The following is a 115,343-nucleotide window of genomic DNA, read 5'->3' on the forward strand; positions in this document are numbered from 1 at the left end:
AGGCAGCTTTATGCGGATTCCTAAGACATTCGCCATTATGAATACGGCTGATGAGGAAGTCGCACTGATTACCAAGAAGGTATTCAGCTTTTTACCGAAGTTTTTTGTGGAGGTGGACGGCCGGGAGGTGCTCACGATTAAGAAGGAGTTCTCTTTCTTGAAAGCACGCTATACGATAGATTCGGCTGACATTGAGGTGCATGGGAATTGGTGGGACATGGATTTTCAGGTTATCCAACGCGGAGCCGTCATAGGTGAAGTCAACAAGAAGTGGTTCACCTGGGGCGACAGCTACAGTGTTCAAGTATTGAATGAGGAGATGGAGGCGGTCATCATCGCGATTGTTGTCGCCATTGATTGTGTGAAGGCTGACGATGCTGCGGCTTCCCAGCAGTAGGTGTTTTTATAAAAGGTAACCATGTTACAGATACCCAAAAAGCTGCTCTTTCATCACTGAAAGCAGCAGCCTTTTGGATAGGTATTCCTATTACCGTGCAGTTATCTGAAAGCTTTTCTATACTCTCCTTCAATCAGGACAGCGATAACGGAAGCCTCGTCCTGGCCCTCAACTTCATAAAATGGACTCCCCTTCGGGGCAATGGTTGAATCTCCATCTTTCTCCGGCAAGGATTTGTCCGGGTCGATGTACCTTATTACAGTTCCGATTTCTTTGCCTATCCGCTCTGCTGCGATTGTGTCATCAGTAACTACATAGGCTTTGTTATTCCATACAATAACTGGTGGGTAGGGGAGTACAGGATATTCAGTAGTGTTATCCTTAAGTGAACATCCTTGAAGGACGAGGATGAATACAATCAAGATGAAGGTTTTTTTAAAAATTTTATCCACCCACTTGTCTATTATTGAGAGTAATCACCAAATATTTTTTCATTATTGATGCGAATTTCTTCTTTTGTCATCTCGTGTATTGGATTTGCTTTTAAGTCTTCCAGGGTATTTTCAATTTCTTCTTGTATTGTAGCAGGATTAAATGTTGTTTTTTCAAGTGGTAAATCAATAGTGCTAATATTTTTTAGGATTTCTTCCTGTTTGGTACCATCGGAAACAAATGAGAATTTTCCTTGTAGCATCCCTGTTAACACATAATAGTCTTCGCCTGAATTGGCCAAATCACTATCATCTTCTGATAGAAACAGAACGACCTCCTCACCGGGGATGAAGCTTGGGTAACCCTCAGAAATAACCTTCGTATTCCCTATTTCACCACTGTTTATTCGGACGGTAATTTTTTCTTTATTATAAGGTATATTTTTATAAACATCTTGTATGCTGATTTCTATATCCGTTTGTACAATATTTCTTATTTCTGTTCCCTTTTCTTGGTTTGGATTACTCCACTTACTAGGTAGTATATTTTCGACTTTTCCCTTGACTATTACGGATGAATTGTTAATTAACTCACGTTTATCTAACAGTGGGATATCACCTGCAATGATAACTGTTTTGTGTTCTGGAATAATATTGAATACTACTATGCCTAAAATAAATGAAATAATTGCGACAGTGAAAATTTTCCTCATGATAGGCCTCCTTTATGTGTTTCTAATATAAATCCACAATAGCACTTTTATCATCGTCGGCGAGATCACGTTTATAAATAGTGCCTTTAGAAGAGCCGGATATCATAGTGGCGCCAGCAACGGTTGAATGATCAAGTCCAAGCAAATGACCAAGTTCATGTGTGAAACTATTTCCAACATCATAAAAATCCGGATGACCTGCAGGATTATTAGACCAGGGATGAGATACGTTTACGTCTATATCAGCTTCGTATAAAGCTTTCCTAGGCCAAAGTCCATCGTATACCCATCCACTTGTTGTATAATGTGTCTGTTGCAGGTACTCATTTGTTCCCCGTTCCCCGCGCGTAACTTGATTAAGATCGTTATCATTGGGATATGCAGTATTAGTAGATGTGGCACCAATACTTATTAGAGTTCCTGCACCTGCAGCATTCCACTGCGATGCACCATTTTGCATTGCGGTAATACTATTTGAATCAAACCCATTGAATGGTCTTACGACAATCGCTCCGCCGCTGGAAGGATGCGGCCTGTAGCCTGCGTCATGTACAAAATTATATGCATATGCTGACCCGATCCCAAGAAAAAAACAACATAGAATAATTCCAAGGGATACTATTTTTCTGAAACCGTTCTTTTTCATCATTCATTTACCTCCATACTCATAGGGTTTTATGAAAATTGTTAGTACCTGAATATGAAATAACCTCCTTTCAAAAGCGCTATATAATCTCAATATTATTCATTATATACCATAATAAGGATTTGTTTGGTATATAACCCTTATTAATACCGTTTATTGGTTTTGAATCATTTATCTATTTAGGTCAAGAATATCAGCATGTTCTCCTTTACTACAAAGGTGAAGCCTTGTGGCCGGCATTAGCCACGTTGACTTGACTTGCTGCCTACAAAACGGTTACTTGCTGCTCCTATACCGACTATGAAGAGTAGGACTGAAGCTCCAAGCAGAATGTAGAGCGGCAGGTTCCAGCTATTTGTGGCATCATGCAGATAACCGATAAGGGCAGGACCGATTGCGGCAAGAAGGTATCCGACCGATTGCGCCATGCCTGACAGTTCTGCTGCCTGCTGCGCGTTATGAGTACGTAACCCGAAAAACATCATGGATAAGCTAAAGGCGAAGCCCCCACCAATACCGAGTATTATGATCCACAACAAAATGATATTAGAGCTTCCATAAAGCATTCCGAGCGTTCCTGTCAAAAGTAAAATGGTTGTGATGACCACCAGGGAGCGCTGGTTTGACATGCGCCCGGCAATAACAGGGACAATAAAGGTAAATGGAAGCAGCGCCAATTGCATAATTGAGAGGTACCATCCTGATTGGTTTAAGTCAATGCCTTGCTGTTGTAGAATTTCAGGCAACCAAGCGATCAGTACATAGAAAATCATGGACTGCATACCCATAAACAGGGTCACTTGCCATGCAAGAGGTGAACGCCAAACATTCACATCATTGCCCGCATGCAGTTGACTCGTCGGGGCTGTTTGCTTTGTATGGTTTCTCATTTGAGGTAACCAGCAGAGAATTGATATAAAGCTTAGGATTCCCCATATTCCCAAGGAGCCCTGCCATTTCAAACCAGCATTCGCGGCTAGCGGTACACTGATTCCCGATGCGACGGCTCCGGATAAACTCATTGAAATTGCAAAAATACCAGTCATCGAACCGATTTTGTCAGGAAAATTACGTTTGATTAGACTCGGTAATAATACATTACAAACGGCAATAGCGAATCCGAGAATTGCTGTTCCAATATACAGATTTACAGCGCCAGATAAAGAACGTACTCCAATACCAACAGTCAAAAAGATCAGGGCAATCAAGATTAAAAGTTCCACTCCATACTTCCGTCCCAGTTTTGGCACTAGAGGCGATAATATAGCAAAGGTAATCAGAGGTACCGTTGTTAAGAGGCCCGCTAAAGTATTAGAAATATGAACGTCATCCCTGATAAGACTTACTAAAGGACCGACTGAGGTTAAGGGAGCACGTAAATTAGCTGCAATAATGATAATGCCGAGTATTAGTAGCCCAATAGATGATGGTGAAATTTTTTTATTCGGCATTCTTCATTCTCCTACCAGAAAAATATATTATATTATCCGCGCGGACATTAAAAGTATATTATAATATATTAAAATTAACAATAAGTATTTTATAATTACTGATTTTGAAGAATTTAAATTCCTTGATGTTTAAAATTATTACATTCGATAATAACAAAAATACAACCCTGCGTTCCCATATATAAATGGAATACAGAGTTGCATATTATAGTGGAGATTTATCTTTATTTTTAGAAACCGTATTTCAAGGCTATATGGAGTACTGTTTCGCTATTCGTATTATTGGTATAAGAGTGAGGACTATCTGCACGAAAACTGATTGTATCATATTGATTCAAGGTGTAACGCTCTCCATTGACTTGAATTTCAATAGAACCCGTCATTACTGTTGCAATTTCAGTTGTATTTACATGATGACCTTCAGGATGGTAAGAACTATTAGGATTTAAATAAGCCCGGCACATTTCAATATCATTGCTGGCATTTTTGAAGACGGGCTCTATGCTCCAATTCTTATTGTCATTCGAAAACCGGAGTCCTTCGCCTGCCCGGTACAAGCTAACGGGGTCCTCTGATTTGAACAAGGCCAACAGCGGTAAAGAGATGCCTTTTGAAATTTTCCATATCATCGCCAAAGTCGGATTGGTCTCGCCGCGTTCGATATTCCCCAGAGTAAGTTTGCTTACGCCCGTTGATTCCGCTAAATCCTCCAGACTCATGTTTTTTTCTTTTCTGTACCTTTTCAAGGCACTGCCGATTTGTAACACAAGTTGTTTTGATTCATCGATTTCATCCATTTGATATTCACCTCAACAATTACTGTATAGCTAGTATATTGTTTATTCTGACTCTTTTCCATACGGGTAGTCCGGATTTATTGTAACTCAGCAACTAATCCACAACACTCGCGTCTAAAAGAATAGATTCCAGTATCATCCATTCGGAGCATTTCACAGGGGGATTTATTCTATATACTCACATCGTTCGTTTATTCAGAATCACCGGCTGGCGGCAGTTTTGGCAGCGGGTTTGTTCGCGCTGGCCGCATTCTTCGGGCTTGGCAGCGCATATGCCCATGCGGACCGCTGGGAGGTGTTTGACCAGGGCGAGCATTTATTTTTTCTGGAGGGGCCAATTGAGATTGACGGAGTGGTTATGGTGCCCCTGCGCCCGATAGCGGAGCGGTTTGGCTATACCTTTGTGTCCGTAAGCAATAAGGAAATTGTGCTTAAGAATGCGGAAGGGCACAGAGCCGTAATCCGGCTGGGCACCAAAACAGCATTGCTCGATGATGACGGCGGTTCGAAAACGCAGCTGATGGCGCAGATTCCCCGCAACTACAACGGTGCATGGTTTATTGATCTGGCGCTGGCAGGAGCCATGGGCGGTCAAGGACACTCTACAGTTCCCGGGACAAATCTGATTCAGCTTCGTCCCGTGTCAGGCGATGCCCAGGAGCAGCTGGAGCAGCTGGAGCAGCAGTATTGGTTCAACTTCATTGATAAGGGCAAAACGGTATTTGTTAATAATCAGGGGCAGGAGCAACTACGGACTTCCAATACTCCGGTGTATGACTTTGGTTATGAAGAACTGCTTCCGGTGAAGACATCCGCCTATACGGCTGGCTTCATGAACCGGGCAGGAGAACTGGCGTTAGATACGCCGCATTATCAAGTGGGACAGTTCTATGAGGGGTTGGCCTGGTTTAAGGATATGGTCAAGACGGGAAGCGGCGGCTTTTCCGTGAAAATGGGCTTTATGAACCGTGCAGGAAAGATCGTCATTCCGGCCATTTACAGCCGTGTGTATGATTTCTCGGATGGGCTCGCGAAGGTGGCCGGAGGCAAGACCTTTTATATCGACCACAATGGAACAATAGTTATACCAGGCGTATCGGGGTTGCAGAAAAGTGAGTCTTTCTCTAATGGCCTTGCTCTAGTTACGGTACGGACAACAATCGGCGGTAAAAGCGTCATCCGGACGGGCTTTATCGACACCAAGGGGAAATGGGCAATCAAGCCGATATATGAATCCGCCAGCTCCTTTTCTGAAGGCGTGGCTACCGCGGTATTGAACGGCAAAAGCGGTCTCCTCGATACCAAAGGAAAGTTGATTCTGAAGCCTGAGTTCAGTACTGGTAATGGGTTTGTAGGGCAGTTCCATGACGGTTATATTTTGCTGACGCTGAGCGGAGGAGAATACGATTATACACAGCGGCTTGTTGATGCTAATGGGAATATTAATGCCATTCCAGGTGCCGATCAAATTAATGGGTATGGCGATGGCATGATTTCTTATAAGGACGGCGGGTACGGCTTCAAAAATGTGGCGGGCGATGTGATCGTAAAGCCTTCTTTCTCATATGTACGGGATTTCAAAGCCGGAGCAGGCAAAGGGTTCAAAGATATCAACAATGAACAATCCGCATATCTGATCAATAAAGCAGGGGAAATCGTCTGGAGTACAAAATAGCATAAACTCTGATCCACTCGAATGTTAGGATACATCAATTATGATTTGGCTTAGATCATTGTTTTCGATAGGGCGGTAAATTAGAATTTGTAGTATAAGTTAGTTATTGAAAACGCATTCACCTTCACAAAGGAGTCGGGAACATGCTTAGAATAGCAAAAGTTGAAAACGGGACGGTCCAGGGACTGCCGGCAGCCGATCCCCGGATAACAAGCTTCAAGGGGATACCCTTCGCTGCTCCGCCTATAGGCGACAACCGCTGGCGGGCGCCACAGCCGGCTGCAGACTGGGAGGGTGTGCTGCATGCATACCAGTTCGCACCGGTCTCCATGCAGGTAAGGCAAGAGCTGGATGATAATAACATCTATACCCGCGAATGGGCCGTAGAACCGGACATTGCGATGAGCGAGGATTGTCTGTACCTGAATGTGTGGACTCCAGCTAAACATCCGGGCGAGAAGCTTCCCGTATTCGTATGGTATTTTGGCGGAGGTCTGCAGGTAGGCCATCCGGCTGAGATGGAATTTGACGGCGAACGTATCGCACGCAGAGGCATAGTGGTAGTGACAATCAACTACCGTCTGAATGCTTTCGGATTTCTTTGCCATCCCGAAATAACAGCGGAAGCGCCGGAGGCGCCAGCCAATTTTGGCAACCTCGATCAACAGGCAGCGACCCGCTGGGTGAAGCGCAATATTGCGGCATTCGGAGGCGATCCGGACAATATCACCATCGGCGGACAGTCTGCCGGCGGCGGGAGTGTCATGAGCCAGCTGACTTCACCCCAGAACGAAGGTCTTTTTCAGAGGGCGATTGTTGAAAGCGGGATTTTCACGAAGCTGTATCCGGGAACCCTGCTGCCTCCTCACCGCAGTGATCTGCAGGAGGCTGAGCATGACGGTACCCGGTTCTTCAATTACCTGGGCGTATCTTCGCTTGCAGAAGCCCGGCAGCTGGATGCGGTCTATCTTCGGGACAAGGCCGTGGAGTACGGGGCATTCTGGGGCACGGTCGCAGACCAGAGATTCCAAACAGGCAACCCGTTCGATTTGTTTCTTCAGAACAAGCGCTTGAAGGTGCCGGTAATGTTGGGCCATACCTCCTCGGAGTTCTTTAGCACCCCTGGCGCCGTAACATTTGACGAGCTCAAGAAGCTGGCCGCAGATATGTTCGGTGAGGATGCCGGTACATTTCTCGAGCTTTGCGGGGATCAGACTGTTCCAATAGAGGAAGCCAGACAGAGAGCTTCGGTTAGCGGAATAGAATATGCGATTCGCATTGCTGCGCGGGCCAATGCCGACACCGGCAGCGAAACTCCGCTTTACTATTATAATTTCGATGCTGAAATACCGGGCTGGGATAATCCCGGCACCTTCCACTCTGTGGATCTCTGGTTCTTCTTCGAGACGCTTGCCAAATGCTGGAGGCCTTTTGTTGGCAAGCATTATGATTTGGCCCGGCAGATGTGCAATTATTGGGCCCATTTCATCCGTTCCGGAGACCCGAACGGCCCAGACTCCACAGGAGCGGAGTTACCCCGGTGGGAACCGTATACCCCGGACGCGCCGTACGGGATGCTGTTTGCAGACAAGGCGGAGTTTTCCAGACAACAACCGGAGGCCATGATGGATTTCCTGGTTCAGCAATATTTCAAGAACTGCGAATAAACCGGTTTGATTGGAGGTCTCCCATGCTAGCGTTTGGCCTGCTTCTGGAAATTTCTCGGCGTAAGCCCGGTCATTTGCTTGAATTGCCGGCAGAAGTGTTCCACATTCTGATATCCGCACCGTGAAGCCACATCGGCAATGCTCTGGGCATTGTAAATGAGGTATTCCTTCGCCATGCGGATCCGGCTGCTGATGACATCATCCATACAGGAGATTCCGAAGCTTTTTTTGTAAATGCTCTGGAGATAGCCTGGGCTAATGCAGAGAAAATCAGCCATTTTTGAAACAGTCCAGTAGTCTCCGGGGTTGCCTTGAATAGCCGTGCGCAGCTTCAGCAATTTGTAGTATTGAGGTGTAATATTATCCTGGAAATAGGATTCCCACAGTTTGTTGAACAAGGTCCGGAGCAGATAATCGATGGAGGATTCTTTGCAATTCCGGTCGAAATTGTGTTCGCTGACCATCAGCTCAAGCAGCTTTTGGCAGTAGTCAGGGTCATTTAACGCAAAGGGCACACCCGAAGGAAGCGGAGACTCCGTAATATAGGGTTCATTGGATTCGAAGCGGATCCAGTCATTGACGAAATGACCGGCGCTGGCCCGGTAATAGACTTTTTGCTGTGGACGATAGAGGATTACATTGTGAGCGGGATAGAGCTTAAGTCCGCCATGTACCCAGAACTCTGCTGGAGTCTTGGTAATAACAAGCAGCCAATGAGAACCTACGGGAACATCAATAACGAAATTACCAGCGTGTGAAGTATTGCACTCAACATAGTGGATAAGAGCCATCACGTTCTCCTCCTGGCAGGGTATCGGATTTAATGAATCTCGCGGAATTCCTCCGGCGTGATTCTCGTTGCTTTGTTAAACAGACTCCAGAAATAATTGGGCGTTAGCCCTGCCTTCCCGGCCCGCAATTCCAGCTCGAATGGAAGGTGGGCTTTTTTGTGCATCTCGGGCAACAGTTCGGTTATTTTGTCCAAATGATTGGTGCTCCGGGAAGGGCGCAAGAAATTATAGTGTTCAATTTCATGAAATAAATCTTCAAAGGCCGACTGCAGCAGAGAATCATACTTCTGGATCCAGATTGACGACCCGGAATACCGGTTCTCCAGAAAGTAAGCCGGGAACGCATGACCGTTAAACTGAATCTGGAATATATTCTACAGGTCCTCTTCGGAGCAGTAATAACGCATACGGTCGTTCGGGAAATGAAGAAAAGCATCACCCCGCTTCCACTGGCGATATAATGCAAACTGAAATCTCTGATTCCATTCGGCCGGTTCACGTTATGGTCGTACGGCCGGATGTAGTTTCCCACGCAATGCGGAAAGCAGAAAAAACGGAATTCCGATAAATTAGGCAAATAATAAGCTCGCATGTTGTTGCCGTTTCACCTTTCCTATAGCTTCCAAAGCTTAATATAGTTTCAGTAATAGTATAATAATATTATTTCGTCAAGGGTTTTGGATAATGCCCCCCATAATGAAGGCATCGAACAGCAGAACCTTCTCGGCTCGTTTGTTAAATCTATCACAGGGATGCGGAGGATTGTGACGAACCGGCGGTCAAAGGGACTTTTGAGCCGGACACCAAACCCAAGCCAATTGCGATGAGGGCAAATTGAGTTTAAAGTACCGCATCAGGTATTGTGTCAATGCCGGATAAGTGAAGTAAAAATGTGAGCGTTGTCAATAAATAGATGCCTCCCCCATAATGAAAGCGTAACCAAATAAAATCTGTACTATTTGAACTGGGGGTTGACTATGAACACAGGTACAAGGAATGGTTCGGTATGGCTGAAAAGCACTTCAATACTGCTCCTGTCTGCACTGCTGTTGTCCGCTTGCTCGGGCAAGTTAGAATCCGGTAACGGCGGCAAGGAAGCGGCAGCCGGCAATGATCCGAAGGCAAGCGCATCCGTCGATGAGAGCCCGCTCGGGAAATATGATCCTCCGATCGAAGTGTCGTTCGTCAGAGACCTCAGCGATGTGGTAGAGAATAACGTGCTTGGTGTGCTGAAGGATGAGACGATTGATAACAACCGCTGGACCAAGTTATACGAGGATCAGCTCGGAATCAAGATCAAGTATAACTGGATTGTGAAGGGCAGCCAGACCTCGGATCAATATTTGCAGAAGATCAATGTCACACTGGCCTCCGGCGACTTGCCGGATGTGACTCCGGTCAACGCCACACAGCTCAAGCAATTGGCCGATTCAGACCAGATTGAGGATATGACGGCGCTATATGAAAAGTACGCCTCCCTGTTCACCAAAAAGGTGCTCGCCGGGGAAGGGACGAGTGTATTCGACGCGGCGACCTTCGACGGGAAGCTGATGGCGATTCCGAGCCTGGAATCCTCCATTGAACGGTCGATGTACATCTGGATTCGTACCGATTGGCTGGAGAAGCTGGGACTGCAGCCGCCGAAGAACATGGCGGATGTGCTTGCCATCTCCGAAGCCTTCGTGGAGAAGGATCCGGACGGGAACGGCAAGAAGGATACCATGGGCCTCGGCATCACCAAGGATCTGTGGGGAGGGGCAATGGGGCTGGAAGGCTTCATGGCCGGGTACAATGCTTACCCGAATATCTGGGTGGATGACGGCAGCGGCAAGCTGGTCTATGGCAGCATTCAGCCTGAAGTGAAGCAAGCGCTCCAGGTGCTCCAGGATATGGCCAAGAAGGGACAGCTCGACCAGGAGTTCGGGGTCAAGGACGGCGGCAAGGTCTCTGAGCTGATCTCCGCAGGCAAGATCGGGATGGAGTACGGGGAGCAATGGAATTCCATCTGGCCGCTGCAGCTTAATCGTGACAATGATCCCAAGGCGCAATGGCAGGCCTTCCCGATTGTCTCGGAATCGGGCGATACGCCGAAGGTGCCGCTTAAATTCAGCACCACCCGCTTCTTCGCGGTCAAGAAGGGAGCTCCGCACCCTGAAGCTGTAATCAAAATGTTCAATCTGCATGTGGAGAAGAACTGGGGCGAGACGGCCGAATTCGACAAGTACTATGCACCGCCGGAAGCGGAGAGTGTCTGGCAGCTGTCTCCAGTTACACCGTATCCGGTAACGAAGAATGTGGACGCCTTCCGTGAAATTGATGCTGCCCGCAAGGCCGGTGATTTCTCCACCCTGAAAGGCGAAGCCAAGACGATCCAGGGGAAGCTGGAGTCCTATGCTTCAGGTTCAACGGAGGGCTTCTCTCTATGGGGCTGGGAGCGGATCTATGGCGAGCAAGGTTCCATGGGAATAGCTGACCAGTACATCAAGAATGACCAGTTCCTGCAGGAGAAGTTCGTCGGCGCTCCGACACCGACCATGGTCGAGCGCAAAACGACGCTTGAAAAGCAGCAGAATGAAATATTCGTCAAAATTATTTTAGGTGATCCTATCGACAAGTTCGACCAGTTTGTGAAGGATTGGCAGAAGCTGGGCGGGGATCAGATTACGCAAGAGGTCAATGAATGGTACGAATCGACTAAGAAATGATGTGCCCCGGAGGATAACGATGAGAGCAAAGCTGCGAAAAGAACTGCCGCTTCATTTGATGCTTGTGCCGGGTCTGGTGATGATTATCCTGTTCTCTTATGTGCCCATGGCCGGTGTCATGATTGCCTTCCAGAAGTTCATTCCGGCCAAGGGGCTGTTCGGAGATCAGAAGTGGATCGGCCTGGATAACTTCGAATATGTGATGAATCTGCCGAGCTTCACGCAGGTCTTGTGGAATACGCTGTTTATTTCGAGTCTCAAGCTGATTCTGGGTCTGATTATTCCGCTTGTATTCGCAATACTGCTGAACGAGCTGACCAGTAATTGGATCAAAAGGTCCGTGCAGACCGCGATCTATCTGCCGTATTTTCTGTCCTGGGTCGTGCTTGGGGGGATATTGATTGATATTCTGTCCCCTTCGGGCGGGATCGTTAATGAATTTCTCGGGTGGTTCGGCGTCTCCAAGATCTTCTTCCTGGGCGACAATGACTGGTTCCCCTTCACGCTGATCACTTCGGATGTCTGGAAGAACTTCGGTTACGGCACCATTGTGTATCTGGCGGCGATTACGGGGATTGATCCCGGATTGTATGAAGCAGCTACCATTGACGGAGCTAACCGCTGGCACAAAACCTGGCATATTACCATTCCGGGTATACGCATGGTTATCGTTCTGCTGTCGGTGCTCAGTCTGGGACAGCTGCTGAATGCGGGATTCGATCAGGTCTTTAATCTGTACAGTCCGCAGGTCTATGAGAGCGGGGATATCCTGGACACCTTTGTCTACCGGATCGGTCTGCTGGATGCACAGTATGGAGTGGCGACCGCTGTCGGCTTCTTTAAATCAATCATCTCGCTCACCTTAATTTCCAGCTCCTATTTCCTGGCTTACCGTTTTGCCAAATACCGGATCTTTTAGAGGAGGGAGTACCCATGGAGCAACGGCTTACGCCTAAGCAGGCGGAATGGACTCCCATTCGCCCCAAGAAACGCCTGGACTGGATTGCGGTGTTGAATGCAGCCGTTCTAATCATGGTTTCACTGCTGTGTATATTGCCTCTGATTCATATTGTAGCGGTATCCTTCAGCTCAAGTGCAGCGGCTTCCGCAGGGTATGTCAGGCTCTGGCCGGTAGACTTCACACTGGCCTCCTATATGTATACGATGAGCCGCACTGAATTCTGGCAGTCGATGCTTGTCTCCCTGACCCGAATCGGCATCGGAACTCCGCTGAATCTGCTTTTGACCATTCTGGTGGCGTATCCATTATCCAAAGAATCACATGCCCTGCGGTTCCGCAGCGTGTATGCCTGGGCTTTTTTCGTTACCATGCTGTTCAACGGGGGACTGATTCCCTGGTATACGACCATTAAAGAGTACGGCTTGCTAGACTCGATCTGGGCGCTTGTGCTGCCCGGTGCGGTTCCGGTGTTCAGTGTGGTGCTGCTGCTGAACTTCTTCCGGGAGATTCCGAAGGAGCTTGAAGAAGCGGCGCTCATTGACGGGGCAGGCCATTTCCGGACCGTGTGGTCCATCTTTGTACCCATTTCCAAGCCTGCGCTCGCTACACTTGCCTTATTCTCGATGGTTGAGCACTGGAATAGCTGGTTTGACGGCTTGCTGCTCATGGGGAATCCGGCCAATTATCCGCTCCAGAGCTATATTCAGACGATTGTCATCCAGCAGAATCTGTCGAACATGTCACGTGACGCGATGCTGGACCTGGCGCTGATCTCGGACCGGACGCTCAAATCCTCCCAGATCTTCCTCGGCTCCCTGCCGATTATCCTGGCGTATCCGTTCCTGCAGAAGTATTTCGTGAAGGGGATTGTACTCGGCAGTGTCAAAGGCTGACCTCAGTGAAGTTATGCAGCAGCCTGCGGATCTCCCGGAATTCAGGCTATAATGGTGGAAAATGATTCTTGGAGGCCTGGGCATTGTTGTTCCAAAAGGATTTCTCACTGCGCAATACGATCTTTCTGCGGATGATTGTGACCTTTCTGCTGATTATGCTGCCTATTCTTATCTTTGCCGTCTATTTGTATCAATGGATTGTGCAAACCGCAAGTGTGGACATTAGAAGCTCAGCCAGTGCCCAGACGGTATTCTATCTGAGTGATATGGAGAATGAGATCGAGCGGATGAAATTGCTGCAATACAGCCTGCTGGAGGATGAGGATCTGAACAAGCTGGCGCTGACCTGGGAGACGCTGCCGACCATTGACCGTACGGAGAACCTGAATTCGCTGATGAAGCGGTTGTTCATCGTGCAGAACAGCAGTACGTATATTAAGGACGTAAGGGTTCATATCATGACTATAGGCAGAACCGTCTCGTCCGTTGGCGGCGTACGTGAGATCGAGCTGAAGCGCTTCCGCGAGATTCGTTCGGTCTTCGGAGACCGCGGGTCCCAGGTGATTGAATGGGAGGGAGGCTTGTATCTTAGTGCGATGAAGCAGCGGGGCATCAAGGGGGCAGAGCCGCTTTTGACAGTTGAGATCGAGCTGGACACCCAGGAGCTGCGGGCGGCGCTGGGCCAATTCAACACCTATCCGGGCAGTGGTACGCTGCTGCTCTCAGACCGTGCAAGCTTTGCACTGTCCAGTGTAACGGGAGATCTGGCCCAGTCGGACCCTTCCCAGTACTCCCCCAAGATCCGCTCAGTTGCCTCCGGGGAGCGACTAAGGATTGCAGGGGCACCTTATTATATTGTCCAGGCGGGATCCCAGGAGCTGGGTTTGTCCATCTACCGGATGATCCCGGAAGGCATCATCAAGACCCCGCTAAGCAAATTCTACACCTGGGCCTGGGTATTTGCCGTAGCTGCGCTTGCCATCATCATTGCCTTTGCGCTGTCCACCTACAAGTTCATTCATAAGCCCATGCTGACGCTGGTGAAGAGCTTCAGGAGAATGGAGCAGGGAGATCTGGATATTCATATTAAGCATGAATCGAGGGATGAATTCCGGTATTTGTACAGCCGCTTCAATCAGATGGTAAGCAATCTGCAGTCCTTGATCGATCAGGTGTATAAGCAGACCATCATGGCGCAGCGGGCAGAGCTGAAGCAGCTGCAGTCACAGATTAATCCGCATTTTCTCTATAACAGCTTCTTCATTCTGAATACCATGGCCAAGACCGGCGACACCGAGCGGATCGAACAGCTTACGACCATGCTCGGCGAATACTTCCAATTTGTGACCCGGAACGCTTCCGATCTGGTCACCATGGAACAGGAGATTCATCATGCGCGGATGTATACAGAAATTCAAGCCATGCGCTTCTCCCGGCGGATCGGGGTCCGCTTCGATCCCCTGTCCGAGGAGCTGAAGCGGGTGTCCGTTCCCCGGTTGATTGTCCAGCCGATTGTGGAGAACGCGTTCAAGCATAGTCTGGAAAAGAAAGCGGCAAAGGGCTTGATCATTGTCCGCTTTGAGCAAGAGGGCTCTGAAATCCGTGTGATCGTGGAGGACAACGGAGACCGGCTCACAGATGAGACGCTGGCACAATTGAATAATTCCCTTAACGTGTGTCAGGAGCAGGCAGAGACGACCGGACTGGTGAACATTCACCGGCGCCTTCGCATTACCTTCGGGGAAGAGAGCGGCTTGCTCGCTGAGCGGAGTGCACTGGGCGGACTCAGGGTGACCATCCTTCTTAGAGCTGGAGGTGAGCATACGGGTGTACAGGCTGATGATCGTTGACGATGAAGAGATTATTACCGATGGCCTGGCGGTTATTTTTGGCAAAATGGACCTGGGTCTGGACATCTACAAGGCTTATTCGGGCCAGGAGGCGCTGGATCTGTTACACCGCACCCGGGTGGATATCGTTCTGTCCGATATATGTATGCCTGAAATGGACGGGCTGGAGCTGATGGAGCATATTCGCAAGAGCTGGCCACAGTGCAAAATCGTGTTCCTGACTGGACACAGCGACTTCAATTACGTCTATCAGGCGATACAGGCTCCGGGCGTTCAATATGTGCTCAAGAATGAAGGTTATCCGAAGCTGATTGAGGCGGTCAAACGTGCGCTTCTGGAGCTGAAGGACACGATGCAGGTCAATGATCTGATCCGTCAGTCCAAAGAGCAGCTTAACACGCTGGAGACCTTGGCTCAGGGAGATTACTTCCGCCATCTGATTCACAGTGTCAAAATGGATCAGGAGGTGGCGGAGGACTTCAGTCGGCTGCAGATTCCGCTGGATGCTTCAAAGCCTATGCTGATCGCACTGGGCAGCATAAGTGATCCTGAGTCCTCCCGGACCTATTCCGACCGCCAGGAGACAGCGCTTGCGGTTAAGTTCCTGTCGGAGAAGCTGCTGAAGGAGCGGACGGTAAGCCTCGGGGTCATCGACCGGTACGGCGACCTGATCTGGCTGATTCAGCCTGAGCAGTCAAGGGATCTGGATAGGGCGGAGACTTTTGAACAACTGGGCAAATTTCTGGAGGGTACCTTCGAGCTTATTCAACAAGCCTGCCGGGAGTCGCTGGAGGTCGGGATTGCCATTACCCTCAGTGCAGAAGAGTCGCATTGGGCCAGGCTTCCCATGCTGTACGACAAGGCAAGACAGGTGCAGCATTACCGCGCGGGTGACGGGGAACGGATGGTGCAGAGGGTGAACCTGAATGAGGCGGCTGTGCCGGACCCCGGCCGTGACCGGTTCCTGCGGGACAAGGTGGATACCTTGGCTGCGCATCTGGAGGCAGGCCGCAAGGAGGAGTTCCTTCAGCTGTTCGGGGAGATGGCCGGACCGGCGGGGCAGGACCGGGGAAGATGCAATCCTTATCTCACCGAGCTGTATTACACGATTGCCCTGATGCTGATGTCGTATATCAACCGCTGGGAAGCCGATGAGGCGATAGGCGTGAGCGGTCTGATGCAGCTGGAGGTCCACCGTACTCTGGGAGAAGCGTTCCGTTATCTGCGGGATACGGCAGAGTTTCTGTTCTCGGTCAGGAAGAGCGGGGAGCAGAAGCGGGCAGCGGGGGTCATTGATACAATCTGCTTATATATCGAAGAGAATCTTACCCAGGATCTGTCGCTGGTCCGGCTCTCGGATGTGATCCATTTCAATCCCTCCTATCTGTCCCGACTGTTCAAGCAGGAACGCGGAATAAATCTGTCCGAGTACATTGAAGACATGCGAATCCGCCAGGCCAAGGACCTGCTGAAGAGAGGGGAGCTGAAGGTCGCGGAGGTCGGTTCGTTAATCGGTTATGTGACCCCGCAATCCTTCACCCGGGTGTTCAAAAAGTGGACCGGAACTACGCCGCAGGAATACCGTACGGATATGATCAGCGGTTGAATGGATAAAAGAATCGCTCCTTCGGGATGTTCCCGGGGAGCGATTTTTGGTGTGCAGCTATTATGGCTTGAGATTTATAACATACCATGAGGGTGAAGTGGCGGAAGAGAAGTTTGAACTGTAGGAGCGATAGCGTTCGCCTTTAGGTTTGTATTTCTACTGCGAACAGCAGTTTAAATCAGGAAATACGAACCTAACAGCGACCGGAAGTCAAACATTCTCTGCAGTCACGGTAAGCCCCATGGATTTTATCCCGGCTCCAGCTATATAGGAATCTACTATAAATAAATCCGGTAGTTTCCGCTCAGCGCCAGCATAGTGAAGAAGTACAGGCAATTGTCATAATACCTGCGCTCCCCGGTGCGCAGCGGAGTATTCCAGAACCGCTTGACGAAAGGTCCGGCATCCGGTCCATCGGCAGCAAGCGAGGCCATAGCCAGGGTTGCCAGCAGGCCGACGGGATGGAGGGAAGGCTCGTCAAACGGCTGTCCGTCAATAGTATAACGCCGGTAATCCGCAGGCTCTATGTCCCGGAAGAACGCCTGAATCCGGTTAGACTGCCCGACCTGCCAAGGGTCACAGCGGAACCATTCATAGTCTAGCCCGATATTGGCGGCGACCCGGTACGCATCGCTGAAGAAATGGCGGAAGTCCCCATGCGGCTGGGGTTCAGCCGGAGTCCCGTCATAATTAGCGTATTCCGGCGACAGACCGGTTTCGGGATGGCAGGCTTTATGCAGATAGGCTCTGCTTTTGGCTGCCGCGTCCTTCCAGAATGCCCGGTCCGCCTCATCCGCCTGGAGAGCGAATAGGTCATAGAAATGCGGCAAATGGTAGGAAGGGTCGCTGAAAGGGGTCTCGGGAATGAACTTAATCAGCCGGGTTGCAGGATCCCACATGGGATCGCCTTCTCCGTCTTCGCCTTTGTGCACACAGGCGCGTAGAATGATTCTGGCCTGCTCAGAATAGTTGAACGGCTCGGCGCCGTCGCCCCAGCGCGCCGACGCAAAGAACAGCGCCATGGCGAAGAACTCTTCACCGTCCGGTGCCGGACCGGGAGACAGCCGCGTGCCGTCCAGCTTGCAGTGCCAGGCGAAATAATCCTTATAGCGGCCTTCCGTATGCTGCATATAGACCTTGGCGAACTTCCAGAGCCGGTCGAATTCCTCCCTTTTATCCATTTGAACTGCCATCATCATCCCATAGGACATGCCTTCGGTACGCACATCGGTATTGCCGGTATCTACGATATATCCCTTATCGTCACCCATAGGATGGTAGATTCGGACCCCGGGAGCGCCATAGAAAAGCTCGTTCCAGGTATCTTCAAGTCTCTGCGCAATGGCCTCGGACGACAGGCCGTTCTCAAGGAACAGGTTTCTGTATTTTTGCGTATAAAAGGAGCCTTCTGTGGTAGTACTCATAATCATCCTCCAGGTAGATCATATTTGCCCAAAGTATAACACAACCGGAGATATAGAGATTAAAGCGTTTTCCTTAAAATTTATAGAGGATTCCGGCGGCCTTCCCATAATCTAAGAATAGATCAATCTTAGGTGTCTATATGTCATGGACTTCGCTTAAGCGGCTTCTCTATACTGATAGGGACATGCTATAAGGTGAACATGAAGGTAAGGGTGATATTCTTATGAATAAGGTGCAGGGTCCTATGAAGCTTACAGTCTATACACGATTGCCGAACCAGGATTACACGGCGTCTCTAAGCAACAGCGTTCATCTTGCCTGTGCAGATGACTCTGGCGAATTTCAGCCCCTGAACCGGAACTATGGCCTGTTATTCGCCATGGCTACCGTGGATGAGGACGATGTGATTCATGAAAAAGGACTTAAAAATCCCTATGTATTCCCCACATCCGGCGGTACTTTCGGCATTGTAGCGGTAAGAGTAGATGCCTTAGGGGAGGAAGACGACGAGAGCAGAGGGCAGATTCTACTGTGGACTTCGCCGGATCTGATCAGCTTCGAGTATCAGGGCCTTGTGCCCTTGGACAGGGAGAGGTACGTCCAAGAAGCTGTCTGCGGATTCGACAGCACCAGCGGACAATACGAGATTCGCTGGCAGGATAACGATGGCTGCTGGTATGTGAACCGGCTGGCCGACCTGCGGAAGCCCGAGCTTATTTCGCCGCCGGAACCTGCGGAACCCATTGCGGTAGAGCGGTCGGCTCAACCGCTGCCCGGAACCCGTCCGGGGAATGAGATTACGGTGGATTATGCCATCGGCCATAGAGTACAGAGGGCCTGGACCCCGGTGCATAACACCGGTATCCGCGTGGCAGAGCAGGTCAGTGTCCGCTCTGCCGACGAATTGATAACGGTGAGAGCCACCGCAGTGTACTCTGACGGCTCCACGGCAGACAAGCAGGTAGCCTGGGATACCGAAGGTATTGACTTTACGGTGCCCGGAACCTATACCGTGCATGGTAAGGTAGTCACGCACGACCTTCCGTTCCCCTTGGCAAGCGGCTATGCCGACCCGGTAATCCTCCCTTGGAACGGCAGGTATTATTTCCTTGCCACCAATGATAATGTTGGTGATATCGGCATCTATGTCCGCGTGGCAGATACCTTGCTGGGCTTATTCGCCCCTGGCTTCCAAGAAGCCGTTATTCTGGATCTGAATGAGGAGCTGAATTTCATCCAGACCTTCTGGGCACCGGAATTTCATCTCATCGGCGGCGAGTTGTACATTCTGTTCGCCGTAGGCGGCAAAGTATGGGGGCCGCAGTGCCATCTCATGAAGCTGAACCAGGGCGGCGACATTATGAATGCCGCCGATTGGAGCACTCCAGTCCGGGTGAGACGGATGGACGGTACTCCTTTGACGGAAAACGGCATTACGCTGGATATGACTTATTTCAAGGCAGATGAGACTTCCTGTGTCGTCTGGTCATACCGCAAAGGAATCGGAACGCCGCTGGACACCGGCTCCATGCTGTATATCGCAACCGTTAATGAAGCGGACCCGGCGGTATTAACCAGCGAGCCGGTGCTGCTCTCGCGTCCGCTGCTGGGCTGGGAGAATGTTCAGGGCACGATCAATAACGAAGGACCTTATCCGCTGATTACGGATGATACCGTGTACATTGCTTATTCCGGCGGAGCTGCAACGGGGTATACCTATGCGGTGGGATGGTTAAGCATTCCACGAGGCGGCGATTATCTGGATGCCGGGGCATGGAGCAAAGCCGGTACCCCTGCATTGTCTTACTACTCACTGGAAGAGATCTACGGTCCCGGACACAACTCGTTCTTCCAGGATGTTGACGGCACGGTGCTAGTCCTGTATCACGGGGAAGAGCAGCTGGTGAAGCATGGGACGAGATGCTCGGCGATGCACAGAGTCCATTTTAACAGCGAGGGTAGGCCGCTACTCGATGTAGCCAATGAACGAGATGTACACCCGGATTACGCCGATTGCGTTATACAGGTGACGGTGCAATCTATATAAGAGGTACTAAAGAAATAAACAAAAAGCAAAAGAAGCGGAGGAGAATTTTGGAACTGTAAGAGCGGTAGCGTCCGCCTGAAAGCTTTCCGCAGGAAAGCTACCTCGTAAGCATAAGCTGTCACCGGATTTCCACCGCGAACAGCGGTTCAAATCAAGAAATCTGGGGACAACAGCGGCCGGAAGTCCAAAGTTCACCGCAGTGACGACGAAGCTTCAAGTTCACAACTTAAGTGCATCTTATTCTATATAACAACTAGGAGGACAACAGAAATGACGCAACAACAGGGATTCAATCCGTATCTTCCATCCTGGGAATATATCCCAGATGCTGAACCTTATGTATTTGAAGGCAGAGTGTATGTGTATGGCTCACATGACCGGTTCAACGGACACGCCTTCTGTCTGAATGACTATGCCTGCTGGTCTGCGCCGGAGGACAATCTAGCCGATTGGCAGTATGAAGGTGTGATCTACCGGACTACGGATGACCCGCTGAACCCGGAAGGCAGCATGTGCCTCTACGCACCGGATGTGACGAAGGGCCCGGACGGGCGGTATTATCTCTACTATGTACTGGACAAAGTTCCTGTCGTATCGGTGGCTGTCTGCGACAAGCCGGGCGGCAAATATGAATTCTATGGCTATGTAACCTACGGTGACGGCACGCGTCTGGGCGAACGGGAAGGCGATGAGCCGCAGTTTGACCCGGGGGTATTGACCGAAGGCGATACTACCTACCTGTACACCGGCTTCTGCGGATACGGGGACAAGTCCAGACACGGCGCCATGGCTACCGTGCTGGGTCCTGACATGCTTACGATTATTGAGGAGCCTGTGTTCGTGGCACCAAGCCAGCCATACAGCGAGGGAACCGGATTTGAAGGCTTTGAGTTCTTCGAGGCCCCGTCCATCCGCAAAAGAGGGGATATCTACTACCTGATCTATTCTTCGATCTCGATGCATGAGCTGTGTTATGCGACCAGTAAGCATCCGACCCGGGACTTCGTCTATCAGGGTGTCATTGTAAGCAATTGCGATCTGCATATCGATACGTATAAGCCTGCGGACCAGCCAATGTATTATGGCGGCAATAACCATGGCAGTATCGTAGAAGTTAATGGAGAATGGTATATCTTCTACCATCGCCATACCAACGGCACAGCGTTCTCCCGCCAGGGCTGTATCGAGCGGATTGAATTCTGCGCAGACGGCACAATCCCCCAGGTGGAGATTACCTCCTGCGGTCCGAACGGAGGTCCGCTCGAAGGGCGCGGCGAATATCCGGCGTATCTGGCCTGCCATTTGTTCTGCAAGGATCAGGAGATGTACACCGGAGGTTTCGGCCGGATTGGAGCCTGGATGGACAGCCGTTTCCCGAAGATTACCCAGGACGGCAGAGACGGCGATGAAGAGACAGGATATATTGCCAATATGACCGATTCGGCTACCGCAGGATTCAAATATTTCAATTGTGAAGGGGTTACCCGGGTCTCCATCAAGGTGCGCGGCTATTGCCACGGCGAGTTTGAGGTGAAAGCGGCCTGGGACGGACCTGCACTTGGACGTATCCCGGTAGGGTTCACGAATGTCTGGAAAGAGTACACTACGGAAGTGGAGATTCCAGACGGCATTCAGGCGCTGTATTTCACGTACACCGGCAACGGCGGCGCCCAGTTTGCTTCATTTACGCTGGAATAACCCGGAGAACCTCCTGAATATGGCCTGATACACAAGCAGCACTTGGAAGTTCCCGGGTGCTGCTTTTTGGTTGCTACAAGCAGGAAGCAGGGAGCAAGCCGCATGAGGTAGCTATGCTAAGCGCACCACCGCTACACCCCGGAAGAATAACGGGCCTTATAGTCCGAAGGCGTCATGTTCATATAATGCCTGAACCACTTCGAGAAGTAGCTGACGTGCTGATAGCCCGACTCAAGTGCAGCCTCCAGCACGTTGTATGATCCGCTGCGGAGCAGACTGGCCGCCTGGCTGATGCGGATATAGTTCAGATATTCCATCGGGCGCATACCGGTCTGGGCTTTGAAAAACTTGCAGAAATGCGAGCGGCTAAGTGATACGACAGAGGCAAGCTGATCCAAATCCAGTCTGTCACGGGAATGCTCCTCCATATAGCTCAGCACTTCCCTGATTTGCCGGTTGTATTCGCGACCTTGACGGGGTTCCAGCTCCGGATTCTTCCCGGTCAGCCCGTATTGATGGCTGTCTGCAATGAGCAGCAGCAGGAGAGCCTTCAAGCTCAGTTCATACCCCACAGACTGATGCTCATAGCGGTTCAGCAGCTCTTTTACCAGATCGAGCAGTGAAATATGGGTATCATCCGCAGCAGATAACAAGGCAGGCAGCCGGGTTGTCCCCTGCATTAGAGGGTCCAGGAACAGCTCCTGCACCCGGTCCGGATACGGTGAAGACAGCCAGGAGCATTTGAACACGATGGAGTAGTAGCAGGTGCCTCCGGAGACAGTATCCATGCCTGAATGAAGTTCTCCCGGGTGAACAATCAGGGCATCGCCTGCCTGAATGGTGAACTCCCGGCTCTCGACATAGAAGGTAGCCCGGCCCTCCGCTAAATAGATGATCTCCATTTCGTTATGCCAATGCACGGGAAGAATCGAATGAACGCGGTCCTGATGCTCCACCCGGTAGATATGAAGCGGGAATTCAGGCTGACCATGCAGCTTGTTCTCGCGGTAACGGTGTTCGTACATGATTACCTCCTGCTAATCGTAATATTGTGTCTATAAAGCGCAAATATATGTTAGATAACGGCTATTAATAATAATATCATTATAATCAAAGGAAGTCTTAATGAAGGGTGGAACCATTGTGAAACTGATTGCTATACACTCCGGTACAGATGGCGTAAGGCTGGAGACTACAGAGGGGATTATGCATATCGCTATGTATACGCCGGGCATCGCCAGAATCCGGTATACTCTCAATGCAGAGCTAAGCGGGAAAGAGAGTCTTATGGTGGTGAGCCGCCCGGAGGCAGATAGTGTAGAGTGGAAGGTCACAGATCTGACCGGCCATCTGGAAATATCAACAGCACTGCTTACGATTCAAGTGGACAAACAGACCTGTGCATTCAGCTACAGGGATTCGAATGGCAGACTGCTGACACGGGAGCCGTCCAGAGGCGGCAAGACCCTGGAGCGGACAGAGGTCTATCATACGGTCTTCGATGCTTCGTCCGAGACGGTTGAGACCGGTCAGGGGGCCGATGGTCTGCGCGCGAGAGCCGAAGGGGTCAACCGCAGGCTGGACAGAGAAGCTTGTCATACGAAGCTGGAATTTGAATGGCAGGAAGGTGAAGCCCTGTATGGACTTGGCTCCCACGAAGAAGGGATGATGAACCTCCGGGGCCGGCAGCAATACTTGTACCAGCAGAATATGAAAGCGGTTGTTCCGGTGCTTGTGTCTACGCGCGGCTACGGGATTCTGGTAGATTCCGGGTCGTACATGACCTTCCATGATGATGCCTTTGGCTCCTACCTCTGGAGTGATGTTGATGAAGAAATGAATTATTATTTCATTTACGGGCCGGAGTTCGATCAGATTACCGGGGGAATCCGTTACCTGACCGGAGAAGCGCCAATGCTTCCCAAGTGGTCCTTCGGTTATGTACAGTCCAAGGAAAGGTACATCTCCCAGGCAGAACTCATTGCCACTGTGCAGGAGTATCGTGAGCGGTCGCTTCCCCTTGATTGTATCGTGCTCGACTGGCAGTCCTGGACGGGGAATCTGTGGGGGCAAAAGACCTTCGATCCCGAACGTTTCCCTGACCCCTCGCAGATGATGAACAGCCTGCACGCCATGAATGCCAAGCTCATGGTATCGATCTGGCCGATTATGGGCGCAGGCGGGGCCAACCATGAGGAGATGAACGAACGCGGCTTCCTTCTCGGCAATCAGGCCACCTATGACGCCTTCTGCGCGGAGGCACGCGAATTGTACTGGAAGCAGGCCAATGACGGGCTGTTCTCCCACGGAGTCGATGCCTGGTGGTGCGATTGCACCGAGCCGTTTGAAGCGGACTGGAAGGGAGCGGTGAAGCCGGAGCCAGAGCAGCGCCTGCTGATCAACACCTCGGAATCCAAACGTTATCTCGATCCGGGGCTGATCAATGCCTATTCCATGCAGCACTCCAAAGGTATCTATGAAGGCCAGCGTGCAGCGACCTCAGAGAAACGGGTGATCAATCTGACTCGCTCCGCCTTTGCGGGGCAGCACCGGTACGGCACGATTACATGGTCAGGCGATATCGCCGCCAATTGGGAGACGCTGAGGAAGCAGATTGCCGACGGCCTTAACTTCTGCCTTACAGGTTCTCCGTATTGGACACTGGATATCGGTGCTTTTTTCGTGAAGAAGCAGAAGGAGCAATGGTTCTGGAACGGGGATTATGACGAAGGCGTCGCCGATCTCGGATACCGTGAGCTGTACGTCCGCTGGTTCCAGCTAGGGGCCTTCCTGCCGATGTTCCGTTCCCATGGGACGGATACGCCAAGAGAGGTGTGGCAGTTCGGAGAAGAGGGAGAGCCGATGTACGATACACTTGTGAAATATCTGAAGCTCCGGTACAGGCTGATGCCTTACATCTACTCACTGGCCGGTGCCGTCGCACACCGCAGCTATACCCTGTTCCGGGCGCTAGCCTTCGACTACCGGGAAGATGTGCAGGTCCATTCGATCGGTGACCAGTTCATGTTCGGTCCGGCCTTCATGGTAGCTCCTGTAACGGAGGCAATGTATTACGGTCCCGGCTCGCGTGAGCTTGAGGGAATCAGTAAGCAGCGCAGTGTCTACCTCCCTGCAGGGGAATGGTACGATTACTGGAGCGATGAACGGATGGAAGGCGGCCTGACGATTGAAGCCAAGGCCGACCTGGAGACAATTCCGCTCTTCGTCCGCGCCGGTTCGATTGTTCCACTTGGCCCGGAAGTTCAATATACGGATGAACAGCCGGATGCTGTGATTGGCCTCAAGGTATACGGCGGTAAGGATACGTCCTTCACCCTGTATGAAGATGAAGGGGATAATTACAATTATGAGCACGGCTCCTATTCCATGATCTTGATGACCTGGAGCGAAGCGGACCGTAGCTTAACCATTGGGAAGCGGTCAGGAGAGTATGCCGGTATGCAGGGGGTAAGACAATTTACTGTCGAGATCGCCGGACATGCCGGAAGCTGTATCGTAACTTATGAGGGAGAAGCTGTAACCATCCGGGAAGCAGACCTGCACCTCTGAATTTGAATCCCTCAATGAGTTCTGCTGTTTCTCCGGTAGGCAGCCGGTGTCACTTTGGTAATCCTCTTGAACGTACGGTAGAAATGGGGCATACTCTCGAAGCCGCAGGCCATGGCAATCTGCTCGATCGTGCCGCTGGATTGCAGCAGGCTGTCCTTGGCGGCAAAAATCCGTTTGGTCGCAATGTAATCCGTCACATTCATCCCCAGACGCTGCTTAAAGACCCGGCTGAAGTGGGCCGGAGAGATCGCCGCCCGCCCTGCCAAAGAGGCCAGCTCCAGCGGCTGATCCAGGTGATCGTTGATATAGCTGAGCGCCTCACGGAACCAGTCCGGCAGCAAGGCGCTTGAGGTTTCCGGCTCGGCGGCCTGCGGCAGGCAGTAGCGGTTCAAGTGAAGCAGTGTGAGATGGAGCAGCAGCGTCAGGGCTTGTCCGCCGTCCGGGTGGCTCTGCTCCCGTTCACTGTGGATTGCATCGATATCGTTCTGTAAAATTCCGGCGTGTTCAGGTGATAGGGTATACTTGTACTGCTTGTTCTTCTTGGCAGCGTCAAACAGCTTCAGATAAGCATAGGACTCGCTGTAGGTGTGGTTAAGAACAAGACCCGGGCTGAAAAATACAGCGGAGGAGGTCACCGGCTCCTCGTTGTCGGGAAATCCCCGGTGCACCGTGTTTCCGGGAACAACGATAACGTCGCCCTGGCGCATTTCATAAAAGGTCTGATCAATGAAAAAGCTTCCTTTGCCGCCGTACACGTATATGATTTCGTACCAGTCATGCTGATGGTCGGGCAGCTCGCGCTGCGGGCTTTTGGTTTCCTTGTAGTCCAGAAGCAGAGTGAACGGCATTTCGTTGCCGAAATGCTTGCGGATCGGTTCCATGACGCGGCCTCCTTAGCCAAATCTATCAATTCTTATTCTAATCATATCAAAATAAGGTATAGATTTGTTTGTTTAAGCTATTTTTATTCCTTTATCGGGTGTTTAAAATAAGGTGGAATGGAGGTGCTGTGATGTATATAGATGCTCATCAGCATTATTGGAAGATAGACAGGGACGATTACGGATGGATTACGCCGGACATTCCGGTGCTGTTCCGCGATTATCTGCCCGCCGATCTTGAACCGCATTTGCACAAGCACGGGATTAGCCACACGATTGTGGTACAGGCCGCGCCTACCGTGGAAGAGACGGAATACATCCTGGGACTGAGTGAACAGTCGGATTCCATAGCGGGTGTGATAGGCTGGCTGGACCTTGCGAGTCCGTCCTTCCGTGAGCAATATCAGCAGCTTCGCGGGCACCGGAAGTTCACCGGTCTTCGCGTGATGATCCAGGAGATGGAGGACCCCGGCCTGCTTTTGACCCGTCCATATATAGAAGCGCTCTCATTTCTTGCGGACGAGGATCTACCCGTTGATCTGCTGGTTCTTGCAGATCAGCTTCCGCAGCTTATAGAGCTGCTGGATCGGGTTCCGGGTCTAAGAGGGGTCATCGACCATTTAGCCAAGCCTAAGGTTGCAGCGGGTCAATTAGAGCCGTGGCGAAGCCGGATGTCGGAGATTGCGAAGCACCCGAATATCTGCTGCAAGCTGTCGGGAATGGTAACGGAAGCCGGTCCGGAGGGCTGGACACAGGAGGATTTCACAGCTTATATCCATGCGGTGCTGGAGCTATTCGGACCGGAGCGCGTGATGTTCGGCAGCGATTGGCCTGTATGCCTGATGGCGGCAACCTACGATGAGGTCCTTCAGATCTTGCGCACGGCACTGCAGGAACGGCTGTCGCCGGAAGAGATGGAGCCGGTCTTTGGAGCGAATGCAGTGAGATTTTACAAGTTGGATTCACTATAGTAAGAAGCGCTAAAGTGCTGACTCAGCTTCAAGTTCAAATCTTAAGTGCAATATCAAACTACAGGAGGTAGAACGCTATGAAATACAGAAAGCTGGGGAATACAGGGCTGGATGTCTCCGTATTAAGCTACGGGGCATCATCGCTGGGAAGCGTATTCCGGGATGTTCCCAAGGAAGAAGGAATCCGTACGGTTCACACGGCGCTTGATATGGGGATTAACCTCATCGACGTCTCTCCTTACTACGGCCTGACGAAAGCGGAGACCGTTCTGGGAGAAGCGCTGCAGACTGTTCCGCGGGACCGCTACATCCTGAGTACGAAGGCCGGACGTTATGGCTCGGATGAGTTTGATTTCTCCAGAGAGCGGATTATCCGCAGCGCCGAAGAGAGTATGGGCCGTCTGGGAACGGACTATATAGATATTTTGCTGCTGCATGATATTGAATTCGGCTCTCTGGAACAGGTGATGGAAGAGGGGATTCCAGCGCTTGAGGAGTTGAAGCAATCCGGGAAAATCCGTTATTTCGGCGTGACCGGCCTGCCTCTTCCTATCTTCGAGACCGTGTTGTCGCGGACCGCCCTGGATGTCATCCTGTCCTACTGTCACTATTCGCTGAATGACACCACGCTGCTTCAGCTCCTTCCGCTGCTGGAGAGCTGCGGCACAGGACTAATCAATGCCTCGCCTATCTCCATGGGTCTGCTCAGCAACCGTAAAGTGCCTGACTGGCATCCGGCGAGTGCGGAGATCCAGGCCGCGTGTCAGCGTGCCGCCGAATATTGCCGGGACAAGGGAGAGGACATCGCCAAGCTGGCGGTCCAGTTCTCTACTGCGAATGAACAGATTCCGACAACACTTGTAAGCACTGCGACACCGGAGAATATCCGCAACAATATTAAATGGACGGATGAGCCGATGAATGAACAATTACTGTCGGAAGTACGGGACATTCTGAAGCCTGTCGACGGTGCAACCTGGCCGAGCGGCCAGCCGGAGTGGAACGTAGCTCAAGGCCGGAACGGGGAGCGAATATAATGAAGGGAATTATTTGTGAGGAGATCGGGAAGTTCGTATACCGGGAAGATCTGCCGGAGCCGGAGCTTCAGGTCGGAGAAGCCATTGTAAGTATCCGGCGGATCGGAATCTGCGGCACAGACCTGCATGCCTACCGGGGTAATCAGCCTTATTTCACTTATCCGCGTGTGCTTGGACATGAGCTGTCCGGGACGATTGAGCGCATTGGCGACAACCCGCAAGGGCTGCGGGCCGGTGATCAGGTAAGTGTGATTCCTTATCTGCATTGCGGGCAATGCCGGGCCTGTCTGAGCGGGAAAACGAACTGCTGTCAGAAAATGAGAGTGTTCGGTGTCCATTTGGACGGCGGAATGCGGGAGCGGGTGAGCTTACCTGTAGGTAATCTATTGAAGACAGACGGACTGACGCTGGATCAGGCGGCCATGCTGGAGCCCCTGGCTATCGGCGCACATGCCGTTCGGCGCTCTGGTCTGGGATCAGGCGATCAGGTGCTGGTTATCGGAGCCGGTCCTATCGGACTGGGCGTGATGGCGATGGCCAGATATGCCGGTGCGAAGGTGATCGCGATGGATGTCAACGATGAACGCCTGGAATTCTGCAAGGGCTGGGCGCAGGCGGAGCATACCGTGAGTGCCTTGCGCGAACCGAAGGAGAAGCTATCCGGGTTGACAGAAGGCAACTTCCTGCCTTATGTCATTGATTCCACCGGCAACATCTCCTCGATGGAGGGGGCCTTTGGCCTGGTTGGCCATGGAGGAACATTGACTTATGTTGGCTTGGTCAAAGGGAATATAACCTTTAATGATCCAGATTTCCATGCGCGGGAAATGACCGTGCAGGGCAGCAGAAATGCGACCCGGGAGGATTTTGAACAGGTGATTCGGGCCATTACTGACGGTTATATTGATGTAGACAGCTATATTTCCCACCGCTGCTCATTCGAAGATATGACCGGCCAGTTCGAGAGCTGGCTGAATCCGGAGTCCAAGGTAATTAAGGCACTGGTGGAGCTGGATTAAATGCGAAGGAGCGGAATAAGCGATGACAAGCATGGAACAGAGCCAGCGGTTATGGTACAGTGAACCGGCGCAGGAATGGAATGAGGCGTTGCCGATTGGCAACGGGCGTCTCGGAGCCATGATCTTCGGCAGGGTAGCCGAGGAGAAGCTGCAGCTCAATGAGGATTCCGTATGGTACGGAGGTCCACGTGACCGCAACAACGAAGACGCGCTGCCTCATCTGCCCAAGCTCCGCAAGCTGATCCTTGAGGGGAAGCTGAAGGAGGCGGAGGAACTCGCCGCGATGACGATGACGGGGCTGCCGGAAGCGCAGCGCCATTATCTGCCGCTGGGCGAGCTGCTGCTGTCGTTCGGCGGGCATGAGCAGCCGGCTGCGGATTATAGACGGGAGCTTGATTTGGAGCGCGGCGTATCCCGGGTGAGCTATTCAACCGGAGGGGTCCGGTATACCCGTGAGCTGTTTGCGAGCTTCCCGGATCAGGCCATAGTGGTTCGGTTGACCTCCGACCGGAAGAATGGAATATCTCTGAAGGCGAGATTCAACCGTCACAACTGGAGATACCTGGAGAAGACGGAGAAGTGGCAGGACCATGGACTCGTGATGGGCGGAGAATGCGGAGGCCGAGGAGGCAGCTCCTTCGCTGCCGTACTGAAGGCAGTTACGGAAGACGGCACCTGCCGCAACATCGGAGAATATCTGCTTGTGGAGGGGGCAAGCTCGGTTACGCTGCTGCTTGCCGCAGGAACCACATTCCGCCATCCCGATCCGGCGCTGCACGCCAAAAGGCAGCTTGAAGAACTGAGCCGGGTCTCTTATGAAGAGCTGCTGGCACGTCATGTTGCGGATTACCGCGGCTTGCATGGGCGGGTTGAACTGACGCTCCCGGAGAACCCGCAGCTACACGGGCTGTCGACCGGCGAACGGCTAAAGCGGTTTCAGCAGGGGGAGGAGGATCACGGGCTGCTCACAACCTATTTCCAGTATGGCCGTTATTTGCTGATTTCCTCCAGCCGTCCAGGTTCCTTGCCAGCGAATCTGCAGGGAATCTGGAATGACAGCTTCACCCCGGCCTGGGACAGCAAATTCACGATCAATATCAACGCGCAAATGAATTACTGGCCTGCTGAAATCTGCAATCTTGCAGAATGCCATGAGCCACTGTTCGATTTGATTGAACGGCTGCGGGAGCCGGGACGGGTGACGGCCAGGGTGATGTACGGCTGCGGAGGCTTCACGGCACATCACAATACGGACATCTGGGCGGATACCGCTCCGCAGGATACCTATCTGCCGGCGTCCTTCTGGCCGCTGGGCGCGGCCTGGCTGTGCTTGCATATGTGGGAACATTACCAGTTCAGCCAGGACCGTTATTATCTGGTTCAGGCGTACGATACCATGAAGGAGTCTGCGCAATTCCTGCTGGATTATCTCATAGAGGATGAGGCTGGCCGGTTGATTACCTGCCCGTCCGTCTCGCCGGAGAATACGTATCAACTGCCTGGCGGGGAATCGGGTGTGCTGTGCGCCGGGGCCTCCATGGACTTCCAGATCATTGAAGCGTTGTTCAAGGCCTGCATCCGCAGTGCGGAAATTATCGGCCGGGATGAGGCGTTCCGCGAAGAACTGCTCTCTGCGCTGGAGCGTCTGCCTGGACCGCAAATCGGGAAATACGGCCAGATTCAGGAGTGGATGGAGGATTACGAAGAGGTGGAGCCGGGACACCGTCATATCTCCCATCTGTTCGCCTTATACCCCGGGGATGCCTTCACGGTGGAGCATACGCCGGAGCTGGCGGCAGCAGCCCGGACTACACTGGAGCGCAGACTTGCAAGCGGCGGCGGACACACCGGCTGGAGCCGGGCCTGGATCATTAACTTCTGGGCCAGACTGCAGGATGAGAGCAAAGCCTACACGAATGTAAGGGCATTGCTGGAGCATTCGACCCTGCCTAATCTGTTCGATAACCATCCGCCGTTCCAGATTGACGGGAATTTCGGAGGAACCGCGGGAATTGCCGAGATGCTGCTGCAGAGTCACACGGATCGCATCAGACTGCTGCCCGCGCTGCCTGCAAGCTGGAGTGAGGGTAGTGTGAAGGGTCTGCGGGCAAGAGGCGGCTATACCCTTGACTTCACGTGGGCCGATGGACTCGTTACGGAAGCGGTAGTATCATGTACCGTATCCGGTCCATGCCGGATCGAAGGCCCGGGTCTGGATTCCGTTTCGTTCACAGGGGAAGCGGGAAGCTCTTATACGTTTACCCGGTAAGCATGAACCGGAAGCTGCCAGAGTGGATGTTTATGGAAGATTGCGGTAACAGGATACTGACAGAGTGGATGATTATATAAGACTGTGGAAACAGGATATGGACAGAGTGGATGATTATAGAAGACTGCGGGAATAAGATGCGGACAGAGTGGATGTTTATATAAGATTGTGCTGGGGATTGGCGCATTTGCGCCAATCCTTTTCTGTGTTTGTGCAGGAAATTCTGCTTATAAAATAGACCCGCCGAAAGTCGGAAATGCGCAGGAATGAAGGGGATAAATCCCACTAATTCCGCCGAAAGTGGGCGATAGGAAGAAATGAGGAGCAAAAGTGCCCCTGATTCCGCCGAAAGTGGGCGATAGGAAGAAATGAGGAGCAAAAGTGCCCCTGAATCCGCCGAAAGTGGGCGATAGGAAGAAATGAGGAGCAAAAGTGCCCCTGAATCCGCCGAAAGTGGGCGATAGGAAGAAATGAGGAGCAAAAGTGCCCCTGATTCCGCCGAAAGTGGGCGATAGGAAGAAATGAGGAGCAAAAGTGCCCCTGATTCCGCCGAAAGTGGGCGATAGGAAGAAATGAGGAGCAAAAGTGCCCCTGAATCCGCCGAAAGTGGGCGATAGGAAGAAATGAAGAGCAAAAGTGCCCCTCAATCCGCCCGATATGCGCAGGCAAAAGAATGGTGTAAACTATCTATCTTGTTCTTCATTTATAGCTGCAGCCGTGTAATCGCCAGCAGGTGCATTAAGTCATGTGAAATACCGGGAGCGGCTCATCAACCGCCGGCTGCTCCTGTGCTAAAGAACGGAAATTCAGTTGCCACGCAGCAAGCAAGCGTTTTCATTAATCGAATTTTCGGGGGGGAAGTCCTATAGTTTATGAATTGTAAGCGCATTCTGAAAACGTATAATTAGAAATATCAACAGGAGAATTTATTAGCATAAGCGATTAGCCAAAAAGGGGAGGCATAACAACATGCACAAAACGGCAAAACGTTCAGCCAAGGCCGCTGCAGCCGGTGTATTAGCACTCACACTGGCACTTACAGGCTGTGGTTCTGGCAACAACAGCAGCAACACCGGAAGCAAAGATAACACCAGTGGAGGAAACGCCAGTCCGGCAGCGGCTGGAGACGACAATGCTCCGGTAACATTCTCGGTATTTATGAGTGGTCCCGGGCAGCAGCCTACGCCTGACAACAAAATTCTCAAACTGATGAAAGACAAAACCGGGGTCAGCTTCAATATGGAATTCCTGGTTGGCGACCTGCAGCAAAAGCTGGGCGTCATGATCGCCGGGGGTGACTATCCGGACATCATGTCGGGGGACGACAAGCTGATCAATGCCAAAGCTTACATTCCGCTTGAGGATCTGATTGAGAAGTACGCACCTAACCTGAAGAAGCATTATGCCGATGTGTGGAACCAAATCAAGGATGAGAGTGACGGCCACATCTACGTACTGCCAAGCTATGGCGTATATCAAGGTAAAATTACTGAACCGACTTACCAGGGACCAGGCTTCTGGCTGCAAAAGAAGGTACTGGAGGAAATGGGCTATCCAACGCCTAAGACACTTGATGAATATTTCGATATCATTGCCAAATATAAAGAAAAACACCCGGATGTCATCGGGTTCGAATCGCTTAACTTCGACTGGCGTGTGTTCCCGCTGCAGAATGCGCCTGAGCATCTGTCAGGACATCCGAATGACGGAGCGGTGGTCGTAGACAACAATGTAGCGCAGATTTTTGCCGACAAGGATATGGCCAAGGACTACTACAAGAAGCTTAACGAGATTAACGCTCAAGGGCTGATGGACAAGGAAGCGTTCGTGCAGAACTATGACCAGTACCTGGCCAAGATCGCAAGCGGCAAGGTTGTGGGTATGTTTGACCAGCACTGGAACTTCCAGGATGGCGAGACTTCCCTGATCTCCCAGGGCAAAATCGAAGATACGTACATCGGCTTCCCTCTGCTCTATCCGGGTGCTGAGGAGTGGTACCGTGACCGCGGAGCGGTCGGCACCAACCGCGGCTTCGGCATTTCGATCAATGCCAAAGACCCTGAGCGCATTATCAAATTCTGGGATCAGATGATCACTGAGGAATGGCAGAAGACGATCCAATGGGGAGTCAAGGGTGAGGATTATGAAGTGAATGCGGACGGTTCGTTCTACCGGACACCGGAACAACGGGCAAACGCAGACAAGACAAGCTGGCAGGTAGCTAACAAAATCACAGGTATGCACGGTTATATGCCTAAGATTCAAGGTACGTACAGCGATGGAAATGCAGCAGATCCGGGTACGCAGCCACAGGAATTCTTCGACAGCCTGAAGCCGTATGACCAGAAGATTCTGAAGGCGTACAACAAGAAATCCTGGTCTGAATTCTTCAAGGAACCCAAAGAGAACTATATCTACTTCCCGGCTTACTCCATCGTGCTTAAGGATGGTTCGCCAGCTCAGCTTGCACAGTCCAAGCTGAATGACCTTCAGGTTAAATTCCTGCCCAAAGCCATTATGGCCAGTCCGGCAGAGTTCGAAGGCGTATGGCAGGATTATGTGGACAAAATCCACAAGCTGGACATCAAGGCCTACGAAGACCGGATGAATGAAGGCATCCAGCAGCGTATCGAAAAATGGAGCGTCAAGTAAGCGGCACTAAGGCTTGAAACGGAGCGGGAAATGAACTTTCCCGCTCTTCCTAAATAGGAGTGGAGAGAACGATTACACAGGAGGGAATACTACATGTCTGATGCCGTACTGGACAAACAGGTCAAGAAACAGAAGACCCGTAGAAGCAAAGTCGATCCGGAAATCGGTGTGAGCCTCAGCTGGAAGACGCTAAAGATACAGAAACAGCTTATTTTCATGTCTGTGCCGATTGCCATCTATCTAATTATTTTTAACTATGTTCCCGTTTGGGGCTGGATTATGGCCTTTCAGAATTACCGCCCGGCGCTGTCCTTCGGCCAGCAGGAGTGGGTAGGCTTTCAGCAGTTCAAATTCTTATTCTCCGATGAGACCTTTATGCTGGTGCTGCGCAACACGGTTGCCATGAGCTTCATCAATCTGGTCCTCGGCACGGTAACGGCGATCGGCCTGGCTTTGCTGTTGAATGAGATCAGAGCCAAGTTCTTCAAGCGTATCGTCCAGTCAATTTCATATTTGCCGCACTTTCTATCCTGGGTTATCGCAGCGGGTATTGTCGCTACCTCCCTGTCCATTGATGACGGGATTGTCAATGTCATTCTAATGAAGCTTCACCTGATTAAAGAACCGATTATGTGGCTCAGTGAAGGCAAGTATTTCTGGGGTATTGTCGGGGCTTCCAACGTGTGGAAAGAAGTCGGCTGGGGCACAATTATCTATCTGGCCGCGATTACCTCCATTGACCCTTCCCTGTATGAGGCAGCATCCATCGACGGCGCTACGCGTCTGCAAAAAATGCGTTTTGTCACTCTTCCGGGAATTAAAGCAACCTTTGTTATTCTGCTGATTATGAATATTGGACATATTCTGGATGCCGGCTTTGAGCTTCAGTACTTGCTCGGCAACGGTCTTACTATAGACTATTCGCAGACCATAGATATCTTCGTCATTAAGTACGGGATCTCTATGGGGAACTATTCTCTGGCTACGGCAGCAGGGATCTTCAAGACCATCGTCAGTGTTGTTCTCGTATTCATGGCCAACTATACTGCCAAACGTCTCGGCGAAGAGCGATTAATCTAAAGGAGGAAGCCCTTATGAAAGCTGTAGCAAAAGGATCAAGCCGCTTAGAGCCGGTTGTGTTTCATACACTGAACTCGCTGTTCATGCTCTTTGTGGTTGCTGTAACCCTATATCCATTCCTCCACACGATGGCTGTTTCGTTCAACGACGGCAGTGACACGCTGGCCGGTGGAATCTATCTCTGGCCCCGTTCGTGGACGCTGGAGAACTACAAGGCGGTCTTTGTTTCAGGGACGATCTACCATGCCGCATTTATCTCGGTATCCCGCACGGTAATCTCAACGCTGCTCGGTGTTTTTCTCACCACTATGCTGGCTTATGCATTGGCGCAGCCACAATATATTTTCCGCAAAAAAATCGGCCTGCTGTTCATCCTGACCATGTATTTCAATGCCGGCCTGATTCCGAACTACTTCCTGATCAAGAATATGGGCCTGCTTCATAGCTTCATGGTCTATATCCTTCCGAGTCTGGTCAGCGCATTCAACCTGATCATTATGCGGACCTATATCCGCGGTCTTCCATTCAGTCTAACTGAATCGGCGAAGATCGACGGGGCGGGGGATTTCCGGATTTTCTGGAAAATCATCTTCCCGCTGTGTACCCCTGTACTGGCAACAGTTGCATTATTCATTGCAGTAGGCTCATGGAATGCCTGGTTCGATACCTTCCTCTATGCTTCCTCGGATATTAAGCTAAGCACACTGCAATATGAAATGATGAAGCTGCTGGGTTCCACGATGAGCACGAACAACGATCCTTCCATGCTTGCGGGAGGCCAGAATAATCAGGTGCAGGCTTTGGTTACACCGGCTTCCATCCGTTCCGCGATTACGATCGTTACGGCTGTTCCGATTTTGTTCGTCTACCCTTTCTTGCAGAAGTATTTCGTGGTAGGGTTAAACCTGGGAAGTGTGAAAGAATAATTGTCAGTTAGAATTATATAAGAAAAATATGGATAATATAACCGTTTCGGGTGAAGCCGAAGCGGTTTCTCCTGTTCAATACTGGTGAGCCTTGCAGAACTCCAAATACTTAAATAAAGAGGGTGATCCAATGCTTAAGGTACTGTTTGCCGACGATGAGCCGCTTATGCTGGAAGGGCTGCGATTCCTGGTAGACTGGGAGATATTAAACTTTGAAGTATGCGGTGAGGCTCTGGATGGGGAGGACGCACTGGAGCTGATTCACAGTACCCGTCCTGATCTGGTGATAACCGATGTGCGTATGCCGGTCATCGACGGCCTTGAACTGATAAAGAGAGCTTCTGAGAGCGTTTTCCGGCCCAAGTTTATTATCTTCAGCGGCTATGCCGACTTTGAGTATGCCAAGCGGGCGCTTAAGTACGGGGTATCCAACTATTTGACCAAACCCCTGGATGAGAAGGAGCTGACGGAGGCGCTGCAGAGGGTAACCGACCAAATCCATCAGGAGCGGAAGGTGTCCTCACGGCGTGAAGCTCTTTCGGCTCTGATGCAGGCGGATACGGTATCCCGGCTCCTGATGAGGGAGAACACAGAAGAGGAGCTGCAGAAGGGGCTGAATAGCCTTGGAATCTCCCCCGCCTCGCGGATATGCTGTATACTGGTCCATGGAACAGCGCCGGACAGCGTTCACTTGCGTGAGCAGGTCTCTTCCATGGGCGGCAAGGAGCCGCTTCGCAGCCTGAGCGTCTATCCGTTCACCGCAGGAAGCGGAAAGCATGGATATTTGCTGGTCTCCCCGCAGGAAGGGCCGGAGCTTGACCCGGCTATGCTCACAAGCTGGATGGATGAAATAAGACCCTTGTACAGCACACCGGTCTGTTTCACAGCAAGCCTTCAGCCTCACGGACCGGAGGCTCTGAATTCGGCTTATCAAGAGGCGCTGGCTGCTGATCTCTGCAGGCCGGATGCCCCGGAGAGTGAAGCCGCCGGCTCCTTTGAGAAGCAGGATAAGACTCAGATGGCGATGCTTCCGGCAGAGCTGAGAAGATCGCTGCTGCAAGCCGTCACTGAAGGGAAGCTTGAGCACCTGAGCGGGCAACTCCGCGTTGTGTTCAATATATTCTCGGCGGAGGTGGCTTCAAGCTCATGGATCGACGCTTTTCTGGCCAATATCAAAGCAGAGCTGCTTCGTGAAATTACCGCCAAAGGGGGAGATTATGCGCAGTGGGTGAAAAAATGGTTCCCGTCCCGGTATACAGCCAGCTGTCTGCCCCTGCTGGAACGGCAGACGGAGGAGGAGCTGTGCGAAGCCGCTGAGTGGTTCGCTGCGGCTGCGGACGGCAGGCAGGAGGACCAGATCGTGTCCGCTGCGATAGAATATGTCCGCGGACATTACCAGGAGAAGCTGAAGCTGCAGGATATTGCGAAAATTCTGCATGTGAATTCCGCTTACCTGGGACAACGGTTCAGGAAGCATTGTGGCAGCTCTTTTAACGACTATCTCCATGAATACCGTATTGAAGAAGCCAAGAAGCTGCTGCGCCGGACCGATATGTGCATTTCCGATATCTCATGCCGGGTGGGCTATTCAGACGCTGATGTGTTCGCTGCCAAGTTCAAGACGCTTAACGGCGTTACGCCTACCACATACAAGAAGAGCTAAATCAAGGGGGAGGAGGGGACTTGCATGAAGCATAAACGGAAGCCGTCTGCCTTCATCAATGATATTCCGCTCAAATACAAGTTTTTGTTTATCTACTTACTGTGTGTTCTCGTCCCCATACTCAGCATCAACGCCCTTTTTTATGTACAGATCAGCCGCAACGTGGAAGTACGGGAGAGGGAGAATCTGGGGATTTCGGTAGACCGGGTGGTCTATGATCTGATGCAGATCGTGAATGAATGTGTGGCGATCAGCAATACGGTGGCTGCAGACCGGCCCTATATGGAAATGATGGATTATGCCTACCCGGATAATGAGGCTTATTATGATGCCTATAACGATTTTCTCAAGGACAAGCTACGGCAGTACAGCAATCTCCACTCCTATATTTACTGGATGGGCATATATACCTCCAATCCGACGATCCAGAATGGCAGCAGCTATTTCATTCTGTCAGACAAGGATAAGCAGAGTGAATGGTACCGAAAAATATCAAGCAGCACAGACAAGGTGCTTCTAACCTCCTATCAGGGGACCAACCCGCTTAATCCGCCCCAGCAGGAGGTGTTTGTCAGCCTGATCCGCAAGCTGGATAACTTTACGGGCCAGCCCTACAATAAGTATTTGCGGATTGATCTGCGGCTGAACAATGTGCAGGAGCTGTTCCAGAAGGAGCGTGATTACCTGAATTTCAAGCTGATGGATGAGAAGAACCGGATCGTGCTTGCATCGGGCCAATCCTTCTACTCGCTGGATGCCAATGCTCTGCTGAATGTGGACACGAGCCTGGATCAGCCTTCAGAGCAGATTGTCCGTACGCTCAGCAGTGCAGCCTACACAAAGGGCTGGCGGCTGGTCGGAACTCCGGAGGGCCGGAAGGTGAATCATGAAATGGTCCATGCGCTAAGGGTCTCACTGATTCTTGCTCTATTAACTATAATCCTCCCTACCCTGCTCATGATTGTGATTATAAGGTCCTATAATCTGCGGGTCAGATTGCTCTACAAGCATATGAAGCTGGTCAAATATGAACAGTTCGAGAGCATTGATATGTATGAGGGGAAGGATGAAATCGGCGGACTGATCCGCAGCTTCAATCTGATGACCGGGAAAATCCGCAATCTGATCAATGATGTCTATAAGCTGGAGATTCAGAAGAAGGACCTGGAGCTTGAACGGGTACGGGCAGAGCTCAAATATCTGGAAAGCCAGGTGGACCCTCATTTCCTCTTCAATACGCTGAATGCCATATTGGTCATTTGCAAGAAATATAAGTATGAACAAGTCACGGATGTCATCCGCAATCTGGCTCTGATTATGCGCAGGCTGCTAAGCTGGAAGGATGACCTTATTACCGTAGAGGAAGAAGTCTCTTTTATCGAAATGTATCTGCAGATTGAGAAGTTCCGCTTTCAGAACCGGTTCTCTTATGTAATTGATATTGAGCCTGAGGTGCTGAAATGCCGGATTCCCAAGATGAGCATACAGGCATTGGTGGAGAATTCCTGCAAGCATGGCCTGCAGTCGGTCAAATGGGCCAGGAAAATCCACGTGTCCGCTGCGAGGGATGACGCAGGTCTGCTGATCGTAGTGACGGACAATGGCAAGGGAATCGAGAAGGAGAAGCTGGAATGGATCAAGTCCCATCTGGAAACGGAGCAGGATTCCGGACAAAATGTCGGGCTTCGCAATGTGTATAAACGCTTGATGTTGTACTATAACGGCAGAGCCAAGTTCAGCATTGAGAGCACCGAATATGAACAGACGGTCATTACCATCCGGATTCCCGAGGACTTGAGCCTGGATCTGATAGTGGAGGGATCTCATGTATAAAGTGGTACTCGCGGATGATGAAACCATCGCATTAGAGGGTTTACGGACGCAGACGGATTGGGAAGAGCTGGGCTTTGAAATCTGCGGGGCCTGCGAGAATGGGGAGGAAGCGCTGGCTGCGATTGTACAAAACTCGCCCGATCTAGTGATTACCGATATCCGTATGCCCGGGATCGACGGGCTGGAGCTGATAGGGCGCGTGTGCAGCCTTCAGATGGAGCAGCCGATCTTCATCGTGCTTAGCGGCTACGGCGAATTTGAATATGCTAGAACTGCCATTCGTTATGGGGTAAGACACTATCTGCTGAAGCCGGTCGTTGAGGCCGAATGGGATAAGGTGCTTACAGACATTACGGATGAGCTGGAGCTGCGTGTTAAGCAGAGGATGCAGCAGAGTATGCTGGCGAGCCGGCTGCTGCCACTGGCGATTGCGCGCATGCTTGAGGGTCACTGGGCCGAGCCTGAAGAGGAGGCGGCGGAGCAGATGGACCGTCTGGATGAGACCGTCACGGGCTGGACGTATCTGCATGTGGAGGGACATAGCAGCAATATCTCAGAGCTGTGCCGGGAGCTCGCCGGACCAGCAGGTGCCCTGTTCATTGACCTGCCAGGCGATCAAGCCGGGCTCGTTGTGGAGAGCGCGGAAGCGGCGGCAGGGCTGTCGGAGCAGCTATGTGCCGGGCTGACCCTCAGCGGTGTGAAGGGCTCCGTAAGCATCGGGCCAAGTGTGCGGTCACTGCGCGAGCTGCCTGTCTCCTACAGGGAAGCGGCAGGGGCTGCGGCCCGCCACTACTTCTATTCGGGCGGGAGCAGTCCGGTGGATTCGGCTATTGAAGGCGAGGGCCAGGTGAACTACAATCTCCCTGCCACGGAGTTGATTGAGGAAATGATAAGCGCTGTGGAAAGGCTGCAGGAGAAGAAGGTTCTGGAGAAGCTGAACGAGATGTTTGGCGTGTTCAAGGAGAACCGGACAGATCCGGGAGTCGTTCAGATGACGAGCATGGATATCATGCTGAGAAGCATGGAATTGCTGAAGGAATTCGGCGGAGTGGATGATCAGTGGAGCGGCACGCTTGATTGTTTCAGAACAGAGCCCAAATCGCTGGAAGCCCTGCAAGCCACCCTTCAGAACGTACTGGAAACGTGTATGAATTCTATCCGGCAGCACAAGGAACGCAACTCCGAGCATCCGCTTATCCGCGTAGAATGCTTCTTGAGGGATCATTATTCCAGGCATTTGACTGTCAAAGAGGTTGCCGAGCATTTCTATATCAATCCGGTGTACCTGGGTCAGGCCTTCATCAAAAAGCATGGGATCAGCATTCTGGAGTACATTCACAATCTGCGTATAGAAGCAGCCAAGAAGCGGCTGATCGAAACTCACGACACCGTCAGAAGCATTGTGGAGAGTGTGGGGTATGTGCACTATCATCATTTCCTGAGAGAGTTCGAGAAGCGGACGGCACTCAAGCCGGTAGCATTCCGGGAACAGGCCCAATCTGAACAAGGCTAGGGCATCCATTTATTTATTAGGGTCCAAGTCTTTACTATGGTGATGGTAAACGCATTCAAATCCGTTATGATAGAGATAGCTGTCCTAAAATTGTGATTCACAGGAGGTTAGAAAAGATGAAGCAAGCCAGCAGCGAAATTCCTGCATTACATGAAATGTTCCGGGATGCCTTCAAGATAGGGGCTGCCGTCAGTACTGGCATTATATCTGCTCAGGGTTCTTTCATTGCCAAGCATTACAACAGTATTACTGCCGAGAATGAAATGAAGCCGGTAGAGCTTCAGCCGGAGGAAGGGAGCTATACCTTCGATGCTGCGGACCGTATCTTTGAATTCGCAGAGGCACATGGAATCGGCGTCCGGGGACATACGCTTCTATGGCATAATCAGACAGGGGACTGGATGTTCCGGAATGCAGAGGGCGGCCCTTGCAGCAGAGAGGAATTACTGACCCGCCTGCAGACTCACATCAACACGGTTGTGGGGCGTTACCGGGGACGGGCCTACGCCTGGGATGTGGTTAATGAAGCTATTGAGGATAAATCCGATCAATATCTGCGGGAGACCCGCTGGCTGGAGATGATCGGCGAGGATTATCTCCGCCATGCTTTTGAGATGGCACATCAGGCGGACCCTGACGCTCTTCTGTTCTACAACGACTATAATGAGACCGATCCTGTCAAAAGCGTCAAAATCCACAAGCTGGTCCGCAGCCTGCTCGATCAGAATACGCCGATCCATGGCATAGGTATGCAGGGGCATTGGAATATCTATGGCCCGTCCATTGAAGAAATCCGCAGCGCCCTGGAGCTGTACGTCTCTCTGGGACTCAAAATTCAGATCACGGAGCTAGATATCTCGATGTTCCGTCATGACGATAAACGCACGGACTTGAAAGCGCCAACAGAAGAGATGCTGAGGCTCCAGGAGGAGCGATATGCGGAGATCTTCGCCCTCCTGCTGGAATACAAAGATTCCATTGATTCGGTGACCTTCTGGGGCGTGGCCGATGATTATACCTGGCTGGACGGCTTCCCGGTCCGCGGACGCAAGAACTGGCCGTTCCTGTTCGACGAGCAGAAGCAGCCCAAGGCTTCATTCACACGGCTGGCCGGTCTGACGGCTTCGCAATCTTAATCAATAATGGAGCCATTCCTGTAATGAATTAATTTGAGGTTTGAATGAAAAAAGCGCCAACTGTATACTGGGAAACGTTCCGCCAAAGAACAATTCCAGCACAGGAGGCACTCAACATGAAGTATAAACAATCGAAGAAGCAGAATCAACGGATTACACGAATTTCCGACAAGACCCTTGTCGTAGGCGCAGACATTGCGAAAGAAACCCATGTGGCTCGCGCTATCGACTACCGGGGGATTGAACTCGGAAAGGATTGTGTGTTCTCAAATACCCGTACCGGACTGGAGCAACTGGTTCAGTGGATGAAGGAGCTTCAGCGGGAGCATGCCAAGAGCGACGTCCTCTTTGGCATTGAGCCTACCGGACACTATTGGTTTAACCTGGCCGAGTATTTGGGACAGCACGGCATTCCTTTGGTCATTGTCAATCCGCATCATGTACACAAAAGCAAAGAACTGGAAGATAACTCACCCACGAAAAACGACTATAAAGACGCTAAAGTCATTGCCGATTTAGTGCGGAATGGGAAATACAGCGAACCTAAATTGCCAACGCGTATCTACGCAGATCTGCGAATTCTCATGAATCTTCGGGAGAAGATCATGGTGAACCTCGGGCAGGTGCAAAGGCGGGTGCAGAACTGGCAGGATCGCTTTTTCCCGGAATACACTGAGGTGTTTAAAGACTGGGAAGGAAAAGCCTCGCTTATTACTCTAGACGAGTTTCCGACGCCGGGTGAGATCGTAGGACTCGGTGCAGAAGCCATCGCTCAGCGGTGGAAGAAAGACGTGAAACGAGCGGTGGGAACGAAGCGAGCCCAATTGCTGGTCGAGACGGCGAGAGGCTCTATCGGTCTGACCGAAGGTCTTCCTGCAGCAAAGATCGAGATTAAAACACTTCTGGAGCAGTATGACATGTTCGCCAGACAGCTTGAAGAGATTCTGTCCGAAGTAGAACGTCTACTAGGGCAAATTCCAGGCACGAAAGAGATGCTTACCGTGCCCGGTGTGGCTGTAGTGACGTTAGCGGGATTCCTGGCGGAAGTGGGCGATCTGAGTGGTTACGAGCATGGACAGCAGATTATTCGGCTGGCCGGACTGAATCTCAAAGAGAATAGTTCGGGAAAGAAAAAGGGCAAGTCCAGTATTACCAAACGTGGACGTGCAAAGCTGAGGGCCCTGCTGTTCCGGGCGGTCATGCCCATGGTAGCAAAGAACGCCGAATTCAAGGCACTGCACCAGTATTTTACGACACGAAGTCAGAATCCACTGAAGAAAAAGCAATCCCTTGTGGCGTTGTGCGGGAAACTTATTCGCGTGCTTCATACGCTCGGGACGAAGCACATTCCATACGATGCAAACAGCGTGTTAGGGCCGGTCCGTCAGGCCCAGCTACAGATGGCAGCCTAAGAAAAACCAAACTCATTTTGCTCATTGAAGTAGGTTTCACCAAAGACAAAAGAAGCACGGAGCAGCCGCAGGAACTAATTCCATAAGGGCAACGACCCTGTAAAGGAGCAAGAAACGGCGTCCACCTCTTGAGAGGCAGAACGAAGGAATGTAAGGGCAAAGACCCCGCGTGACATGGGAGGGTAAGCCGTCAAGAGACAGGTGTGGATATCCAAAGTGCGATCACAGGAACGATCCATGGGCTGGGGACAATCCCCCCAACCTCTATTCCCGCCACCGGCTCTGCAAGAAAATAATGTCATCCTTACATGACTTCTCCAACTCTCAACCTGTCCATGGCTGAAAACCTAAGAACGAGTGAGCAAACAAGAGAAAATATTAATTTATAGTGGGAGGGAATTAAATGACAACTCAGCTGAATCAGGCTACCGGAAAGGTACCGCCTAACGGTAATCCGCTTGTAGCACACAGATACGGAGCTGACCCTTACGCCCTGGTATTCGGGGACAGAGTCTATCTGTACATGACCAACGACGCGCTGGAATATGATGAGAGCGGCGTGGTGAAAGAGAACTCTTACAGCAGTATCAATACCATTACCGTTATCTCTTCCGCCGACCTGGTCAACTGGACCGATCATGGCGCGATTGCCGTGGCCGGACCGGAAGGCGCAGCGAAGTGGGCTACCCAGTCCTGGGCACCGGCAGCGGTTCATAAGGTGATTGGCGGTAAGGACAAGTTCTTCCTGTACTTCGCCAATAATGCCAGCGGAATTGGGGTTCTGTCGAGTGACAGTCCGGTGGGGCCATGGGTTGACCCTATCGGGGAAGCGCTGATTCTGCGTTCCACGCCCGGGGTTGAAGATGTGACCTGGCTGTTCGACCCGGCCGTTCTGGTCGATGACGACGGCAAGGGCTACATTTACTTCGGAGGCGGTGTCCCGGAAGGGCAGTTCGCAGAGCCGGGCACAGCCCGGGTGATGAGACTGGGTGAGGATATGACCAGCGTAGTGGGTACTGCCGAAGTGATTCCGGCCCCGTTCATGTTCGAGGATGCCGGGATTCATAAGCGGAACGGTGTCTACTACTATACTTACTGCTCGAACTTCTATGACGGTGAACGGCCGGAGGGCAGCCCTCCTGCGGGAGAGATCGCCTATATGACGAGTGACAGTCCCATGGGTCCCTGGACTTATCAGCGGACGATCCTGAAGAATCCGGGACATTTCTTCGGAGTTTCCGGGAACAACCACCATGCGGTATTTGAATTTCATGACAGCTGGTATATTGCTTATCACGCTCAGACCTTGTCCAAGGCCCAAGGGATTGCGAACGGCTACCGCTCCACGCATCTTAACCGCCTGACTCATACTGAGGACGGTTCCATTCAGGAGATTCAAGCTGACTATGAGGGCGTGCAGCAGCTTGGCACACTGAATCCGTATGAACGCATTCCGGCGGCAACGTTGGGCTGGAGCGCAGGGGTGAAGACAGCATTCCTCACTGCGGGAGGAGAGCAGGTTGTAACGGATATTGAGAATGGCGGCTGGATCGGATTATCCGGAGTGGACTTCGGGAGCCGGGGAGCAGAGACGTTCCTGGCTTCGGTTCTGGGTCTTGAAGCCGGTGGTGTACTGGAGCTGCATCTCGATGAACCGGCAGGCCCGCTTGCCGGCAAACTGTCCGTGCCTGCAGCGAACGGGGCAGAATGGACGGAGCTGAAGACGGAGGTTCATGGAGCTGTAGGAGTGCATTCACTCTATCTGGTATTCACGGGCGCGAGCGGCAAGGGCTTGTTCAAGCTGGCAGCTTGGCAATTCACGGCAGAAGCATAACTAACCTCAAGGGGGCTAATACATTGAATATCGCCACCATCACCAATCCTGTACTGTGGGCAGATGTCCCGGATGTGGATGTCATCCGGGTCGGCCCTGTGTTCTATATGGTCAGCACCAGTATGCACTCCATGCCGGGCTGTCCGATTATGAAGTCGGAGAATCTGTACGACTGGGAAATCGTGAATTATGTCTATGACACCTTCGAGGATCACGAGGCCCACCGGCTGGAAGACGGCCAAGGAATATATGGCAGCGGTTCTTGGGCGGCCTCCCTCCGTTATAAGGATGGGGTATACTATGTATGCTTCTCCTCCAATGATATGGACCAGTTCTATATCTACCGGACGGAAGACATCGAGCAGGGACCTTGGGAGCGTTCGGTCATTCCAGGACTCCATCATGACCCGGCTCTGCTGCTGGACGAAGATAACCGCAATTATGTGATCTATGGCAACGGGGACATCCGGATCAAGGAGCTGACAGCGGATCTGACGGCTGTGAAGCCCAGCGGAACGGATCTGCTGCTGCTGGAAGGCGAACGGGAAGACATCGGCCTGCGGATTGAAGGCTGTCATGCGCATAAGCGGAACGGCTATTATTATCTGTTCTTCATTGAATGGCCGAGAACCGGCAATCAGCGCAGACGCCAGCTATGCTACCGTTCCCGGGAGCTGCTGGGTCCTTACGAGTGGAGGGTTGTTCTGGATGATGATCTGGGCTACCAGAATAACGGTGTCGCGCAAGGCGGCATTATTGATACACCGGACGGAGACTGGTACGCAGTGCTGTTCCAGGATCATGGGGCTGTCGGGCGGATTCCCTGTGTCCTCCCTGTAAGCTGGGAGCAGGATTGGCCGGTGATCGGGGAGAATGGTGAAGCGCCTAAAGTGTTCCAGACGAAGCTACCTGCGGGTGAGCCGAAACCGCTGGTGATCAGCGATGAGTTCGAATACAGCAGCGACCGGCTGGCGCTGAACTGGCAGTGGAACCATAATCCTGACAACGGGCTATGGTCGCTCACCGAGCGGCCGGGTTATCTGCGGCTGCGCACCGGACGCACAGCAGACAGCATCCTGCGGGCGCGCAATACGCTGACCCAGCGGACGGAGGGTCCGGCATGCAGTGCGGAGACCCTGATTGACCTCTCAGGCATGCAGACCGGCGACAGGGCAGGGTTGGTTGCCCTGCAGAACGGGTACGGGACGGTCGAGGCTGCCGCCTTGGAGCAGGGCGGCTTCAGCGTGAGCATGTGCGTTAACAGCGGTGACGGCTTCCCGCAGACGGTGGAGAGTATTCCATTCACCGGCAACAGGATATATCTCAGAATCGATTTTAATTTCAAAGATGGCGTGGACCAGGCCCATTTCTTCTATTCGGCGGACGGGGCGGTCTGGAAGGCTATTGGCGGGACGCTTCATATGAAATATACGCTGGATCATTTCATGGGCTACCGGATGGGCTTGTTCAATTATGCAACCGGGTCATCCGGCGGTTATGCCGATTTCGATTATTTCCGTTATCGCAGGCAGGGCTAAGTCCGGGTCTTGAACCGGGTAGCATAAACGCTTGGAGTCATGGAAGTGTTCTGTTTGAATATTCGTCCGAAATACGTCAGGTTGGAGAATCCGACCCGGAAGGCCACCTCCTGAACCGGATACTGGTGAAGCTGAAGCAGCCGGCAGGCTTCGTATACCCGCAGCATGTTCACATATTCAATCAAGGTTTTTCCAGTGTTTTTCTTGAACAGGTGACAGAAATAGTTGGGGGTCACGCAGCAGATCCGGGCGGCTTCCTCCACAGTCAGTGGTTCATGGAAATGGTTGCTAAGATGAATCAGCAAAGGCTGAATGCCTGTCTCCTGACGGTCTTTTTTAGAAGGCGGTGCTTTGAATTCTGCCAAGGGATAAGCAAGACCCAGGGAAGAAAACAAGCCGCCTTTGATACATAATTCATAACCCGGGCTTTTGTTCTGATAGCTGTACACGATCTGTTCAATACATGCTCTTATCCGCCGGGTAACCGGCTGATCCGAACTATAAAAGGCGGGCAGCCGGATCTCGCCGGAGAGCAGTGGCCGGATGTGCTGAAGCTCGGTAAGATCTCTCATCCCGTTCAGCAGAGCTTCGTTATAGACGACTGCATACAGCTCGCTGCCCTCTTCTGTAGGATAGGCCGCATGGATCTGGGGCCGGCCGACAAAGGCCAGCTCCCCTTCCACAAGTTCTCTGGAACTAGGACCGACCTGCACCCGGAAGCTGCCCTTGGTAATTAGAATCCATTCGAGATGGTCGTGCCAATGAGGCGGAATGATGCTGCGGTCCGGAAAGCAGATATGAAACACATTGATGGGAAACAGGCCCTCGGGAATCTCCGTGTGCTCTTTTTTCCATGGATAAGGCTTGTCCTCGAAAGCTACACTCATCTTAATCCCTCCACAAAAACGTAATATCGTATGATAGATGCGTACTTTTATGTATAGTATCGCGGCTTCGCACTCTTTATAATGTGGTTGCAACCTTATTATAGAACTGTTGGAGGGATCACGCTATGTTTCGTGAAGAGAATGGCAGACTGATCAGAGAATATGACCATGAGAGAGTCTGGATAGAGCCTTGGGGAGAGCATTCGCTGCGTATCCGGGCTTCGTATTCAGAGATCACCGATGAACAGTGGGCGCTTCTGCCGGCAGAGCAGACCTCAAGCAAGATAACCATTACCCAAGAACGTTCGACCATCGTGAATGGGAATATCCGGGCGGAGATGACAGGCAAGGGCCAGATCTTCTTCTATAACCAGCATGGCAAGCTGTTGCTTAACGAAACGGAAGATACGTATCAGTTAAAATATGGCGGCAGAGAGCTTGCTGCCGTTCCCGGCAGCAGCGATTTCTCTGTGAAGCTACGGTTGGAAGCCGATCCGTTAGAGAAGCTGTACGGCATGGGGCAATACCAGCATTCCTTCCTGAATCTGAAGGGCTGTTCGCTGGAGCTGACTCACCGCAACAGCCAGATCAGTATTCCGTTTGTGCTGTCAAGCGCCGGTTACGGGTTCCTGTGGCATAATCCGGCCATCGGGCAGGCGCATTTCAGTCTGAATGTTACAGAATGGACCGCCCCGTCGTCCAAACAACTGGATTATTGGATCACTGCTGGGGATACGCCTGCCGAGATCGAGGAGGCGTATGCCAAGGCAACGGGAACCGTTCCGATGATGCCGGATTACGGTATGGGGTTCTGGCAATGCAAGCTCCGCTACCGCACGCAGGAGGAATTGCTGGAGGTGGCCAGAGAGCATAAACGGCGGAATCTGCCGATTGACGTTATCGTCATTGATTTCTTCCACTGGACGAATCAGGGAGACTGGAGATTTGATCCCGAATATTGGCCTGATCCTGAGGCTATGGTGCAGGAGCTTCAGGAGATGGGCATTGAGCTGATGGTCTCGGTATGGCCGACAGTGCAGACCGAGAGCGAGAATTATCAGGAGATGCTGGAGAAAGGGTATTTGCTCCGTTCGGACCGTGGGGTGCGGACACAATTTCAGTTTTTGGGCCAAAATGCTATCTTTGATGCGACCAACCCTGAAGCCCGCCAGTTCCTGTGGGGGCTGATCAAGCAGAATTATTATGATAAAGGGATCAAGGTATTCTGGCTGGATGAGGCGGAGCCGGAGCTGACCGTCTATGACCATGATATTTACCGTTATCATATCGGCTCCAGCAAGCAGATCGGAAATCTCTATCCGGTGAAATACAGCCAGACCTTCTATGACGGAATGGCCGCTGAGGGACAGGAGAATATCATCAATCTGGTGCGTACCGCCTGGGCAGGCAGCCAGCGCTACGGAGCGCTAGTATGGTCTGGAGATATCCACTCCAGCTTCAAGGTTCTGGCGATTCAGGTGAGGGCCGGTCTGAATATGGCCGTGGCCGGAATTCCCTGGTGGACCACGGACATCGGCGGCTTCCACGGCGGCAATCCGGCAGACGCTTCGTTCCGCGAGCTGATGGTGCGCTGGTTCCAGTATGGCGCGTTCTCTCCGGTCTTCCGGTTGCATGGAGACCGCCAGCCTTTTGTTCCGCCAACCGGTACGCGTGGCGGTGGCGTGTGCGGAAGCGGCTCGGATAATGAAGTGTGGAGCTACGGGGAAGAGGCCTATGCCATCTTCAAGGAATTCATGCAGATGAGAGAGCGGCTGAAGCCTTATATCCGTGGGCTCATGGAAGCTGCCCATGAGAAGGGTACACCTCCGATGCGTCCATTGTTCTATGATTTCCCTCAGGACCCGGCAGCCTGGGATGTCGAAGACCAATATATGTTCGGTCCTGATCTGCTGGTCGCCCCGGTGCTGAGTGAGGGTGAAAGAGCACGTAAGGTGTATCTGCCATCGGGATCACAGTGGACCCATGTCTATTCCGGCAATACGTTTGCCGGGGGACAGGCCATCATGACAGACGCCCCGCTGGAGCAGATTCCGCTGTTTATCCGTGATGATGCAGCGCTGCCGATTCTGGGTGCGGCTGAAGAATAAGGGAATTGGGTCAGGTCAAACAGAGCAGCGATTCTCCTGATTGGAGGAATCGTTGCTCTGTTTTTTGGTCATATGCGGCTTGTTCCAGTTGACTTGTACTTAAATGGATTATAGCGGCTAAAGTGAGGCAGGGAACGGCCTTGGTAGGAGTGGCTGCGCCTGTGGCCGTGGCCCGAGCCCGAGCCCAAGCTAGTTGGATATTCTCCACTTGCTAAGGAGCGGAGGAGCCTGTGCCGGATAGCAGATGGATAAACAGCACTTAATTTGCTATAAATCTGTCGGAGTTGAGAAATGCTTGAAATTAAATGACATTTATCCAATTAATTCCTCCAAATGCTGCGTAACATCCAAATTAAGATACGTTTATCCAATTAATGATGCTGAATGGATGCTCCCCGTGGATAGCTTGACAGCTAATGTATTCCGATGCCCCCTGTGACTGACAGCTAATGTATCCGGGAACGGTAATCTAACCTAATCTAAGTAAGGATGGATTCGCCTACAGTTGGAGTAAGGATGAATTCGCGTACAGTTGGAGTCTGTCCTCACACCCCCACCATCTAAGGCTCAATGTAGTTCACCTCCCAGTAAGGCTCAACCAGTTCACCTCCCGGGGAGCAACCTATTTACTTCCCAAGGAGCAACCTATTCCTCATCCCTGGGAAGCGGTTGTTTGGCAGCCAGCTTCTCGCGGTAGGCCCGGGGGGAGAATCCGGTAAGCTGCCGGAACTGGCGGCAGAAGTGCTCAACATTCGCATAGCCGCAGAGTGAGGCGATCTCCGCAATTTTGTGCTGGCCATAGCCGAGCCTCTCCTTGGCCAGCCGAATCCGGCAGTGAATGACATCCTCCATGCAGGAGATCCCGAAGGTGGATTTGTAGATGGTCTGCAGGTAGCCGGTGCTGATGTGCAGATGCGCGGCCATAGAGGACACGGTCCAGGGGTGGCCGGGGTTGCTGTACAGCGTCTTACGCAGATCCAGAAGGTTATAGTATTGCGGAGTCAGCTTGTCCTGGGACGCCTCGGACAGCTTATTGAACAAGAGCCGGAACAGGTAGTCAATGGATAGCTCCCGGTAATCGTTCTGGAAGGAGTTCTCCAGCGTCAGCAGCTGAAACAGCTGATGGCAATAGCCGGGGTCCGGCAACGAGAATGGAGTACCGACCGGTAAGACGGTCTCTGTAATATAAGATTCATCCGCATCAAAGCGGACCCAGTCATTCACATACTTCCGCGAGCAGGCGCGGTAATAGATGTTGTGCTTAGGCGGGTACAGGACAGCAGAGTGAGCGGGATACTCCTGCAGTTCTCCATTCACTTCAAACAGCGCCGGAGTTTGTGTCAGGACAAGAAGCCAGGCATCCAGCCCTTCCGGTATGCTGTACACGAAATCGTGCTGATGCGCAGCGTCATATTCAACGTAGTGTATTGAGGGCATTGGCTTCTCCTTTCTTCGGATAGATCAATTAATGGTCAGTAAATATCATTGTTAGAATTCCGGTGAATCTCTATAATTCATAGTGTATATTATGGGTGAAACTGAATTATGACAGTGGTGATTATATTACTGTTTATTAGAAATTATCAATTTGAAGGAAGGTTATTGATTAATGATACCACAACCAAACGAAGATCGGAAACAGATCCTTTGCTATACAAGGCTGCCGCAGGAGGATATAGTGTACGCTGCGAGACTTGCCCACAGCATGCATCTGGCTTATAGCGCGAACGGGGTTCAGTTTCAGGAACTGAATCATAACTCGGGTGTTCTGTTCGCCAAGGCGACAGAGAATGAAGACGGGACACTTCGGGCCAAGAGCCTGAAGAATCCGTACCTCTTCCATTTAGCCGACGGGAAATACGGCGTAATTGCCGTGCGTACGGAGGCAGACGGCGAAGCCGACGAACAGAGCAAGGGGAAGGTGCTGTTGTTCTCCTCCGCCGATCTGCTGCAATACAGCGAGGTCGGACTGCTGGAGCTTAAGGCCGATACTTTTGTAAGCGATGTCTCCTGCACATATGATCCGGACCGGAACGGTTACCTGATCAGTTGGATAGATGAGCAGGGTAAGGGCTATGAGAATTTCATCGCTGACCTCATGAGCCTTCAGAATGTCTCGGCACCGCAGGAAGCAGAGCCGTTCACTCTGGATACCGTGGTTGCTGATATCGAAGGGATGCTGCCGCGCAATGTGATCTCCGTCTCCGCAGAGATCGAGCGCAGACTCTACTGCAAGCTTACGGTTCCAGAGAATATTGCTGTCGTGGTACCGGACCGTGTGAGTGCGGCTTCGGTTGAGGAAGTGAAGGGTGTCCGGGCAACGGCTCTATACAGCGATGGTACACAGGCGTCCAAAAAAGTGAATTGGAATACGGACGCCATCGACTGGAGCCAGGCAGGAACCTACAGAATTTCCGGGGAGATTCATCAGGAGCATTATTCATTTCCAATCGCACTTGACCGTGCGGACCCGTGCATTGCACAATGGAAGGGGAAATATTATTTCATTGCCACCAATGATGCGGATCAGAATCATACACTGTATATGAGGGAAGCGGATACGATCCCCGGACTGGTAACGGCTGAAGAAGCGCTGATTCTCGATTCATCCACCTATGAACAGATCCGCGGTCTGCTATGGGCACCGGAATTCCATGTCATTGAAGATGAGCTGTATATTTTTCATGCGGCAACCTCTGGTGAATTCTTCTATGAAGAGTCGCATGTGATGAAGCTGCGGTCAGGCGGTCATCCGATGAATGCGGCGGACTGGTCGATGCCGGAGCGTGTGGTGAAGAAGGACGGCACGTATTTGTGCGAAGCGGGCAAGACGATTTCTCTGGATATGACGGTCATCCGCTGGAACGGGAAACTCTATGCGGCATGGTCAGAGCGCCAGTTCGTGCCTGTAGATCTGGGAGCCTGGGTCTATATTGCAACCATTGATCCGCAGGAGCCATGGAAGCTGACCAGTGATCCGGTGCTGCTGACCCGGCCCGATTATGGCTGGGCCAACAATCATACCTTCGTGGATGAAGGTCCGTTTGCCCTCTATGCGGATGACAAGCTCTACTTGACCTTTGCCAGCGCAGCGGTGGATGCCACCTATGTAGTCGGTCTGCTGACTGCAGATAAGGGGGCGGATCTGCTGGATATAGAGAGCTGGACCAAAGGCAATTATCCGCTGCTGACCTCCAGAAGTGTGCCGGGAGAATACGGGCCGGGCCATAATTCCTACGTGACGGACGAGGACGGGGTCATCTGGAATGCCTATCATGCCAGACCGGGAATAGACGGACCGCGAAGCTCCGGCCTGCGCCGGGTGCATTTTGACATTGACGGTGCTCCGGTTCTGGATCTCACAGAGGATAAGGACCTGAAGCCTGAACTGAAGCAGGTATCAATGGAAGTAATCGTAGGCTAGACTGTAGGTCTGGCTAACCGCATAAGCGTCTCCCTACAATCCAGGAACCCTTGACCCTTCACACAGGCCGGGGGTTCTTTTGTTTCGGAGTTGCCGGCAATCGACTTTAATGGAGGAGTGAATACGGAATGTACGGGATTATCATTGTTGACGATGAGCTGTTTGTCCGCAAGGGGTTGATCGAGATGATTGACTGGGAGGATAGCGGTTTCCAGATTATTGATGAGGCGGATAACGGGGAGGATGCGCTGGAGCTAATCCGCGCCAGACGGCCGCATCTGGTGATCACAGATATCCGCATGCCGATCCTGGACGGCATTGGGCTGATTGAGGCTGTGACGCAGGAGCAGCTCGGGACCGAATTTATTATTATCAGCGGGTATAATGATTTCCGCTATGCCCAGCAGGCTGTAAGGTACGGTGTACTCGATTATGTGCTGAAGCCGATTAACGAGCATGAGATTGTGAAAGCGCTTCATAAGTTCCGCGATGAATTCTCGGCTCAGCAGCAGGTCCAGGACCGGCTTCATCTTCATGAAGGGGAGCAGCGGATAGAAGCCCTGATCCGGGGGGAGCCCATGGACCAAGCGCTGGAGGCTTGGGAGCGGCAGTGGACAGAGGCGGGAGCGAGCCAGTTCACCTACGTCCTGCTGGAGGTCAACAATGTGTTTCCCTGGAGTGACAAGCCTGTGCCAGTGAAGGCGGAGCTGAAGGAAGCGATCCGGCAAGCGGTGCAGCATTTCACTTCAGAGGTTCCTATAGTGTATGAGCACCGACGGTCCTTCGGCTTCATTGTGCCTGATCACTATGTAGGGAAGCATGACGGTGAGCTGCGCAGCTTTCTCACGGATTGTCTGGGCCGGATCTACCGGCGGTTTCCATTGCAGTTCCAAGCGTATGCGGGCAGTCCGGTGAGCTCGCTTAAGGAGCTGAAGCAGTCTTATACTTCGGCCAAGGAGACTGTTGCGTACAAATATGTCCGGCCTGCTCAGCCCATTCTGCTGTTCTCGGATATTGCCGGCATCAAGCTGAACTATACCCATGCCAGCCATGAGGTATTCCGGACTTTAATAGAAGCGATTGAGGAGAATAAGACAGGGGAGCTGCTTGACGCTATCGGCAAGCTGTTTGCAGAATTTCAGGAGAAAATGGTCTCCCAGGAAGCGATAAAGGCGGTGGCCATTCAATGCGTCCATAGTGTACTGCACACCATCCGGAGCATGGAGGGCGATGAGAAGCAGCTGGTGAGCCTTGTGCCGATGATGAACTGGCATGATCATAACATTACTTTGCCGGAGCTGCGTTCCTTATTTGAAGCCTTTGCACTGGAAGCGGCAGAGTGGATACAAGGGCTGTACCAGAGCTACGGCAGCAGCGGGATGTACAGAATCAAGTCTTACGTGGATAAAAACTTCCATGAAAATCTGAATCTGAAACATATCGCGAACCAGTTTTATATGAATTCAGCCTATCTCGGCCAAGTGTTCAAAAAACAATATGGCATGTACTTCAATGACTATCTGCTCCAGCTGCGCATCACAGAAGCCAAAAAGCTGCTGCGGCAGACCGACCTGCGAATCTATGAAATTGCCGAGCAGGTAGGCTTCAAGAATGCCGATTATTTCGTAACCCAATTTGAGAAGCTGGAGCAGAGGACGCCTACAGAATATAGAAACCGGATGGGCAACCGTTAATGCCAGGGAGGGGCTTGTATGAAGCTGTTGAATAACATCCGGCTCAGGAACAAAATGTTCCTGGTGTATTTTCTCGGGATTATTGCTCCGATCATTCTGACGAATATCATCTTCTACAACATTATTACCGGAAATGTGAGGGAGCAGAGAATCAAGGACATCGACCTGGCCGTTGAGCAGATCAAAAATGAGTTCCGGCTGATGGTGGATCAGGCAGTGGGTTTATCCTCTTTTTTCTATGCGGATTACAAAACCAATGAGGTACTGAACCGTAATTTCACCCAGACTGAAGACTATGTGGAAGCCTATGATCTCTATTTGCGATCCACGCTGAACAACTATTCCCCGTTCTCCTCCTCGCTGCAGAACAAGACGATCTATGTGGATAATTCCACACTGCTGAATTCAGGGAATATCGGTATTCTGTCTAATGAGGTCCGGGGGACTGACTGGTATAAGCAATGGATGCAGGAAGCCTCCTCACAGCCGATGTTCGTCCGTATTGAGGACTCCGGCGGCCGCTTCCAATCGTTCTCTCTGCTCCGGCGGATGGATTATTTCGCAGACCGGATGGTCAAGGAGAAGCTGGTGAAGCTTGATTTCAAGACGATTGACCTCATCGAGGTGTTTGCCAATCTGAATGTGCAGGGCGATGTGTATCTGCTGAATCCGGAGGGCCAGATTGAATATACGACCAACCGGGCCGTGGATTGGCGGGGGACTGACAGGCAGCAGTATGCCTCGCTGAAGAAGGAGCATAACATTGATTTCGAGAAGGAATACGGCAGTATCAGCTATCTGTCCGGCTGGCGGATTATCGGGACCGTCAACGAGAATGAGATGTTCAAGGCGGCGCTGAAATCCCGCCATTTCATTCTGTGGTCTGCCTGTCTGATGATGATCATCCCCACCGTCATTATTCTGATTATTACCCGCTCGATCAACTTAAGGATTGTCGAGATCTTAAGGCACATGAAGAAGGTCAAGACACAGCAGTTCCAGATGATCATGCACGGGGAGTCCCGCGACGAAATCGGCCAGCTGACCCTGGAATTCAACAGTATGATTATGCAGATTAAGGCCTTGATTAACGATGTATATCTCACGGAAATTCAGAAGAAATCCCTGGAGCTGGAACGGCGGAAGGCGCAGCTTAATGCTCTGCAGAGCCAGATTAACCCCCACTTTCTGTTCAACGCGCTGGAAACGATACGGATGCGCAGCCTGCTCAAGCATGAGAACGAGACGGCCAAAATCATCCAAAGCATGGCGATGATCCTGCGCAGCTCGCTGACCTGGAATAAGGAATGGGTGAGCGTGGAGGAGGAGCTTGGGTTTATTATGTGTTTTCTGGATATCCAGAAATACCGCTTCGAAGATAAGCTGAGCTACCATATCGATGTGCAGCCTGAAGCCTACGCCTGCTTGGTTCCGAAGATGGTGTTCCTCCCCTTTGTGGAGAACGCCAGCATTCATGGTATCGAGCCGCTGAAGAAGGGCGGAGACATTGAGCTCCGCATCCGGGTGGAGCGGGATGAGGTTGTTTTTCAAGTGGAGGACAACGGGATTGGCATGAGCAGCGAACAGGTGGAGACGCTGTACGGATACCTCAATATGGAGGGGATTATCGGCGAACGCATCGGGATACAGAATGTAATCTACCGGGTCACCATGCTGTATGGCGGGCGAGCAGCCTTCCATGTGGACAGCAGGCCGGGTGAAGGGACGCGGATTGAGCTGAGAATTCCAGCAAATCCATAGTTTTCAAAGAAGAAGCCATAATTTTACGGGTAACGTAGAAATGAAAACGCTTTTATACTAAAGAAGCACTAAATTATGAATACAAAAGGGGGAATAAAAGTAATGGGCAAAACCAAGAGAATATGGCTTCTCGCTCTTACTGCAGTCGTCTCATTATCTATGGTGACCGCTTGCTCGGGGACCAATAATGCCAAGAAGAATACGGGAACAACGGAACCGACAAGCGCTGCAACTACAGAGGCCGAACCCAAGCAGGATAAAGTAACGTTCAAAATCTTCAACGGGGTGGCCGGCTCGAAGGATGGAAATACCAACGAAACGACCATCGGTAAGCTGCTGGAGGAACAGACCGGTGTGAATTTCAAGCTGGAGTTCGTAGTGGGGGATCTCAATACCAAGATTGGAACCATGATTGCTGCCAACGATTACCCGGATGTGCTGATCCCGGATGCCGCTATAGAGGAAGTACTGAATGCAGGCGCGTTTATCCCGCTTGATGAGCTGATTGAACAATATGGTCCGAATATTAAGCGTGTGTATGGCAAATCGCTGAATCAAATGCGGTCCAATGACGGCAAAATCTATTTCCTGCCGATTGCCGCCCAGGTGAACGACTTTATTCCTGAACCGGAAGCGGGAGCGGGATTCTGGGTCCAGCGCCGTGTGCTGGAGGAAGCCGGTTATCCGAAGATCACAACGCTGGATCAATATATTGAGCTGATCAAAAATTACCGTGAAAAGCATAAGGATGAAAATCTGACAGGCCTGGTGTCCCTTACGCATGACTGGAGATTCTTCGCCACCTCCAACCCGCCGATGCACCTGATGGGCTATCCGAATGACGGGAACGTTACGGTGGATACAAGCACCTGGGAGGCCAAAACCTATGCTGGCTCAGAGGCCACCAAGAAATGGCTGAAGGTGCTGAATGATCTCAATGCGAACGGCTTGTTCGATAAGGCATCCTTTGTAGATAACTATGATCAATACATTGCGAAATTGACCTCCCACAAGGTGCTTGGCTTCTTCGATTACCGCTGGCAGGTGGACAATGCGCTGAATGTGCTGAAGGATGCGGCCAGAAAAGATCCTGAGCTGGACGGCTACAAGTACTTCCCGCTGCCGGTTACCTTCGAGGAGGGCACACCGGATGCTTACCTTGATCCTCCGGGCGGACTCGTAACCAACCGCGGAATCGGCATTACAGTCAGTGCCAAAGATCCGGTTAGAATCATCCAGTTCTTCGACAATATGCTGACCGAAGAGAATCAGACCCTCATGTCCTGGGGAATCAAGGGCGAGACGTATGAAGTGAATGAAGAAGGCCGCTACCACCGGACACAGGAGCAGATTGACAAGATTGACGAAGCCTTCAGAGAGAGCTTTGGCTTCAAATACTTCAGCTGGAACTGGCCGATGTATAATACGACCTCTACCCTGGCTAACGGAAATGCCAAGAATGTCGCCAGCCAGCCGGAAGTGTTCCAAATGACGCTGACGGACAAAGACAAAGCTATTCTGGACAAATACGGCGTTCAGACCTACAGCCAATTGTTCGCTGAACCGGTTCCCCGTCCTTACTTCCCGGCTTGGGGCTTCGCCAAGGAGCAGAATTCACCGGAACAGCTCTGGGAAGCGAGCAAGGATGAACTGACGAAGAAGTTCTTCCCTAAGCTGGTGCTAACTACTCCGGATAAATTCGAGACTGTCTGGGAGGACTATATGAAGGAATTCGGCAAGCTCGACACTGCCGGTTACGAGAAATGGACTACCGAACAAGTCAAAGCGAAGGTTGAACTGGCGAACGAGTAGTCAGGAAGACGGGGGAAGGCCAGACTGCATCAGCTAGGCTGGTCTTTCCGGTTGCTTGGACTGCACGATGTGCTGAAGGAGAGAATACGGATGGATAAAAATACGGTACCCGCCCTACCCCGGCTGGCGGCGAGCAAGGAGCCGGGCCGGATCAGGCTGTTTTGCAGAAAGCTGGGGCAGCAGCGGGCTTTGGCTGTGATGTCTGTCCCCTTTTTGATCTGGTTGATTATATTTAAATATTTGCCGTTATGGGGCTGGAGCATCGCCTTCCAGGATTATAAGCCAGCCAAGAAATTCATGGAGCAGACCTGGATCGGGCTGGAGCATTTCAAATTTCTGTTCGGGGATGACCGGTTTCTCCGGGTACTCCGCAATACGCTGGCGATGAGCTCGATCAATTTGTTTTTTGGCTTCGTTACCGCGATTACGCTTGCCTTGCTGCTGAATGAAATACGCAATATTGCCTTCAAACGTGTAGTGCAGACCGTCAGTTATCTGCCGCACTTTATCTCATGGGTCGTTGCCGCAAGCATTATTCAGACGACGTTGTCGCCGGATGGGACCATTAACCAGCTGCTGGTGGGTCTGGGCTTCATTGACCGCGGCAATGAGATTCTGTTCCTGGGTATCCCGGAATACTTCTGGACGATCTTCGGAGCCAGCTCCGTCTGGAAGGATATCGGCTGGAACACGATTGTCTACTTAGCCGCGATGACCACGATTGATCCCACACAGTATGAGGCTGCAGAGATCGACGGCGCGAACCGGTTCAAGAAAATGATCTACGTCACGCTTCCGGGCATCAAGTCCGTTGTGATTGTCCTGCTCATTATGAATATCGGCTATCTGCTGGAATCGGGATTTGAGCCGCAGTACCTGCTGGGCAACGGCATGAATGTGGACTATTCCGAGAACATTGATATATTCGTACTGAAATACGGAATCGCCCAGAGTAATTTCTCCCTGTCCATCGCAGCGGGAATGTTCAAGACCGTCGTCAGCTTCATCTTGTTGTTCCTGGCGAACAATGCCGCGAAGCGCATGGGCGAAGCGAGGCTGTATTAGAAAAGGAGGCGCAGGTATGGAAACCGTAGCTGCCAAACAAAAAAAACTAAACCGCAAACCCAAAATAAGCTCTTCCACCGGCGACCGCTTGTTTGTTATCTGCAATTACTGCTTCATGATCGTATTAATGATCGTTACACTTTATCCGTTTGTGAATGTCCTTGCCGTATCGCTTAACAACGCACAAGACTCCATAAAAGGCGGGATCTACCTGCTCCCGAGAGAGTGGACGCTGGCGAATTACAGTTATATTCTGAAAGAGTCGACGATCTTTCATGCGACATTCATCTCGGTTCTGCGGACCGTTATTGGAACGGTAGTGACCGTCTTCTGCTCAGCCATGCTGGCCTACACGCTCAGCAGACAGGATTATGTGCTGCGCAAATTCATCACCGTTGCTTTTATCATGACGATGTACTTCAACGGCGGTCTGATTCCTAATTATTTGCTGATGCGGGATATGGGACTAGTCGGCACCTTCTGGGTCTACATTCTCCCTGGGATGATCGGCGTGTTCAATCTGATTATCATCCGTTCCTTCATCGAGAATCTTCCCGAGAGTATCATCGAATCGGCAAGGATTGACGGTGCGGGGGATTACAGAACCTTTTTCAGCATCATCCTGCCGTTAACGGTGCCCGTGCTTGCAACGGTGGCGCTGTTCTCGGGAGTGTACCAGTGGAACTCGTGGTTCGATGTCTTCCTCTACAATTCGTCGGATGCCAGACTCAGTACGCTGCAATATGAGCTGCAAAAGATTCTGCAGAATTCCAATACTACCAACGGCACCTCCAGCATCGACGGTATGATTCAGGGCGCCACCGGAGGGCAGCATAATGCGGTAACGCCAATGTCTGTCCGTGCGACGATGACGATTGTGGCCTCAGTGCCGATCATCATGGTGTATCCTTTCCTGCAGAAATATTTTGTCAAAGGCATGATGGTTGGTGGAGTCAAAGGGTAACATCGCGGATAAATGTATAGGAGGAGCGCTTGAGTTATGCTATCAAGCGCTCCTTCTCTTTGTTGTTGCCGTTAACACTAATGGGCTACTCCAGCCAAGCAGATCAGAGGCTGCAGAAAACGCTATCACCCTACTAAAACCAGCCCAATAAATGGTATAATAAAAGGGTTGGGTACTAACCTGTAAGCTTGGGTGAACACCCTTAATTTGCAGATGACTTGCAGGGAAGAGGAGGATTTAAGCAATGGAATATCATGTTGCCATTCAAGGGAGCGATCAGGCGCCGGGTACGGCGGAACAACCTTTCCGCTCCATTTCCCGCGCTGCGGCGCTTGCGTTGCCGGGAGATATCATTACAGTACATGCGGGGATCTACAGGGAATGGGTCAGTCCCGCCAATGGAGGCACGGAGGACCAGCGGATTGTATATCAATCGGCCGGAGACGGGGAAGTGGTGATTACCGGTGCTGAGCCGGTAGCCGACTGGCAAGACGAAGGAGACGGTGTCTGGAGCACGATGGTACCGAATACCCTCTTTGCTGTCCGCAATCCTTATAAGGTTAAACTGTACGGAGACTGGCTGTTTGAAGGTGCATTCGAGCCGCATCTGGGAGAGGTATACCTTGACGGCAAATCCCTGTATGAATGTGATGGCGTGGAGAAGCTGCGTAATCCCGAGGTTTGGCCGCAGGCCAAATATGCGGAGGACTCTTTGCTGCAGTGGTATGCGGAAGCAGGCACTGCCTTCACCCAAATCTGGGCGAACTTCGGCGGCAGAGATCCCCGAAGCGGGAATGTGGAAATCAATGTCCGTCCCTATTGCTTCTGGCCTGAGAAGACCGGCCGCAGCTACATAACGGTCAGGGGATTTACACTCCGGCAGGCCTCTCCCCAGTGGGCTCCGCCTACGGCTTTGCAGGAAGGGCTTATAGGTCCCCATTGGAGCAAGGGCTGGATTATTGAGGATAACCATATCAGCGAATCCAAATGTACTGGGATCAGCCTTGGCAAAGAAATAACGACCGGACATAACGAATGGTCAAATGGCCGCAGCAAAGGCGGAACGCAACGCGAGCAGGAGGTTATTTTCCGCGCACTCCGTCAGGATTGGCATAAGGACAACATTGGAAGTCATATCGTCCGCAATAACTTGATTCATGATTGTGAACAGGCCGGAATTGTCGGCCATTTAGGTGGGGCCTTCAGCCAGATTCTTCAGAACCGCATTTACAATATTCATCATAAACGTATTTTCCACGGGGCAGAGGTGGGCGGAATCAAGCTCCATGCTTCACTGGATACCCAGATTTGCGGGAATGTCATCTACAGCTCCTACCGGGCGTTATGGCTGGATTGGCAGGCGCAGGGCACCCGCATCAGCCGGAATGTATTTTATGACAATCTGTCCGAGGATTTCTTCATGGAGGTCTGCCACGGCCCTTATATGGTGGATCACAACCTGTTCCTGTCGCCGATGAATTTCCGCAATATGGCCCAGGGTGGTGCATTCGTCCATAATCTGTTTGCCGGCAGGTTCGTGGTGCGCCCTGAGCTTACCCGCTATACGCCGTACCATATGCCTCACGAGACAGCAGTGGCCGGGTACAGCAATATTGTGGGCGGTGACGACAGGTATTACAACAATATCTTCCTGCGTGATGAGGATACCGGCAATGAGCAGCTTCCGATGACGTTCTTCGAGCATCTCCCGCTTGCCCCAAGGGAGAGCCTTAACGATAACGGTGAACGGGTGATGGACGGTATCCCGGATAATTCCCGCTGTTATCTCCATCCTGTCGGGCTGGGCGGGTACAACGATTACCCGGGTTCCCTGGACAAGCAGTGGTGGGAATACACCAAGGAAGAGATTAAGGCGATGGTGGAGGCCGGGAAGCCGTTCCATCCCGAACAGATGGCCCTTCCAGTAGCGATCCAGGGCAATCTGTATTTGAAAGACGCGGTGCCGAGTACGCATGAGCCGAATGCTAAGGTCTATGCCGATAGGGGTCTTGAGATCGAGGTTGATCCGGCTTCGGGCAAGGTGCAGGTGCATATTGTGAACCCTGAGCTGCTGCGTGCAGCAGCGCCTACAGTAGTCACCACGAATCTGCTGGGCAGAAGCTATCACGCTGAGATGTATTATGAGGAACCGGATGGCTCCCCTTACCGTTTCGACCGTGACTTCTTCAATAAGCAGCGCCCGGACACCCGTGTGACTCCCGGACCGTTTGAATTATCAGATAATGGCCCAGTGAAAATTGTGCTGTAACACAGAGGAACAGGGGAAGGAATCCACACTTTGTTTATCGAATAAACTAAGTGTGGAATATACATACATTCAAAGAGAGGAATGAGGGGCATTGAACGGAAGTAATCCGAAGTATTTGACGCAAAAACCGGGGTATGATCAGGAGCAGGAAGGTATCGCGCGGGGAGAGATCCGTACGATAGAATACCCCTCTGCTACAGTAGGCAACACCCGGAAGGCCCGGGTATATACACCGCCCGGATATTCCAGCGCAGAGAAATACAGCGTCTTATATCTGCTTCATGGGATTGGCGGGGATGAGGACGAATGGTATACTCACGGCAAACCGCAGATCATTCTGGACAATCTGTATGCCGATCAGTTGCTGAAGCCCATGATCGTTGTGTTGCCGAACGGCCGCGCGATGCTGAATGACCGGCCGGAAGGCGATATTTTCGCTCCTGACAAGGTGAAGGCCTTTGAGACGTTTGAATCTGATTTGCTGAACGATCTCATCCCTTATATTGAAGCGAATTATTCCGTTCAGACGGACCGGATGCACCGTGCCCTGGCCGGGTTATCCATGGGCGGCGGGCAATCGCTCAACATGGGTCTGAATAACCCGGACCGGTTCGCCTGGATCGGGGCGTTCTCCCCGGCGCCCAACACGAAGGAGCCTGAACTGCTGGTACCGGGCCCGCAGCAGACGTCCGCAGCGCTTAGCCTGCTCTGGTTATCCTGCGGAGATCGGGACAGCCTCAAGTATGTCAGCGACCGGACACATGTCTATTTGGCGGAGCATAACGTACCACATATCTGGGTGGAGGAGCAGGGCGACCACGACTGGCCGGTCTGGAAGAACGGTCTGTATCAGTTCTCGCAGCTTATATTTTAAATGGTTTGGGGGGTGCTCGGAGCGGGCACCTCTGATTCCGTTGGAGGTGCTACTGTAGCCGCGAAACGCCCTGCCAAACGTACACTGATTGTCCGTTGATCAAACGCTGACCGAGCATTGATCGAGTGCGGATTGGTACTGATCGGGCAATGTTCAGACACTGATCGGGCATTGATTAAGCACTGAGTACCTGCCGTTTGCCCATCATTCGTCCACCAATCACACACCCAACGTTCGCCTATCGCCAACTAATCAGCCACTAATCATGTCGTCCACCGATTGCATAAGACTGCACTGCACGCGGCGTTGAGGTTGTTGTGAGGAAATAGTTGGATTGTATACACTTGCTGATGAACATACTTCCCTTGCTGCAAAAGTAGTTGGATAAACAGCACTTAATTTATTGCAATTCACGCTAAATGGAGAAAATAGCAAAATTAGATGCTATTTTTCCACTTATATGTCTGCAAACGCCGGAAGCTGGTAAATTAAGATACGTTTTTCCACTTGTTGGCCGACGAGGGGCTGGATTGGCCGGAGAATGGTAGGCAGGTTGGCCGACGAGGGGCTCAATTGGCTGGAACTGTATAGCACTAGGCCGCAGAAGTTGGCTTAATATATACTTAAGCGCGAAAAAGGCAGCCCCAATCCAGGGCTGCCTTTTTTTTCTGTGCATCCGGTCACTGCTTATTTATTCGCGATTGCATCGGCACGCATTTTAACGATTTTGTCTGCTCTTTCCTTATCTACGGCGAATACATCATCCCAGCCGAGACCGGTTACATCGCTCTTCAGTTTGGTCCAGAGCTGATCGAATTGAGCCTGATCCTTGGCAAAGATCATTTTCCAGGAAGTGTTCTTCACATAATCCGAAATCTGGCTGCGTTTATTCTTAACATCCGAAGAATCCGAGCCAAGACTTGTGTTGATATTAGGTACGATATCAATCATGTTGTTCTTCTGATAGTATTCGGTCGGAGTGGTCGCATCATAGGTTTTCTGCCAGTCTGTTGTCAGCGCTGTTTTGTTGGCTTCAATGGTGGAAGCCCAATAGGTGCTGTTGTAGAACTCCTTGGTTTCCGGATCGACTACGAAATCACTCATGATCATCGAGTTCACTTTGCTCTGGCCATCCTGATAACCGCCGCCGCCGTACTCATCAGGTACAGGGGTGTTTTCCTGGAATGCTGTTTGGCCTACTTCCGTCAGCTTGAATTTGCCTTCAGGTGTTTTTTCATAGTTGAAGCCTTCAAAGCCGTTGGTGTAGTAGCGCAAGCCTTCAGGGGAAGACATCCAGTCCATCAGTTCCATGATTCTTTCCGGTTCTTTCGCTTTGGAGCCGATGGCAAAGACTCTTCCGTTCCCGAAGTAAGCATCACTGTTCTGGATCAAGTGGCTGTCCGCAATTGGAACCGCTACGTTGCCGTCGCCCTGGTTGCCTCTTTCAATCGTGTTGTAGAAGCCTCTCTGCCAGGAATACCACAGCAGAAGAACCTGTTTGTTGGTCAGCTTCTCGGATACCTTGGTCCAGTCCTGGGAAGGGGAGTCCGGGTCGACAAGGCCCATTTTGTTAGCGTCATAATAGAACTGTAGAATCTTCTTGTACATGCTATTGTCGTCTACGATCGGAACGATATCACCTTTGGCATTCAGTTGAATGGTTGTAGTCCCGTTCGGCTGCTCATAGCCATACCAGTTGCTGAGCCAGCGGACATTCTCCATGCTTCCGCCGTCCCAGTCCTTCCACAGCGTGATCGGAACAATTGGCTTGCCGTCCGGAGTCTTCGGATATTTGGCCTGCATGTCCTTGAGGGCGGTCATCAGATCGTTCAGATTGTTTAGCTTTGGCGCGCCGATTCCCTTGTAATAGTCCCAAGGTAGTATCGGGCTGGAGTATGGCAGCTCCTCCGAGAAGGTGGTTGGTGAAGTATCGGCGGTGAAGGCCGGCAGGGCATAGATTTTACCGTCCGGATTCTGCTTCTCGAAGGCAACATTGAACGGCTTGAAGTGGTTGTCTACATATTTGGACAGATGCTCTGTATTCTTGATCAAGTCCGTAAGATCCATAATCATACCCGCCGGAATTAATTCCTCAAGCTGGCTGTTCTCAATAATGAGGAGGTCACCCAGATCTCCTGATGCAGATCTGGTCTTGTACAGCTGATCGCCGGCTACCTGCGGAGCCAGAATGTTCAGTGTGATATTGAACTTGTCTTTGAGCAGCTTGCCGTACCACCCGGTCTGCTCGCCCTGATAGTTAGCCGCATTGTTAAATACCGTAATGGTCAAAGGTTTGCTGTGATCAATGCCGCCAGTGCCCGGATCGGATGACTCAGTAGGTGTTCCGGGTTCGGCCGTCCCCGCTGCAGTGCCACCATTGTTGGAATTCCCGCTGCAGCCGCTTAGTGCCGTTGTTACCAGCAGTATGGCCGTCCCTAGTAACAGCGCGGACTTTCTTCCCAGCTTAATATGTGTTCTCATGTGTAGCCCCCCGAATGTTTAATGTATCATAAATGGCGCAGGCGCATTAGCCTTTGACAGCACCAATTATAATTCCTTTAACGAAAAATCTCTGGAAGATCGGATATACCAGCAGAATAGGTGCGACAACGATAATGGTTACCGTCATGCGGATGGAGGTAGAGGTCTGCTTGGTAGCCAGAGTGGCCATTGCCGTTGATCCGGCGTTCTGCAGATTAACCATGGTGGACAAGGAACTTGCCTGGTTGATGTAGTTGTACAGAATGAACTGCAGGCTGTACAATTTGCTGTCCGTCACCAGCAGCAGCGTATCCTGGAAGGAGTTCCATTGATTGACCGCCGAGAAGATGGCAACGGTTGCAAGGATAGGCTTGCTGATCGGCAGAATGATTTTGTAGAAAATTGTGAAGATCCCGGCACCGTCAATACTGGCCGCCTGCTGCAGCTCCTTCGGCGTAGCTTCCACGAAGGTTTTGACTAGGATGATGAAGAACGGGGCTACCACGGACGGAAGAATATACGCCAGGAAATTGTCGGTAAGATGCAGGGTTCTCATGGTCAGATACCACGGGATGATCCCGGCATTGAAGAACATCGTGATGATGGTGAAGCGGTACCAGAATTTCTTGCCCCACATATCCTCTTGCGCAAACATGAATCCCAGGAAGGCAGAAGCACCTACAGTGAGAAGGGTGCCTATTACCGTTCTGCCCAGCGAAATGACAAAGGCATTCCCAAGGCCCGGTATTTTGAATACATCTACATAGTTCTGGAAATGAATCCCCTTAGGCCAGAAGATAATCTCACCCCTGGCACTGAGATCGTTCGCGCTGATGGTATTGATAATGATCGAATAGAACGGATAGACACAAATGAAGGCGAAGAGGGAGAACAGGATATAGACGATTGTTGAAATAATTTTGTCGGTGGCGCTGACCTGCATTTTGATCGTTTTTTTGGAAATGTTTATATCCCGGCTAATTGGCGTAAGTCCAGTCTGGTTGTCACTCATACGATGCCCTCTCCTCTCAATAATTTGGACAGTCCGTTTACCGAAAAGAGAAGCACAACGCTGATCAGGCTCTTCAGCATACTGATGGCAACGGAGACGGAATAACTGCCGCCGCCCATGGCGAGGTTATACACATATAAATCGAGAACCTGCATAGTGTCCTTGTTAAACGCATTCTGGAAGACAAAATATTGCTCCAGTCCATTGTTCAGGAAGCTTGCAATCTGGAGCATCAGCAGAACAAAATAAGTCGGCATCATGCTTGGCAATACGACATGCCGGATCACCTGCATCCGGGTTGCACCGTCCACATAAGCTGCTTCATACAGCGACTCGTCAATGCCCATGATGGCGGCGATATACAGGATAGCTGACCAGCCGAGTGTCTTCCAGGTAGCCCAGAACCACATGGTAAGCCAGACATGATCCGAGCTCTGAAGGAAAAGAACCGGAGAATCGGACAGTCCCGTCATGTGGAGGAAGCCGTTGACCATACCTTCACTAGAGAACATGGAGAAGGCCAGGGAGTAGACGAGGACCCAGCTGATAAAGTTAGGCAGTGTGGTTACGGTCTGAATGAATTTACGGAACCGGACAGCCTTGATCTCTGTCAGGAAGATGGCGAAGATCATAGGGAGCCAGGAGAAGAGAATGCCCAGTCCGCTGATGCCGAAGGTGTTCTTGATGACCTGAAGCAACTGATCAATCTTGACCTGATTCTCGACCAGGGAGTGAAACCATTTGAAGCCGACAAACGGTGATTGGGACAACGGAATGGGCGGGGTATAGTCAAAGAAGGCATATACCCATCCATAGAGCGGATAGTATGAAAAGACAGCAAGTAAAACCATAAAGGGCGAAATGTAAAGAAATTTCCGGAAAGAATTGCTTCTTATGCTCTGGCTGCGCATCGTTTCACTCCTCATCATATTCTCTTTGTATATTGCTTCATTAAAAGCCTTCACCAGGGCTGCTATCCCTTATATATAATCCAGTATGTCATCCCCCTTCTTACAAAAAACGAAGTTCAACCTGCGCGGTGGGTTTGCGGAACGCTATTTCCCCTAACCTGTCTTTATTGATAGCGCTTACATATCTATGGAATTATAATAAATTATCGTTTGCCTTCAAACAATGACAGATCCTCACCAGTTATTGATCTATTGTTAGGTGAAATTACGAATGAATAACAGTTATATTACTAATTTACAATAAAATATAATAGTTTCAAATTATTAGTATGAGGCTAAACGCCTGCATTGTCCGGTTACAGGTGAGCCGGCTCATGCTGTGATGAAGCATTGCTTACGGTATTCGTTGGCACTTGCTCCGGTGTATTCTCTGAATTTTTTGTAGAACCAGTCGATTTCCGTATATCCTACAGCATCTGCAATCTCATAGATCTTCATATCAGTCGTTTCCAGAAGCAGCTTCGCCTTCTCCATCCGCTGCCGCAGCAGATATTCGTTGAAGGACATATTCTCCTGCTGTTTGAATTTCTGTCCGAGATACGCGCAATTGAAGTTCAGGGAATCGGAGATCCGCTTGAGTGTAATATTATGATGGAGCTGCTCATCCACGTACTGCTTGATCGTACTGACGATCGGACAGGAGGGTGCCGGCTCTTGAACACTGGCCTTCTGATCATCCTGTGCCATCGCAGCAGGTCTGTCCTCAGGGGCAAAGCCCCGTCTAACCGCCTCCAGACTTCTGCCCAGCTCCGACGGATCAACCGGGTCCGTCAAGTAATCGCTTACATTATAGAGCAGCGCTTGACGCGCCAATTCGAAATCCCCGCTGCCCCCCAGAAGGATAATCGGAACGGAGCTCCCCCGTCTAATCTGCTCACAGAGTCTCATGCCCGGCGTGTGGACGCCCCGGATATTCAGAAGAACCAGTGAAATCCCCTCGCTATGGATCAGCCGGAGAATATCGGAAGAATAATCAGCATGTGCATGTAAGATGAAATTATTAAGCCTGCTCCCTGCCATATAAGAAGCGATCTCCCGCACATGACGGTTCCGCTCGACACACAAGATTCTGTACAACATGAAGACCCCGCTTTCTTAAGAGAAGTTAAGGCTGCCTCCATTCATTATGTGCAACAGAGCGAAGGGCTACAATGTGCAATTCTTGCACCAGGCTCCATTTGTTTACTTGATCGGAACTGCGTTGCCCGGTGTGTAAGGGCTTGTCGGCCGGACCTATAATTTGACAGGTGAACACCTGAAGTTAGACAGGTTGTTGCCTGAAAATGTAAGCGCTAAACTTTCGAGGTAAGTCATTCATATTTGGGGGGGCACATAATGCGGACTAAAAAGGTAATGTCAGTACTCATTAGTATGTTGTTAGTGGCAGCAACGACGGCATGCGGCGGAGGATCAGGGAACGGCGGGAATGCCGGGGGAGGGGCGTCAGCGAAGCCGGCTGCTTCGGCGAATACGCCGGCGGCAGAGGCAACACCTGAAGCTTCAGCAACCGCAGAGCCAACCACCGCCACACCGGAAATGGATTTCGATATGGGCGGCAGAACGATCAAGATTGTCTCCTGGTGGGATATGACGATCCCTGAGGACAACCCGGACAATATCCAGCGCTCGAAGAATCTGAAGGAACTCCAGAAGAAGCATAATTTCAAGGTTGAATATGTGGCGCTGGACTTCGGCGAATACCAGAAGAAGGTTGTAGCTTCACTGGTGGCCGGTGAACCGCTTGGAGATATTGTCCGAATGGGCAAGGCCTATATGATTCCGGCGCTGACCAAGCAGGATCTGTTCTGGCCGGTTGATGATTATACGAAGAATGAGAATGCCTTCAACCAGCAAATGACGACGGAATTCTCACAATACAACGGCAAGGGCTATGGATTCTCGGAGAATGCGGGCAATCTGATCAGCGGTGTATTCTATAACCGGACCTTGATGAAGAAGCTAGGCATGAAGCCGCTTCAGGAATATGTTAACGAGGATAACTGGAACTGGGATACCTTCACCCAGGTAGCCAAAGAGGCCAATAAAGATACGGATAACAACGGTAAACTTGATGTCTGGGGACTGGCTTCAGGCGGGTTCCTGGAAATGGCCCTGGCCGCCAACGAGACTGATCTGACGATAGACGACAAGCAGAATCTCGATGATCCCAAGGCGCTGGAGGTCTTCAAGTTCATCTCGAAGCTGGGTGCCGAGAAGGTAGCCAGACCGACAGAAGGCGGCGACTGGCAGGAACCGGCGCAGTTCTTCCGCCAGGGGAACACGCTGATGTATGCGGGGGCGGATTATGAGGCGAATGGCTTCAAGACGGATATGAAGGATTATGATATCGGGTTTGTTCCTTTTCCCAAAGGCCCGAATGCGACCGAATATCACAGCGTAGAGTCCAATGTCCAGTTCCTGACGATCCCGAAGAAGGTCGAGAATCCGGAATGGCTGCTGTATATCTGGGAGAAGATCAACGACATCGAGTCGATCTACGATTATCCTAAGCAGGCATCCCTGGAGAGTACGTATGACAACGAAGATGATATCAATAATGCCAAGCTGGTAGAGGGCGGGATGCTGTTAACGAACCATAATACATTCTCGACCATGCCGTACTATGAGCTGCTTGACGAACTGAAGAAGGGAACTTCAGCCTCCACGGTCATCCAGAAGTACAAGGCTAAGGTCCAGGCTTCTGTGGACGCCGTATACAAAAAATAACCGGATACCCGGATGGAACAACAGTCCCCGGCGGACTGTTGTTCCCATTTTCGCTGACATTAGACTTATGATCCAGCGCTTAAGGGGAGGAGAACGTTGAATATTCGAAATAGAAGCACAGCGATAATATTGGTTGTTGTCCTGCTGGCCGGGACGATCTGGATATTGAATTCCTCGGGGCAGCCTGTTCATTCCGATTCTCCGGCGGCGGGCAAGTTCACTGCCGTCCTGCAGGAAGCGGAGGAAGGCAGCTATGAAGCTTATCTGAAGCAATACGGGAACGCTGCACGGCCAGAGCGGGAGCTCCGGATTGAGGGGGAGGACTATTCCCGCAATCAGGGTGACCTCTTTGAAGTCAAAGCGCAATACGAGGGGCTTGACGGCACGGCGGTCATTACCCCGGAAGAGGGAACGATCTCCTGGGAGGTGCCGGTTCCGGAAGCCGGACTGTACAACATCCGGGTTCATTATTACCCGGTGGAAGGCAAAAGCTCCTCCATTGAGCGTTCCTTCTCCATTAATCAGCAGATCCCGTTCAAGGGTGCGGATACATTATTGTTCGACCGGGTCTGGGGGAACCGTGAGGAGGTCATCAAGCAGGACGACCGCGGGAACGATCTCCGCCCCAGACAGGTGGAGCAGCCGGTGTGGCAGTCCACGGTGATTGCCGACAGTGAGGGCTTCTATGAGGAGCCGTATTCCTTCTATCTGGAGCAGGGGAATCAGACCTTGTCGCTGAGCGCACTCCGTGAGCCGATGGCTATAGATTACATTGAGCTGTTTCAGGACCGGGAAGTGAGGTCTTATGCGGAGGCCAAACAGGAGTATGAGGCGAAAGGGTTGAAGCCGGTAACAGAGCCTGATATCGAAGTTCAGGCCGAAGCGGCGTCCGCCAAATCCTCGCCTACTTTATACCCGCTATCTGACCGCTCCAGTCCGGCGGTTGTTCCTTATGATGTCTCCAATTTAAGGATCAATACGATCGGAGGGGTGAACTGGAAGCTGCCGGGGCAATGGATTGAGTGGCAGATTGACGTCCCCGAAGACGGGCTGTACCGGATAGCGCTCAAGGAGAAGCAGAATCAGCTACGGGGCGTCTATGCCAACCGCAGCTTGACGATTGACGGTGAATACCCGTTCACCGAGATGAAGCAAATCCGGTTCAATTACAGTCCCGGCTGGCAGATGAACGTACTCGGCGGGGAGGAGCCTTACCTGTTCCATCTTACCAAAGGGACACACCGGCTAAGGCTGACCGTAACGCTGGGCGATATCGCGCCTCTGGTCCGTACCGTTCAGTCCAGCGTCCTGACCTTGAATGAAATGTACCGCAATGTTCTGGCGATAACCTCCAATAATCCGGACAAATTCCGCGATTATCAGCTGGAGAAGCGGATACCGAATATGACCAAGGTATTCAAGGAGCAGGCAGAGATTATCCGCAGTGTCGGTGAATATCTGGAGCAGGCGACCGGAGAGCGCAGCGACAAAGTATCGGTCCTGTACTCGATGGTAACCCAACTGGAGGATATGGCAGAGCATCCGGATACGGTAGCCAAACGGCTGGTCTCCTTCAAAACAAATGTCGGCGGACTGGGCACCTGGATACTTAGCGTACGGGAGCAGCCGCTGACGCTGGATTCCCTGGTGATCTCGGCACCCGGCAAGCCGCTGCCCCGTGCGCAGGCTACCTTCTTCCAGAAGCTGAAGCATGAGCTGAGGGCGTATGGCGCCTCGTATACCGCTGATTATGACAGCATCGGTAATGTGGCGAAGAACCAGAAATCGATAACGGTCTGGATTTCGACTGGCCGGGATCAGGCTCAGGTGATGAAGAGCATGATTGACGATACGTTCACCCCGGATACGGGCATCTCCGTTGCGCTGAGACTGGTGCCTCCGAATATTCTGCTGCCCGCCACCCTGGCAGGGGAAGGGCCGGATGTAGCCATGCAGATCGGAGAGGACCTTCCGGTTAACTATGCCATGCGTAAGGCATCTGCGGATTTATCCCTCTTCGCGGACTTCGAGGAGGTGGCCTCCCGGTTCCGGGACAGCGCCCTCACGCCTTACCAGTATAACGGAAGCGTCTACGGGCTTCCCGAGCAGCAGATCTTCCCGATGCTCTTCTACCGGAAGGATATTCTGAAGGAGCTTGGGCTGGAGCCGCCAACCACCTGGGAGGAGGTCTACAACGTAGTCTCCGTGCTGCAGAGGCATAACCTGGAGTTCTATCTGCCGCTGGAGGATACGCTGAACAATGCTACGCTGGTGCCGAATGCGGCTTTCACCATGCTGCTCTATCAGAACGGGGGTCAATTGTATACGGACGACCAGAAGCGAAGCGCATTGAACTCGGAGACCTCCATGAGTGAATTCAACACATGGACCCAGTTCTATACCAATTACAAGTTCCCGGTGAAGGTGGACTTTCCGAACCGCTTCCGTACCGGGGAGATCCCGATCGGGATTGCCGATTATACCATCTACAACAGCCTGACCGTGATGGCACCGGAGATCCGTAACCTGTGGGAATTCGCGGTGGTGCCCGGAACGAAGCAGGCGGACGGTACGGTAGACCATAGCGTAGCCAGTCATACGACCGGCGTAATGCTGTTGGAGAATGCCAAGGACAAGGATTCGTCCTGGGAATTCATGAAGTGGTGGACGGATAAGGACACCCAGGTCCAGTACGGCCGGGAAATGGAAGGGCTGATGGGGGCGGCGGCACGTTATCCGACCGCCAATATCGAGGCGCTGGAGGAATTGCCGTGGCCGGTGAAGGATTATACCCAGCTGGAGGACCAGTGGCAATGGGTGAAGGGCAATCCGCAGGTTCCGGGCGGATACTTCACAGGCAGACATCTGGACAATGCGTTCCGCAAGGTGGTTAACGGGAACGTGAATCCGCGCGAAGCTCTGTCGGATTATCTGATCTATATTAACGATGAAATTCAGATCAAACGGAAGGAATTCAAACTTCCGTATTAGTTTGGAGGCTGTGAGCCGATGGTACAAATACACAATACCGCTGAACCAGCCTTACATGGGCTGGCCGGCGGTCCCGTCAAGGTGTCCCGCCGGGCGCAATTATGGAAAGATATCAAGAAGAGCAAACATTATTATTTCATGATGAGTCCCTATATGATCATCTTCTTCCTGTTCACAGTGATCCCGGTGGTCGTCTCCTTCGGGCTAAGCTTCTTCTACTTCAATATGCTGGAGACGCCGCGGTTCGTCGGGTGGGAGAACTATTCAAGGCTGCTTCTGGGCGACGATGTATTCATGATTGCGCTGAAGAATACCTTCCTGTTCGCAGTCATCACGGGTCCGTTAAGCTATATCGCCTGCTTCCTGTTCGCTTGGCTGATCAATGAACTGTCGCCCTTCGTCCGGGCGCTGATGACGCTGGTATTCTATGCGCCATCCATCTCGGGCAATGTGTTCTTTATCTGGCTGATCGTCTTCTCGGGGGACAGCTACGGGTATCTCAACGGCTTCCTGATGAAGATCGGGGTGCTGCTGGAGCCGATCCAATGGCTGCAGAATGAGAAGTATATCCTCGCCATTGTCATTATCGTTCAGCTCTGGCTTAGTCTGGGCACCAGCTTCCTGGCCTTCATCGCCGGTCTGCAGACCGTAGACCAAACGCTGTTCGAGGCGGGGGCCATGGACGGGATCAGGAACCGCTGGCAGGAGCTGTGGTTCATCACGCTGCCGTCCATGCGGCCGCAGCTAATGTTCGGTGCAGTTATGCAGATCACCGCCTCCTTCGCGGTGGCCGAGGTCTCCATCGCGCTTGCGGGGTTCCCAAGCGTCAACTATGCGGGGCATACGGTGGTAACCCATCTGATGGATTACGGGACGCTCCGTTTTGAGATGGGCTATGCTTCTGCCATTGCTACCATTCTCTTCGGCATTATGCTCGGAACCAATATGATGACCCAAAAACTGCTCAGAAAGGTGGGTGAATGACCCTGTATTCGAGAGTTATAGGGGCGTTTCGCCCTCAAAAAAGACTGAACCGGTCCTTTACTGTCAGCTTGATGCTGTTCGGCCTGCTGCTCGCCTTCGGCTCGTTCATGGTTCTCCCGCTGATCTATACCGTGAACAATGCCTTCAAGCCGCTGGATGAACTGTTTATCTTCCCGCCGAGATTTCTTGTGCGGAACCCGACGCTGGAGAACTTCACCGATCTGGTGGTGATCATGGGGAATTCCTGGGTGCCGTTCACCAGATATGTAGCGAATACCCTGCTGATTACACTGGTAGGAACCGCAGGCCATATCCTGCTCGCTTCGGCTGCGGCCTATCCTTTGGCCAAATTCAAGTTCCCCGGCTCCAATATGCTGTTCAGGATTGTGGTGCTGTCCCTGATGTTCTCACCTCATGTGACGGCAATTCCCAATTACCTGGTCATGTCGCAGCTCGGGTGGATTAATACACAGGCGGCGATTATCGTTCCTTCACTGGCCTTCTCGCTGGGTCTGTTCCTGATGAAGCAGTTCATGGAGCAGATCCCGGATGCGCTGATCGAAGCGGCCAAAATTGATGGTGCGAATGAATACCGCGTGTTCTGGCAGATCGTGATGCCCAATGTGAAGCCGGCCTGGCTGACGCTGATGATCCTGCAATTTCCAGCCCTGTGGGGCACGGATGGAGGCAGCTTCATCTACAGCGAGAACCTTAAAACGCTTCACTATGCGCTCAGCCAGGTTATCCAGGGCGGGATTGCACGTGCCGGAGTAGGGGCTGCGGTGGCCTTGCTGCTGATGACCGTGCCGATCCTGTTGTTCATTATTTCACAGAGCAGTGTCATTCAGACGATGGCCACATCCGGTATGAAAGAGTAGAGAGGAGGAACGGTGACGATGGTCGCAAGGATAAAGAAACTGAGAACCGGCCTGCTGGCCTTGTGCTGCCTGGTCTGCCTGGGACTTCGCGGAGAGCTTGCCTCGGCGGAGAGCGCAGCCCCTTCCTACAATTATTCATACTGGGGGTATAGTGTGGCGGCTCCGTCCGCTTATCAGGCAAGCACGTTGATCACGGGTGCAGGCTCCGGTGCTGGCGAGTTCAAGAATCCGCAGGATATTCAGGTAACGGCCGACAAGCAGATCTATGTGCTGGACAGCGGCAATAACCGGTTTGTGATTCTGGATCAGGACTACAAATCCATAAAGACAGTAGACGCGTTCCAGTTCAAAGGGAAGGCGGAGAAGTTCAATAATCCGCAGGGGATTTATGTGACGCAGCAGAAGGAGGTCTATGTTGCGGATACCGGCAATAAGCGGATTGTTCATTTCGATAGCGGCTTAAGGGCGATCGGTATCATGGAATCGCCGAAGTCCGAATTGCTGCCGGCAAGCTTCGAATTTCAGCCTGTCCGTGTAGCTGTAGACAAAGCGGACCGGATCTATGTGATGTCTGCCGGTGTATTCGACGGCTTCATGGAATTCGGCGCAGACGGAGCCTTCAAGTCCTTCACCGGTGCGAACCGGGTACGTGTCGATGCTGTGGATTACTTCTGGAAATCCATATCGACCAAGGCGCAGCGTGAGCAGATGGTGATGTATACGCCAACCGAATTCACCAATCTGGATATCAATGATGAAGGCTTCCTCTACGCTACCAACGGGGATGAGTTCGGCGACCCGATCAAGAAGCTGAACGCGCAGGGGGCCGATATTCTGCGCAGAGAGGGCTATTACAAGCCGAGTGGCGATCTGCTCTACTCCACGCGCTCGGGTGGCGCTCCGCGCCTCGTGGATATTGATGTCAGCGACAGTGAGATCTATTCCGTTCTGGATGCCAGCCGGGGCCGGGTGTTCACCTACAACGGGGACGGATATCTGATGTACATTATCGGCGGAATCGGGAACCGTCTGGGCGAATTCAACTCCCCGGTGGCCATTGAGCACAGCGGTGACGATATCCTTGTACTGGATCAGGCGCTGGGGGAGATTACGGTATTTCAGACCACAGAGTACGGAAGAATGCTGAACAGCGCAGTCAGAAGTTACTACAGCGGTGATGAAGAGATGGCCTATCAGCAGTTCAGCGAGGTTGTGAATCTGAATGCGAATATGGAATATGCTTATGCGGGCATAGGTAAGGCTTATCTGCGCAAAGGCGAGTACAAGGAGGCGACGGAGTATTTCAAGCGCAGCATGGACCGTCCCAACTATTCGAAAGCGTTCCTGCTCTACCGCAAGGAAGTGCTCCGCGGACAATTCTCCACGATCATGACCTTTCTGATCATGCTGGCATCCCTATGGCTGGGCGTGAGAGTGTACCGGAAAATGAAGGCCAGAAAGAAGGTTGAGCTACATTGAACAGAGAAGCGCTGCAACATCCGCTGTACGTTATCGTTCATCCGTTCAACGGATACTGGGATCTCAAATATGAACGCAGTCAAAAAACGAGCCTGATGTTGTCCTTCGGCATTCTGTTTATGCTGATCCTAACCAATGTGCTGGGCAGTCAATATAGCGGATTTCTGGTGAATCATAGTGATCCTAAGTATCTGAACAGTCTGATGGAAGCAGTCTATGTCCTGGTTCCTGTCCTCTTCTGGTGTGTGGCGAACTGGTCGCTGACCACGCTGATGGACGGGGAAGGGAAGTTCGTGGAGATTTTTATTACCACCTGCTTCTCCCTGCTGCCGATTGTGCTGATTAACTTCCCGTGGATCTGGATCAGTAATTTTATCTCGGTGCAGGAAAGCTCCTTTTATTATTTTTTCAAAAACTTTGCCGTCATCTGGTCGGGCCTGCTGTTGTTCGTGGGCATTATGACCGTGCACCAGTTCTCCCCGTCCAAAACGGTCGGGACGATTCTGCTCACGGTGCTTGCCATGGCGTTCATGGCATTCCTGACCCTGCTGTTCTTCAGTCTGGTTCAGCAGATGATTGTGTTTATCTCAACCATATACCAAGAGATTGTCTTGAGAGGATAGGAGGAGGACCGGGAATGAGGAAGCCGTTAATCATGCTGCTCTCGATTCTCTTCAGTATGAGTGTGCTGGCAGGCTGTACATCGTCAAGCTCAGGCAGCCAGGCCGGCGGGCATGAACCGAAGCTTGAAGTGTCCTTTGAAGGGGGCGGTCTGAAGCCCGCCTTTGACGATACAGCTGTGGATGGCATGAAGGGTGTTCTGGAGAATAAGCAGCTCCGGCTGTATATGGATGAAGCTACCGGAGGTATCGCCGTCAAGAACCAGTCGGACGGAACGCTCTGGTATAGTAATCCGCCTGATCGTGAAGCCGATGCCAAGGCCAGCGGAGAGAATAAAGACCTGTTATCCGCGCAGCTCAAGCTGGATTTCTACAACAATCTGGGCCAGGTCAGCTCTGTCAATTCGTATACAGACAGCGTGGCCCACAAGCAAATGAAGCTGGAACAGACGCCGGAAGGCATCAAGGTCTTCTACCAGTTCGGAACGACCGCCAAGACGGCGGAGGATCTGCCCATGATGGTGGGCAAGGAGCGGTTCGAGGAGAAGATTGTGAGCAAGATGGATAAGACCGGGCAGCGAACCATGAAGATCGCCTACACCTTCGATGAGGAGAAGGGCGTGTATAAGCGTAACGATGAAGCGCTGAAGGGGCTGCAGCTGGAGCGGACCCTGAAGGGCTTCGAGGAAGCGGGGTACACCGAGGAGGATCTGCAGCAGGATATCACCGAGAATAACCTGAGCCAGACCAAGCCGGTGCCGCGTATCTTCCAGCTCTCGATTGAATACTCCCTTGACGGGGATCAATTGGTAGTCAAGGTTCCTGCAGCGGACATAAGGTATCCCGCCGATTATCCGGTGAATGATATCTCCGTCCTCAGCTTCCTGGGGGCCGGCGGGAGCAAGGACTCCGGTTCCATTCTGGTGCCGGACGGCTCCGGAGCGCTGATACATTTCAACAACGGCAAGACCCGTTACCCCGCATACAAGCAAGCTGTATACGGCAAGGACGGGTCCATGGAGGTCACGGATGCCTATGCGCAGCAGCAGGAGGTGAAGCTGCCGGTGTTCGGCTTGATCCGCGAGCAAGGCGCGATGCTGGGCATTATTGAGCAGGGCGCATCACTCGCCACGATTAATGCCGATACCAGCGGAAGATTGAACGGTTACAACTACGTGTATCCGAGCTTCACCCTGATTGCCAAGGGGGAGGTTACCCTGACGTCAGCCGAACAGAACCGTACCCTGCCAAGATTTCAGCAGGAGCCGCCCAAGACGGATTACGTCATCCGGTATGCGTTCCTGAGCGGAGACGAGGCGTCTTATCCCGGCATGGCGCGATATTACCAGAACTATCTGACGCAGCACGGCGGTTTGCCTGAGGCGCAGGCGGCGGGAACGCCGGAATCCCCCGTGAATACCCCCTTTTATCTGGAGCTGGTGGGCGGAATTACCAAGACGAAGCATGTGCTGGGCTTTCCTTATCAATCGCTGGAGCCGTTGACCACTTTCGATGAGGCAGAGAGTATTCTGGAACAGATGCAGCAGCGCGGCATTAACAATATCCGGCTGAAATATGCAGGCTGGTTCAACCGGGGCCTCGATCACAAAGTGCCGGACCGGCTGTCCGTAGACAAGGCGCTCGGCGGCAGCAAGGGGCTGAACCGGCTGGTGGCGTTCGCCAAGGAGCAAGGCATTCAGCTATTCCCTGACGTTGCGCTGCTCAGAGCGAACCAGGCCTCCGGCTTCAGAGTTAACCAGAAGGCTTCCCGGATGCTCAGTGAAATTCCGGCAGCCGTCTATCCGTACAATATGGCCTTGAACCGGCGGGACCGTACCGTCAGCCCTGCTTATATTATTTCACCGGCCAAGGTCGGCGGATATGTCGATGCCACGCTGAAGGAGATCGGGCCGTTTCAGACCGGCGGCATCTCGCTGAGAGACATGGCCGATCAATTGAACAGCGATTTCCGCAAGAATCATGAGATCGACCGGACAGCGTCCGAGCAGATATCGGTCCAGTCGCTGGACCGGATCACCGGACAGTCGCTCCGTATTCTCGCTGACGGCGGAAATGCCTATGCGCTGCCGTATCTGACCGATATTACCAATGCACCGGTGTCCAGCAGCCAGTTCAAGCTGGAGGATGAGGAGATCCCGTTCTATCCGATGGTGGTGCGGGGATATGTGAATTACACAGGCAAGCCGTTCAATCTGTCCACCTTCACCAGCCCCAGACAATATGTGCTGAGAAGTCTGGAGTATGGGTCCGGCCTCTATTACGAGTGGATGCATGCGCCTAACTACAAGGTGAAGGATACAGACTTCGGCAACCTGTACGCGGTCAATTATGAACAATGGATCAATCAGGCCGCCGATATGTATCTGGAAGTCAACGCGGTTATGAAAAATGTGCAGAATCAGCGGCTGACCGGTCATGAGAAGCTGGCAGACGGTGTCTATAAAAGTACCTATGAGAACGGTCTGTCCGTCATCGTCAACTACAACCGGACGGCAGTCCTTGCCGAAGGCCGCACGATAGAAGCCGAAAGCTATATTACGGGTGGTGAGCAATTGTGAAATCCATACTGAGACTGAACCGCAGAACCTATAACGATCAAAAGGCATTAATGGGCTTCTTCTATGTGCTGCCCTGGCTGCTCGGCTTCATCTTCTTCTTCCTGATTCCGTTGTTGTCTTCGCTGCGCTACAGTCTAAGCTCGGTGCAGGCCAACTCCGACGGACTGATTATTCATTTCAGCGGCTTGCAGAATTATGTGGAGGCGCTGACGGTGAATACCGAGTTCAACCGTTCGCTAGCCGATGCCATCCTGAATATGGTTATTAATGTGCCGCTCATCGTCATCTTCAGCCTGTTTCTGGCGGTGCTGCTGAATCAGAAGTTTATCGGCAGATCGCTGGCCCGGTCTATTTTCTTCCTGCCGGTTATTCTGGCCTCCGGGGTGATTCTTAGCCTGGAGAGCACCAGCTTGATTCAGGCCGTCAACGATCAGAATGCCGGGGCCGGTGCAATTCAGGGCCTGGGTACGTTCGAGCTGGAAGGAATGATGCTGGACGCGGGCTTAAGTGAATGGGTGGTTGATTATTTGAGCAGCGCCGTGGGCCGCATTTATGATATTGTGAGCCAGTCCGGTGTACAGATTCTGATCTTCCTGGCCGGCATCCAGACGATCTCGCCGCAGCTATACGAGGCTTCTAAGATGGAAGGGGCAACCGGCTATGAAGCTTTTTGGAAAATCACCTTCCCCATGGTCAGCCCGCTCATTCTGGTGAATGCCATCTATACGATTATCGACTCCTTCTCCAATAACGCCATGACGGATTTGATCCGGGAGACGGGCTTCACCCAGTTCAATTTCGGACTAAGCTCGGCGATGGCCTGGCTGTATTTCGCAGCCGTTGCCTTGATTCTGGCTGTCAGCAGCTACCTGATTTCGAGGAAGGTCTTCTATTATGATTAAAAGGAGGATGGGAGCATTGCATGCAAACCGTTTGCTGTCGCTGGAACGCTGGAAGAAATGGATATGGTCCTTCGTGCGGCTGACACTCATTGCAGGCCTGGCGTTCGTGATCCTCTATCCGGTGCTTCAGAAGATTTCCACGGCATTCAAGGATAAAAGCGATCTGTATTCGCCAATCGTCGTCTGGCTTCCCGAGCATTATACGCTCGACAATTTCATTAAGGCGATCAGCATCATGGATTACTGGCAGGCCTTGCTGAATACCTTCACGCTGTCGGCGCTGACTACGCTCCTGACCGCCATATCCTGCGCTCTCGCGGGATACGGCTTCGCCCGGCTGAAGTTCAAGGGAAGCCAGCTTCTGTTCGCCGGGGTCATACTGACGATCCTGGTTCCGCCGATCACGATTCTGATTCCGGTCTACCTGAATTTGAAGGATTTCAGCCTGATGGGGCTGATTCCGCTGCTGACCGGCAAATCGGTCAATCTGCTTAACACCTACTGGCCGTTTATCTTAACGTCAGCAACGGCGAACTCCTTGAAGGCGGGGCTGTACATTTTTATCTTCCGGCAGTTCTTCAGGGGGATTCCCAAGGAGGTGGAGGAAGCGGCTTATATCGACGGGGCAGGCGTGGGCAAAACCTTCTACAGAATTATGCTGCCCAACGCCATACCTTCCATCGTTACGGTGCTGCTCTTCTCGTTTGTGTGGCAGTGGAACGACAGCTTCTTCACCACGACCTATCTGACCTCAAGCAAGGTGATGGCGACCCAGCTCGGCTCGCTGCCTTATAATCTGGCGATTCTGCTGGAGGACGGAGTAAGTTCCAAGGCAGACCCTTTCTATCTGAGCATGGTTCAGGATACCGGGATTCTGCTGGCGATTCTGCCGCTGATTATCATCTACCTGTTCGTGCAGCGGTATTTCGTGGAGAGTATTGAACGTACAGGAATTGTCGGTTAAACCGTGAATGACGAGAAGGAGAGGATGATTGTGACCAAAAAAGGCAGACTGAGGCTCCCGGCCAGACTGGCCCGGAGCCTGGTCTTCGCCGCAGCGCTCCTGTGGCTGTCCGGCTGCTCCGGCCCGGGCGACAATGCTGCTCCGGCAACCTTGCCGCCGGAGCAGCAGGAGATCGGGGGGGGAGCCGCGACAGCGGTCCCGTCTGGGGCAGCGGCTTCCACTGGGGCCCCGGCCGCTAAAGCTTCGCCCGAAGCTGCAGCGGAGCCTGCGGTGCAGGCGGAGGTTCCGCCGCTGGCGGCGGCGTATGCCGATTACTTCCGCATAGGGGCTGCGGTTGAACCGGAACAGCTGGAGGGACCCGCAGCCGAGCTGCTGAAGCGGCATGTGAACTGGCTCGTGGCCGAGAATGCCATGAAGCCGGATGCGATGGAGCCTGCAGAGGGCAGCTTCACCTGGGAGCGGGCGGACCGCATTGTGGACTTCGCCAAGGAGAACGGCATGGAGCTGCGCTTCCATACGCTGGTCTGGCACAACCAGACGCCGGATTGGTTCTTCCGGGATGAAGCGGGCGAGGCGATGGTCGATGAGACCGATGCATCGAGACGCGAAGCGAACAAGAAGCTGCTGCTGAAGCGGCTGGACAGCTTTGTTACCGCGGTTGTCAGCAGGTATAAGCAGGACATTACCTCCTGGGACGTTGTGAATGAAGTCATCGAGCCGGGAGACCCGGACGGAATGCGGGCCAGCAACTGGTACAGGATTACCGGCACCGGATTCATCGAGACGGCCTTCCGGGCGGCCCGCAAGGCCGGGGGACCGGACATCAAGCTGTATATCAATGACTACAATACGGATGATCCGGTGAAGCGGGACAGATTGTACGGGCTGGTGAAGGAAATGCTGGAGAAGGGGGTACCGATTGACGGGGTGGGGCACCAGACGCATATTAGTCTGGAATACCCCGCCACTGAGCGCATTATAGAATCGCTGGAGCAGTTCCACACGCTGGGACTCGACAATCAGATCACCGAGCTGGATATGAGCCTGTACGTCTATAACGATCTCAGCGATGTCGGCCCGGAGGTTCCGGGGGACATCCTGCAGCAGCAGGCTGAGCGGTACGGGGAATTATTCGATGCGCTGAGAGCACACAAGGAGCTGCTAAGCGGAGTTATGTTCTGGGGAATCGCGGATGACCATACCTGGCTTAGCACCTTCCCGGTAGCCCGGACCGAGGCGCCGCTGCTGTTCGACAGGCAGCATCAGCCCAAACCGGCGTTCCAGGCGGTCACCGGCTTCTAAGTAGTAAAGATCTGGTAAGCCGGGCAAGAATTGCACCTTACAATTCCTTTTGCTTTGCTTGGATAATATAATATTCCGGTATATATATTCTTGCAAAGTGAGGTTGCAACTGGTGCCCAAAACAATCAGGAACAGAATGATCTGGACTGTCGCAGCATGTATGGCCGTAGGGCTGATGACCGCTTGTGAGAGGAATAATAGTCTTCCGGAGCGTTCTCCGGTCCCGCAGGGACAGACGGGGGGCGCTCCGCTATATCAGGAGCCGGGTCTAAGCAGGTATGATCCGCCCGTTGAGCTTTCTTTTGTACGCGAGAACAACGATGCGCTTGAAGAGATACTGAAGGAATTGCCGGGGGAGACGCTGGAGCATAACCGCTGGACCGATCTGTATGAAGAGGTGCTGGGCATTAAGGTCACCTATGACTGGACGGAGTGGAGCTCCATCTACTCCCGCAAGCTGGGCGTATCCCTGGCCTCCGGTGATATTCCCGATATTGTGCGGGTGAATGCCTCGCAGTTAAGGGTGCTCAGCAACGCGGGGCTGATCCAGGATCTGACGGAGGTCTACAGCAAGTATGCCACGCCGCTGACCCGGCAGGTGTTGAGCGAGGAAGGAACAGGACCCTTCGATACCGCCACCATTGACGGCAGGCTTATGGCGATCCCGGAGACCAATTCGTCTATTGAAGGCGCTATGTTCCTGTGGATTCGCACGGACTGGCTGGAAGACCTGGGCCTGGAGCCGCCGCAGACGATGGAGGATGTGCTGGCAATCTCGAAAGCGTTTACCGAGCGGGACCCCGACCGGAACGGCAGGCAGGATACCTACGGGCTGGCAACGACCAAATATCTGTGGGACCCGGTAATGGGACTTACCGGGTTTATGGCCGGTTATGGCGCGTATCCGGGGATCTGGGTACAGGACAAGACCGGCAAGCTGGTCTATGGAGGCATCCAGCCGGAGGTCAAGAAGGCCTTGCTGGTGCTTCAGGACATGTACAGGACGGGGCAGATCGACAGGGAATTCGCCTTCAAGGACGGGGTCAAGGCCGGTGAATGGATCGAGAATGAACAGATCGGAATGTTGTACGGCGAGCAGTGGGGATCATTCCTGGTTCAGCTCAGCCGTATACACAATCCGCAGGCCCAGTGGCAAGCCTTCCCGCTTGTATCGGAATCCGGGGCCCCGCCGAAGGTTCCGCTTCCGTTCAGCACCAGCCATTTCCTGGCGGTCAGACAAGGGATAAAGCATCCTGAAGCGCTCATCAAGCTGATCAACCTGCATCTGGAGAAAAACTGGGGAGCGACCAGCGAGGTAGAGCGGTTCTATAACGCTCCGCAGGCGGTATGGAAGCTGTCACCCGTGACACCGTTTCCGGTCCGGAAGAATCTGGAGGCCTTCCAGCAATTGGAGACCTTCCGGCGGGACGGTGATGCCTCGGTGCTTAAGGATGAAGCGAAGACGATCCAGAAGCGGATTTCCGCCTATGAGGCCGGTGGTCCGGATAGCGAGACAGGCTGGGGCTGGGAGAAGACGTACGGGGTTTCGGGTGCTTTTTCCATCCTGGACAGGTATGAACGTAAATCTCAGCTACTCTATGAGAGCTTCGTCGGTGCACCTACAGAGACGATGATTGAGAAGCAGAATATTCTATATAATCTTCAGATTGACTCCTTTCTGGATATCATTCAGGGAAGACCGATCAGCCAGTTCGATGATTTCGTTGCCCAGTGGAACAAGCTTGGCGGCGAGCAGATCACGGCTGAGGTCAATGAGTGGTATGCGGAGAAGGGCGGGAACCGGAAATGATCTGGCATGAAGAAAGCATCGGAGGCGGTACACTTGCTTAAATTTCCTGCGGTGTCCATGCGCCACACTATTTTTATCCGGATGGTCGTTACTTATCTCGCAATTATTCTGCCGATTCTGCTGCTTGGCCTCTATCTGTACAACTGGAGTTACCGCAATGCAAGCCAGGATCTGTCCAGAGCCACGCTGTCGCAATTGACCTATTACCTGGAGGACCTGAACCGCGAGGTGGAATGGATGGAGATCCAGCAGTATGATCTTGCCCAGGATACCGAATTGAACAAGATTGCCGTAACCTGGAGCTACATGGACGATGTGGAAAAAAGAGAAAGCCTGAACTACGTTACGCAGCGGCTCACCTCCCTGAAGAACAGCAGCGCCTACATCGGCGATGTGTTCGTTCATATCCGTACGATCAACAAAACGTTGTCCGCGATGAACGGCATTGATGAGCTAGACAGCGGCAAGTTCAATTTCTTCCGGTCCGTCGATCTGAGAAAAGAAGGCCGGCTGATCAACTGGAACAACTCCCTGGAGCTGAGCGTGACCCAGTCCAGCGGCAGAATGGGCGAGCCCCCGCTGTTCATCGTGCAGATTGAGCTGGACAATGAGAAGCTGAAGGATTCGCTCCGGGCCATTAACGCCTATGAAGAGAGCGGCTCTCTGCTGGTCTCGAGGCAGACGGATTATGCGCTCGGAACCGAGAACAGCTCTCCGGAGCTGATTGAGAGCTATCACCAGGCCATTGATGAAGGGGACCTGTACAACTGGGAACTGGACGGAACACGGTATCATATCGACAGCTTCACCTCAGACAAGCTGGGGATGGCTGTAGCCACCTATTTGCCGGAGAAGGCGGTCAAGCGCCCGCTGACCAAGTTTGTGGTCTGGGCCTGGCTGTTCGCGGCTGCTTCCTTCCTGGCGGTGCTTATCTATTCCTATGCCACCTATAAGTTCGTACAGAAGCCGCTGCTTGTACTGATCCGCAGCTTCAAGCGGATGGAGAGCGGTTCGCTTGATATTCAGATTGACCATGCCCGCAAGGATGAATTCGGCTATCTGTATCTCCGCTTCAACCAGATGCTCAGCAGGCTGCGGATGCTGATTGATCAGGATTATACCCAGAAGCTGATGATGCAGCGGGCGGAGCTGAAGCAGCTTCAGTCGCAGATCAACCCGCATTTTCTGTACAACAGCTTCTTTATTCTCAGCTCGCTGGCCAAGCAAGGGGACAGTGACCGGATTGAGGACTTTTCGGGGATGCTGGGCGAATATTTCAGATTCATCACCCGTAACGGGGAGGATAATGTCCGGCTCGCGGAGGAGACCAGGCATTCCCGGATGTATACGGAGATCCAGAAGATGCGGTTCTCCAGACGCATTCTGGTCCGGTTCGACGAGCTGCCGGAAGCCATGGAGGAGCTACGTGTTCCGCGCCTGATTCTCCAGCCCATTATCGAGAATGCCTATGAGCATTGTCTGGAGAAGCAGGCGGAGGAGGGGGAACTGCGGGTTGCTTTTGAGCAGGGGGAGGAAGAAATCCGGATCATTGTCGAGGACAATGGAAGCGGGCTGACGGATGAAGCGATCGAGGCCTTGGGGCATCGGCTGAATCAGAACGGCGGAACGCATGAAATCACCGGCATGGGCAATATTCACCGGCGCATCCAGCTCATCTACGGGGAAGGCAGCGGCTTGTTCCTGCATAGAAGCACGCTGAACGGCCTCAGGGTCGAGATCCGAATTAGACTGACAGGAGGTGAAGGGCTTGTACAGACTTCTGATCGTTGACGATGAAGAGATTATAACAGACGGCTTATACGAGGCCTTCAATCAGCTTATTCCCGACAAGCTCGATGTCTACAAGGTCTATTCGGCCAAAGCGGCACTGGAGTGGCTCTCCCGCACCCGGATCGATATTGTGCTGACGGATATTCGGATGCCCGGGATGAGCGGACTCGAAATGTCTGAGCAAATCCGTGAATTCTGGCCGCGGTCGAGGATTGTATTCCTGACCGGCTACAGCGAGTTCGATTATGCCTACAGAGCGCTGCAAATTCCCGGTGCCCGTTACCTGCTTAAGACGGAAGGCTTCGACAAGATTATTGAGACGGTGCAGGAGGTGCTGCTGGAGATTGAGCAGGGCAACCAGCTGAGCGAGCTTCTGGAGCAGTCCAGGGAGCAGCGTGATTCGATGGAAATAGCGGCGCAGGGCGATTATCTCCGTCATCTGCTTCAAGATAGCCAAGTCTTGTGTGCGGATGTGCAGACGTTAAGCACGGATTTCCTTAAGCTGGGCATCAGCCTGGAGCCCGGGTCCCCGGTGATGCTGATTCTTGGACGGCTCACGTACCCGGAGGGCACCTCCTACATGGACCGGAGCGAGATTCTGACTTCTTCCCGGCTAATCTGGAATTCCCATCTGGCGGAGATGACCCGGCATACCTGGGTACTGGACAGACACGGGGATCTCTTATGGCTGCTCCAGCCCCTGCATCATGCCGAAGCTGTATTTGGCGGGCATTTGTCGCGGTATCTGGAAGGGACGCTGGAGCTGATCCAGGATTCCTTCCGGCAGACGCTTGGCCTGCCTGTTGCTTTTACGGTCAGCGGCTCGGCCTGCGCCTGGACGGAGATCGGGCGTCACTACGAACGGCTCCACCGTCTGCAGCAGGTGAAGATCGGTGACGGCATCTCCATGGTGCAGATTGACCGGAGCGGCCCGCCGGAGCCGGACGGAATCAGGGAGACGGGGGTCCGGCTCCAGCAGCGGGTGGAGAATCTTGCGGCGCATCTGGATGCCGGCCGGCGGGAGCGGTTCGCAGAGACGCTTGAAGAGATCACGGAAGGCATCCATTCCAGCGTCTCCGTAGAAGAAGCTGCGGAGCTGTATTATACAGCTGCCCTTGTCCTGCTGTCCCATTTGAACCGTTCGGAGTACTATAGCCTTGTCAATGAATATAGCAAGCTGATGCGGCTTGACGAGCATTCGTCCCTGAAGGAGGGCTTCTATTATCTGGAGAAGCTGGCCTCCGATCTCTTTGAGCTTAGAAGCACTGCCGAGAAGGAGCGCTCCTTAGAGGTGATTGAGCGGATCTGCGAGTATATCCACAGCCATCTGGGTGAGGACCTGTCTTTGGTACGGCTGGCCGAGCTTCACTATTTCAACCCGTCGTATCTGTCCCGGTTCTTCAAGCAGGAGCAGGGCATTAATCTGTCGGAGTTCATCGACCATTGCCGGGCGGTGAAGGCGAAGGAGCTGCTGGGGAACGAGGCGCTCAAAATACGTGATGTGGCGCTGTATGTCGGCTATGAGGCTCCTCACTCCTTCACCCGGTTCTTCAAAAAAATGACGGGGATGACTCCCCAGGAATTCAGGGAGTCTATGCATATAAAACTATAATCTGCCAGTCTATTAACTATAATCAGACAGGTTTCCCCCCCATCTCCCTGGAGAGTACAATTCAATTGTATTCGCTTTCATTACTACGGCATAAGCCGATTCCCCAAACAAGAAGGAGATGGGTATCTGTGAGAAAAAGGAAGTTGAACTGGTCCATCAAGCTGCTGGTTATGATGGCGCTGCTGCTGGTTCCTATGCAGTCCGGCGGCGGTACCGCAAGTGCCTGGGAGGGAACTCCCGTGTCCAAGCTCCATGTCAGCGGCAATCAGCTGGTGAACGGCAGCGGGCAGCCTGTACTCCTCAGCGGCTGGCATCAGCCTACCGGAGTCTACTGGACGTATCAGAACAGTAACTATTATCTGAACCGCAACGCAGGGAACCGTCATGCGGCTACCCTGGAGTACCTTAAGGAAATTACGGACACCTTCACCAGCACCTCGGGCAAATACGGCAACAGCCATGGCTGGTATTCGAACCAGGTCCGCTTGTTCATCGACCGGGAGGATATGGGGGATGTGGCTGCAGGAACCTATAACTTCGCGGGTCTTCAGGCGGCCACCCAGAATGTGATTATCCCTTATGTCCAATATGCCAAGACGAAAGGGTTGTATGTCACACTGGGGCTGGATTTCACCCTGCTGGATAACAAGGCGACCACCCAGGCCAATCTGGACAAGTTCAATCAGATCTGGGGTTACCTGGCCTCCCAGCCGGCCCTCAAAAGCGCAGATAATGTGATGTTCGAGCTGGTTAACGAGCCGGTGCTGAGCGATGTGAACGGACAATGGGGCGGAAATCCCTCCCAGCCTAACTTCGAGGCCTTCTGGAATTCACTGAAGAACTTCCAGAACTCCATGATCTCCACGATCCGCAGTAAGGGCGCGGATAATGTGATCTGGGCTGCAGGACTCGGATGGGACCAGCATTACCAGCTGACCGCATCCAATCCGCTTACGGACCCGCTGAACAACTACGGCTATGCCGTACACTGGTATCCGGGCTACGGCGCGTATGACGATTTCAATTCGCTTCAGCAGATCTGGGATAGCAGCATCAAGCCTGCTGCCGATAAGTACCCGATCAATATTACCGAGACCACCTGGTTCAAGAGACAGCCGGGAGACTCCGAATATTGGGATCTGTTCAACGGTACGAACGCAGGCTTCGGCAAGAACACCAAAGCGATCTTCACCGCAGCCGGTAATGTCAGCATTGCCGTCCATATGAACGGCTTCCTGCTGGACCCCGGCCCCAAAAGCTCCTTCGCAGACCCGGACGGCGGACTGATGTATGACGGCAATGCCACCCGGGACGGAATGGCGCGGTTTATCTTCGAATGGTATTATGAGCGGGCGCAGTTCAATCCCTGGAACGGCATATGGAACGGGGTAACCAACAATGCGAAGTATAAGCTGATCAACCGGGCGTCAGGCAAAGCGATTGATGTTCCGAACGGGCAGAATACGAACTCCCTTCAGCTTCAGCAATGGCCGGAGAATACTGCGGCTGCCCAGCAATGGACAGCTACCGATATGGGCACGTACAATAACGTGTACCGGCTGCGCAGTGTGAACTCTTCGGACAACAAAGTGATGGATGTGCGAAACGGAACGAAGAATAACGGCGAAGCCATCCAGCTGATGCAGGATTTGAACAACACTGCCCAGCAGTTCAGACTGATTAAGCTGAGTAACGGGTACTGGAGCATTCTGAACGTGAACAGCAACAGAGCCGTTGAAGTCACAGGAGCCTCCAGTGCGGACGGCGCGAAGCTGCAGCAGAACCTGTACCGCGGCGATCTGCACCAGCAATGGAAGCTGGTTCAGGTGAATTAAAGGGTAAGCGCAAAACACAGAGCTTCCTTCTCCTGCGGGGTCCGGGATCATACCGGACTCCGCAGGGGGACGGGAGTTTTTTTGCGGTGGTGCGGGGGGAAGAGGGCGGGCGTGGGAGCAAATATGTGCGAAAAACCGAATACATTAGACGGGCGCCGAGTGCGAAGGTCAAATGTGTGCGAAAACAAACATGTCTTTCAAGGCACAACTCCAGCATGAAAATGAGCAGCGTGGCTAAAAAACAGAACATCGTCTTTTCATTTATTTAACATATTTTAACGGAAAACCGAACACAATTAGACCGGGTGGGTAGCGTAAGCCGAATGTAATCGAAAAACCGAACACAATTGGACTGGGTGCACCGCGTAGGCCAAATGTAATCGAAAAACCGAACACAATTGGACTGGGTGCACCGCGTAGGCCGAATGTAATCGAAAAACCGAACACAATTGGACTGGGTACGCCGCTTAAGCCGAATGTAATCGAAAAACCGAACACAATTGGACTGGGTAAGCCACGTAAGCCAAATGTAATCGAAAAACCGAACACAATTGGACTGGGTGCACCGCGTAGGCCAAATGTAATCGAAAAACCGAACACAATTGGAAAGGGTGCACCGCGTAGGCCAAATGTAATCGAAAAACCGAACACAATTGGACTGGGTGCACCGCGTAGGCCAAATGTAATCGAAAAACCGAACACAATTGGACTGGGTGCACCGCGTAAGCCGAATGTAATCGAAAAACCGAACACAATTGGACTGTGAGCGCCGCGTAGGCCGTGCGTTTATCGCAGTGCCAGACGTATTTTCACAGAAAAACCGAATACATTGAACAGGCGCGGGGTGAGGGCCTAATTCCGCCTTCAAATCAAATTTAGAAAAGCAACATACGTCGATATGAAAGCAACGTGAAGCTATAGATTACAAGGATTATGTGTGTTTAAATACATAAAGAATACAGCATTTGCTCTGGAACCTACATTTGGAGTGATGCGAAAGGATGAATACTGATCATGGACAAACAACTGGTGGACAAACAGCAACAGCTCGGCTTGACGCCTCCGATGGGCTGGAACTCATGGAACACCTTCACCTGGGATATTAACGAGCAGTTGATCCGGGAGGCCGCCGATACCCTGGTGGCAGACGGTTATAAGGCTGCGGGATATGATTACATTGTCATTGACGACTGCTGGAGTCTGAAAGAACGGGACAAGGATGGCAAGCTGGTCGCTGATCCGGTCAAATTCCCGAGGGGAATGAAGGCGCTTGCAGATTATATTCACTCCAAGGGACTGAAGTTCGGCATGTACTCTTGTGTAGGCACACATACCTGCGCCGGGTATCCGGGGAGCTTCGAGCATGAATTCCAGGATGCGGAATCTCTGGCTGAATGGGGCGTGGATTTTCTTAAGTATGACTATTGCTTCAAGCCCAGACACATGTCGGGAGAGCTGCTGTACAAGCGGATGAGTCTCGCACTGAAGAACTGCGGCAGAGACATTCTGTTCTCCGCGTGCAACTGGGGCGAGGACAACGTCTATCAGTGGATTCGTGAATCCGGCGCTCATATGTACCGCTCTACCGGAGATATCCAGGACAGCTGGGAATCCATCAAGACCCTGGCTCTGTCGCAGCTGGATAAAGCCGCCTACACCGGGGCCTACTGCCATAATGACCTGGATATGTTGGTAGTCGGCATGTACGGAGGCAGCAACAGCGACTTCATCGGCAGTCAGATCGGCGGCTGCACGGATGTGGAGTACAAGACCCACTTCTCACTATGGAGCCTGCTGGGTTCCCCGCTGATGATCGGCAGCGATATCCGCAAGGCCAACGAGGCCACCAAGAATATTCTGTTGAACCCGGATCTGATTGCCATCAATCAGGATGTGGAGAGCCGCGGGGCTTACCGCATCAAGCCGGAACCCCAGTGGTTCCATGCAGATGATGTGTTCATGCTGGTCAAAGTATTGTCGGACGGAGACCTTGCGATCGGCTTCTTCAACCTGAGCGATGGACAAAGAGAAATGTCGCTGCAATTCTGGGATTTCGGACTCCCGTATGCCTCCAGCAAATCGCTGTCCCTGTATGACTGCTGGGAGCATAAAGAGCTTGGTGTATTCAGAGAACGATATGCTCCGGTCGTCGCAGCCCATGATTGTCTGATTGTGCGGGCCAAATTGGTGTAGGAAGAGAAGTGCGTGAGCGTGAACATGAATAGAACATGCAGACAATGCGGCGTTCCCCTGGTGACGGATGATGTGGCGATCTACCTGAAGCTTGTTACGCGCAACGCGCAAGACTTCCTGTGTATAGACTGTCTTGGCGAGCAGCTGAAATGCGGACGCGAGCCGATTGAGCGGCTGATCAAGTATTTCAGGGAATCGGGAAAATGCGTGTTGTTCCGTTAGTTGTACTACTTGCATTACCCCCTATTGGCAGGCGCGGAAGAAAGCAGCGGACAGAATGCTGCGCCACGTGCTTGCTGGCAGGGGGTTTTTGGGCTACCTGTATAGCGTTGCTTCATCGGTCGTATATGCTTATTGTCTGGTGTGGTCATCTTTTCCAGCCTCATGTTTATATTCCGGGCGATCAATCTCTTCCAGGCGTCTAATCAGCTGCGGAGCCCACTCTCTGAATTCCTATACAAGAACGCGGTGAATCTTGGAGCAGCATTAGTATGGGTGTGGCTGGGACTGGTAGCTGGTAGCTATCTGCGGGTGTGACTGGGACTGGTAGCTGGTAGCTATCTGCGGATGTGACTGGGACTGTGGCAGGAAATAGCAGTTGGATTTTCTCCACTTGCTTAGGGGTGGAGGAGGCCTTGCCGGGAAACGGTTGGAAAAACAGCACTTAATTTGCTGCCAAACGATCAGAGCAGGGGAAATGCATGAAATTAAATGACGTTTATCCAATTAAATTCCTCAGAAGCTCCCAATCATCCCAATTAAGATACGTTTATCCAACTAAAACCCGGGGCTCTTTAGCAAAATAGCAGTAGATGTACGAGAAGCTACAGTAGAACCGAAACAAGAACCTAAACAAGACCCGAAACAGCAGAGTAGCGATTCTCCAGGTACCAGGTAACGGGAGAATCGCTGCTCTTTTTGATCTATATGGTGTTGGGCACGGACCTCGTCTGTCTCAACTTGCCGGAATTATAACTGTGGATCAGCCCCGGCAGGCGGGAGCATGATGCCACATGTCTTTAGTTCATTACTTTCGCTTGCACCAGCAAGCGGAGGATGACGGTTGCCGCTTCCGCACGGGTAGCGGATTGCCCCGGTTGGAACAGACCGGCCGGTGTTCCGGTGATCAGGCCAACCTGAACCGCCTTGTCTATATCCTGCTGCGCCCAGCCCGCAATCTTGTCTGCATCCTTGAAGGCTGCAGGCTGAAGCTCTGAAGCTGGGAGCGGCGAGCCTGCAAGGGCCATCGCCTTAACCAGAATAACGGTCATCTCCTGGCGGGTAATGATATCGTTCGGCCGGAAATTATTGTCCGTTCCGCCCCGCACCAGACCCAACTCAGCGGCTGTTCCGACGCTTCCGGTGTACCACACACCGGAGGGGATATCCTTGAACGAAACGTCTGCCGAACCGGAGGAGGAGTAGCCCAGTGCACGAACCATCATCGCTGCGAATTCCGCGCGGGTTGTGGTAGCGTTTGGTGCGAATTGGCTATCCGTTAAGCCGGTGAGGATGTACTTTGAGGCCAGCTTTTCGACGGATGCCTGTGCCCAGTGCCCCTTGATATCCTCGAATGTCTTGTTACTTGAAATCACCGCAAACGTGCCGTTGCTCGGACTGTAGAAGGTTACACCGGTGCCGCTGATGACAGCCGGAACGAAGGTGAAGCTTCTGTCCTTCTCAATTCGCACCACGGTTGTATTACGGCTGTCCGCCGGAGCATCGAGCTGCAAGGTGCCACGGGAATAGCTGCCCTTAAACCCCGGGATCACCACCGTACGTCCATTGGCTTCAACCGTTACCGTGTACTCAATGGCAGGGCTGATTAATTTGCCCTTGGCTGCCAGAACAGCCTGAACGATCTCTTGCTGCCGTTGTTCCGGCAAGACCATCATACTGACCTTGAGCTTCCAGTCTTCGGTTCCCAATTGCTGTCCCCAAGCAGCGGTATCTACCGCTTTTACAGGGAAGTGGAAGGTGCCGAGCGGAGACGAGACGGTGAGCTGTTCCGCCGCTTTTACCTTCTGGGCATCCAATGTGGCTGTGGCAGTAGCTCCTGTAACCTCTGCTTCGACGGTCACATGGCCGCTGCCGCTTGGTGCTTCCGGCTGCACAGGATTGACCGAGCCAACGGTAGTGCCGCCCCCGTTGCCGCTGCCGGCGTTCGTACCGCTATTGTTACCGCCGCCGTGGTTACCGCCGCCAGTATCGCCGCCACCAGTATCACCGCCGCCAGTATCGCCGCCGCCAGTATCACCGCCACCAGTATCACCGCCGCCAGTATCGCCGCCGCCAGTATCACCGCCGCCAGTATCGCCGCCGCCAGTATCGCCGCCGCCAGTATCGCCGCCACCAGTATCGCCGCCGCCAGTATCACCGCCGCCAGTATCGCCGCCGCCAGTATCACCGCCGCCAGTATCGCCGCCGCCAGTTTCACCACCGCCGTCAGTCACAAGCGTATGCCGCGGGTAAATATCGAACCGGTCGAACGCAGGCGCGTATTGGCGCGGGACCGCTGTGTAAGGAGTGAAGCCTTGCGCGCCGGTTCCTCCATAAGGGTTGGAGCCCCCGTCATACGTATTATTATTGGAGAAGCGGATGCTGTTAGTGCCTGCTTTCAGTTCAACATCCAAGGTCTGTGTGGCGAACTGCTGCCATGAGATGGTGTTCTTGAAAAAGACGGTCTGCGGCTCGCCGCCATTGACGCTGACCTGTGTATACCGTTCAACAACGTCGTTGTTGTAGGCATGCGTCCCGGCGCTTTCGCCGTTCGCGTAGGTTACGACGAGCTTATAGGTACCTGCTTTGGACACTGTGATGTCCTTCAGCTCCAGATACCGCTCTGCTCCGTCGTAGGAGGTAATGCCATTCACATATTTGCCGCCTGAGGCGTATTTGGCAAAGGCATCCTCCCGAACCAGCGGCAGCTCGGAGCCGGCCGGAGTACCTACGACCGTTGCCGCCTCTGCCTCAACGGAATATACAGAAGTCTGGCTGACGAAGGCTGCGTTAATATAATCCAGGCTAAGCGCAGCGCTGGAACGCACATCAACCAGGTTAATGCCTGTGCGTAAGAAGGTAGGTACTGTAGCGGTCTGCCATTGTCCGCTGGTATTGGTAACAGGCAGATCTACTAGCGGCTTGCGGTCATGTTGGATTTGCAGGCTGCCCGCACCCGATGCTGAATAGCGGATCTGCAGATCATACATGCCGTCCTCCAGTACACTTACAACAAAACGGGTGTTGGCGTCCTGGCTGCTGCCGTAACCGGTCACATATCCGGCACCCTCGAAGCCTTCCAGGCTGCTCTCTCTCGACAACCCCAGCGCAGGATCATAGTCGGCAAATTCTGCCTGTACACGGTAATTCGCTTGTGCGCCCGGCATACCGCTATAAGTTACTTCCATCGCGTCAAGGGTGGATTCGCCCTGGCCTGCTTCTCCCGTATCCGGGTTGTACTTGCTGATGCCGATGGAATGCGTCCCTTGCGTCAGATCGGCAAAGATCGTATTGCTTCCCAGCAGCTGCATGTTGTAATCTGCACGCAGAACCACCTTCGTTGCCGGGTGATCATCAATTTGGATGAACCATTCGGAATTGATCCGCTGATTCGCATCTCCGGTATTGGATTGATTGCGCAGGGGGGAGGTTGCGCCGCTGCCTCCAATCAGATCCAGCCGGTAGCTCCCATCCGCCGGAACCGTAACATCTGTCCATTTCACCAGGCTTTCCGCAGCCTTGATGCCTTGGACGTACTGGCCGTTCGAGGCAGAGCGTCCGGTGCTCTTGCGCGGATAGTGATCCGTCAGGGTCACATTGGTCCGCACCTCTGCATTCTCAGCCTCGAAGCGCTTATAGAAAGTCTCCTTCGGGGCATGATCGACAGCCGGAGTAATGACTGCATAATACGCCGAGGTGTAATCGTTCAGGTTGACATCCAGTGTGACCGAGCCGTTCTTGACGGAATAATCACGGTCAAGAATCTGGGTAGGCTCAACGAGGAATCCGGTTAAGCCCGTATATCCAGCGTGCCATACGGTGATATGAACGGCTTCTGCGTCTGTGAGGAAGGAGGGGCTGTTCCCATTGCCGGTCACATTGTTGAACACGATCTGGCTATCTCCCTGTGTGCCTCCGAACGCGATACTGGCCTGCTTCTTGTTGTCCTGAATGGAGCTTAGCCCGTACAAGCCGGGGCCGAAGGCGTCATTCTCATGTCTGGCATTGATGACCTCGATCTTGGCCATGTCGCCGCCCATCATGTCGGCATACCATTTGTAGAGCCACCATGCCCCGTTAGGCTCATTCTGCCCGGCGAGCAGGGACCCGTAGGAGTTGGCCGTGTTCCAATACGGCAGCATACTGTTCATTTTCAGCTCATCATAACGTGCAATGTAATGAATAAGCGAGCCGCCTACGGCAATCTCCGAGGTAGCGGCATACTCATTGATGTCCACCTTGATCGGGAAGGGCACCGTCCGGTCCGGATACAGCTCTTTATAGCGCTGCACGGACCTCTCTTCCACCGTCCGGAAGGTGGCCACATTCGAGGGAGCCTGGTTGAAGGCTTTGTCCCACAGCATATGCCAGCTGATAATGTCCGGCAGACAGTCATTCTCTACGCAGTAGGGAATGAAATCCTCGAATACCTTGGCTCCGTACTGGGTCAAATTCACTCCGGAAATGACGGCGCCGGGGTCAATCTCTTTGATCTTCTTCGTTACTGCCAGCCAGTCGCTGTTGAATACGGCTCTTGAATTCTTGCCCGTCTGGTTGTCTGACAGGAGCTGGGGATAACGGGTATTGTTCTGCTCAGGCTCATTGAACGGGATATAGATGAATCTTGCATCGGGGTCCTTGCCCGGATTCGCCGCCGCCCATTGCTCTTTATAGGCTTTGACTGCCGTTGTAATCGGAATGACGGCTTCCTGAATATATTCATTCGCCGTTCTGGACGGATAGTACCAATGCTGATAATAATCCTGCATAACGATGTTTACAGCTTCCCCGCCGGCCTCGAAGAAATAGTCCGACACCCGGAGCGCGTCTCCGGTTGGATGCTGGATACCGTTCGGCGGCTTCTGGGAGATATGCGAGGGCTTGATCGGAATCAGCGTGTTGATATCCGGCACATTAGGCTCGCTGATCGCATACAGTGCGCCGGAAGAGCCATGGAATACAGGTCCGAGCGAACGGTCTGCCAGATCGACCGAGATTATGGCCGGCTTGGCTGAAGTGTTCTCTTCATGCTTCGTCTCTGCATAGAGTGCGCTTACCTGATTGGCATTTAACTGGACATTGTAAATCCGCAGATCGTCAAATTTACCCTTGATATCTCCATCCGAGGTGTAAAGCGATCTGCCGAAATCATTGAATGTCAGGGCGTCCAGATAGCCGCGCGAGAAGAAATGCTCCAGAACTGAGGTCATTGTTGCATCCGGAGAGCTTTTACCCAGATCCAGACCTTTGGTGCCCACGGGAACACCGTCCTGGTATACCTCGTAGGCCCCGCTGCTTGTCATCGTAATGACGACTTGCTGCCATTTGCCTCTAGCGGGATTGCGGTTCCAGACGATATCGCCTTTGTAGCTGGCAATTTCATTCGGATTCGTCCCGGTATATATACGGTTGCTGAACGTACCATCCCCGGCAATGACAATGAATTCTGAATCCTGCCAACCGTTTACTCCGGCGTTTGTCAGCCCCTTCTCGGCAATGGTCGAGGACAGCAGGCGTGAATAGGCGCCTGAGGATGAGTCAATATTTGCCCAGAAGGCGATGGACAGCTCATCCTCGATTCCGCTGTAGAGCTGATCCGGCAGCTTCAGCCAGCCGGTGCCGTTCCCGCCGCCGGGTAAGGAGAGGACCTCTCCGCGCTGGTCGTCGTATACAATCGACGCTACCCCTTTAAGCTCGGCGCGTTCAGCACCTGCAGCAGGATAGACGCTATTCACCACCGAGACACGGTCGACCACCTGTCCGGGGTGGAAGCTCCATTGGTACAGCGGAGCCGCCTCAGCGTTGACTTCCTTCTGTTGCACTTGATCCTGCTGGAACTGTTGCTGCTCCAGCAGTATTTGCTCAGGAGCAGACTCCGGGACCGGCAGCGGATCAGACAACTGATCCGTGGAAGCGCTTGCTAATGTAGATGGCAGAATAGTCAGGAATACCAGCATGGATATCAGTGAACGTTTAAGATGCAGCCTCAATAGAATCTCACCTCTTGTGTTTTTTTGAAATAAAAGAATTTATAGGTTTCACCTGATCACTTATCCTTTTATTTCTCGCTGAAATGGTACCATCCTTCAAAAGGACGGTGTTTCCGTCTCTACTTGGATACCTCTTGTCATTCTGGTGCAGTATTCATCTGTAGTAGTAATCGCACTGTCATTCCGGGCTATTTCCGCATAGGCACCGCAACCTCCCTGTTCATTGCCGTATCTCTTCACCGAGAATGTTAAGTGAATGGACAGCACTATAAAATCAAGCTTTTTTACTGTTTTTGTTCCTTTCTTTACGATCTGGGCAAGGGCGGGAAATCTGCAGCATACGATGCTGCGCGGGCGGATAGCGGAATCCGGCCAGCCGGATGTCCCTTCAGGCCTGAAGAGGTAAAAAAGAGAGAAAAAAGAGTAAAAAAAAGACATGCCAGTCAGGGTAGAAAGAAAGCCCCCGGGAGTCTATCATTAGAGGTATTCTAACCGTTATTCCAACATTTCTGCCACCGGAGGTTATCATTTGAAATATAACTTGGCCCGGACCCGCCGCTTTGTGAGTGTGAAGAACAAAATGATGTTCTTTTTTCTGCTGGCCATTCTTATCCCGGTTGTGATCATGTTTATCAACTCCTACATCTCCTCCCAGCAGATGCTGGAGCGCAAATATACGGATCTGCTGGCCGATATTACGAGGCAGTCGAACATCCGAATTGAAGAGTTCCTGGAGGATACGAAGCAGATTTCCCTCATCTCCAGCTATGGGATCAACAGCTATATCTCCGCCGTCTCGCAGGAGAATTATCCTGTTCAGAATTATTTGCACGACAGCTCCGTTCCCAACGAACTGCAAGCTACGCAGCTGCTGATGAATTACATTACGATGAAGGACCGCGCGATCTCCATCTACGTCTATAATTTGAATCAAGGCAGTGACCTATATATCGCTCCTAACAAGCCCATCGACTATACCTATCATCCCAGGAACGAGGAGTGGTTCAACGATTTCCTGCGATCGGACGATATTACGCGTGATTTGCCGACACGGCTGGATATGCAGACCAAGGGAGACGACAACTGGGCCATTTATAATTTGCGCAAAATATTCGATATGGAGAACGGCAAGCTGCTTGGTCTCATGGTCGTGAGCGTGGATATTGATTTCATCAGCCGTCTGAACAAACGGATGCAGGCCGGGAACCGCTCGGCATTTACCGTCGTGGATAACAGCGACAGCATTATATTCAATAATAATTATGATCTGATCGGTAAGCCGTTCAAATCGCTGTTTCCGCTCCGTGAAGATGCGCTGGCTGCCGATTTGAACCGGCAGATTGTCCGCGTATCGGGCAAGGATTATATTCTGATCCAGTCGCCGTTCGAGGTGCATGATTGGAAGACGTATATGTATATGCCGGTGGAGGAGCTGGCTGTCGAGAGCGATATTCTTAAGCGGAACCTGTGGACGATCGTCGTTGTGCTACTGTTGTTCGCCCTGATAAGTTCTATGTATATGTCGAATCTGATTACCCGGCCGATCAAGCAGCTAATCCGCAATATGACGCTTGTGGAGCAGGGCAAATTCGACAATCTGCCTGTGGTCCGGTCCAATGACGAGATTGGGGTGATGGCCAGCCGCTTCGAGCAAATGTCAGCCGAATTGAAGCAGCTGGTGGAACGGATCTATGTGGAACAGGAGCAGAAGGTTGAAGCGGAGATCCGGGCTTTGCAGGCGCAGATCAGCCCCCATTTCCTCTACAATACCTTGAATTCGGTCAAATGGATTGCCACCATGCAGCAGTCGGACACCATTGTTGAGATGACAGAGGCGCTGATCTCCATGCTCCGCTATACCGCCAAGACGGATAACCGGCTGGTTCCTATCCGTGAAGAGCTTGAACACATTGATCATTATATCGTGATCCAGAAGGTGCGCTATTTCAACCGGATCGAATTCCACAGTGAGATCGAGCCGGCGCTTGCGGAGCAGGAGATTCCCAAGCTCAGTATTCAGCCGCTGGTAGAGAATGCGATCTTTCACGGGATTGCCGACCAGGAGGACGGTCTGGTATCCATCGAAGTCAGGTATGCAGGGAATTCCGAGCTTGCCATTACGGTAAAAGACAACGGCGCGGGGATGAGCCGGGCGGCGGCAGACCAGCTCCAATCCAGGCTTGACGGCGAAGAAGTCAGCGGCGGCATCGGTATTATCAATGTACATCAGCGTATCCGCCGCGGATATGGCGGGCCTTACGGGGTATCGTTTCAGAGCAGTCCGGGGCAAGGCGCAGTATTCGTGATCAGAATTCCTATAAGGAGCAGGAAGGAGGCAGGATGAATATGCTGGGTGTTCTTATCGTGGATGATGAATTGCTGATGCGCATCGGCCTGAAGTCCATCATTCAATGGGAAGAGGAAGGCTTTACGATTCTCGGTGAAGCGGCGAATGGACGGGAGGCGCTGGAGCTGGCCGGGACGCACAAGCCCGACCTGATTATTACAGACATCAAGATGCCTGTGATGGACGGTCTTGAGCTGATTCGGGAGGCCCGGCGGATGGATCTGGGCGGACAGTTCGTGATCCTAAGCTGCCTGGAGGAATTCCATTATGCGCAGGAGGCACTGCGGCTTGGAGCGGCAGATTATCTGATCAAAAGCGACATGAAGCCCTCGCAGCTTCAGCAGGTGCTGGATAGGGTCAGGAAGCGGGCGTCCCGCCACTCCCGTGCAGGCTCGGATGAAATGCCCCCAGGCTCCTACAAGGAGAGTATCGGGTATTTGAAGGAGACGCTTTTCAAGGAGATGATCAGCGGCTTCAAGACCGCCGGAGATGTGCTCGCTAACCGCGAATCCCTGCGTATCCGCCTGACGGATGAGCCTATGGTGCTCATGAAGCTGCGGATTAACCATTTCGAACAGCAGAGACGCAAGTATGTGGAGCAGGATGAGAAGCTGCTGCGCTATTCTGTCGCCAATATTCTCGAAGAGATTCTTCCGCGCAAGCGGGCGAAGGAGATCATTGTGATGAACTCCGCGGAATATGTGCTGCTGCTGGACCTCGGGCCTGAGGGGAGGATTGTCCGCGCGGAGATCGAACGCGCAGCCGCCAAGATTCAGGCGGCCATGAAGGATTTTCTGAAGCTGACGCTGTCCATCGGCGTCAGCGGCCCGGCGCCTGGCTTTGGCGGCCTGAAGCGGGCATATCAGGAGGCAGATATGGCGCTTGACGAGCTGTTCTTCGCGAGCGGGAGCGGCCTGTCCTTCTATGATAAAGCCCGGAGCCGCCAGAGAAGCGGGGATCGTGTGTTCATCGACAGGTCGGCCATGCGAAAGTTCAGGCAGGATACCGAGAGTGGAAGCGAAGGGGCGATTGACTTCCTGAACAGCCTGAAGGATACCATGCTGCTGGAGGGCTGTACGAAGCAGGCGGCGCGTTCGACCTATATCCGGTTGCTTGGGGCGATTCTGTCCTGCTTCCCGGCGCTTCCCGAGCCGAACGAAGCAGGGCTTACGGTGTACGAGAGCATTCTCCATGAAGAGAGCCTGGAGGGTCTGCACCGGACCGTTGCCGGTTATCTGGAGCAGTGCAGGACGCAGATGTCGGCAGGCGAATCCTCCCGGAGTTATGCGGAGCAGGCGAGTGAACTCATCATGCAGCTGTATGCGGAGGATATCTCCCTGCAATCCGTGGCGGACCGGATTAACGTGAACGCCTCCTATCTAAGCCGGGTATTCAAGCAGGAGACGGGAGAGAATTTCGTCAGCTTCCTGACCCGGCTGCGCATGGAGAAGGCGAGGCACATGCTCAAGGACAAGAACGTGAAAGTATATGAGGTAGCAGAGAGTGTAGGGTATCCGAATACAGCATATTTCAGCAAGCTGTTTAAGAAGCTGAGCGGGATGAGTCCCGAGGAATACCGGGGCTAGAACGGCAATTGTCAAAAAAAGAACAGACACTGTAAAAGAAGTGCATCCGCTGCGGATGCGCTTTTTATGTGCACTGACGAATGGTCAAAAAAAGGAAATGTTCCGTAAAAAACAGCCATTTCGATACCGGCCGCCTTCGCCTACTATTGGAGATGCAGCAGATGCAGCACATCCTAAATGGAAGTTGGGGGTCATTCTAGTGAAGAAAAAAAGCTTAGCGACCGCGTTGTCTATCTTACTTACGGCGGTCACCTTGACGGCTTGCGGCAATGGTAATGGCAACGGTAATGGCAACAGCAATACAGCGGCTTCACCATCGGCAGCGGCAACGGATGCCGCAGCAGCCACCCAGGCAGCAGGCGGCGAGAAGGTCGAGCTGACCTATGCGATCTGGGATTCCAACCAGGAGAAGGGAATCCGGACCATTGCCGATGAATTCGAGAGCCAGAACCCGGACATCAAGGTCAATATTGAGGTGACCGGCTGGTCCGATTATTGGACGATGCTGGAAGCGGGAGCCACCGGCGGCTCGCTGCCGGATGTATTCTGGATGCATTCCAATGAGATCTACCGCTATGCGAACAACGGCATGCTGCTTGATCTGACAGAACGCATCAGTAAGAGCGAAGACGTCAAGCTGGAGAATTACCCGGAAGGCCTGAACCAGATCTATAATCTGGGGGGCAAGCAATATGCGGTTCCGAAGGATTTCGATACCATCGGGCTGTGGTACAACAAGACGCTGTTTGACCAGGCGGGCGTGAAATACCCGGATGAGAGCTGGACATGGGATGATCTTCACAGCGCCGCGAAAGCGCTCACGAAGGACGGGGTATACGGCTTCCTCGCACCGATGCACAACCAGGAGGGGTATTATAACTTCGTCTATCAGAACGGCGGCACCATTATTACAGCGGACAAGAAGTCAGGCTATGACGATCCCAAGACGATCGAAGCCCTTGATTACTATGTAAGCTTCGTACGTGACGGACTATCCCCAGAGGTGTACGGGGATGCCGAGCGTGCCGATCTGCTGAAGAACGGCAAGGCGGCGATGGGCCTCTTCGGCTCATGGAACCTGAGCGGCTTCACCGAGAACGAGTTCATGGCGAAGAATTTCGATGTCGCCGTGCTGCCCCGCAAGGCTGCGCAGGCCTCCATCTATAACGGCCTCGGCAATGCGGTTGATGCCAAGACGAAGCATCCCGAGGAAGCATGGAAGTTCGTGGAATACTTAAGCTCCAAGACAGGCCAGGAGCGCCAGGCGGAGCTGGGCGTTGCCATCTCGGCGTACACGGGTGCGGCTGATAAGTGGGTTGATTCCAACAAGACCTTCAATATCAAGGCATTCGTTGACATGGTCAGCTATGGGGTAATCCGACCGTATTCCAATACAACGGCTGTCTGGGAAGACAAGGCTTATGAAGCGCTGAAGCCGGCGTTCTCCGGCAAAGTGTCTGTAGAGGAAGCAGCCCGCAATGCAGCTAAGGTCATGAATGACAGTCTGGCGGAAGAGAAATAAGCATGAGCCATATGCCTGCGGCAGCCTGGAGGCTGCCGCAGGTTTGATAGGAGAGGGAAGCAGATGAATCATACCGTCAAGAGGAAAATCGGAGCCAAAACCTGGAATGAATGGTCCTGGGGCTGGTTCCTGATCGCACCAACGATGATCGGCCTAATCGTCCTCAACTTCATTCCGATTATACAGACCGCTTACCTTAGCTTCTTCAAGAGCGGGGATTTCGGCAGAGGCAATATCTACATCGGATGGGAGAATTACCGCAAGCTGATTCATGATCCACAGGTATGGCACGCTGTCGGCAATACATTGTTCTACACATTGCTGGTCGTACCTGCCAGTATTGCCATTGCCATGCTGGTAGCCGTCCTGCTGAACGGCAAGCTCGCGGGCCGCTCGCTGTACCGCACGATCTATTTCATTCCGATGGTCGCCGCCCCTGCGGCAGTGACTATGGTATGGCGCTGGATGTACAACCAGCACTACGGCCTCATTAATTACGGGCTATCCAAGCTGGGTCTTCCGGCCGTCAACTGGACGACGGACCCCCGGGTAGCCATGCTGTCCATCGCGGTGATCGGCATCTGGAGTGTCATCGGCTATAATATGGTGCTGCTGCTCGCCGGTCTTCAGGAGATTCCGAAGGACTTCTACGAAGCCTCGGATATCGACGGAGCCAGCCGGGTGCGCCAATTCTTCGTGATTACCCTGCCGCTTGTATCGCCCACCCTGTTCTTTGTGGTGGTGACCACGATTATTCAGGCCATGCAGGTGTTCGATGTCATCTATATGATGATTGATGTGAGCAACCCGGCCTATGACCATACAGTATCGCTTGTGTATCTCTTCTATAATAACTCATTCAAGTACTCAAATAAGGGCTATGGCTCAGCGGTTGTAATGGTGTTGCTCGCGTTAATCATGATCATCACCTTCTTCCAGATGCGGGCGCAAAAAAAATGGGTCAACTACATGTAGGAGGCGGCACTATTGGCCAAACATAAATACTTTAACCGGATCTTAGCTCACCTTGTGCTGCTCCTGGGAGCGGCTGTCATGATTCTTCCGTTCGTCTGGATGGTGCTGACCTCGTTCAAGTCAGTTACGGAGTCCACCTCGATGAATCCTTTTATCTTTTTCCCCAAGACCTGGCGGGCGGAGAACTATCTGGAGGTATGGCGCCAGAATAACTTTCTGGTCCTCTACTGGAACACCTTTGCGATGATGGCGCTTCGGGTGCTGTGTGCCGTAATGTTCAGCGCGATGGCTGCGTATGCTTTTGCCAGGCTGAGGTTCCCGGGGCGCAATTTCTTCTTCAGTCTCGTATTGTTTCAGATGATGGTGCCGACGCAGATCTTCATCATCCCGCAATATTTGATGGTCGATGCACTGGGGATGCGCAATACAATATTTGCCTTGCTGTTCCCGGGTCTGGTCAGTGCCTTCGGCACCTTCCTGTTGAGACAATTCTTCATGGGCCTGCCGAAGGAGCTGGAGGAGGCGGCCAAAATTGACGGCTGCAATATCGGGCAGACGTTTGCCAGAATCATGCTCCCGCTGGTCCGCTCCGGTCTGGTGGCCCTCGGGATATTCACGGCCCTGTTCTCCTTCAAGGACCTGATGTGGCCGATGATCGTCAACACCAGTTCGGATGCGGCGACTCTCTCCTCGGCTCTGGCGAAGATTCAAAGCGCCTTCGCCGTGGACTACCCGGAGCTGATGGCGGCTTCCGTACTGGCGATTTGGCCGATGCTGCTTATCTACATCCTGTTCCAGCGGCAATTCATCGAAGGGATTGCAACTTCGGGGGGCAAGCTCTGATTGTCCGTTGACGGAGGACATCTGGACGCTCAGAATAAGAATGGAGAATAGGGAAGGAGGAGGGCGTCATGATTACGAGGAGAATTGGGATTTGGGGCAGCGCGATGCTGCTGCTGGTCACGATTGCCGGATGTGATGCCCGGAGCCGTACGGACGCCTCCCTTCTGTCCGGCGAAGCACCAGGAGGGCGTGAACCCGTCACGCTGCGTTACTCCAGCTATCTGCTGGATACAGCGCAGGCGGGCAAGGTGTATTTCGATGCGATTGCCGAATTTGAGAAGCTTCATCCCCAGATCCAGATCGAAGCAGACTTTATACAGAATAATAATTATACGGCAGGGATCAAGATCCGGCTGTTGGGCGGTGAGCCGATGGATGTGTTCGATACCTGGTCGCCCAGCCTGTTCGAGGAATTCCGTGGCCTGCGGACTGATATGTATCTGGACCTGACCGGGGCCGAGTTCCTCAAGGAATTCTATCCCAACTCGCTGCTGCCGGTTACGGTCGGCGGCCGCGTGTACGGTGCGCCGGAGGTAATGCACAGTGACGGGCTGCTCTACAACAAAACCTTGTTCGACTCTCTGGGGCTGGAGGTTCCGCGCACCTGGGACGAGTTCCTGGCGCTGTGCGTGAAGCTGAAGGGGGAAGGGCTTATTCCGGTGGCAATGGATGCCGAATGGTCGACGGCCCAGTTCTTCTGGGGGTCGATCATGTCGGATAACGGGGCCGATGCCGCCTGGACGAAGAAGCTGGAGAGCGGGGAGATCCGGACCCATGACCCGGTATTCGTGGATGCGATCCAGAAGCACCGTTACATTATTGACCGGGGGTTCGTGCCGCCGAACTGGAAGAGTCTGAAGCATGAGCAGGCCAAGGATCTGGTCGGCACAGGCCGCGCGGCCATGATTATTACCGGAACCTGGGACATCCCCAGCATCAAGGAGCGCAACCCTGGACAGGATATCCGGTTCATGATGGTGCCGGGCAGCGTGAAGACGGTGCCTAATATCAACGTCGGCACCTACCGGGTGATCAGCTCCCGGACAGAGCATCCGGAGGAGGCCAAGCAGTTCGTGGCATTCATGAACGGCAGAACCACACAGGAGAAGCTCGCCGCAGGCGCGCTGGCTGTGCCTTCCGTCATCTCGGCGCCGACGGACCGGACCGATTCGGTATCCTCCATTGCAGCGGCGGTCACGCGGGAGGACGCCACGCTCTATTGGCCGCACACCGTATCCACAGAATCACTCCAGGTGAAGATTCAGGAGGGCGTGAATCAATATCTGGCCGGGCAGCCCCTGGAGACAGCCCTGGCCGATATCCAGCAAGCGATAGATGAGGCCGCGGCAAGGCGGCGGGAATCAAAGTGATCTGCAGCAGGAGATGGCGGATGCCTCTAGAATATAGTCAAAGAGGCAGTTAAATATGCAGTCTGAAGGGGTCTAACCAATGGTTAACTACAGAACGGCAGCTCCGCACGAGCGAGAGGAATACATAGATTTAGCCAATCTTGCCTTCCGCTTTGATTTTGAAATTCTGATGCCCAAGGCTTATGACAAAAGTGTGGATTCATCTGCGATGCATAAGGTCGCAGTGGACGAGCAGGGCAGGCTGCGCGCACTAGTGGCTGTTTTTCCAGAGTCTCTTAAAGTATGTGAGGATACGCTGCGGACCGGCTATCTGGGTACCGTATCGGTCCATCCGCGTGCGCGCGGCGAAGGGCATATGAAAGCGCTTATGAACCTGTGGCTTGAAGAACTGCGGAGTACATGTGATATGGTTGTATTATATGGACAGCGGCAGAGATATGAGTACTTCGGCTTCACGCTTGGCGGTGTCAAGCTCAAATATACCGTGGCAGAGGCCAATGTGCGCCATGGCTTAAGAGGGGTGAATGACACCGGAATCTCCTTCAGCCCGCTGTTTGAGATGGAAGGAGGAGCAGAATTTGCGCATAACCTGAATACCTCGCGGCTTGCTTATGTTGAGCGTAGCTTAGAGCAATTACCGCTGATTTTCAGCACCCTCTGTCAAGAGGCACTTGGCGTTCTGGATCAGGGTAAGCTGATCGGCTATCTGGTTGTCAACGAAGCGGGCGATGATATAGCTGAATTCGCGCTGGAGAAGGCGGATGATATTCTGCGGACGCTTAAGGCATACATGGCCTATAGCAGAGCAGGGAGAATAACGATGTACGCGCCAGAATATGACATCCCGCTGAATAAGGCTCTTGGCGGCATTGCGGAAGACATTGTGATCGAGAACTCGGATATGTATCATATTCTGGATTTCGCCAATGTCCTGAAGGCTTATCTGACGCTGAAGTTCAGGACCACTGGTATTGTACCGGGAGAATTCTCCGCGGTGATGGACGGTCAGCCGGTTACGGCGCGGGTAGATGAAGATGGCGTGAGCGTTGAACGGACTGCCCAGCCGGGAGCGAGGGTTCTGGACAGGCTGCAGGCTCAGACACTTCTGCTTACCCACCATGCCCGTTATATGGCAGTGGATGCGCCTCTAGGCTGGTTCCCGCTGCCTTTATTCTGGTACAAGATTGATAAATTCTGAGTAATCCCGTGCCTTACAATAGAGCAACGCAAGCCTTCTACTCCGGGAGGCTTGCGTTTTTTTTGGCGAATCTTCCAGGCGAGATTCCGGTAATCTTGGTGAAGCTGCGGATGAAATTGGCATAATCGCTGAAGCCGCATTGATAAGAGGCCTCGGTAATGCTAAGCCCTTCGCAGAGGTAAGCTTTGGCTAACGAAACCCGGCGGTCCAATATATACGCACGGAGAGTTAAGCCCGTATGTTGTTTGAACTGGCGGCTAATATAGGTGCTATTCAAATGAAAGATACCGGCAAGCTGCTCAAGCGTGATGGTTTGCTCCAGATGGGCGTCAATATACTTCATAGTCTTGCGGACCAGCTCCGGCATGATATCGTCAGGTACAAAGCTTGCCTTATGAAACACCGTGTTGGTCAGCACCAATAATTGAGCGAGTGCACTGTTGGCGATAATATCTGATCCATACGCATCGGACGAGAGAGCTTTCTCCAGCTTGCCTGCCAAGCGTAGAAATTGCCGAAGCTGGGCTTCCTCAAGATGTACGATGTTGCCTTTTCCCTTCGGTCGATAGTCGAAGCACCAGGATAGAGGGGTTGCAGGTGTAGACAGGCGGTGCAGATATGATTTCTGGAGGTTAAGGGTAATCCGTTCATATTCGGATTCATCCTGGCTGAAGGAACGGTGCATCTCTTCCGGATTGATCACAAGCAGATCTCCGCGTTCCAGATGGTAACAGCTGTTCTCAATATAGAAATTGACATTGCCGCGCAGGAACAAGTACAGCTCGTAGGCTTCATGCTGGTGATAGAAGGTCCCCATATTATAGGTAGTCGTCCTGTGCAGGTAGAGAAAATCTTTATGGATGGGATCATACCGCAGCTCAAAAGGATCGTTCATCGGTAACCTCCAGGTCATTTGGCGCAATACATTGCGCGGTATTCGCAAGGATTCTTCTCTGGAACTACTTTAAAATGTCCTTATCCTAGCATGTCAGGATATGATTTGCAAACGTTTTTATTGTACACACCAGATTGGAGGACCGGATGATGGAACTAATCGTAACTGCAAGAAGCAAGCATCAGGAAGATACCGGATATACCGGATTGAACGGGCAGGGACTACATGCGTCCGTAGAGATAACAGGGGGTACAGGCAGCGCGAGGCAGCCTTTTCAGGCCTGTGTGCGAATCACGAATCTTAACAGTGCAGCGTGGTCGGGAGTCATTCATGTGGAGCTGCCGTTTGCCAAGACGGACCCGCGTTTTTTTCTTCCCGCTTTTATGTATGGCCGCAACCGCGGGGAGGCTCCGCAGAATGTTCCAAACGAGTTCCCGAGATTGAGAGAAGGCGAGCCTTCACGTCCATCATCTCCCTGGTGGATGGTACGAAGCGACCGATTGTCGCATCCTGCGGCACTGGTATATGACAACGGCAGGGTGTTCGGCCTGTGTGCCAGTCCGTACTTTATAAGCCGGGCTGGAGTGAAGTCTCAATGGAAGCCTGAGCTTGAGGGTGAGTTCTACCAGTATGGCGGCTTCACCTGCACGCTTGCCAAGGGAACGGTCGGGTATACTCTCGGGTATGAGAATGCTCCGCTCCTATTCATCAAATCACGTCTTGTGAAGGAACGGGCACGGCTTGCGGAGAACTGCTTTGAACTGAAGGCCTCAGAGTCTGTAGAGTTCACGTTGGATTTGTACGAGTACAAGGCTGAGTCTGAGCTGGGCATCAATGCGGTGCTGGAAGACATCTATTCCCGCTATCATCAGCCTCCAAGACCGGGCAGTGATATCCGGAGCGCTGCGGCCGACCTGTCGAAGGCGATCTATCAATATGCGTGGCTGCCTGAGGACCGGAGCTACACAACCTTTGTCTATGAGGACAAGGAGACAGGCGGGTACAGGTATAATAAAATCATCTCGATCAGCTGGACAGACGGTCTGAGTGTAGCCACTCCAATGCTGATGGCTGCCCTGCGGCTGGAGGATGAACCCATGCGCGAGCAGGCGCTATCCTGCATTGAGAATATCATCGAGAACTCCATGAACCCGGCATCCGGCCTTCCTTATGAGGCCTATCAGGACGGGAAATGGAGCATTAACGGCTGGTGGTTTGACGGAATGCGCACTCCGGGACATTCTGCATATCTGTGCGGACAGGCCTTATTCTATATTATGAAGGCCTATGAATACGAGAAACGGCTCAAACATGTCATCCACGAGGAGTGGGTGGACTTCGTGCGGAAGGTTCTCCCTGTACTGGAGAGAAGCCGGAATTCGGACGATGAATACCCTACGATTCTCTCTGAGAGAACCGGTGCCGGGCTTGAATATGATTCCTTCAGCGGAACCTGGATCATGGCTGCAATTGCCTACTATAGCTGGCTAACCGGAAACCGGTCGCATCTGGACAGCCTGAAACGCAGTGAGCGGCATTATTATGAGACCTATGTGATACGGATGGAATGTTATGGTGCGCCGCTTGATGCGGATAAGGCGGTAGACTCTGAAGGGATTCTCGCGTACATCAGGGCGGTCAGATATCTGCACGCCCTCACAGGGGATGAGCTGTATCTTGATCATATGAGAGATGCGATTGCTTACGAGTTCACCTTCAAATTCGCGTACAATTCTCCGGTTAAGGTGCCGCCGCTGAGCACGGTGGGGTGGTCCAGCTGCGGGGGAAGCGTGACCTCCGTCGCCAACCCGCATATCCATCCCATGTCGAGCAGCGTGGTGGATGAGCTGTATTACTACGTACAGCAGCGCGATGATCCTTACGTCCGGCAGCGGATGCTGGATACCGTCGGCTGGGGCTGCCAGACCTATAACCGGTATGACCGGGAATATGACCATGGCTTGACGGGCTGGATGTCCGAGAGATTTTGTCATTCCGAGGGGCTGTTAACGGAGACTTACAGTGACGGTTCTCCGGCAAGCACCTGGTTCTGTCTGATGCCATGGGCCAGCAGCAGTATTATTGAAGGTCTGGTTGGCGATTACTGGGAAGCAGGCGACAAGAAAAGCCGCTATATAAGATGCACCTAAGTTTTGTTTATTTCTTTAGTGCTTTTTATATAGTTGTCCTCTTCGTCTGTAACGCAAGGCGCCCCGTTCACTCAGGCCTGTTCACTGGCTTTGTATTTGCCGGGCGGCATGCCCACTATTTTTTTGAAGCTTCTGATGAAGTTGGCATAGTCGCTGAAGCCCGACAGCTCGCAGGCTTCAGCGACACTTTTCCCGGCGGTAAGATGGCTCATGGACAGGGAGATGCGCTTGCCCACAATGTAAGAGCGGATGGTAAGTCCGGTATGCTCCCTGAATAGCTGGCTTATATATTTGCCGCTGTAATGAAACGCCTGCTCTAGCTGTGCGGACGAGATAGACTCTAGCAGATGCTCCTCAATGTACGTCATGGTCCGCCTGACCAGCTCCGGCATGAGATTGTCCGAGGGGGACGTAGATGATTGATAGAGGGTGTTAATGAACACAAGCAGCCGGGTAGCGTAGGCCTCTGCTAGTAGATCCTGTCCATAAGCCTCTGAGTGGAGGCAGACGATCAATTGGTCAGCCAGCCTGGAGTAGAAGGCACATTGGTCCCGGGAGAGCCGGGTCAGATTGTTCTGCCCGAAGGGATGGGCATCGAAGCAGGATAGCAGATTAGAGCGCGGGCTGGAGAGTCGCTGCAAGGTAGACCTCTTGATGTTCAGCCCGATCCGTTCGTACATTTGATTGTCGGTACAGACACACCGGTGCATTTCACTGGGGCTGATGATGAACATGTCGCCGGGGGCCAGCTTGTAGCAGGACTGCTCCAGATACATGTAGGCATTGCCTCTCAGGAACAGATAGATTTCGTAGGCATCGTGGTGGTGATACGGCATGGCCGGGTTAAGAAGCTCGGTTGTGGTTGTTCTATGGAAGCATATCATCTCATCCGGGATGGGGGTGAAAATATAGTTAGTGTTCTGATCCATAACATTCATTCCTTTTATTACACAATTTGGTATTATCGGCATCCGCGCAATATATGTTCGTTGATCTGCAAGGATTAACCTGTAAATATTTATTATAATACAGGAAAAGGAAGCGCTTGCAAGTGCTGCTAGAAGCATGGACAAGCAGGGTGGAAGGTACCGCTGCCGCTTCAACCACACAGGAGGTGACCAGAGCAGGGTTTCCGAGAAATGATCCGAGCAGAAATTATACGATGAGGAGATGAGTCCATGATATCAAAGTTTAAAAAATCACTGTGTACTATATTGGCATCTGTAACACTGCTATCGGCAATGATGGTACCCGCACCGCCTAAAGCTTCAGCAGCAAGCGATGTGACCGTTAATTTGTCAGCCCAGAAGCAGGTCATTCGCGGCTTCGGAGGAATCAACCACCCTGCCTGGATCGGGGATCTGACGGCCGCGCAGCGGGAGACCGCCTTCGGCAACGGCGCGAACCAGCTTGGGTTCTCTATTCTGAGAATCTATGTAGACGATAATAAGAATAACTGGTATAAGGAATTAGACACGGCTAAGGCAGCCATCGCCAAGGGAGCCATTGTGTTTGCTTCGCCATGGAATCCGCCGAGCAGCATGACCGAGACCTTCAACCACAACGGGAATACCTCAGCCAAGCGTCTCAGATATGACAAGTACGGCGCATACGCCCAGCATCTGAATGATTTCGTGACGTACATGAAGAATAACGGGGTTGACCTGTACGCGATTTCTGTGCAGAATGAACCGGACTATGCCGAGACCTGGACCTGGTGGACACCTGCCGAAATGCTTAACTTTATGAAAAATTATGCCGGTTCCATTAACTGCCGGGTCATTGCTCCCGAGTCCTTTCAATATCTGAAAAATATGTCCGACCCGATTCTGAATGATTCCCAGGCGCTGGCCAATATGGATATTCTGGGGGCACACACGTATGGCACTTCGTTTAACAACTTTGCGTATCCACTCTTCAAGCAGAAGGGTGCAGGCAAAGAACTGTGGATGACGGAGGTCTACTACCCGAACAGCAATAATAACTCCGCCAACCTGTGGCCTGAAGCGCTGGAAGTAGCATACCATATGCATAATGCGATGGTAGAAGGGGATTTCCAGGCTTATGTATGGTGGTATATCCGCCGCCAATACAGCCCAATGAATGAGGACGGCTCCATCAGCAAGCGCGGAGACAGCATGGCTCAGTTCTCCAAGTTCATCCGTCCGGGATATGTAAGAGTTGATGCTACGAAGAACCCTAATACCAATGTCTATGTCTCGGCCTACAAAGGAAACAACAAAGCGGTCATCGTGGCTATTAATAAAAGTACTTCGGCTGTAAGCCAGAAGTTTGTCCTGCAGAATGGCACAGCCTCAAGCGTGTCCACCTGGATCACGGACGCCAGCCGCAAGGTAGCCGCCGGGTCCTCCATTAATGTGTCGAACGGTTCATTTACCGCCCAGCTTCCGGCCCTGAGTGTGACAACCTTTGTCGCTTCCATCGGGGGCAGCAAGGCTACAGTAACGGATACTACTTATGAGGCCGACGCCGAAGCCGGCACCGACACTACCTTGATCGTTGCAGAATAGAAGCCACTCACTCCAGTTTCCATAGGCAACCCTATCCTGGTCTGTAAACAGCAGCTTGTACAGTGCGTTTACGGGCCGGGATTTTTTGAAATATAAGAATTTATATGTTGCACACGATAACTTATCCTTCTATTTCTCGCTGAAACGAATACCGTCCTTTTATAAGGACGGTATTCGTTTCCACTTGCATCCAAGTTCGTTTCGTTAAAAATCAAAGTATTTTAGTGTTATTTTAAAATGAATCGTGCATCAGTCTCATACAAAATCTAATTTCGAATTGTTAAGCTATAACCATGCAATTTGATGTAAGCGTATACAAAAAAGGAGGAACACGCGGAATGAGTAAAAAGATCTGGAGAAAGACACTTGTAGCTGCAATAAGCGGTACTCTGGTGTTGGCCATGATTACCCCGGTGCCGTTTTCCGCCCCGGTTCAGGCTGCTCCTACAATAGCCGTCCCGGCGCAGGTAACTGCTGACTGGTACAAAACCTACCAGACGATGGATGGCGTAGGAGCCGCTTATGCTTATACAGATTCCGTCCATATGCTGCAACTGGCTTCGGCCGGTCATCAAGATACCGTCAGGCATCTGCTGGATCTGACCTTCAGTGAACAAAAGGGCACAGGCCACGACATTGTC

General features: G+C 52.4%; 81 protein-coding genes (2 of these 81 running past the window's edge). 61 read left to right on the plus strand and 20 right to left on the minus strand.

What is annotated here, in order from left to right:
• Positions 1–397, plus strand: the 3' portion of a protein-coding gene (locus R50912_RS12275) for an LURP-one-related/scramblase family protein (RefSeq protein WP_042235131.1). 92 nt of this gene lie to the left of the window's left edge; only the last 397 of its 489 coding nucleotides appear in the window; its start codon lies off the left edge, out of view; it ends in the stop codon at positions 395–397.
• 101 nt (positions 398–498) lie between these two features.
• Here the strand turns inward: R50912_RS12275 and R50912_RS12280 are convergent, their stop codons facing one another.
• The 5 genes from R50912_RS12280 to R50912_RS12300 all read right to left on the minus strand — a co-directional run bounded on the left by R50912_RS12280 (position 499) and on the right by R50912_RS12300 (position 4,435).
• Positions 499–849, minus strand: coding sequence for a hypothetical protein (locus R50912_RS12280; protein ID WP_042235132.1), 351 nt, complete (start codon positions 847–849; stop codon positions 499–501).
• 11 nt (positions 850–860) lie between these two features.
• Positions 861–1,541, minus strand: a complete 681-nt coding sequence (locus tag R50912_RS12285; protein ID WP_042235133.1) for a hypothetical protein — start codon at positions 1,539–1,541, stop codon at positions 861–863.
• 22 nt (positions 1,542–1,563) lie between these two features.
• Positions 1,564–2,190 carry a matrixin family metalloprotease gene (locus R50912_RS12290; RefSeq protein WP_042235135.1) on the minus strand — a complete coding sequence of 209 codons (627 nt, stop codon included), beginning with the start codon at positions 2,188–2,190 and terminating at the stop codon, positions 1,564–1,566.
• A gap of 236 nt (positions 2,191–2,426) precedes the next feature.
• Positions 2,427–3,638, minus strand: a complete 1,212-nt coding sequence (locus R50912_RS12295; RefSeq protein ID WP_042235137.1) for a CynX/NimT family MFS transporter — start codon at positions 3,636–3,638, stop codon at positions 2,427–2,429.
• Positions 3,639–3,868: 230 nt separating this feature from the next.
• Positions 3,869–4,435, minus strand: a complete 567-nt coding sequence (locus tag R50912_RS12300; protein ID WP_042135880.1) for a helix-turn-helix domain-containing protein — start codon at positions 4,433–4,435, stop codon at positions 3,869–3,871.
• A gap of 220 nt (positions 4,436–4,655) precedes the next feature.
• Between R50912_RS12300 and R50912_RS33260 the strand changes: the two genes are divergently transcribed.
• Positions 4,656–6,110: a WG repeat-containing protein gene (locus tag R50912_RS33260; RefSeq protein WP_052416257.1), complete on the plus strand. Its 1,455-nt coding sequence runs from the start codon at positions 4,656–4,658 to the stop codon at positions 6,108–6,110.
• A gap of 143 nt (positions 6,111–6,253) precedes the next feature.
• Positions 6,254–7,777: a carboxylesterase/lipase family protein gene (locus tag R50912_RS12310; RefSeq protein ID WP_042235139.1), complete on the plus strand. Its 1,524-nt coding sequence runs from the start codon at positions 6,254–6,256 to the stop codon at positions 7,775–7,777.
• Between the two features lie 26 nt (positions 7,778–7,803).
• Here R50912_RS12310 and R50912_RS12315 read toward each other — a convergent pair whose 3' ends face one another.
• Positions 7,804–8,568: an AraC family transcriptional regulator gene (locus tag R50912_RS12315; RefSeq protein WP_042235141.1), complete on the minus strand. Its 765-nt coding sequence runs from the start codon at positions 8,566–8,568 to the stop codon at positions 7,804–7,806.
• Positions 8,569–8,597: 29 nt separating this feature from the next.
• Positions 8,598–8,762: a hypothetical protein gene (locus R50912_RS34920; protein ID WP_156123096.1), complete on the minus strand. Its 165-nt coding sequence runs from the start codon at positions 8,760–8,762 to the stop codon at positions 8,598–8,600.
• Positions 8,763–9,545: 783 nt separating this feature from the next.
• Between R50912_RS34920 and R50912_RS12320 the strand changes: the two genes are divergently transcribed.
• The 5 genes from R50912_RS12320 to R50912_RS12340 all read left to right on the plus strand — a co-directional run bounded on the left by R50912_RS12320 (position 9,546) and on the right by R50912_RS12340 (position 16,583).
• Positions 9,546–11,273 carry an extracellular solute-binding protein gene (locus tag R50912_RS12320; protein WP_042235143.1) on the plus strand — a complete coding sequence of 576 codons (1,728 nt, stop codon included), beginning with the start codon at positions 9,546–9,548 and terminating at the stop codon, positions 11,271–11,273.
• 19 nt (positions 11,274–11,292) lie between these two features.
• On the plus strand, positions 11,293–12,192 hold the full coding sequence (locus R50912_RS12325) for an ABC transporter permease (protein WP_042235145.1): 900 nt from the start codon (positions 11,293–11,295) through the stop codon (positions 12,190–12,192).
• Positions 12,193–12,305: 113 nt separating this feature from the next.
• Positions 12,306–13,127, plus strand: coding sequence for a carbohydrate ABC transporter permease (locus R50912_RS12330; RefSeq protein WP_231637889.1), 822 nt, complete (start codon positions 12,306–12,308; stop codon positions 13,125–13,127).
• 83 nt (positions 13,128–13,210) lie between these two features.
• On the plus strand, positions 13,211–14,977 hold the full coding sequence (locus R50912_RS12335) for a sensor histidine kinase (RefSeq protein WP_042235148.1): 1,767 nt from the start codon (positions 13,211–13,213) through the stop codon (positions 14,975–14,977).
• Entirely contained in the window at positions 14,955–16,583 is a 1,629-nt protein-coding gene (locus tag R50912_RS12340) for a response regulator (protein WP_042235150.1), read from the plus strand. Before R50912_RS12335 ends, R50912_RS12340 begins: the two co-directional genes overlap by 23 nt.
• Positions 16,584–16,861: 278 nt before the next feature.
• On the opposite strand, the gene R50912_RS12345 is transcribed toward R50912_RS12340, so the two are convergent.
• The gene (locus R50912_RS12345; RefSeq protein WP_042235152.1) at positions 16,862–18,007 is read right to left on the minus strand and encodes a family 8 glycosyl hydrolase; all 1,146 of its coding nucleotides are present in this window, start codon (positions 18,005–18,007) and stop codon (positions 16,862–16,864) included.
• Positions 18,008–18,231: 224 nt separating this feature from the next.
• On the opposite strand from R50912_RS12345, the gene R50912_RS12350 reads away from it, so the two are divergent.
• Both R50912_RS12350 and R50912_RS12355 read left to right on the plus strand, forming a co-directional pair.
• Positions 18,232–20,055, plus strand: a complete 1,824-nt coding sequence (locus R50912_RS12350) for a family 43 glycosylhydrolase (RefSeq protein WP_052416258.1) — start codon at positions 18,232–18,234, stop codon at positions 20,053–20,055.
• Between the two features lie 270 nt (positions 20,056–20,325).
• Complete coding sequence (locus R50912_RS12355; RefSeq protein ID WP_042235155.1) at positions 20,326–21,753, plus strand: family 43 glycosylhydrolase; 1,428 nt, start codon at positions 20,326–20,328, stop codon at positions 21,751–21,753.
• Between the two features lie 131 nt (positions 21,754–21,884).
• Here the strand turns inward: R50912_RS12355 and R50912_RS12360 are convergent, their stop codons facing one another.
• On the minus strand, positions 21,885–22,778 hold the full coding sequence (locus R50912_RS12360) for a helix-turn-helix transcriptional regulator (RefSeq protein ID WP_042235157.1): 894 nt from the start codon (positions 22,776–22,778) through the stop codon (positions 21,885–21,887).
• A gap of 100 nt (positions 22,779–22,878) precedes the next feature.
• Between R50912_RS12360 and R50912_RS12365 the strand changes: the two genes are divergently transcribed.
• The gene (locus tag R50912_RS12365; protein ID WP_197073077.1) at positions 22,879–25,323 is read left to right on the plus strand and encodes a glycoside hydrolase family 31 protein; all 2,445 of its coding nucleotides are present in this window, start codon (positions 22,879–22,881) and stop codon (positions 25,321–25,323) included.
• 11 nt (positions 25,324–25,334) lie between these two features.
• Here R50912_RS12365 and R50912_RS12370 read toward each other — a convergent pair whose 3' ends face one another.
• Complete coding sequence (locus R50912_RS12370; RefSeq protein WP_042235159.1) at positions 25,335–26,204, minus strand: AraC family transcriptional regulator; 870 nt, start codon at positions 26,202–26,204, stop codon at positions 25,335–25,337.
• A gap of 131 nt (positions 26,205–26,335) precedes the next feature.
• On the opposite strand from R50912_RS12370, the gene R50912_RS12375 reads away from it, so the two are divergent.
• The 14 genes from R50912_RS12375 to R50912_RS12440 all read left to right on the plus strand — a co-directional run bounded on the left by R50912_RS12375 (position 26,336) and on the right by R50912_RS12440 (position 47,087).
• Positions 26,336–27,175 (plus strand): amidohydrolase family protein, encoded by an 840-nt coding sequence (locus R50912_RS12375; RefSeq protein ID WP_042235161.1) that lies wholly within the window; start codon positions 26,336–26,338, stop codon positions 27,173–27,175.
• Positions 27,176–27,252: 77 nt separating this feature from the next.
• Positions 27,253–28,212, plus strand: coding sequence for an aldo/keto reductase (locus tag R50912_RS12380; RefSeq protein ID WP_042235163.1), 960 nt, complete (start codon positions 27,253–27,255; stop codon positions 28,210–28,212).
• The gene (locus tag R50912_RS12385; RefSeq protein ID WP_042235165.1) at positions 28,212–29,231 is read left to right on the plus strand and encodes a zinc-binding alcohol dehydrogenase family protein; all 1,020 of its coding nucleotides are present in this window, start codon (positions 28,212–28,214) and stop codon (positions 29,229–29,231) included. The genes R50912_RS12380 and R50912_RS12385 overlap by 1 nt, the downstream gene beginning before the upstream one ends.
• A gap of 31 nt (positions 29,232–29,262) precedes the next feature.
• Positions 29,263–31,500: a glycoside hydrolase family 95 protein gene (locus tag R50912_RS12390; protein ID WP_442950516.1), complete on the plus strand. Its 2,238-nt coding sequence runs from the start codon at positions 29,263–29,265 to the stop codon at positions 31,498–31,500.
• A gap of 969 nt (positions 31,501–32,469) precedes the next feature.
• Entirely contained in the window at positions 32,470–34,152 is a 1,683-nt protein-coding gene (locus tag R50912_RS12395; protein WP_042235169.1) for a type 2 periplasmic-binding domain-containing protein, read from the plus strand.
• A 93-nt stretch (positions 34,153–34,245) separates the two neighbouring features.
• Complete coding sequence (locus R50912_RS12400) at positions 34,246–35,232, plus strand: ABC transporter permease (protein ID WP_052416259.1); 987 nt, start codon at positions 34,246–34,248, stop codon at positions 35,230–35,232.
• A gap of 14 nt (positions 35,233–35,246) precedes the next feature.
• Positions 35,247–36,158 (plus strand): carbohydrate ABC transporter permease, encoded by a 912-nt coding sequence (locus tag R50912_RS12405; RefSeq protein ID WP_042235171.1) that lies wholly within the window; start codon positions 35,247–35,249, stop codon positions 36,156–36,158.
• A 130-nt stretch (positions 36,159–36,288) separates the two neighbouring features.
• Complete coding sequence (locus R50912_RS12410) at positions 36,289–37,821, plus strand: response regulator transcription factor (RefSeq protein WP_042235173.1); 1,533 nt, start codon at positions 36,289–36,291, stop codon at positions 37,819–37,821.
• A 24-nt stretch (positions 37,822–37,845) separates the two neighbouring features.
• Positions 37,846–39,654 (plus strand): sensor histidine kinase, encoded by a 1,809-nt coding sequence (locus R50912_RS12415; RefSeq protein ID WP_042235175.1) that lies wholly within the window; start codon positions 37,846–37,848, stop codon positions 39,652–39,654.
• Positions 39,647–41,167, plus strand: a complete 1,521-nt coding sequence (locus R50912_RS12420; protein ID WP_042235177.1) for a response regulator transcription factor — start codon at positions 39,647–39,649, stop codon at positions 41,165–41,167. Before R50912_RS12415 ends, R50912_RS12420 begins: the two co-directional genes overlap by 8 nt.
• A 116-nt stretch (positions 41,168–41,283) precedes the next feature.
• Positions 41,284–42,303 (plus strand): endo-1,4-beta-xylanase, encoded by a 1,020-nt coding sequence (locus R50912_RS12425; RefSeq protein WP_042235180.1) that lies wholly within the window; start codon positions 41,284–41,286, stop codon positions 42,301–42,303.
• Positions 42,304–42,419: 116 nt separating this feature from the next.
• Positions 42,420–43,715, plus strand: a complete 1,296-nt coding sequence (locus tag R50912_RS12430; RefSeq protein WP_042234001.1) for an IS110 family RNA-guided transposase — start codon at positions 42,420–42,422, stop codon at positions 43,713–43,715.
• Positions 43,716–44,118: 403 nt separating this feature from the next.
• Positions 44,119–45,549 (plus strand): glycoside hydrolase family 43 protein, encoded by a 1,431-nt coding sequence (locus R50912_RS12435; protein WP_042235182.1) that lies wholly within the window; start codon positions 44,119–44,121, stop codon positions 45,547–45,549.
• A 23-nt stretch (positions 45,550–45,572) separates the two neighbouring features.
• Positions 45,573–47,087: a glycoside hydrolase family 43 protein gene (locus R50912_RS12440; protein WP_042235184.1), complete on the plus strand. Its 1,515-nt coding sequence runs from the start codon at positions 45,573–45,575 to the stop codon at positions 47,085–47,087.
• Here the strand turns inward: R50912_RS12440 and R50912_RS12445 are convergent.
• Positions 47,084–47,974, minus strand: a complete 891-nt coding sequence (locus R50912_RS12445; RefSeq protein ID WP_042235185.1) for an AraC family transcriptional regulator — start codon at positions 47,972–47,974, stop codon at positions 47,084–47,086. The two genes, R50912_RS12440 and R50912_RS12445, sit on opposite strands and share 4 nt — an antisense overlap.
• 125 nt (positions 47,975–48,099) lie before the next feature.
• Between R50912_RS12445 and R50912_RS12450 the strand changes: the two genes are divergently transcribed.
• Positions 48,100–50,082, plus strand: coding sequence for a glycoside hydrolase family 31 protein (locus tag R50912_RS12450; protein WP_042235188.1), 1,983 nt, complete (start codon positions 48,100–48,102; stop codon positions 50,080–50,082).
• 645 nt (positions 50,083–50,727) lie between these two features.
• On the opposite strand, the gene R50912_RS12455 is transcribed toward R50912_RS12450, so the two are convergent.
• Positions 50,728–51,519 carry a helix-turn-helix transcriptional regulator gene (locus tag R50912_RS12455; protein ID WP_042235190.1) on the minus strand — a complete coding sequence of 264 codons (792 nt, stop codon included), beginning with the start codon at positions 51,517–51,519 and terminating at the stop codon, positions 50,728–50,730.
• 241 nt (positions 51,520–51,760) lie between these two features.
• Here R50912_RS12455 and R50912_RS12460 point away from each other — a divergent pair, with 241 nt between their 5' ends.
• From R50912_RS12460 to R50912_RS12495, 8 genes are all read left to right on the plus strand, one after another.
• On the plus strand, positions 51,761–53,506 hold the full coding sequence (locus R50912_RS12460) for a family 43 glycosylhydrolase (RefSeq protein ID WP_231637836.1): 1,746 nt from the start codon (positions 51,761–51,763) through the stop codon (positions 53,504–53,506).
• Positions 53,507–53,634: 128 nt separating this feature from the next.
• Positions 53,635–55,200: a response regulator transcription factor gene (locus R50912_RS12465; RefSeq protein ID WP_042235194.1), complete on the plus strand. Its 1,566-nt coding sequence runs from the start codon at positions 53,635–53,637 to the stop codon at positions 55,198–55,200.
• Between the two features lie 18 nt (positions 55,201–55,218).
• Complete coding sequence (locus tag R50912_RS12470) at positions 55,219–56,961, plus strand: sensor histidine kinase (RefSeq protein ID WP_042235195.1); 1,743 nt, start codon at positions 55,219–55,221, stop codon at positions 56,959–56,961.
• A 102-nt stretch (positions 56,962–57,063) separates the two neighbouring features.
• Positions 57,064–58,773: a type 2 periplasmic-binding domain-containing protein gene (locus R50912_RS12475; protein ID WP_042235197.1), complete on the plus strand. Its 1,710-nt coding sequence runs from the start codon at positions 57,064–57,066 to the stop codon at positions 58,771–58,773.
• A 90-nt stretch (positions 58,774–58,863) separates the two neighbouring features.
• On the plus strand, positions 58,864–59,838 hold the full coding sequence (locus tag R50912_RS12480; RefSeq protein ID WP_042235199.1) for an ABC transporter permease: 975 nt from the start codon (positions 58,864–58,866) through the stop codon (positions 59,836–59,838).
• A 16-nt stretch (positions 59,839–59,854) separates the two neighbouring features.
• Positions 59,855–60,802 (plus strand): carbohydrate ABC transporter permease, encoded by a 948-nt coding sequence (locus tag R50912_RS12485; RefSeq protein WP_042235201.1) that lies wholly within the window; start codon positions 59,855–59,857, stop codon positions 60,800–60,802.
• Between the two features lie 244 nt (positions 60,803–61,046).
• Positions 61,047–63,071 carry a right-handed parallel beta-helix repeat-containing protein gene (locus tag R50912_RS12490; protein ID WP_042235202.1) on the plus strand — a complete coding sequence of 675 codons (2,025 nt, stop codon included), beginning with the start codon at positions 61,047–61,049 and terminating at the stop codon, positions 63,069–63,071.
• Positions 63,072–63,162: 91 nt separating this feature from the next.
• Entirely contained in the window at positions 63,163–63,945 is a 783-nt protein-coding gene (locus R50912_RS12495; protein WP_042235204.1) for an alpha/beta hydrolase, read from the plus strand.
• 687 nt (positions 63,946–64,632) lie between these two features.
• Here R50912_RS12495 and R50912_RS12500 read toward each other — a convergent pair.
• From R50912_RS12500 to R50912_RS12515, 4 genes are all read right to left on the minus strand, one after another.
• Positions 64,633–66,426 carry a type 2 periplasmic-binding domain-containing protein gene (locus tag R50912_RS12500; RefSeq protein WP_052416260.1) on the minus strand — a complete coding sequence of 598 codons (1,794 nt, stop codon included), beginning with the start codon at positions 66,424–66,426 and terminating at the stop codon, positions 64,633–64,635.
• A 46-nt stretch (positions 66,427–66,472) separates the two neighbouring features.
• A complete protein-coding gene (locus tag R50912_RS12505; protein ID WP_197073078.1) occupies positions 66,473–67,438 on the minus strand; it encodes a carbohydrate ABC transporter permease in 966 nt (321 codons plus the stop codon).
• A complete protein-coding gene (locus tag R50912_RS12510; RefSeq protein ID WP_156123469.1) occupies positions 67,435–68,349 on the minus strand; it encodes an ABC transporter permease subunit in 915 nt (304 codons plus the stop codon). Before R50912_RS12510 ends, R50912_RS12505 begins: the two co-directional genes overlap by 4 nt.
• Positions 68,350–68,721: 372 nt before the next feature.
• Positions 68,722–69,489 carry a helix-turn-helix transcriptional regulator gene (locus R50912_RS12515; protein WP_231637837.1) on the minus strand — a complete coding sequence of 256 codons (768 nt, stop codon included), beginning with the start codon at positions 69,487–69,489 and terminating at the stop codon, positions 68,722–68,724.
• A gap of 255 nt (positions 69,490–69,744) precedes the next feature.
• Between R50912_RS12515 and R50912_RS12520 the strand changes: the two genes are divergently transcribed.
• From R50912_RS12520 to R50912_RS12585, 14 genes are all read left to right on the plus strand, one after another.
• Positions 69,745–71,136, plus strand: coding sequence for an ABC transporter substrate-binding protein (locus R50912_RS12520; protein ID WP_042235206.1), 1,392 nt, complete (start codon positions 69,745–69,747; stop codon positions 71,134–71,136).
• A 96-nt stretch (positions 71,137–71,232) separates the two neighbouring features.
• Positions 71,233–74,127: an extracellular solute-binding protein gene (locus tag R50912_RS12525; protein ID WP_042235208.1), complete on the plus strand. Its 2,895-nt coding sequence runs from the start codon at positions 71,233–71,235 to the stop codon at positions 74,125–74,127.
• Between the two features lie 18 nt (positions 74,128–74,145).
• The gene (locus R50912_RS12530) at positions 74,146–75,111 is read left to right on the plus strand and encodes a carbohydrate ABC transporter permease (protein WP_042235210.1); all 966 of its coding nucleotides are present in this window, start codon (positions 74,146–74,148) and stop codon (positions 75,109–75,111) included.
• Entirely contained in the window at positions 75,108–75,989 is an 882-nt protein-coding gene (locus tag R50912_RS12535) for a carbohydrate ABC transporter permease (RefSeq protein ID WP_042235212.1), read from the plus strand. Before R50912_RS12530 ends, R50912_RS12535 begins: the two co-directional genes overlap by 4 nt.
• 18 nt (positions 75,990–76,007) lie before the next feature.
• On the plus strand, positions 76,008–77,468 hold the full coding sequence (locus R50912_RS12540; protein ID WP_042235214.1) for a hypothetical protein: 1,461 nt from the start codon (positions 76,008–76,010) through the stop codon (positions 77,466–77,468).
• On the plus strand, positions 77,465–78,091 hold the full coding sequence (locus tag R50912_RS12545; protein ID WP_042235216.1) for a YIP1 family protein: 627 nt from the start codon (positions 77,465–77,467) through the stop codon (positions 78,089–78,091). The genes R50912_RS12540 and R50912_RS12545 overlap by 4 nt, the downstream gene beginning before the upstream one ends.
• 14 nt (positions 78,092–78,105) lie before the next feature.
• The gene (locus tag R50912_RS12550) at positions 78,106–80,667 is read left to right on the plus strand and encodes a DUF5696 domain-containing protein (protein ID WP_042235217.1); all 2,562 of its coding nucleotides are present in this window, start codon (positions 78,106–78,108) and stop codon (positions 80,665–80,667) included.
• Positions 80,664–81,569, plus strand: coding sequence for a carbohydrate ABC transporter permease (locus R50912_RS12555; protein WP_042235219.1), 906 nt, complete (start codon positions 80,664–80,666; stop codon positions 81,567–81,569). The genes R50912_RS12550 and R50912_RS12555 overlap by 4 nt, the downstream gene beginning before the upstream one ends.
• 7 nt (positions 81,570–81,576) lie before the next feature.
• Positions 81,577–82,533: a carbohydrate ABC transporter permease gene (locus R50912_RS12560; RefSeq protein ID WP_042235220.1), complete on the plus strand. Its 957-nt coding sequence runs from the start codon at positions 81,577–81,579 to the stop codon at positions 82,531–82,533.
• Between the two features lie 30 nt (positions 82,534–82,563).
• Positions 82,564–83,835: a glycoside hydrolase family 10 protein gene (locus tag R50912_RS12565; RefSeq protein ID WP_231637838.1), complete on the plus strand. Its 1,272-nt coding sequence runs from the start codon at positions 82,564–82,566 to the stop codon at positions 83,833–83,835.
• 136 nt (positions 83,836–83,971) lie between these two features.
• Positions 83,972–85,645, plus strand: a complete 1,674-nt coding sequence (locus R50912_RS12570; protein WP_052416834.1) for an extracellular solute-binding protein — start codon at positions 83,972–83,974, stop codon at positions 85,643–85,645.
• Positions 85,646–85,678: 33 nt separating this feature from the next.
• Positions 85,679–87,436 carry a sensor histidine kinase gene (locus R50912_RS12575; RefSeq protein ID WP_042235222.1) on the plus strand — a complete coding sequence of 586 codons (1,758 nt, stop codon included), beginning with the start codon at positions 85,679–85,681 and terminating at the stop codon, positions 87,434–87,436.
• Positions 87,414–89,048 (plus strand): response regulator, encoded by a 1,635-nt coding sequence (locus R50912_RS12580; protein WP_042235224.1) that lies wholly within the window; start codon positions 87,414–87,416, stop codon positions 89,046–89,048. The genes R50912_RS12575 and R50912_RS12580 overlap by 23 nt, the downstream gene beginning before the upstream one ends.
• Before the next feature lie 128 nt (positions 89,049–89,176).
• On the plus strand, positions 89,177–90,883 hold the full coding sequence (locus tag R50912_RS12585) for an RICIN domain-containing protein (RefSeq protein ID WP_231637839.1): 1,707 nt from the start codon (positions 89,177–89,179) through the stop codon (positions 90,881–90,883).
• A gap of 261 nt (positions 90,884–91,144) precedes the next feature.
• On the opposite strand, the gene R50912_RS34925 is transcribed toward R50912_RS12585, so the two are convergent.
• Positions 91,145–91,636: a hypothetical protein gene (locus R50912_RS34925; protein WP_156123100.1), complete on the minus strand. Its 492-nt coding sequence runs from the start codon at positions 91,634–91,636 to the stop codon at positions 91,145–91,147.
• Positions 91,637–91,897: 261 nt separating this feature from the next.
• Here R50912_RS34925 and R50912_RS12590 point away from each other — a divergent pair, with 261 nt between their 5' ends.
• Positions 91,898–93,076, plus strand: coding sequence for a glycoside hydrolase family 27 protein (locus R50912_RS12590; RefSeq protein WP_042235225.1), 1,179 nt, complete (start codon positions 91,898–91,900; stop codon positions 93,074–93,076).
• Positions 93,077–93,088: 12 nt separating this feature from the next.
• Positions 93,089–93,298 (plus strand): hypothetical protein, encoded by a 210-nt coding sequence (locus R50912_RS12595; protein WP_197073143.1) that lies wholly within the window; start codon positions 93,089–93,091, stop codon positions 93,296–93,298.
• Positions 93,299–94,095: 797 nt separating this feature from the next.
• On the opposite strand, the gene R50912_RS33265 is transcribed toward R50912_RS12595, so the two are convergent.
• Positions 94,096–99,285: an S-layer homology domain-containing protein gene (locus tag R50912_RS33265; protein ID WP_052416265.1), complete on the minus strand. Its 5,190-nt coding sequence runs from the start codon at positions 99,283–99,285 to the stop codon at positions 94,096–94,098.
• Between the two features lie 256 nt (positions 99,286–99,541).
• On the opposite strand from R50912_RS33265, the gene R50912_RS34930 reads away from it, so the two are divergent.
• The 8 genes from R50912_RS34930 (at position 99,542) to R50912_RS12635 (ending at position 109,126) form a co-directional block, all read left to right on the plus strand.
• Positions 99,542–99,691: a hypothetical protein gene (locus R50912_RS34930; RefSeq protein WP_156123102.1), complete on the plus strand. Its 150-nt coding sequence runs from the start codon at positions 99,542–99,544 to the stop codon at positions 99,689–99,691.
• A gap of 123 nt (positions 99,692–99,814) precedes the next feature.
• Positions 99,815–101,629 carry a sensor histidine kinase gene (locus R50912_RS12605; protein ID WP_231637840.1) on the plus strand — a complete coding sequence of 605 codons (1,815 nt, stop codon included), beginning with the start codon at positions 99,815–99,817 and terminating at the stop codon, positions 101,627–101,629.
• Complete coding sequence (locus R50912_RS12610) at positions 101,626–103,218, plus strand: response regulator (RefSeq protein ID WP_081956475.1); 1,593 nt, start codon at positions 101,626–101,628, stop codon at positions 103,216–103,218. Before R50912_RS12605 ends, R50912_RS12610 begins: the two co-directional genes overlap by 4 nt.
• A gap of 199 nt (positions 103,219–103,417) precedes the next feature.
• The gene (locus R50912_RS12615) at positions 103,418–104,740 is read left to right on the plus strand and encodes an ABC transporter substrate-binding protein (protein WP_042235229.1); all 1,323 of its coding nucleotides are present in this window, start codon (positions 103,418–103,420) and stop codon (positions 104,738–104,740) included.
• A gap of 63 nt (positions 104,741–104,803) precedes the next feature.
• Positions 104,804–105,715: a carbohydrate ABC transporter permease gene (locus tag R50912_RS12620; RefSeq protein WP_042235231.1), complete on the plus strand. Its 912-nt coding sequence runs from the start codon at positions 104,804–104,806 to the stop codon at positions 105,713–105,715.
• Positions 105,716–105,727: 12 nt separating this feature from the next.
• Positions 105,728–106,558, plus strand: coding sequence for a carbohydrate ABC transporter permease (locus R50912_RS12625; protein WP_042235232.1), 831 nt, complete (start codon positions 105,728–105,730; stop codon positions 106,556–106,558).
• 68 nt (positions 106,559–106,626) lie between these two features.
• On the plus strand, positions 106,627–107,928 hold the full coding sequence (locus R50912_RS12630; RefSeq protein WP_042235233.1) for an ABC transporter substrate-binding protein: 1,302 nt from the start codon (positions 106,627–106,629) through the stop codon (positions 107,926–107,928).
• A gap of 79 nt (positions 107,929–108,007) precedes the next feature.
• Positions 108,008–109,126, plus strand: coding sequence for a GNAT family N-acetyltransferase (locus R50912_RS12635; protein ID WP_042235234.1), 1,119 nt, complete (start codon positions 108,008–108,010; stop codon positions 109,124–109,126).
• Positions 109,127–109,163: 37 nt separating this feature from the next.
• On the opposite strand, the gene R50912_RS12640 is transcribed toward R50912_RS12635, so the two are convergent.
• Positions 109,164–110,021 carry an AraC family transcriptional regulator gene (locus tag R50912_RS12640; protein ID WP_042235235.1) on the minus strand — a complete coding sequence of 286 codons (858 nt, stop codon included), beginning with the start codon at positions 110,019–110,021 and terminating at the stop codon, positions 109,164–109,166.
• Positions 110,022–110,167: 146 nt separating this feature from the next.
• Here R50912_RS12640 and R50912_RS12645 point away from each other — a divergent pair, with 146 nt between their 5' ends.
• Positions 110,168–112,171, plus strand: coding sequence for a hypothetical protein (locus R50912_RS12645; RefSeq protein WP_231637841.1), 2,004 nt, complete (start codon positions 110,168–110,170; stop codon positions 112,169–112,171).
• Between the two features lie 71 nt (positions 112,172–112,242).
• Here R50912_RS12645 and R50912_RS12650 read toward each other — a convergent pair whose 3' ends face one another.
• Positions 112,243–113,100, minus strand: coding sequence for an AraC family transcriptional regulator (locus R50912_RS12650; protein WP_042235238.1), 858 nt, complete (start codon positions 113,098–113,100; stop codon positions 112,243–112,245).
• 249 nt (positions 113,101–113,349) lie between these two features.
• Here R50912_RS12650 and R50912_RS12655 point away from each other — a divergent pair, with 249 nt between their 5' ends.
• Both R50912_RS12655 and R50912_RS33270 read left to right on the plus strand, forming a co-directional pair.
• Complete coding sequence (locus tag R50912_RS12655) at positions 113,350–114,702, plus strand: glucuronoarabinoxylan endo-1,4-beta-xylanase XynC (protein WP_042235240.1); 1,353 nt, start codon at positions 113,350–113,352, stop codon at positions 114,700–114,702.
• A gap of 338 nt (positions 114,703–115,040) precedes the next feature.
• Positions 115,041–115,343, plus strand: partial view of an endo-1,4-beta-xylanase gene (locus tag R50912_RS33270; protein ID WP_052416267.1) — the 5' end (the start) only. It continues 7,761 nt past the right edge of the window; only the first 303 of its 8,064 coding nucleotides appear in the window; the start codon lies at positions 115,041–115,043; its stop codon lies beyond the right edge, outside the window.

The organism is Paenibacillus sp. FSL R5-0912, assembly GCF_000758605.1.
GTDB lineage: Bacteria > Bacillota > Bacilli > Paenibacillales > Paenibacillaceae > Paenibacillus_AQ.

What these genes read in the sequence shown, in the direction of transcription:
- R50912_RS12285 (WP_042235133.1), bottom strand. Translation starts at nt 1,541, where the DNA reads ATGAGGAAAATTTTCACTGTCGCAATTATTTCATTTATTTTAGGCATA.
- R50912_RS12290 (WP_042235135.1), bottom strand. Translation starts at nt 2,190, where the DNA reads ATGATGAAAAAGAACGGTTTCAGAAAAATAGTATCCCTTGGAATTATT.
- R50912_RS12295 (WP_042235137.1), bottom strand. Translation starts at nt 3,638, where the DNA reads ATGCCGAATAAAAAAATTTCACCATCATCTATTGGGCTACTAATACTC.
- R50912_RS12300 (WP_042135880.1), bottom strand. Translation starts at nt 4,435, where the DNA reads ATGGATGAAATCGATGAATCAAAACAACTTGTGTTACAAATCGGCAGT.
- R50912_RS12310 (WP_042235139.1), top strand. Translation starts at nt 6,254, where the DNA reads ATGCTTAGAATAGCAAAAGTTGAAAACGGGACGGTCCAGGGACTGCCG.
- R50912_RS12315 (WP_042235141.1), bottom strand. Translation starts at nt 8,568, where the DNA reads ATGGCTCTTATCCACTATGTTGAGTGCAATACTTCACACGCTGGTAAT.
- R50912_RS12320 (WP_042235143.1), top strand. Translation starts at nt 9,546, where the DNA reads ATGAACACAGGTACAAGGAATGGTTCGGTATGGCTGAAAAGCACTTCA.
- R50912_RS12325 (WP_042235145.1), top strand. Translation starts at nt 11,293, where the DNA reads ATGAGAGCAAAGCTGCGAAAAGAACTGCCGCTTCATTTGATGCTTGTG.
- R50912_RS12330 (WP_231637889.1), top strand. Translation starts at nt 12,306, where the DNA reads ATGGTTTCACTGCTGTGTATATTGCCTCTGATTCATATTGTAGCGGTA.
- R50912_RS12345 (WP_042235152.1), bottom strand. Translation starts at nt 18,007, where the DNA reads ATGAGTACTACCACAGAAGGCTCCTTTTATACGCAAAAATACAGAAAC.
- R50912_RS12350 (WP_052416258.1), top strand. Translation starts at nt 18,232, where the DNA reads ATGAATAAGGTGCAGGGTCCTATGAAGCTTACAGTCTATACACGATTG.
- R50912_RS12355 (WP_042235155.1), top strand. Translation starts at nt 20,326, where the DNA reads ATGACGCAACAACAGGGATTCAATCCGTATCTTCCATCCTGGGAATAT.
- R50912_RS12360 (WP_042235157.1), bottom strand. Translation starts at nt 22,778, where the DNA reads ATGTACGAACACCGTTACCGCGAGAACAAGCTGCATGGTCAGCCTGAA.
- R50912_RS12365 (WP_197073077.1), top strand. Translation starts at nt 22,879, where the DNA reads ATGAAGGGTGGAACCATTGTGAAACTGATTGCTATACACTCCGGTACA.
- R50912_RS12370 (WP_042235159.1), bottom strand. Translation starts at nt 26,204, where the DNA reads ATGGAACCGATCCGCAAGCATTTCGGCAACGAAATGCCGTTCACTCTG.
- R50912_RS12375 (WP_042235161.1), top strand. Translation starts at nt 26,336, where the DNA reads ATGTATATAGATGCTCATCAGCATTATTGGAAGATAGACAGGGACGAT.
- R50912_RS12380 (WP_042235163.1), top strand. Translation starts at nt 27,253, where the DNA reads ATGAAATACAGAAAGCTGGGGAATACAGGGCTGGATGTCTCCGTATTA.
- R50912_RS12385 (WP_042235165.1), top strand. Translation starts at nt 28,212, where the DNA reads ATGAAGGGAATTATTTGTGAGGAGATCGGGAAGTTCGTATACCGGGAA.
- R50912_RS12390 (WP_442950516.1), top strand. Translation starts at nt 29,263, where the DNA reads ATGGAACAGAGCCAGCGGTTATGGTACAGTGAACCGGCGCAGGAATGG.
- R50912_RS12395 (WP_042235169.1), top strand. Translation starts at nt 32,470, where the DNA reads ATGCACAAAACGGCAAAACGTTCAGCCAAGGCCGCTGCAGCCGGTGTA.
- R50912_RS12400 (WP_052416259.1), top strand. Translation starts at nt 34,246, where the DNA reads ATGTCTGATGCCGTACTGGACAAACAGGTCAAGAAACAGAAGACCCGT.
- R50912_RS12405 (WP_042235171.1), top strand. Translation starts at nt 35,247, where the DNA reads ATGAAAGCTGTAGCAAAAGGATCAAGCCGCTTAGAGCCGGTTGTGTTT.
- R50912_RS12410 (WP_042235173.1), top strand. Translation starts at nt 36,289, where the DNA reads ATGCTTAAGGTACTGTTTGCCGACGATGAGCCGCTTATGCTGGAAGGG.
- R50912_RS12415 (WP_042235175.1), top strand. Translation starts at nt 37,846, where the DNA reads ATGAAGCATAAACGGAAGCCGTCTGCCTTCATCAATGATATTCCGCTC.
- R50912_RS12420 (WP_042235177.1), top strand. Translation starts at nt 39,647, where the DNA reads ATGTATAAAGTGGTACTCGCGGATGATGAAACCATCGCATTAGAGGGT.
- R50912_RS12425 (WP_042235180.1), top strand. Translation starts at nt 41,284, where the DNA reads ATGAAGCAAGCCAGCAGCGAAATTCCTGCATTACATGAAATGTTCCGG.
- R50912_RS12430 (WP_042234001.1), top strand. Translation starts at nt 42,420, where the DNA reads ATGAAGTATAAACAATCGAAGAAGCAGAATCAACGGATTACACGAATT.
- R50912_RS12435 (WP_042235182.1), top strand. Translation starts at nt 44,119, where the DNA reads ATGACAACTCAGCTGAATCAGGCTACCGGAAAGGTACCGCCTAACGGT.
- R50912_RS12445 (WP_042235185.1), bottom strand. Translation starts at nt 47,974, where the DNA reads ATGAGTGTAGCTTTCGAGGACAAGCCTTATCCATGGAAAAAAGAGCAC.
- R50912_RS12450 (WP_042235188.1), top strand. Translation starts at nt 48,100, where the DNA reads ATGTTTCGTGAAGAGAATGGCAGACTGATCAGAGAATATGACCATGAG.
- R50912_RS12455 (WP_042235190.1), bottom strand. Translation starts at nt 51,519, where the DNA reads ATGCCCTCAATACACTACGTTGAATATGACGCTGCGCATCAGCACGAT.
- R50912_RS12465 (WP_042235194.1), top strand. Translation starts at nt 53,635, where the DNA reads ATGTACGGGATTATCATTGTTGACGATGAGCTGTTTGTCCGCAAGGGG.
- R50912_RS12470 (WP_042235195.1), top strand. Translation starts at nt 55,219, where the DNA reads ATGAAGCTGTTGAATAACATCCGGCTCAGGAACAAAATGTTCCTGGTG.
- R50912_RS12475 (WP_042235197.1), top strand. Translation starts at nt 57,064, where the DNA reads ATGGGCAAAACCAAGAGAATATGGCTTCTCGCTCTTACTGCAGTCGTC.
- R50912_RS12480 (WP_042235199.1), top strand. Translation starts at nt 58,864, where the DNA reads ATGGATAAAAATACGGTACCCGCCCTACCCCGGCTGGCGGCGAGCAAG.
- R50912_RS12485 (WP_042235201.1), top strand. Translation starts at nt 59,855, where the DNA reads ATGGAAACCGTAGCTGCCAAACAAAAAAAACTAAACCGCAAACCCAAA.
- R50912_RS12490 (WP_042235202.1), top strand. Translation starts at nt 61,047, where the DNA reads ATGGAATATCATGTTGCCATTCAAGGGAGCGATCAGGCGCCGGGTACG.
- R50912_RS12500 (WP_052416260.1), bottom strand. Translation starts at nt 66,426, where the DNA reads ATGAGAACACATATTAAGCTGGGAAGAAAGTCCGCGCTGTTACTAGGG.
- R50912_RS12505 (WP_197073078.1), bottom strand. Translation starts at nt 67,438, where the DNA reads ATGAGTGACAACCAGACTGGACTTACGCCAATTAGCCGGGATATAAAC.
- R50912_RS12510 (WP_156123469.1), bottom strand. Translation starts at nt 68,349, where the DNA reads ATGCGCAGCCAGAGCATAAGAAGCAATTCTTTCCGGAAATTTCTTTAC.
- R50912_RS12515 (WP_231637837.1), bottom strand. Translation starts at nt 69,489, where the DNA reads ATGTTGTACAGAATCTTGTGTGTCGAGCGGAACCGTCATGTGCGGGAG.
- R50912_RS12520 (WP_042235206.1), top strand. Translation starts at nt 69,745, where the DNA reads ATGCGGACTAAAAAGGTAATGTCAGTACTCATTAGTATGTTGTTAGTG.
- R50912_RS12530 (WP_042235210.1), top strand. Translation starts at nt 74,146, where the DNA reads ATGGTACAAATACACAATACCGCTGAACCAGCCTTACATGGGCTGGCC.
- R50912_RS12535 (WP_042235212.1), top strand. Translation starts at nt 75,108, where the DNA reads ATGACCCTGTATTCGAGAGTTATAGGGGCGTTTCGCCCTCAAAAAAGA.
- R50912_RS12540 (WP_042235214.1), top strand. Translation starts at nt 76,008, where the DNA reads ATGGTCGCAAGGATAAAGAAACTGAGAACCGGCCTGCTGGCCTTGTGC.
- R50912_RS12550 (WP_042235217.1), top strand. Translation starts at nt 78,106, where the DNA reads ATGAGGAAGCCGTTAATCATGCTGCTCTCGATTCTCTTCAGTATGAGT.
- R50912_RS12560 (WP_042235220.1), top strand. Translation starts at nt 81,577, where the DNA reads ATGGGAGCATTGCATGCAAACCGTTTGCTGTCGCTGGAACGCTGGAAG.
- R50912_RS12570 (WP_052416834.1), top strand. Translation starts at nt 83,972, where the DNA reads ATGATCTGGACTGTCGCAGCATGTATGGCCGTAGGGCTGATGACCGCT.
- R50912_RS12590 (WP_042235225.1), top strand. Translation starts at nt 91,898, where the DNA reads ATGGACAAACAACTGGTGGACAAACAGCAACAGCTCGGCTTGACGCCT.
- R50912_RS34930 (WP_156123102.1), top strand. Translation starts at nt 99,542, where the DNA reads ATGGACAGCACTATAAAATCAAGCTTTTTTACTGTTTTTGTTCCTTTC.
- R50912_RS12610 (WP_081956475.1), top strand. Translation starts at nt 101,626, where the DNA reads ATGAATATGCTGGGTGTTCTTATCGTGGATGATGAATTGCTGATGCGC.
- R50912_RS12620 (WP_042235231.1), top strand. Translation starts at nt 104,804, where the DNA reads ATGAATCATACCGTCAAGAGGAAAATCGGAGCCAAAACCTGGAATGAA.
- R50912_RS12630 (WP_042235233.1), top strand. Translation starts at nt 106,627, where the DNA reads ATGATTACGAGGAGAATTGGGATTTGGGGCAGCGCGATGCTGCTGCTG.
- R50912_RS12635 (WP_042235234.1), top strand. Translation starts at nt 108,008, where the DNA reads ATGGTTAACTACAGAACGGCAGCTCCGCACGAGCGAGAGGAATACATA.
- R50912_RS12640 (WP_042235235.1), bottom strand. Translation starts at nt 110,021, where the DNA reads ATGAACGATCCTTTTGAGCTGCGGTATGATCCCATCCATAAAGATTTT.
- R50912_RS12645 (WP_231637841.1), top strand. Translation starts at nt 110,168, where the DNA reads ATGATGGAACTAATCGTAACTGCAAGAAGCAAGCATCAGGAAGATACC.
- R50912_RS12650 (WP_042235238.1), bottom strand. Translation starts at nt 113,100, where the DNA reads ATGGATCAGAACACTAACTATATTTTCACCCCCATCCCGGATGAGATG.
- R50912_RS12655 (WP_042235240.1), top strand. Translation starts at nt 113,350, where the DNA reads ATGATATCAAAGTTTAAAAAATCACTGTGTACTATATTGGCATCTGTA.